The organism is Streptomyces sp. NPDC003034, from assembly GCF_053591375.1.
Map to the genome: position 1 here is coordinate 1 of NZ_JBSFTS010000025.1, position 97,768 is coordinate 97,768.

Annotated in this window: 88 protein-coding genes, 1 pseudogene and 2 riboswitches; of the genes and pseudogenes, 38 read left to right on the forward strand and 51 right to left on the reverse strand. The window is 71.5% G+C overall.

Going from position 1 to position 97,768, the window contains the following annotated elements; genetic code table 11:
- The 7 genes from ACWDX7_RS22685 to ACWDX7_RS22715 all read left to right on the forward strand — a co-directional run.
- The coding region (locus ACWDX7_RS22685) for a roadblock/LC7 domain-containing protein (protein WP_451751460.1) at positions 1-300 on the forward strand (300 nt) is incomplete at its 5' end.
- Between the two features lie 152 nt (positions 301-452).
- On the forward strand, positions 453-845 hold the full coding sequence (locus ACWDX7_RS22690; RefSeq protein ID WP_451489950.1) for a DUF742 domain-containing protein: 393 nt from the start codon (positions 453-455) through the stop codon (positions 843-845).
- Positions 826-1,410, forward strand: a complete 585-nt coding sequence (locus ACWDX7_RS22695) for a GTP-binding protein (RefSeq protein WP_451489951.1) — start codon at positions 826-828, stop codon at positions 1,408-1,410. Before ACWDX7_RS22690 ends, ACWDX7_RS22695 begins: the two co-directional genes overlap by 20 nt.
- 291 nt (positions 1,411-1,701) lie before the next feature.
- Positions 1,702-4,881, forward strand: a complete 3,180-nt coding sequence (locus ACWDX7_RS22700; RefSeq protein WP_451489952.1) for a nitrate- and nitrite sensing domain-containing protein — start codon at positions 1,702-1,704, stop codon at positions 4,879-4,881.
- A gap of 10 nt (positions 4,882-4,891) precedes the next feature.
- The gene (locus ACWDX7_RS22705; RefSeq protein WP_319722215.1) at positions 4,892-5,305 is read left to right on the forward strand and encodes a roadblock/LC7 domain-containing protein; all 414 of its coding nucleotides are present in this window, start codon (positions 4,892-4,894) and stop codon (positions 5,303-5,305) included.
- 93 nt (positions 5,306-5,398) lie between these two features.
- Positions 5,399-5,974: a DUF742 domain-containing protein gene (locus tag ACWDX7_RS22710; RefSeq protein ID WP_451489953.1), complete on the forward strand. Its 576-nt coding sequence runs from the start codon at positions 5,399-5,401 to the stop codon at positions 5,972-5,974.
- Positions 5,955-6,539: a GTP-binding protein gene (locus tag ACWDX7_RS22715; protein ID WP_007266770.1), complete on the forward strand. Its 585-nt coding sequence runs from the start codon at positions 5,955-5,957 to the stop codon at positions 6,537-6,539. The genes ACWDX7_RS22710 and ACWDX7_RS22715 overlap by 20 nt, the downstream gene beginning before the upstream one ends.
- A gap of 164 nt (positions 6,540-6,703) precedes the next feature.
- Here ACWDX7_RS22715 and ACWDX7_RS22720 read toward each other — a convergent pair whose 3' ends face one another.
- Positions 6,704-6,901: an acyl-CoA carboxylase subunit epsilon gene (locus tag ACWDX7_RS22720; protein WP_451489954.1), complete on the reverse strand. Its 198-nt coding sequence runs from the start codon at positions 6,899-6,901 to the stop codon at positions 6,704-6,706.
- 22 nt (positions 6,902-6,923) lie between these two features.
- Positions 6,924-8,507, reverse strand: a complete 1,584-nt coding sequence (locus ACWDX7_RS22725) for an acyl-CoA carboxylase subunit beta (protein WP_451489955.1) — start codon at positions 8,505-8,507, stop codon at positions 6,924-6,926.
- 248 nt (positions 8,508-8,755) lie between these two features.
- Here ACWDX7_RS22725 and ACWDX7_RS22730 point away from each other — a divergent pair, with 248 nt between their 5' ends.
- The gene (locus ACWDX7_RS22730) at positions 8,756-9,379 is read left to right on the forward strand and encodes a YceI family protein (protein WP_451489956.1); all 624 of its coding nucleotides are present in this window, start codon (positions 8,756-8,758) and stop codon (positions 9,377-9,379) included.
- A gap of 75 nt (positions 9,380-9,454) precedes the next feature.
- On the opposite strand, the gene ACWDX7_RS22735 is transcribed toward ACWDX7_RS22730, so the two are convergent.
- The 6 genes from ACWDX7_RS22735 to ureA all read right to left on the reverse strand — a co-directional run bounded on the left by ACWDX7_RS22735 (position 9,455) and on the right by ureA (position 17,181).
- Complete coding sequence (locus tag ACWDX7_RS22735) at positions 9,455-10,786, reverse strand: hypothetical protein (protein WP_451489957.1); 1,332 nt, start codon at positions 10,784-10,786, stop codon at positions 9,455-9,457.
- Between the two features lie 98 nt (positions 10,787-10,884).
- Positions 10,885-12,489, reverse strand: a complete 1,605-nt coding sequence (gene cimA / locus ACWDX7_RS22740; RefSeq protein ID WP_451489958.1) for a citramalate synthase — start codon at positions 12,487-12,489, stop codon at positions 10,885-10,887.
- Positions 12,490-12,786: 297 nt separating this feature from the next.
- Positions 12,787-13,437: a TetR/AcrR family transcriptional regulator gene (locus ACWDX7_RS22745; protein ID WP_451489959.1), complete on the reverse strand. Its 651-nt coding sequence runs from the start codon at positions 13,435-13,437 to the stop codon at positions 12,787-12,789.
- Between the two features lie 35 nt (positions 13,438-13,472).
- On the reverse strand, positions 13,473-14,507 hold the full coding sequence (locus ACWDX7_RS22750; protein WP_451489960.1) for an agmatine deiminase family protein: 1,035 nt from the start codon (positions 14,505-14,507) through the stop codon (positions 13,473-13,475).
- Between the two features lie 68 nt (positions 14,508-14,575).
- Positions 14,576-16,309, reverse strand: coding sequence for an urease subunit alpha (locus ACWDX7_RS22755; RefSeq protein WP_451489961.1), 1,734 nt, complete (start codon positions 16,307-16,309; stop codon positions 14,576-14,578).
- On the reverse strand, positions 16,306-17,181 hold the full coding sequence (gene ureA, locus ACWDX7_RS22760) for an urease subunit gamma (RefSeq protein WP_451489962.1): 876 nt from the start codon (positions 17,179-17,181) through the stop codon (positions 16,306-16,308). Before ureA ends, ACWDX7_RS22755 begins: the two co-directional genes overlap by 4 nt.
- 155 nt (positions 17,182-17,336) lie before the next feature.
- Here ureA and ACWDX7_RS22765 point away from each other — a divergent pair, with 155 nt between their 5' ends.
- On the forward strand, positions 17,337-18,767 hold the full coding sequence (locus ACWDX7_RS22765) for a cytosine permease (protein ID WP_451489963.1): 1,431 nt from the start codon (positions 17,337-17,339) through the stop codon (positions 18,765-18,767).
- Positions 18,768-18,864: 97 nt separating this feature from the next.
- On the opposite strand, the gene ACWDX7_RS22770 is transcribed toward ACWDX7_RS22765, so the two are convergent.
- The 4 genes from ACWDX7_RS22770 to ACWDX7_RS22785 form a co-directional block, all read right to left on the reverse strand.
- Positions 18,865-19,965, reverse strand: coding sequence for a branched-chain amino acid aminotransferase (locus ACWDX7_RS22770; protein WP_451489964.1), 1,101 nt, complete (start codon positions 19,963-19,965; stop codon positions 18,865-18,867).
- Between the two features lie 227 nt (positions 19,966-20,192).
- Positions 20,193-21,233, reverse strand: a complete 1,041-nt coding sequence (locus tag ACWDX7_RS22775) for a 3-isopropylmalate dehydrogenase (RefSeq protein ID WP_451489965.1) — start codon at positions 21,231-21,233, stop codon at positions 20,193-20,195.
- 160 nt (positions 21,234-21,393) lie between these two features.
- A complete protein-coding gene (locus ACWDX7_RS22780) occupies positions 21,394-21,522 on the reverse strand; it encodes a hypothetical protein (RefSeq protein ID WP_451489966.1) in 129 nt (42 codons plus the stop codon).
- 438 nt (positions 21,523-21,960) lie between these two features.
- Complete coding sequence (locus tag ACWDX7_RS22785; protein WP_451490045.1) at positions 21,961-22,539, reverse strand: GNAT family N-acetyltransferase; 579 nt, start codon at positions 22,537-22,539, stop codon at positions 21,961-21,963.
- Positions 22,540-22,836: 297 nt separating this feature from the next.
- Between ACWDX7_RS22785 and ACWDX7_RS22790 the strand changes: the two genes are divergently transcribed.
- Positions 22,837-23,538 (forward strand): nitroreductase family protein, encoded by a 702-nt coding sequence (locus ACWDX7_RS22790; protein WP_451489967.1) that lies wholly within the window; start codon positions 22,837-22,839, stop codon positions 23,536-23,538.
- A gap of 101 nt (positions 23,539-23,639) precedes the next feature.
- Here the strand turns inward: ACWDX7_RS22790 and pruA are convergent, their stop codons facing one another.
- On the reverse strand, positions 23,640-25,271 hold the full coding sequence (gene pruA, locus ACWDX7_RS22795; protein WP_451489968.1) for an L-glutamate gamma-semialdehyde dehydrogenase: 1,632 nt from the start codon (positions 25,269-25,271) through the stop codon (positions 23,640-23,642).
- Between the two features lie 33 nt (positions 25,272-25,304).
- Positions 25,305-26,231, reverse strand: a complete 927-nt coding sequence (locus ACWDX7_RS22800) for a proline dehydrogenase family protein (RefSeq protein WP_451489969.1) — start codon at positions 26,229-26,231, stop codon at positions 25,305-25,307.
- Between the two features lie 198 nt (positions 26,232-26,429).
- On the opposite strand from ACWDX7_RS22800, the gene ACWDX7_RS22805 reads away from it, so the two are divergent.
- On the forward strand, positions 26,430-27,713 hold the full coding sequence (locus ACWDX7_RS22805) for a PucR family transcriptional regulator (protein ID WP_451489970.1): 1,284 nt from the start codon (positions 26,430-26,432) through the stop codon (positions 27,711-27,713).
- 67 nt (positions 27,714-27,780) lie between these two features.
- Positions 27,781-28,287, forward strand: a complete 507-nt coding sequence (locus ACWDX7_RS22810) for an NAD(P)-dependent alcohol dehydrogenase (RefSeq protein ID WP_451489971.1) — start codon at positions 27,781-27,783, stop codon at positions 28,285-28,287.
- Between the two features lie 112 nt (positions 28,288-28,399).
- On the opposite strand, the gene ACWDX7_RS22815 is transcribed toward ACWDX7_RS22810, so the two are convergent.
- Positions 28,400-28,984 carry a TetR/AcrR family transcriptional regulator gene (locus ACWDX7_RS22815; RefSeq protein ID WP_451489972.1) on the reverse strand — a complete coding sequence of 195 codons (585 nt, stop codon included), beginning with the start codon at positions 28,982-28,984 and terminating at the stop codon, positions 28,400-28,402.
- 102 nt (positions 28,985-29,086) lie between these two features.
- On the opposite strand from ACWDX7_RS22815, the gene ACWDX7_RS22820 reads away from it, so the two are divergent.
- Positions 29,087-30,622, forward strand: coding sequence for an MFS transporter (locus ACWDX7_RS22820; protein ID WP_451489973.1), 1,536 nt, complete (start codon positions 29,087-29,089; stop codon positions 30,620-30,622).
- Positions 30,623-30,740: 118 nt separating this feature from the next.
- On the opposite strand, the gene serA is transcribed toward ACWDX7_RS22820, so the two are convergent.
- From serA to ACWDX7_RS22850, 6 genes are all read right to left on the reverse strand, one after another.
- Complete coding sequence (serA, locus tag ACWDX7_RS22825; RefSeq protein ID WP_451489974.1) at positions 30,741-32,330, reverse strand: phosphoglycerate dehydrogenase; 1,590 nt, start codon at positions 32,328-32,330, stop codon at positions 30,741-30,743.
- A 229-nt stretch (positions 32,331-32,559) separates the two neighbouring features.
- Positions 32,560-33,561: a ketol-acid reductoisomerase gene (gene ilvC / locus ACWDX7_RS22830; protein WP_451489975.1), complete on the reverse strand. Its 1,002-nt coding sequence runs from the start codon at positions 33,559-33,561 to the stop codon at positions 32,560-32,562.
- A 104-nt stretch (positions 33,562-33,665) separates the two neighbouring features.
- On the reverse strand, positions 33,666-34,190 hold the full coding sequence (ilvN, locus tag ACWDX7_RS22835; protein WP_451489976.1) for an acetolactate synthase small subunit: 525 nt from the start codon (positions 34,188-34,190) through the stop codon (positions 33,666-33,668).
- Positions 34,191-34,222: 32 nt separating this feature from the next.
- On the reverse strand, positions 34,223-36,109 hold the full coding sequence (locus tag ACWDX7_RS22840) for an acetolactate synthase large subunit (protein WP_451489977.1): 1,887 nt from the start codon (positions 36,107-36,109) through the stop codon (positions 34,223-34,225).
- Positions 36,110-36,313: 204 nt separating this feature from the next.
- The gene (locus ACWDX7_RS22845; RefSeq protein ID WP_451489978.1) at positions 36,314-39,181 is read right to left on the reverse strand and encodes a putative bifunctional diguanylate cyclase/phosphodiesterase; all 2,868 of its coding nucleotides are present in this window, start codon (positions 39,179-39,181) and stop codon (positions 36,314-36,316) included.
- 273 nt (positions 39,182-39,454) lie between these two features.
- Positions 39,455-40,402: a 2-hydroxyacid dehydrogenase gene (locus ACWDX7_RS22850; protein ID WP_451489979.1), complete on the reverse strand. Its 948-nt coding sequence runs from the start codon at positions 40,400-40,402 to the stop codon at positions 39,455-39,457.
- Between the two features lie 73 nt (positions 40,403-40,475).
- Between ACWDX7_RS22850 and ACWDX7_RS22855 the strand changes: the two genes are divergently transcribed.
- The 3 genes from ACWDX7_RS22855 to ACWDX7_RS22865 all read left to right on the forward strand — a co-directional run bounded on the left by ACWDX7_RS22855 (position 40,476) and on the right by ACWDX7_RS22865 (position 43,188).
- Complete coding sequence (locus ACWDX7_RS22855) at positions 40,476-41,483, forward strand: aldo/keto reductase (protein WP_451489980.1); 1,008 nt, start codon at positions 40,476-40,478, stop codon at positions 41,481-41,483.
- Between the two features lie 310 nt (positions 41,484-41,793).
- Entirely contained in the window at positions 41,794-42,966 is a 1,173-nt protein-coding gene (locus ACWDX7_RS22860) for a PQQ-dependent sugar dehydrogenase (RefSeq protein ID WP_451490046.1), read from the forward strand.
- Between the two features lie 51 nt (positions 42,967-43,017).
- On the forward strand, positions 43,018-43,188 hold the full coding sequence (locus tag ACWDX7_RS22865; protein WP_451490047.1) for a DUF6191 domain-containing protein: 171 nt from the start codon (positions 43,018-43,020) through the stop codon (positions 43,186-43,188).
- On the opposite strand, the gene ACWDX7_RS22870 is transcribed toward ACWDX7_RS22865, so the two are convergent.
- The 6 genes from ACWDX7_RS22870 to ACWDX7_RS22895 all read right to left on the reverse strand — a co-directional run bounded on the left by ACWDX7_RS22870 (position 43,151) and on the right by ACWDX7_RS22895 (position 50,881).
- Positions 43,151-46,216, reverse strand: a complete 3,066-nt coding sequence (locus tag ACWDX7_RS22870; RefSeq protein ID WP_451489981.1) for a helix-turn-helix transcriptional regulator — start codon at positions 46,214-46,216, stop codon at positions 43,151-43,153. The two genes, ACWDX7_RS22865 and ACWDX7_RS22870, sit on opposite strands and share 38 nt — an antisense overlap.
- A gap of 80 nt (positions 46,217-46,296) precedes the next feature.
- Positions 46,297-46,464, reverse strand: a complete 168-nt coding sequence (locus ACWDX7_RS22875; RefSeq protein WP_451489982.1) for a hypothetical protein — start codon at positions 46,462-46,464, stop codon at positions 46,297-46,299.
- Positions 46,465-46,621: 157 nt separating this feature from the next.
- Positions 46,622-47,305, reverse strand: coding sequence for a hypothetical protein (locus ACWDX7_RS22880; protein WP_451489983.1), 684 nt, complete (start codon positions 47,303-47,305; stop codon positions 46,622-46,624).
- Between the two features lie 76 nt (positions 47,306-47,381).
- Positions 47,382-47,936, reverse strand: a complete 555-nt coding sequence (locus ACWDX7_RS22885) for a GNAT family N-acetyltransferase (RefSeq protein WP_451489984.1) — start codon at positions 47,934-47,936, stop codon at positions 47,382-47,384.
- A gap of 39 nt (positions 47,937-47,975) precedes the next feature.
- Positions 47,976-50,225, reverse strand: coding sequence for an MMPL family transporter (locus ACWDX7_RS22890; RefSeq protein ID WP_451489985.1), 2,250 nt, complete (start codon positions 50,223-50,225; stop codon positions 47,976-47,978).
- A 227-nt stretch (positions 50,226-50,452) separates the two neighbouring features.
- The gene (locus ACWDX7_RS22895) at positions 50,453-50,881 is read right to left on the reverse strand and encodes a signal peptidase I (RefSeq protein WP_451489986.1); all 429 of its coding nucleotides are present in this window, start codon (positions 50,879-50,881) and stop codon (positions 50,453-50,455) included.
- A gap of 54 nt (positions 50,882-50,935) precedes the next feature.
- On the opposite strand from ACWDX7_RS22895, the gene ACWDX7_RS22900 reads away from it, so the two are divergent.
- Together ACWDX7_RS22900 and ACWDX7_RS22905 are read left to right on the forward strand one after the other, a co-directional pair.
- Positions 50,936-51,739 (forward strand): GNAT family N-acetyltransferase, encoded by an 804-nt coding sequence (locus ACWDX7_RS22900; RefSeq protein WP_451489987.1) that lies wholly within the window; start codon positions 50,936-50,938, stop codon positions 51,737-51,739.
- A gap of 160 nt (positions 51,740-51,899) precedes the next feature.
- Complete coding sequence (locus tag ACWDX7_RS22905) at positions 51,900-52,400, forward strand: DinB family protein (RefSeq protein WP_451489988.1); 501 nt, start codon at positions 51,900-51,902, stop codon at positions 52,398-52,400.
- 64 nt (positions 52,401-52,464) lie between these two features.
- Here ACWDX7_RS22905 and ACWDX7_RS22910 read toward each other — a convergent pair whose 3' ends face one another.
- Positions 52,465-53,208 (reverse strand): siderophore-interacting protein, encoded by a 744-nt coding sequence (locus ACWDX7_RS22910; protein WP_451489989.1) that lies wholly within the window; start codon positions 53,206-53,208, stop codon positions 52,465-52,467.
- A gap of 93 nt (positions 53,209-53,301) precedes the next feature.
- Here ACWDX7_RS22910 and ACWDX7_RS22915 point away from each other — a divergent pair, with 93 nt between their 5' ends.
- Positions 53,302-55,494, forward strand: coding sequence for a penicillin acylase family protein (locus ACWDX7_RS22915; RefSeq protein WP_451489990.1), 2,193 nt, complete (start codon positions 53,302-53,304; stop codon positions 55,492-55,494).
- Positions 55,491-56,138 (forward strand): GNAT family N-acetyltransferase, encoded by a 648-nt coding sequence (locus ACWDX7_RS22920; protein WP_451489991.1) that lies wholly within the window; start codon positions 55,491-55,493, stop codon positions 56,136-56,138. Before ACWDX7_RS22915 ends, ACWDX7_RS22920 begins: the two co-directional genes overlap by 4 nt.
- A gap of 80 nt (positions 56,139-56,218) precedes the next feature.
- On the opposite strand, the gene gatB is transcribed toward ACWDX7_RS22920, so the two are convergent.
- The 10 genes and pseudogenes from gatB to ACWDX7_RS22970 all read right to left on the reverse strand — a co-directional run.
- Entirely contained in the window at positions 56,219-57,730 is a 1,512-nt protein-coding gene (gatB, locus tag ACWDX7_RS22925; protein ID WP_451489992.1) for an Asp-tRNA(Asn)/Glu-tRNA(Gln) amidotransferase subunit GatB, read from the reverse strand.
- A 16-nt stretch (positions 57,731-57,746) separates the two neighbouring features.
- Entirely contained in the window at positions 57,747-57,992 is a 246-nt protein-coding gene (locus tag ACWDX7_RS22930; RefSeq protein WP_451489993.1) for a hypothetical protein, read from the reverse strand.
- Positions 57,989-59,482: an Asp-tRNA(Asn)/Glu-tRNA(Gln) amidotransferase subunit GatA gene (gene gatA / locus ACWDX7_RS22935; RefSeq protein ID WP_451489994.1), complete on the reverse strand. Its 1,494-nt coding sequence runs from the start codon at positions 59,480-59,482 to the stop codon at positions 57,989-57,991. The genes ACWDX7_RS22930 and gatA overlap by 4 nt, the downstream gene beginning before the upstream one ends.
- Positions 59,483-59,486: 4 nt before the next feature.
- Positions 59,487-59,783, reverse strand: coding sequence for an Asp-tRNA(Asn)/Glu-tRNA(Gln) amidotransferase subunit GatC (gene gatC / locus ACWDX7_RS22940; protein ID WP_266842456.1), 297 nt, complete (start codon positions 59,781-59,783; stop codon positions 59,487-59,489).
- Positions 59,784-59,963: 180 nt separating this feature from the next.
- Positions 59,964-62,159, reverse strand: coding sequence for a putative bifunctional diguanylate cyclase/phosphodiesterase (locus ACWDX7_RS22945; protein WP_451489995.1), 2,196 nt, complete (start codon positions 62,157-62,159; stop codon positions 59,964-59,966).
- A 388-nt stretch (positions 62,160-62,547) separates the two neighbouring features.
- Positions 62,548-64,749 carry an NAD-dependent DNA ligase LigA gene (gene ligA, locus ACWDX7_RS22950; protein WP_451489996.1) on the reverse strand — a complete coding sequence of 734 codons (2,202 nt, stop codon included), beginning with the start codon at positions 64,747-64,749 and terminating at the stop codon, positions 62,548-62,550.
- Between the two features lie 30 nt (positions 64,750-64,779).
- A complete protein-coding gene (locus ACWDX7_RS22955; RefSeq protein ID WP_451489997.1) occupies positions 64,780-65,775 on the reverse strand; it encodes a methionine synthase in 996 nt (331 codons plus the stop codon).
- Positions 65,772-66,461, reverse strand: coding sequence for an SDR family oxidoreductase (locus tag ACWDX7_RS22960; RefSeq protein ID WP_451489998.1), 690 nt, complete (start codon positions 66,459-66,461; stop codon positions 65,772-65,774). Before ACWDX7_RS22960 ends, ACWDX7_RS22955 begins: the two co-directional genes overlap by 4 nt.
- A gap of 108 nt (positions 66,462-66,569) precedes the next feature.
- A complete protein-coding gene (locus ACWDX7_RS22965) occupies positions 66,570-66,914 on the reverse strand; it encodes a DUF1330 domain-containing protein (RefSeq protein ID WP_451489999.1) in 345 nt (114 codons plus the stop codon).
- Positions 66,915-67,001: 87 nt separating this feature from the next.
- Positions 67,002-67,405, reverse strand: a pseudogene (locus ACWDX7_RS22970) (helix-turn-helix domain-containing protein); the annotation flags it as partial.
- A gap of 2 nt (positions 67,406-67,407) precedes the next feature.
- Between ACWDX7_RS22970 and ACWDX7_RS22975 the strand changes: the two are divergent.
- Entirely contained in the window at positions 67,408-67,851 is a 444-nt protein-coding gene (locus ACWDX7_RS22975) for a zinc-binding dehydrogenase (RefSeq protein ID WP_451490000.1), read from the forward strand.
- Between the two features lie 13 nt (positions 67,852-67,864).
- Here ACWDX7_RS22975 and mnmA read toward each other — a convergent pair whose 3' ends face one another.
- A complete protein-coding gene (mnmA, locus tag ACWDX7_RS22980; protein ID WP_451490001.1) occupies positions 67,865-68,998 on the reverse strand; it encodes a tRNA 2-thiouridine(34) synthase MnmA in 1,134 nt (377 codons plus the stop codon).
- Positions 68,999-69,069: 71 nt separating this feature from the next.
- On the opposite strand from mnmA, the gene ACWDX7_RS22985 reads away from it, so the two are divergent.
- Positions 69,070-69,768 (forward strand): N-acetylmuramoyl-L-alanine amidase, encoded by a 699-nt coding sequence (locus ACWDX7_RS22985; RefSeq protein ID WP_451490048.1) that lies wholly within the window; start codon positions 69,070-69,072, stop codon positions 69,766-69,768.
- A gap of 39 nt (positions 69,769-69,807) precedes the next feature.
- Here the strand turns inward: ACWDX7_RS22985 and ACWDX7_RS22990 are convergent, their stop codons facing one another.
- The 11 genes from ACWDX7_RS22990 to ACWDX7_RS23040 form a co-directional block, all read right to left on the reverse strand.
- Complete coding sequence (locus ACWDX7_RS22990) at positions 69,808-70,971, reverse strand: cysteine desulfurase family protein (protein ID WP_451490002.1); 1,164 nt, start codon at positions 70,969-70,971, stop codon at positions 69,808-69,810.
- 151 nt (positions 70,972-71,122) lie between these two features.
- Complete coding sequence (locus tag ACWDX7_RS22995; RefSeq protein WP_451490003.1) at positions 71,123-71,980, reverse strand: thioesterase family protein; 858 nt, start codon at positions 71,978-71,980, stop codon at positions 71,123-71,125.
- A gap of 109 nt (positions 71,981-72,089) precedes the next feature.
- Entirely contained in the window at positions 72,090-72,746 is a 657-nt protein-coding gene (locus tag ACWDX7_RS23000) for a trimeric intracellular cation channel family protein (RefSeq protein ID WP_451490004.1), read from the reverse strand.
- Between the two features lie 189 nt (positions 72,747-72,935).
- Entirely contained in the window at positions 72,936-74,039 is a 1,104-nt protein-coding gene (locus ACWDX7_RS23005) for an ABC transporter ATP-binding protein (protein WP_451490005.1), read from the reverse strand.
- On the reverse strand, positions 74,036-75,130 hold the full coding sequence (locus ACWDX7_RS23010) for an ABC transporter ATP-binding protein (RefSeq protein ID WP_451490006.1): 1,095 nt from the start codon (positions 75,128-75,130) through the stop codon (positions 74,036-74,038). The genes ACWDX7_RS23005 and ACWDX7_RS23010 overlap by 4 nt, the downstream gene beginning before the upstream one ends.
- Positions 75,127-76,125 carry an ABC transporter permease gene (locus tag ACWDX7_RS23015; protein ID WP_451490007.1) on the reverse strand — a complete coding sequence of 333 codons (999 nt, stop codon included), beginning with the start codon at positions 76,123-76,125 and terminating at the stop codon, positions 75,127-75,129. The genes ACWDX7_RS23010 and ACWDX7_RS23015 overlap by 4 nt, the downstream gene beginning before the upstream one ends.
- A gap of 149 nt (positions 76,126-76,274) precedes the next feature.
- Complete coding sequence (locus ACWDX7_RS23020; RefSeq protein ID WP_451490008.1) at positions 76,275-78,053, reverse strand: ABC transporter substrate-binding protein; 1,779 nt, start codon at positions 78,051-78,053, stop codon at positions 76,275-76,277.
- 89 nt (positions 78,054-78,142) lie between these two features.
- Positions 78,143-79,138, reverse strand: a complete 996-nt coding sequence (locus ACWDX7_RS23025) for an ABC transporter permease (protein WP_451490009.1) — start codon at positions 79,136-79,138, stop codon at positions 78,143-78,145.
- Positions 79,139-79,596: 458 nt separating this feature from the next.
- Complete coding sequence (locus tag ACWDX7_RS23030; RefSeq protein WP_451490010.1) at positions 79,597-80,337, reverse strand: enhanced serine sensitivity protein SseB C-terminal domain-containing protein; 741 nt, start codon at positions 80,335-80,337, stop codon at positions 79,597-79,599.
- Positions 80,338-80,625: 288 nt separating this feature from the next.
- The gene (locus tag ACWDX7_RS23035; protein WP_451490011.1) at positions 80,626-81,360 is read right to left on the reverse strand and encodes an enhanced serine sensitivity protein SseB; all 735 of its coding nucleotides are present in this window, start codon (positions 81,358-81,360) and stop codon (positions 80,626-80,628) included.
- A 115-nt stretch (positions 81,361-81,475) separates the two neighbouring features.
- Positions 81,476-82,150: an AAA family ATPase gene (locus ACWDX7_RS23040; protein WP_451490049.1), complete on the reverse strand. Its 675-nt coding sequence runs from the start codon at positions 82,148-82,150 to the stop codon at positions 81,476-81,478.
- A 252-nt stretch (positions 82,151-82,402) separates the two neighbouring features.
- Positions 82,403-82,506, forward strand: a riboswitch (glycine riboswitch).
- Positions 82,507-82,693: 187 nt separating this feature from the next.
- On the opposite strand from ACWDX7_RS23040, the gene gcvT reads away from it, so the two are divergent.
- The 14 genes from gcvT to ACWDX7_RS23110 all read left to right on the forward strand — a co-directional run bounded on the left by gcvT (position 82,694) and on the right by ACWDX7_RS23110 (position 95,112).
- On the forward strand, positions 82,694-83,809 hold the full coding sequence (gene gcvT, locus ACWDX7_RS23045; protein WP_451490012.1) for a glycine cleavage system aminomethyltransferase GcvT: 1,116 nt from the start codon (positions 82,694-82,696) through the stop codon (positions 83,807-83,809).
- A gap of 125 nt (positions 83,810-83,934) precedes the next feature.
- Positions 83,935-84,318 carry a glycine cleavage system protein GcvH gene (gene gcvH, locus ACWDX7_RS23050; RefSeq protein WP_451490013.1) on the forward strand — a complete coding sequence of 128 codons (384 nt, stop codon included), beginning with the start codon at positions 83,935-83,937 and terminating at the stop codon, positions 84,316-84,318.
- A 17-nt stretch (positions 84,319-84,335) separates the two neighbouring features.
- Positions 84,336-85,592: a serine hydroxymethyltransferase gene (gene glyA, locus ACWDX7_RS23055; RefSeq protein ID WP_451490014.1), complete on the forward strand. Its 1,257-nt coding sequence runs from the start codon at positions 84,336-84,338 to the stop codon at positions 85,590-85,592.
- Between the two features lie 690 nt (positions 85,593-86,282).
- Positions 86,283-87,665: an L-serine ammonia-lyase gene (locus ACWDX7_RS23060; RefSeq protein ID WP_451490015.1), complete on the forward strand. Its 1,383-nt coding sequence runs from the start codon at positions 86,283-86,285 to the stop codon at positions 87,663-87,665.
- Positions 87,666-88,431: 766 nt separating this feature from the next.
- Positions 88,432-88,809, forward strand: a complete 378-nt coding sequence (locus ACWDX7_RS23065; protein WP_451490016.1) for a hypothetical protein — start codon at positions 88,432-88,434, stop codon at positions 88,807-88,809.
- Positions 88,810-88,905: 96 nt separating this feature from the next.
- Positions 88,906-89,595: a hypothetical protein gene (locus ACWDX7_RS23070; protein ID WP_451490017.1), complete on the forward strand. Its 690-nt coding sequence runs from the start codon at positions 88,906-88,908 to the stop codon at positions 89,593-89,595.
- Between the two features lie 131 nt (positions 89,596-89,726).
- Complete coding sequence (locus tag ACWDX7_RS23075; RefSeq protein ID WP_451751500.1) at positions 89,727-90,002, forward strand: hypothetical protein; 276 nt, start codon at positions 89,727-89,729, stop codon at positions 90,000-90,002.
- A gap of 164 nt (positions 90,003-90,166) precedes the next feature.
- Positions 90,167-90,574, forward strand: coding sequence for an SsgA family sporulation/cell division regulator (locus ACWDX7_RS23080; RefSeq protein ID WP_451490018.1), 408 nt, complete (start codon positions 90,167-90,169; stop codon positions 90,572-90,574).
- 135 nt (positions 90,575-90,709) lie between these two features.
- The gene (locus ACWDX7_RS23085; protein WP_451490019.1) at positions 90,710-91,261 is read left to right on the forward strand and encodes an AMIN-like domain-containing (lipo)protein; all 552 of its coding nucleotides are present in this window, start codon (positions 90,710-90,712) and stop codon (positions 91,259-91,261) included.
- Positions 91,262-91,432: 171 nt separating this feature from the next.
- Positions 91,433-91,629, forward strand: a riboswitch (cobalamin riboswitch).
- A gap of 29 nt (positions 91,630-91,658) precedes the next feature.
- On the forward strand, positions 91,659-92,354 hold the full coding sequence (locus tag ACWDX7_RS23090) for an energy-coupling factor ABC transporter permease (RefSeq protein ID WP_451490020.1): 696 nt from the start codon (positions 91,659-91,661) through the stop codon (positions 92,352-92,354).
- A complete protein-coding gene (locus tag ACWDX7_RS23095) occupies positions 92,354-92,896 on the forward strand; it encodes an energy-coupling factor ABC transporter substrate-binding protein (RefSeq protein ID WP_451490021.1) in 543 nt (180 codons plus the stop codon). The genes ACWDX7_RS23090 and ACWDX7_RS23095 overlap by 1 nt, the downstream gene beginning before the upstream one ends.
- A gap of 4 nt (positions 92,897-92,900) precedes the next feature.
- The gene (gene cbiQ / locus ACWDX7_RS23100; RefSeq protein ID WP_451490022.1) at positions 92,901-93,650 is read left to right on the forward strand and encodes a cobalt ECF transporter T component CbiQ; all 750 of its coding nucleotides are present in this window, start codon (positions 92,901-92,903) and stop codon (positions 93,648-93,650) included.
- A complete protein-coding gene (locus ACWDX7_RS23105; protein WP_451490023.1) occupies positions 93,647-94,516 on the forward strand; it encodes an energy-coupling factor ABC transporter ATP-binding protein in 870 nt (289 codons plus the stop codon). Before cbiQ ends, ACWDX7_RS23105 begins: the two co-directional genes overlap by 4 nt.
- Before the next feature lie 29 nt (positions 94,517-94,545).
- Entirely contained in the window at positions 94,546-95,112 is a 567-nt protein-coding gene (locus ACWDX7_RS23110) for a PadR family transcriptional regulator (protein WP_451490024.1), read from the forward strand.
- Between the two features lie 64 nt (positions 95,113-95,176).
- Here ACWDX7_RS23110 and ACWDX7_RS23115 read toward each other — a convergent pair whose 3' ends face one another.
- Positions 95,177-95,404, reverse strand: a complete 228-nt coding sequence (locus tag ACWDX7_RS23115; RefSeq protein ID WP_451490025.1) for an EF-hand domain-containing protein — start codon at positions 95,402-95,404, stop codon at positions 95,177-95,179.
- A 261-nt stretch (positions 95,405-95,665) separates the two neighbouring features.
- Here ACWDX7_RS23115 and ACWDX7_RS23120 point away from each other — a divergent pair, with 261 nt between their 5' ends.
- Complete coding sequence (locus ACWDX7_RS23120; protein WP_451490026.1) at positions 95,666-96,409, forward strand: tRNA-dependent cyclodipeptide synthase; 744 nt, start codon at positions 95,666-95,668, stop codon at positions 96,407-96,409.
- Positions 96,390-97,631, forward strand: a complete 1,242-nt coding sequence (locus ACWDX7_RS23125; protein ID WP_451490027.1) for a cytochrome P450 — start codon at positions 96,390-96,392, stop codon at positions 97,629-97,631. Before ACWDX7_RS23120 ends, ACWDX7_RS23125 begins: the two co-directional genes overlap by 20 nt.
- Positions 97,632-97,768: the final 137 nt, after the last annotated feature.

The window sequence follows — 97,768 nt, forward strand, 5'->3', positions numbered from 1 at the left end:
GAAGGTTTCCCCCGCGACCGCGCCGACCAGCTGGCGGCCGTCGCCTCCGGCTTGACCTCGCTGACCGCCGGGGCCTCCCGCATCTTCGAGGGCGGGCCCGTCAACCAGACCGTGGTCGAGATGGACCGGGGATTCCTCTTCCTCATGTCCGTCTCCGACGGATCCTCCCTCGCGGTACTCGCGCACCCCGAGTGCGACATCGGCCTGGTGGGCTACGAGATGGCCCTCCTCGTGGACCGCGCCGGCAGCGTCCTCACCCCGGACCTGCGCGCGGAACTGCAGGGAAGTCTTCTCACCTGACTGCCGATCTCCCGGCCGGACCGTACTGCCGGCCGGGAGACCGGGGCCCCCGCCCCCGGAACCCAGTACGCCCACCAGGCCGTCATACCGTCCCCCCACCGGCCGCCCTGTCAGACGGCACGCTGACCACTGCTGTCCAGCCCGGAGGATCAATGACCCCGCCCCCCGCCTATCCCGACGCGTACGGAGATTCGTACTCGGAAGGCGATCAGCCGCTGGTGCGTCCGTACGCGATGACCGGCGGCCGTACCCGGCCCCGCTACCAGCTCGCCATCGAGGCGCTGGTCAGCACGACGGCCGATCCGATGCACCTGTCCAGCCTGCTCCCGGAGCACCAGCGGATCTGCGCCCTGTGCCGCGAGGTCAAGTCGGTCGCGGAGGTGTCGGCACTGCTTTCGATGCCGCTCGGTGTCGCGCGTATCCTCGTCGCCGACCTGGCCGAGGCCGGCATGGTGGCCATCCACCAGCCGGGCAATGGAGAGGCCGGCGGCACGCCGGACGTAACGCTGCTCGAAAGGGTGCTCAGTGGCCTTCGGAACATCTAGCGGTGGAGCGGCTCCTCGCTCCACCACCTCGGCGAAGATCGTGGTGGCGGGCGGCTTCGGCGTGGGCAAGACCACGTTCGTGGGCGCCGTCTCCGAGATCGACCCGCTGCGCACCGAAGCCGTCATGACCTCCGCGAGCGCGGGGATCGACGACTTGACCCACACCGGGGACAAGACGACCACCACGGTCGCGATGGACTTCGGCCGCATCACCCTGGACCAGGACCTGATCCTGTACCTCTTCGGTACGCCGGGCCAGGACCGCTTCTGGTTCATGTGGGACGACCTGGTCCGCGGCGCCATCGGCGCGATCGTGCTCGTGGACACGCGCCGCCTCGCCGACTGCTTCCCCGCCGTGGACTACTTCGAGAACAGCGGCCTGCCGTTCGTCGTCGCCCTCAACGGCTTCGAGGGGCACCAGCCGTACACGCCGGAGGAGGTCCGCGAGGCCCTGCAGATCGGCCCGAACGCGCCGATCATCACCACCGACGCCCGCCACCGCGCGGACGCCAAGAGCGCGCTCATCACGCTCGTGGAGCACGCCCTCATGGCGCGTCTCAAGTAACACGGCTTCAGCTGACGCGTGGAGGGGCGGGCTGTGTCTTGCGACACGGCCCGCCCCTCGCGTTCATAACGTTTCGACAGAGAATTGGCGGCAGTTCGCCACTGCGTGCGTTCGGTTGGTGCCGCTACGTTCACAACTCCCCCCATTTTTGCCGCAGGAAGGTCTTTATGTCCGGTTTATGTTAGCCATAAGGCTCTGGGAACCGCCGATTTCGACTGTTTGGAACACAGCCTTCACCGTGCTGGAATTCAACGAACTAGCTAGTAGCACCGCCGAGAGGTTGTTGGTCGAGTGAGGCGAAGCAACGAGAGCCCCGCGGTTGAACCCGCACGGGGCAACTTCACCCCGCCGCCGCGAGCGGCCGCGTCGCACGTCGACGTGCCCGTGGACCCACCCCCGAGCAGTGGAAGCACCAGCAGGTTCTCCCCCCGCAACTGGCGCGTGCCCACCCGTCTGAACGCCATTCTCCTCGTGCCCGTCCTCGTGGGACTGGTCATGGGCGGCTTCCAGGTGAAGGGCTCCATCGACACCTGGAACGAGGCCAAGGATGCCGAGAAGATAGCCAGGGTCGTCCAGGCCTCCTCGGAGTACAGCCAGGCGCTGCTCAACGAGCGTGACCTCACCGCCGAGCCGCTCCTGAAGGGCGACCGCAACAGCGAGGTGGTCTCCACGGCCCACGCGACGACCAACGCGGCCAAGGCGAAGTTCGACCAGGCCGTCAAGGACATGCCGGCCAACCAGGGCCTGGAGCGCCGTCTGGAGCTCTTCCGCCAGGACGAGCCGAAGCTGGAGCAGGTCCGCAAGACGGCCTACGCCGTTCCGGAGACGGCCAAGAAGAACCTCCCCACCCAGGCGGGTCCCATCCCGACCGAAGAGGGCTACGTACTCGTCCAGCACTACCTGATGCAGTTCGCCAACGAACTGGGTCTGGGCACCGGCAATGTGACCTCCTACGGCCGCATGGTCTACGCGATCCAGCTGGCCAAGGCGGCCAATTCCCTCCAGCGTTCCGTCGGCACGCACCTGCTGGTGCGCCCGAGTCCGGACGAGGAGGTCCGCAAGGCACAGCTGGTCGCCTTCTCCTCCTACGCCTACCTCGAAGAGATCGCCATCGGCGAGTACGTCGCCGCCGGCACCGAGGAGGACGTGAACCGCCTCAGGGAGGTCATGGAGAAGCAGGCCGGGGCCGGAGCCGAGAAGCTCGCCCTCGCCAAGCAGCAGGCGGAGCAGTCCGGCGTCGCTTTCAAGGCACCGCCCACGTCGGCCAACGAGACGCCGCTCGCCCTCATGACCCAGGCGATAGCCAGCGGCGAGAAGAACACCAAGCTGGCGCAGAGCGGCACCACGCCCTCGAACTGGCAGGCCGCCGCCACCGCGAAGTTCGACGGCTACGACCAGATCGAGAAGGAACTCCTCGACAAGGCCGTCAAGGACACCATCGCGATCTCCGACGACGCCCGCACCGACGCCATCACCAACGGTGCCATCGTGGTCCTAGCCCTGCTGGCCGCCTTCATCCTGGCCGCCATGATGGCCCGCCAGATGAGCCGCGCCATGTCGCACCTGCGCACCGCCGCCTTCGAGGTCGCCGAGCAGCGGCTGCCGATGCTCGTCGACCAGCTCTCGCGCACCGACCCCGGCAAGGTCGACACCCGGGTCGCGCCGATCCCGATCAACTCCCAGGACGAGATCGGCGAGGTCGCCCGCGCCTTCGACCAGGTCCACCGGGAAGCCGTACGGCTCGCTGCCGAGCAGGCGCTCCTGCGAGGGAACGTCAACGCGATCTTCACGAACCTCTCCATGCGCAACCAGTCGCTGATCGAGGGCCAGTTGACCCTCATCACCGACCTGGAGAACAACGAGGCGGACCCCGACCAGCTGGAGAACCTCTTCCGCCTGGACCACCTCGCCACCCGTATGCGCCGCAACGGCGAGAACCTCCTCATCCTCGCGGGTGAGGAGCCGGGCCGCCGCTGGGACCAGCCGGTGCCCCTGGTCGACGTCCTGCGCGCCGCCTCCTCCGAGGTGGAGCAGTACGAGCGCATCGAGCTCTCCGGCGTCTCCGACGCCGAAATCCACGGCCAGGCCGTGACCGACCTCGTGCACCTGCTCGCCGAGCTGCTGGAGAACGCCACCACCTTCTCCTCCCCGCAGACCAAGGTCCGCGTCAACGCGACCCGCCTGCCCGACGGCCGCGTGATGGTCGAGATCCACGACAAGGGCATCGGCCTCACCGCCGAGGACTTCGCGGACATCAACCACAAGCTGGCCAACCCGCCCACCGTGGACGCCGCGATCTCCCAGCGCATGGGTCTGTTCGTGGTCGGCCGGCTGGCGGACCGCCACAGCATCCGCGTCCAGCTGCGCCCCTCGGGCGAGGCCGCCGGAACGACCTCGCTGGTCATGCTTCCCGAGGCCATCACCCACGGTGGCGGTGGCGAGGGCATTCCGGACGACGACTTCACGGTCTCCTCGATCATTCCGCGGCAGCAGGCCCAGCAGGCCGCCCCGCTGCGGACGGCCGCCGAGCTCGGCTTCGACGACTCCCAGTACGACCAGCGGGGCCCCGACGGCAGCAAACTCGACCCGGTCGGCCGGTCCCTCGTACGCGAGGAGCGCCGGGCGGCGCTGGAGGCCCAGACGGGCTACGCGCAGGAGCAGCAGGGCTACCCGGAGCAGAGCTATCCGGAACCCCAGCCTGAGCACGGCTACCAGCCGTACCAGGGCTACGAGCAGCAGCCCGAGCAGGGCTACGAGGCTCCGGAGGCGATCCAGGAGCAGCAGGGCTACGAGGCCTACCCGCAGCAGGGCTACGCCTATCCGGAAGCCGGATATCAGGATCAGCAGCAGCCTGCTCCGGCCTACGAGGACGGCTACGAAGCCCAGTCCCCGGAAGTCGAGTGGCCCGGTCAGAACACCTATCCGGCTGCCTACCAGCAGGATTTCGGGACCGAATCGGAATCCCCTGCCGGTCCCGAACTGGGCCCGGAACGCGTAGGCTTCAACCGTCCGGGCGCCGCTGCCGACACCGGTCACGATATGACCGGAGCGGGCCTGCCGCGACGCGGCAGCCAGCAGCAGTGGCAGCCGGCGCAGCAGGAAGCGGAGTCCGCCGGATCTCTCTTCGAGCAGCGGCCGCAGCGTCAGCGGCAGGCCGCTGAACCGGAGCGTGCCCCGGAGGATACGGAAGGCACGGCGGCCTGGCGCTCACGCAACGACGAGCGCTGGCAGCAGGCCGGCAAACTCCGTGAGCCGAAGGCGGGCGGGGTCACCCCGTCCGGACTCCCTCGGCGGGTGCCCAAGGCCAACCTGGTCGAGGGCACGGCGGAGTCGACCCCGCAGGGCGGCCCTCAGGTCTCCCGCGCCCCGGAGGACGTCCGTGGCAGGTTGAGCAACCTGCGACGCGGTGTCCAGCAGGGACGCAGCGAGGGTTCTGAGCAGTCAAGTAACAGCTATGACCAGGAGCGTTAGTGTGAGCTCGATGAGCCAGGCGGCACAGAACCTGAACTGGTTGATCACCAACTTCGTGGACAACACCCCCGGGGTGTCCCACACGGTGGTGGTCTCCGCCGACGGACTCCTTCTGGCCATGTCCGAAGGTTTCCCCCGCGACCGCGCCGACCAGCTGGCGGCCGTCGCCTCCGGCTTGACCTCGCTGACCGCCGGGGCCTCCCGCATCTTCGAGGGCGGCGCCGTCAACCAGACCGTGGTCGAGATGGACCGGGGATTCCTCTTCCTCATGTCCGTCTCCGACGGATCCTCCCTCGCGGTACTCGCGCACCCCGAGTGCGACATCGGTCTCGTAGGGTACGAGATGGCCCTCCTCGTGGACCGCGCCGGCAGCGTCCTCACCCCGGACCTGCGCGCGGAACTGCAGGGGAGCCTTCTCAACTAACAGACAGGCAGTGCGTTTCGCGCCATCGCACCATAGGGTGCGGTGGCGCGGTTCCACAGGGAGTACTGCGTACTTGGAGTCGGAGGAGGAGACGTGACAACACCCGGAGGACATCCATATGGCGGCGCGCAGCAGCCGCAGGGTGGGCACGACCAGAACCGCTTCAACTTCCCCTCTGCTCCCAGTCGGCCCGTGCCGGAGCACAGCCCGTACCAGCAGCAGCCGTACCAGCAGCAGCCGTACGGCCAGCCCCAGCAGCCGCAGCAGCCGCAGATGCCCCAGCAGCAGCCTCCGCGTCCGGTGCGGGCGCAGCAGGCACCGAAAGCCCACAACCCGCTGGTGCGTCCGTACGCGATGACCGGCGGCCGTACCCGGCCGCGTTACCAGCTCGCCATCGAGGCGCTGGTCAGTACCACGGCCGATCCCGCCCGGCTGCAAGGGCAGTTGCCCGAGCACCAGCGCATCTGCCGTCTGTGCCAGGAGATCAAATCCGTCGCGGAGATCTCGGCACTTCTCTCCATTCCTCTTGGTGTCGCCCGCATCCTCGTCGCCGACTTGGCGGAGGCGGGCCTTGTCGCCATTCATCAGCCCGGCGGCGACGAGTCTGCCGGCGGTCAGCCAGATGTGACACTGCTCGAAAGGGTGCTCAGTGGACTTCGCAAGCTCTAACGGCGGAGCGGCTCCTCGCTCCACCACCTCCGCGAAGATCGTGGTGGCGGGCGGCTTCGGCGTGGGCAAGACCACGTTCGTCGGCGCGGTCTCCGAGATCAACCCGCTGCGCACCGAAGCCGTCATGACCAGCGCCTCCGCCGGAATCGACGATCTGACCCACACCGGGGACAAGACGACGACGACCGTCGCGATGGACTTCGGCCGCATCACCCTGGACCAGGACCTGATCCTGTACCTCTTCGGTACGCCGGGCCAGGACCGCTTCTGGTTCATGTGGGACGACCTGGTCCGCGGCGCCATCGGCGCCGTGGTGCTCGTGGACACGCGCCGCCTCGCCGACTGCTTCCCCGCCGTCGACTACTTCGAGAACAGCGGCCTGCCCTTCGTCATCGCCCTCAACGGCTTCGACGGGCACCAGCCGTACACCCCGGAGGAAGTCCGCGAGGCCCTGCAGATCGGCCCGGACGCCCCGATCATCACCACCGACGCCCGCCACCGCGCGGACGCCAAGAGCGCGCTCATCACGCTCGTCGAGCACGCCCTCATGGCGCGCCTGCGCTAGCGGATCCGGCCTCCGCGAGGCCCCCGTGTCCTGGGACGCGGGGGCCTTCGCCGTGTCCGGGCCGGCTCGCGCGGCAGGCGGCGTACGGGTGTCGGGCGCCGGGAGGCGCATGACGAAGGCCCCGCGCCCTGGACGGGTGCGGGGCCTTCGTCATGCGCGGGGAGTCAGCCCTGCCAGCTGTGCGGGGCGCGGAAGCCCGGGGTGCGCTCCAGTCGGCGCCAGCGGGCCTGGGAGCCCGTGCGGTGGGCCGGGGCGGCCTCGGGGGCGGCGGCGCGCGCGAGCAGGATCGCGGTGATCGCGGCCAGCTCCTCGGGCGCGGCGTTGCCCTTCTCGACGCGCAGCAGGGTGTCGGTGCGGCTCATGTGGTGGCAGGTCTCCTTCGCTCTACTGCGGCGGGTTGCCGTGCTTGCGGGACGGCAGGTCGGCGTGCTTGTTGCGGAGCATCGCGAGGGCGCTGATGAGGACCTCGCGGGTCTCCGTGGGGTCGATGACGTCGTCGACGAGGCCGCGCTCGGCCGCGTAGTACGGGTGCATCAGCTCGGACTTGTATTCCTTGACCATCCGGGCCCGCATGGCCTCGGGGTCCTCGGCGTCCGCGATCTGCTTGCGGAAGATGACGTTGGCGGCGCCCTCGGCGCCCATCACCGCGATCTCGTTGGTGGGCCAGGCGTAGGTGAGGTCCGCGCCGATGGACTGCGAGTCCATGACGATGTAGGCGCCGCCGTAGGCCTTGCGCAGGATCAGCGAGATCCGCGGGACGGTGGCGTTGCAGTACGCGTACAGCAGCTTGGCGCCGTGCCGGATGATGCCGCCGTGCTCCTGGTCGACGCCCGGCAGGAAGCCGGGTACGTCCAGGAGCGTGACGATCGGGATGTTGAAGGCGTCGCAGAGCTGGACGAAGCGCGCGGCCTTCTCGGAGGCATGGATGTCCAGGACACCGGCGAGGTGCCCGGGCTGGTTGGCGACGATGCCGACGACCTGGCCGTCCAGCCGGCCCAGGGCGCAGATGATGTTGCGGGCCCAGCGCTCGTGGATCTCCAGGAAGTCGCCTTCGTCGACGAGCTCCTCGATGACCTTGAGCATGTCGTACGGGCGGTTGCCGTCGGCGGGCACCAGGTCCAGCAGGACCTCGGAACGGCGGTCGGCCGGGTCGCTCGTCTCGTGGACGGGCGGGTTCTCGCGGTTGTTGGAGGGCAGCATCGAGATGAGGTAGCGGACCTCGGAGATGCAGGTCTCCTCGTCGTCGTAGGCGAAGTGCGCCACGCCCGACGTCTCGGCGTGCACGTCGGCGCCGCCCAGACCGTTCTGGGTGATCTCCTCGCCGGTGACCGCGCGGACCACGTCGGGCCCGGTGATGAACATCTGCGAGGTCTCGCGGACCATGAAGACGAAGTCCGTCAGCGCCGGGGAGTACGCGGCGCCGCCGGCGCAGGGGCCGAGCATGACCGAGATCTGCGGGATGACACCGGAGGCCTTGGTGTTGCGCTGGAAGATGCCGCCGTAGCCGGCGAGGGCGGAGACGCCCTCCTGGATACGGGCGCCGGCGCCGTCGTTCAGGGAGACCAGCGGGGCGCCGGCCGCGATGGCCATGTCCATGATCTTGTGGATCTTCGTCGCGTGGGCCTCGCCCAGTGCGCCGCCGAAGATGCGGAAGTCGTGCGCGTAGACGAAGACCGTGCGGCCCTCGACCGTGCCCCAGCCGGTGATGACACCGTCGGTGTAGGGCTTCTTGCCCTCCAGGCCGAAGCCGGTCGCCCGGTGCCGGCGCAGCTGCTCGACCTCCTTGAAGGAGCCCTCGTCGAGCAGCAACGCGATGCGCTCACGAGCGGTCAGCTTGCCCTTGGCGTGCTGGGTCTCGGTCGCCCGGTCACTGGGGCCGCGCCGCGCCTGCTCGCGCAGGGAGTGCAGCTCGGCCACGCGCCCGCGGGCGTCCGTCGGCTCGCTCGGAGTCTGGTCCACAACGGTCATGTACCGACCTTACGAAGCGCGAGGCCAAAAACCTCCGTTGGTTCCACACAGTCTCGGAAGTCTTCCGCTGTCCGGCCCGTACAGAAGTGTCAGGGGATGCAGGGACTCTGCCAGAGGGCGCCTTTGTCACTTGTTCACATCTTACAAAACGGCCCGACAGACCGTCTAGATGTTGAAATTTGAACGGAACAGGTCTAGCGTCGGTCTTGTTGAAGATTCAACGAATCATTTCCACCGAGGAGGAAACCATGGGTCTCTTCACCCGCCGCAGCCAGAACGCACCGGTCCAGGAAGGCGCCACCGCCGTCGCCACGCTGGACGTGGATCCCGCGCTCGCCGCGCTCACGGGCGACTACGTGATCGACGCCGCCCACAGCAGTATCGGCTTCACCGTCCGCCACGCCATGATCACCAACGTCCGCGGTGCCTTCACCGCCTTCGAGGGCACCCTGCACCTGGACGGCACCGACCCGGCGCGCTCCACCGCCGCCATCGACGTGAAGACCGCCTCGGTCGACACCGGCATCGCCGACCGCGACGGCCACCTGCGCGGCGGTGACTTCTTCGACGCCGAGGCCTTCCCGCTGATGACCTTCCGGTCCACCGAGGCCCGTCAGCTCGGCGGCGACCGGTACCGCGTCACCGGGGAGCTCACGATCAAGGACGTCACCCGTCCGCTCTCCATCGACCTGGAGTTCAACGGCTCCGCCACCGACGTCTACGGCAACGAGCGCGTCGGCTTCGAGGGCGCCGCCGAGATCCTGCGCTCCGAATGGGGGCTGACGTGGAACGCCGCCCTGGAGGCCGGCGGTGTGATGGTCAGCGACAAGGTGAAGCTGACCTTCGACATCTCCGCCGTCAGGCAGGCCTGAGCGACGCACCGGCGGAAGCCGGAGCCAGGGCGGCGAACCGGCGGAAAGGCGGAACGGGGCGGCGGCCGGATGGCCTCAGAAGCCGCCCCCGTCGAAGCCGCCACCGAAGTCGCCGCCACCGCCGAAGTCCCCGCCGCCGAAATCGGACGGGTTGAAGTCGGCGCCGGAGACGTCCCCGCCCTCGAAGCCGCTGCCCGCGCCCCCGCCGAAGTCCGAGGCGTAGGCGGGAGTGGACATCATGGAGCCGAGCATCGTGCCCATGAGCAGGCCGGGCAGGATGCCGCCGCCGAAGTAGCCGCCGGCCCAGGGGCCGTACGCCGGGCCGGCATCGTAGTACGGGCGCGGCCCCCACTCGGTGTCCACTTGGCGGACCGCCGGGTCCAGGCCCTCGCCCAGCCGTACGGCGTCGGCCGCGCAGACCGGTACCGTACGCGCCGCGCCGCCCGGTGGGGACCAGGTGGCGTCCTCGGTGCTCGGCCCGTGCCGGGGGTCGAAGAAGCAGGGCGCGCGGCGCACCGGCAGCGGCTTGCCCTGACGGCGCGCGTCGAGGCAGGCCAGGGCGTACCGGCCGTCCTCCAGCGTCTGGGTCACGCCCTTGACCTCTTCCGGGCGCTCGACCGAGGCCATCATCTGCTTGGCCTTGTCGTAGGCGTCGAGACCCCGCTCGTAGTCCTTGCGCATGGCGTCGTCCGCGCCGGGCTCGCCGGGGTGGAAGTCGAGGCGTTCGAGCTCTTCGCCGAAGGCCGTGATGTCCTCGTCGACGACCACGGCGAGACGCGCGACGGCCTCGCGCCGGGTCTCTTCCTTCTTCTTGCGGCTGTGGCGGACCAGCGCGTACGCCCCGCCGCCGCCGACCGCGGCCAGCACGCCGAGCGTGATCAGCCCGCCGACCGGGGCGCCGGGGTCGGTGGTGTCCCAGGAGGCGGGGGCGCCGCCCCGGGCCTGACTCAGGGCCTGGTCCACGAAGTTGTCGAGCTGGGTGGCCGCGTCCACCGGGCCGCCGGTCTTCACCGCGTCGGCGAGGTTGCGTACGGCGTCCGGCGGCATGACCGCCCGGTCGGCCCGGGCGTCGAAGCCGTCGCCGAGCCGGATCGCGTAGAGCCCGGTGATGCCGGTCTGGGCCCGGACGGCGCTCAGCACGTTCTCGGCGGGGAACTCGGCGGTGGCCGGCAGCACGGCGACGAACACGGGCTTCCCGGCGTCTTTGATCTTCTGCGCGAGTGCGTCCGCCTGATGCTGCGGCAGCTGGGACTCGGCACGCGGATCGACGTAGACGGGGCCCTCCTTGAAGGCCTCCGCCACGGCAGCCGGTCCGGTGGCGGCCGCCGCCTGCGGGGCCCCCACGAGGGCCGTCGCCGACAGTGCGAGCAGCAGACCGGACAGTATGGATATGAGCCTGGTCCTCATACTCACGACGCTACCCGAAACGCCGGTTTCCTGTGTGAACAGGACATAAAGTCGTGGCCGACGCCGACGGGCCGGGACCCGCGACCGACTCGGTCCGGCTATTCGGCCGGTTCCACACCCGCGTGGAGCAGTCCGTAGGTGTAGGCGTCCTCCAAAGCCTGCCAGGACGCCGCGATCACATTCGGGGCCACGCCCACCGTGGACCATTCGCGCACGCCGTCCGTCGTGGAGATCAACACGCGCGTCGTGGACTCGGTGCCGTGCTTGCCCTCCAGGATGCGGACCTTGTAGTCGACCAGCTCGAACTTGGCCAGCTGCGGGTAGAAGCGTTCCAGCGCCACCCGCAGGGCCCGGTCCAGCGCGTTGACCGGGCCGTTGCCCTCGGAGGTCGCGACGATCCGCTCGCCCTTGGCCCACAGCTTGACCGTGGCCTCGTTGGCGTGGGTGCCGTCCGGGCGGTCCTCGACGATCGCGCGCCAGGACTCCGTACGGAAGTACCGGCGGGCGCGGCCTTCGACCTCGGCGCGGAGCAGCAGTTCGAAGGAGGCGTCGGCGGCCTCGTACGTGTAGCCGGAGAGCTCCCGCTCCTTGACGCGCTCCACGACCCGGGAGACCAGCGCGCGGTCCTCGCCGAGTTCGACGCCGAGCTCCTTGCCCTTGAGCTCGATGGAGGCGCGGCCGGCCATGTCGGAGACCAGCATCCGCATGGTGTTGCCGACCCGCTCGGGATCGATGTGCTGGTACAGGTCCGGGTCGACCTTGATCGCCGAGGCGTGCAGTCCGGCCTTGTGCGCGAAGGCGGAGACACCCACGTACGGCTGGTGCGTCGAGGGCGTGAGGTTGACGACCTCGGCGATGGCGTGCGAGATGCGGGTCATCTCGGCGAGCGCCCCCTCGGGGAGCACCTGCCGGCCGTACTTGATCTCCAGGGCGGCGACGACGGGGAAGAGGTTGGCATTGCCGACGCGCTCGCCGTAGCCGTTCGCCGTGCACTGGACGTGCGTGGCGCCCGCGTCCACGGCCGCCAGCGTGTTGGCGACGGCGCAGCCGGTGTCGTCCTGGGCGTGGATGCCCAGGCGGGCTCCGGTGTCGGCGAGGACGGTCGCGACCGTGGCCGTCACCTGCGCGGGGAGCATGCCGCCGTTGGTGTCGCAGAGGATGACCACGTCGGCGCCGGCCTCGTGGGCGGTGCGGACGACGGACTTCGCGTACGCGGGATTCGCGCGGTAGCCGTCGAAGAAGTGCTCGCAGTCGACGAAGACGCGGCGTCCCTGGGCGACGAGGTGGGAGACGGTGTCACGGACCATCTCCAGGTTCTCTTCGAGCGTGGTGCGCAGCGCGAGCTCGACGTGACGGTCGTGGGACTTGGCGACCAGCGTGATCACCGGGGCGCCGGACTCCAGCAGGGCCCGCACCTGCGGGTCCTCGGCGGCCGAGCCGCCCGACCGCCGGGTCGCGCCGAAGGCGACCAGCTGGGCGTGCTTGAAGGCGATCTCGCTGCGGGCGCGGGCGAAGAACTCCGTGTCACGCGGGTTGGCGCCGGGCCAGCCGCCCTCGATGAAGCCGACTCCGAAGTCGTCCAGGTGGCGGGCGATCGTCAGCTTGTCGGCGACCGTGAGGTTGATGCCTTCGCGCTGGGCGCCGTCGCGCAGCGTGGTGTCGAAGACATGGAAGCTGTCGTCGAGGACCTCTGTCGTCGTCATGCTGATCTGACTCCTGTCGGATGGGTGGCTCCGGATGCCCGCCAGAGGGGCAGGCCGCCGTCACTGCCCCCATCATCGCGCGCCGTCCGGTCCCGGCAGGAGTGTGGCCGGGAAACGAAAAGACCTCTCGCGGGTGCGAGAGGTCTGCGCGCGGGTCGGGGGCACGGTGCCCGCTGCCGCGGAGTTCTTCCACGGTTCAGCGGTCAGTGCGGACCGGCGCGCTGCTGCCGATAATCATGGGCTGAGCAAGCATGCCCCGCAGTCTGCCATACCGGCCGCCGACCGTGGACACGTATCTCACCATGCGGGCACCTGTCCCTCGGCCGCCGGGGGTGTCTCCGGCGGGGAGAGCGTCTCCGTGAGGAACTCCCGGACGTGCTCCAGGATGGCCGCCCGGTCCAGCGCGGGCAGGCCCACGGCCAGCTGGATGCTGAATCCGTCCAGCAGGGCCCGGATCCGGGCGGCGACGCGGTCGGCGTCCACGGTCCGGAACTCGCCGCGCGAGATCCCCTCGGCGAGCAGCGCCACCAGATCGCGGTGCCAGGCGCCCTCGATGGCCGCCTGCCGGTCGCGTTCCTCGGGGCCGGCGTTCTGGGAGCGGTTCCAGACTTCCAGCCACAGCGTCCAGTGCGGGTCCCGGGCGCCCTCGGGCACGTACAGGTCGACGTACGCGCCGAGCCGTTCGCGTACCGGGCCGCGCCGCGAGAGCAGGGCGCGGCGCTGGTCGCCGAGCGCCGCCTCGCTCCACTCCAGGGTCTGCAGCAGGAGCTCGTCCTTGCTGCCGAAGTAGTAGAGGAGGTGGCCGCTGCTCATGCCGACCTGCCGGCCCAGGCCCGCCATGGTGAGCCCTTCGAGCCCGCGCTCGGCGATCGTGGCCATGGCGGCGACGAGTACGTCCTCGCGCGGTGGCGCGTTCTTCCGCGCCGCGCGTACGCCGCCCTCCGCCATGGTCCCCACTCCTCATCGGTCCGCCGTCGGCCCGGTCAGACCTTCGGCTGCTGCTGGGTGATGCAATGGACGCCGCCGCCCCCGGCGAAAATCGTACGTGCGTCGACGAGGGTCACGGTCCGCTCGGGGAACAGTCCGCGGAAGATCTCGGCGGCCTCCTCGTCACGCGGGTCGTCGAAGGAGCACAGCACCACACCGCCGTTGCACAGGTAGTGGTTGATGTAGGAGTAGTCCACCCACTCCCCGTCCTCCTCCAGCACGGTGGGCGCCGGAATCTCCACGACCTCCAGCCGCCGGCCCCGCGCGTCGGCGGACGCGCGCAGGATGGCGGCGATGGTCTTGCAGCGCTCGTGGTCCGGGTGGGCCGGGTCGGGCTGGGTGTGGACCATGACGACGCCGGGCCGGGCGAAGGCGGCGACGATGTCGACGTGGCCCTGGGTGCCGTAGGTGCCGTAGTCGCCGGCGAGGCCGTAGGGCAGCCAGATCGCCTTGGTGGTGCCGAGGTGCGCGTGGATCTCGGCCTCGACCTGCTGGCGGCCCCAGCCGGGGTTGCGGCCCTCGCCCAGCTGCACGGTGTCGGTGAGGAGCACGGTGCCCTCACCGTCGACGTGGATGGCGCCGCCCTCGTTGACCAGCGGCGTGCTGTAGGTGGCCGTGCCGACGAGGTCCGAGATGTGGCGGGCTATCTTCTCGTCGTGATCCCAGCGGGCCCACTCCTGGGCGCCCCAGCCGTTGAAGGTCCAGTCCACGGCCGCCAGCCCGCCGGCGCCGTCGGTGACGAAGGTCGGGCCGATGTCCCGCATCCAGGCGTCGTTGAGCTCCCGCTCGACCAGCTCCACCTCCTCACCGACGACGGCGCGGGCGCCCGCCGCGTCGCCGGGCGAGACCACGAGGGTCACGGGCTCGTACGCGCGGACCGCGCGGGCGACGGCGCCCCAGGCCGCGCGGGCCTCCGCGAGCTCCCGCTCGTCGGTGAAGGTCGGGTTGGGGCTGGGCCAGGCCATCCAGGTGCGCTCGTGGGGAGCCCACTCGGGGGGCATGGAGAATCCGTCGGCGGCGGGCTTGGTCATGGCAGACGTCCTTAAGGGCGGGGGCGGTGCTGGCTGGGAGACCGTGAGGGCTGGGAGTGCGTGCGGTCTCAGAGGAAGTACAGGCGGTTGAGGCTGACCGACTCGGCGGCTTCCGAGCGCAGCGGTTCCCCGTCGAGGGAGACGAGTCCGCTGCGCGCGTCCACGTCGACCGCGCCCAGCCGGGAGTTGAGGAGCAGGTCCTGCGGGCCGATCCCGCGGGTGCCGCGTACGGCGACGCGGCGGCGGCGGGTCGGCATCTCGTCGCCGCCCAGAGCAGCGGCCGCGGCGGAGACGAAGGCGACGGAGATGTCGGCCGCGGTGGCACCGTACGAGCCGAACTGCGGGCCCAGGACGAGCGGTTCACAGGTGTCGGTGGCGGCGTTGGGATCGCCGGTGACCCCGTACGCCGGGAAGCCGGACTTGAGGACGAGCTGCGGCTTGGCGCCGAAGAACTGCGGGCGCCACAGCACGATGTCGGCGAGCTTGCCGACCTCGATGGAGCCGATCTCGTGCGCCAGCCCGTGGGCGATCGCCGGATTGATCGTCAGCTTGGCCATGTAGCGCAGCACGCGCGCGTTGTCGTCGCCCTCGCCGTCGCCGGCCAGCGGACCCAGCTCGCCCTTCATCTTGGCGGCCATGGCGAAGGTGCGGCGGATGGTCTCGCCCGCACGGCCCATGCCCTGGGCGTCGGAGGAGGTGATGCCGATCGCGCCCAGGTCGTGCAGCACGTCTTCGGCGCCCATGGTGCCCGCGCGGATCCGGTCGCGGGCCATGGCGGCGTCGCCCGGCAGGTCCGGCTTGAGGTCGTGGACCGAGACGATCATGCCGTAGTGCTCGGCGACCGCGTCCCGGCCGAAGGGCAGGGTGGGGTTGGTGGAGGAGCCGATGACATTGGGCACGCCGGCCATCTTGAGCACGTTGGGGACGTGTCCGCCGCCGCAGCCCTCGATGTGGAAGGCGTGGATGGTGCGGCCGTCCAGGACCCGGAGGGTGTCCTCGACGGAGAGGCACTCGTTGAGGCCGTCGCTGTGCAGGGCTACCTGTACGTCGTACTCCTCGGCCACCCGCAGGGCCGTGTCCAGGGCGCGGCTGTGGGCGCCCATGTCCTCGTGGACCTTGAAGCCGGAGGCGCCGCCTTCGGCGAGGGCCTCCACCAGCGGGGCGGCGTCGGAGGAGGAGCCGCGGGCGAGGAAGCCGATGTTGACGGGCCAGGCGTCGAAGGCGTTGAAGGCGTGCTTCAGCGCCCACGGCGAGTTGACGCCGACGCCCCAGACGGGGCCGAACTCCTGGCCGATGACCGTGGTGACGCCCGCGGCGAGGGAGGCCTCCATGATCCGCGGGGACAGCAGGTGGACGTGGGTGTCCACGGCGCCGGCGGTGGCGATCAGCCCCTCGCCGGACACGATGCTGGTGCCGGTGCCCACGACGACGTCGACGCCGTCGAGGGTGTCGGGGTTGCCGGCCCTGCCGATCGCGTGGATCCGCCCCTCGCGGATTCCGATGGAGACCTTCCGGATGCCGAGGACGGCGTCGATGACCAGCACGTTGCTGATGACGACGTCGCAGGTCTCGCGGACGGCGGCGGCCTTCAGGTGCAGGCCGTCGCGGGCGGTCTTGCCGAAGCCGGCCAGGAACTCGTCGCCGGGCTTCTGCGCGTCGGACTCGACGCGGACGGTGAGCCCGGAGTCGCCGAGCCGGACCCGGTCCCCGGCGCGGGGGCCGAAGACGGAGGCGTACTCGTGCGGGTCGATGTGCCGGCTGCCCGGCGCGCAGTGGTCGCTGTGCGGGGTCTGGCGGCTCATGCCGTGGTTCCTCCGGGACGGTCGGTGGGCTGTGCCTCGGCGGCGGGGTCCGCGGACGCCGGGGCTGCCGGGGCCGGGGCCGGGGCTGCGGGGGCCGGGGCCGCCGGGGCTGCGGGGGCCGGGGCCGCCGGGGCTGCCGGGGCCGGGCCTGCGGACGCCGGGGCTGCCGGGCCCTCCGGGGCCGGGTCGGCCGAGGTGCCGAGGTAGCCGCACGCGGCCGCGCGGCGCAGGGCCTCGTCCTTGGCTCCGGGCGCATCCAGCGGGCCGTCGACCAGCCCCGCGAAGCCGATCGCGATGCGGCCGCCGCCGATCGGGACCAGCCCGACCTCGCCCTCGCCGTGCGGGTCGAACCGTACGGAGGAGCCCGCCGGCACGCACAGCCGCATCCCGTAGGCCGCGGCACGGTCGAAGTCCAGGCGCGGGTTGGCCTCGAAGAAGTGGAAGTGCGAGGTCACGCTCACGGGCACGGCGGCGGTGTTGCGCACGTGCAGGTGGAGGACCGGTTCCGGCTGCGGGACACCGGGGCCGGGCACGACCGCACCGGGGGCGTCGTCGCCGAGCGACGCGGCGCCCCGGATGGGGGACGAGACCACCGCGAGGCGGGATCCGTCGTCGAAGACGGCCTCCACGTGCACCTCGGTGACCACGTCGGCGACACCGGGCAGGACGTCGCCGGGGCCCAGTACGCTCCGGGCCTCCTCGATGGCCTCCGCCAGTCGCCGGCCGTCGCGCGCGGCCTCGCAGACCGTGTCCGCGATGAGCGCAGTGGCCTCCGGGACATTGAGTTTCAGGCCACGGGCCCGCCGGGCCCGGGCCAGTTCCGCGGCGCCGCGCAGCAACAGCCGGTCGCGCTCCGTAGGGGTCAGCCGCACGCCGATCCACCACCTTTTGCGTCAATGGGTTAGAGCATCACTCTAACTCCTCATTTCGTTGCGGGGAATCATTGACCGGAGACACGGGCTTAGGTCACATTGAATGTCGCTCAAAGAGCTACGCCACCCACGCCGCCCTGCCAAGGGAGTCACCTATGCCCATCGAACAGCGCGGAGTCGACACCATCCCGGAAGAGGAGCGGACGAGCGGTCCCCGTGACCTGATCTCGATCCTCCTCGGCTCCAACCTCTGTCTCGGCGTCATCGTCTTCGGCTGGCTGCCACCGTCCTTCGGGCTGGGTCTGTGGCCGTCCGTCACCGCCATCGTGGCCGGGACCCTCGCCGGTATCGCCTTCACCGCGCCGCTCGCACTGGTTTCGCTGCGTACCGCGACCAACCTCTCCACCTCCAGCGGCGCCCAGTTCGGCGTCCGCGGCCGCCTCGTCGGCTCGGTGGTCGGCCTGCTGCTCTCCCTCGGCTACACCGCGCTGACCCTGTGGATCGGCGGTGACGTGATGGTCGCCACCCTGTCCCGGCTCACAGGGCTGCCGGACACGGGTGTGTCGCGGGCCGCGATGTACGGCCTGCTGGCCGCCGCCACCGTCGTCGCCGCCGTCTTCGGCTACCGGCTCCTGCTGCGCATGAGCAAGGTCCTCTCCGTGGGCATGGTGGTCCTGCTGGCCGTCGGCGTCCTCGCCTACTCCGGGGACTTCACCACCGCCGCCCCGCCGGACACCGCGTACCTGCTCGGCTCCTTCTGGCCGACCTGGCTGCTCGCCGCCGTCGCCGCGGGCCTCAGCGGCCCCGTCGCCTTCATCACGCTGCTCGGCGACTACACCCGCTACGTCTCTCCCCGCCGGCACAGCTCCCGCAAGGTGCTCGTGGCCACCGGGGCCGGCCTGCTCCTGGGGCTGCTGATCCCGCAGCTGTTCGGCACCTACACCGCACTCGCCGCCCGGGCCGGCGCCGACTACGCCGGCCCCCTGGTCGAGGCGGCTCCGTTCTGGTACCTGGTGCCGCTGCTCGCCGCCGCGGCGGCCGGCTCGGTGGGCAACGCGGGGCTGATGCTCTACTCCATGGGGCTGGACCTCGACGCGATCGTCCCGAAGGCGACGCGCACCAGCGCCACCGTGATCGCCGCGGCCGTCGCCACCGCCTTCGTCTTCTTCGGCTCCTTCTCGTGGGACGTGCAGTCCGCGATGACCTCCTTCGTCCTGCTGCTGACCGCGATCGGCACCCCGTGGGCCGTGATCACGCTCATCGGCTACGTACGCTGCCGCGGACAGTACGACGCCGAGGCCCTGCAGGTCTTCAACCGCCGCTCGGTGGGCGGGATCTACTGGTACCGCCGCGGCTGGAACCCGGCCGCCACCCTGTCCTGGGTGATCGGCGCCGGGGTCGGCCTGTCGGCCGTCTCCACGCCCTTCTACTCCGGCCCGCTGCTCGCCCTCACCGGGGGCGTGGACTGCTCCTTCGTCCTGTCCGGCCTGGCCGGCGGGCTGCTCTACGCGGCGCTCACCGCCCGCGCCGCCCCGTCCCCCACCCCCTCCCCGGTGGCCGCCGCCGAGGAACCCGCGGCCGCGTAGGGCGCCGCGCACCCCCCGTACGTACGAAGGCCCGCGCCGCCCGGATTCCGGGGCGCGGGCCTTCGTACGTACGGGAGACATTCCCCAGGGCAGGGGATCAGGCGAGGCGGTGCATCCAGCCGTGGGTGTCGGTGGTGCGGCCGGTCTGGAGGTCGAGCAGCGCCTTGCGGAGCTTCATGGTGACCTTGCCCGGGTCGCCGTCGCCCTGGATCCACTGGGCGCGCTCGGACTTGACGGAGCCGACGGGGGTGATGACCGCGGCGGTGCCGCAGGCGAAGACCTCGGTCAGGGTGCCGTTCTCGTTGTCGCGCTTCCAGTCCTCGGTGCTGATCCGGCCCTCCTCGGCGGTGTAGCCGAGGTCGCGGGCGATGGTGAGGAGGGAGTCGCGGGTGATGCCCGGAAGGAGCGAGCCGGTGAGTTCCGGCGTGACGATGCGCGCGCTCCCGTCCTCCTGCCCGTACACGAAGTACAGGTTCATGCCGCCCATTTCCTCGATCCAGCGGTGCTCGACGGCGTCCAGCCAGACGACCTGGTCGCAGCCGTGCTCGGCGGCCTGGGCCTGGGCGACGAGGGAGGCGGCGTAGTTGCCGCCCGTCTTGGCCGCGCCGGTGCCGCCCTTGACCGCGCGGACGTAGTCCTCGGAGAGCCAGACGGAGACGGGCTTGACCCCGCCGGGGAAGTAGGCGCCCGCGGGCGAGGCGATGACGATGAAGAGGAACTCGTTGGCCGGGCGGACGCCGAGGCCGACCTCGGAGGCGAACATGAACGGCCGCAGGTACAGGGAGGCTTCGCCGGAGTCCGGGACCCACGCGCGGTCCTGCTTGATGAGCGCGTCGCAGGCGGCGAGGAACAGGTCGGCGGGCAGCTCCGGCATGGCCATGCGGCGGGCGGAGGACTGGAAGCGCGCGGCGTTGGCCTCGGGGCGGAAGGTGGCGACGGTGCCGTCGGGCTGCTTGTAGGCCTTGAGTCCCTCGAAGATCGTCTGCGCGTAGTGCAGGGTCATGTTCGCGGGGTCCATCGACAGGGGCGCGTACGGGACCAGCTCGGCGTCGTGCCAGCCGCGGCCCTCCGTCCACTTGATCGTCACCATGTGGTCGGTGAAGTGGCGGCCGAAGCCGGGGCTGGCCAGGATCGCCTCGCGCTCCGCGTCGGACAGCGGGTTCGAGGAGGGCTTGAGCTCGATCGTGGGCATCGTCATGAGTGCTTGTCCTTCACCGGTTGTGTATGGCGGACCGCGCTCACGGCGTACTAGGACGTCCGAGCTTCCCCGTATTCCGCGGCCTCGCGTTCGATTATCGCGCGCGGGGAGTCCTCGGAGAAACGGGCGATCGCGGCCCAGGGAGATGGTGGCACCCGGGGCCGCACAGGAAAAGCCGCCAGGTCCCGATCGTGACCTGGCGGCTTCCTGGAGATGGAGCTGCCGGGTCAGCCGGCTACGCGAGCGGCGAGGGCGTCGCCGATCGCGTCGGTGGTGCGGAAGGTGCCGTCGCGCTCCGCGAGGTCGGCGCTGACCGCGTCCTCGATGCGGGCGGCTTGCGCCTCGTAGCCCAGGTGGCGCAGCAGGAGGGCGACGGACAGGATCGTGGCCGTCGGGTCGGCCTTGCCGGTGCCGGCGATGTCCGGGGCCGAGCCGTGGACGGGCTCGAACATGGACGGGAAGGTGCCGGCCGGGTTGATGTTCCCGGAGGCGGCGAGGCCGATTCCGCCGGTGACGGCGGCGGCCAGGTCGGTGAGGATGTCACCGAAGAGGTTGTCCGTGACGATGACGTCGAAGCGCTCGGGCTGGGTGACGAAGAAGATCGTCGCGGCGTCGACGTGCAGGTAGTCGGTAGTGACCTCGGGGTACTCCTGGCCGACCTTGTCGAAGATGTTCTTCCACATGTGGCCCGCGTACACGAGGACGTTGTTCTTGTGGACGAGCGTGAGCTTCTTGCGGGGGCGCGCGTTGGCGCGCTCGTACGCGTCGCGGACGACGCGCTCGACTCCGTACGCCGTGTTGACGCTGACCTCGGTGGCCACCTCGGCGGGGGTGCCGGTGCGCAGGCTGCCGCCGTTGCCGGTGTAGGGGCCTTCGGTGCCCTCGCGAACCACGACGAAGTCGATCTCCGGGCGGCCGGCCAGCGGAGTGGCCGTGTTGGGGAAGAGCTTCGACGGGCGCAGGTTGATGAAGTGGTCGAAGGCGAAGCGGAGCTTCAGCAGCAGGCCGCGCTCCAGTACGCCCGACGGGACCGACGGGTCACCGATGGCGCCCAGCAGAATCGCGTCGTGGTGCTTGAGGGCCTCAAGCTCCGCGTCCGGGAGGGTTTCACCGGTGCGGTGCCAGCGCTGGGCACCGAGGTCGTACTCCTTGGTCTCCAGCTTCACCTCCTGGGGCAGGACCGCGGTAAGGACTTTGAGTCCCTGAGCCACGACTTCCTGGCCGATGCCATCACCGGGGATCACTGCGAGATTGATGCTGGTCGACATGGCGGAACCGTACTCCCTGTCCCAGCCCTCAGACATATCGCGTCCAGCATCCGGACCAACTGACCGACTGGACCACCACTCCGGACCGGCTGGACCAACTGGACCAACTGGACCAAGGGAACGCGATACGCCCGGGACCGCCCGGCGGTGAAGAGCCTGATCAGTGGCCCGTGGAGCCGCCGTTGTCCCGGCGGTCCAGCGCGCGCTGCAACGCGGCGGCGGCGTTCTTGCGGTCGGCTTCGGCGGTGGAGGAACGGCGGACGCGGCGGACTGCGGTGCGTGCGGTCATGGTGATCGACTCCTTGAGATCACGGCGTGGCGGGGCCACGGATGAGGGGTTCCTTCAAGGCGCCGGAAGAGGCGGGGAGCGGTACGCCGCAGGGGTTGCCTGCCAGGGGCGCGCTCTCGACCGCCATTCGCCTGATCGGCGAGACGTTCGGCTCCTACAAAGCTAGGGCAGTCGGCGCTGTATGTCTCCGCAGTTACTCGGACTTCCTACTATCTGAGACGCCGAAGGCCTCGTCAGCTCCCTCACCGAGCCGCACTCTGGTTCCGCTTCCTGTCCCCATCAGCCCTGGTCGCAAGGAAGTTCCCTGATCACAGCCTTGACCACGGGAGTGGCTGCGGATTCCGGTCTGGTGCCGTATCTCACGCGCCTCACCGGCCCCTTCACGGGCCCAGACGGGTGATCCGGGCCCCGGACGGCGTGATGCGGCTCTGCCGTCGCCTACAGCACGTCCCCGTTGCGCCAGTCGAAGTCGAGTCGCCCGGCCGGGTCCGGAAGGTACCCGCCCGGCGGCGCCCAGAGGTACGTGGAGCCCTCCTCCTCGGGGAGGGCGACCGGCCCGTCGGGGGCGAGCGTCCCGATCCGCCCGCCCCACACCTGCCACCCACGGCCCGAGTAGAGCGCGGCCCCGTCCTGCGAAGCCGACAGCGCCCCGAGCACGTACGCCCTCCCGATGACACCCTCCAGCGCGTCCATGAGCCGCCCGCCGAGCCCCTCGCGCCGCCGGTCGCCCCGTACCGCCACGGCCTCCACGTACCCGGTGCGCAGCGCCCGCCCCCGGTGCGTGACCCGCCGCTGCACCACGCTCCCGTGCCCGATGAGCGCGCCGCCCGCGTCCCGGGCCAGTACGTGCATCCCGCCGAGGGCGTGCTCGAAGTCCTCGTCACCGAAGTCCCCGTCGAAGGCCGCGTCGAGGAAGCCCCGTACCTCTCGGAGTCCGTCACCGGTCAGCTCGGCCGTGTGCGCGGTCCGCATCGATGTCCCGTCCATGCCCGTCCGCTCCATGCCCGTCCGCTCCATGCCCGTCCCGTTCATGCCCGTCCCGTTCATGCCCGTCCCGTTCATTGCCCCCAGTCTGGCGGCGGCCGCGCCGACGTGGCGCGGGCGGGGGAAGTATCGGGGGAAAGGCCGGAAACAGGCGGGTGAGCCCCGGCCCGGCGTCCCGGGCGGCCAGGTCAGGGGCGCGGCAGCGGCCTTCCGGGCGCCGGAAATCGACCGGCGATCGTCCCCGCCATAGCCTCCCTGTCCGTACACAACGGACAGGAACGGATGACGGTACCCTGGCCGATCCGCTCGCGGCGTCGGCAGACTCGGCGCATGTCGCCTGATACCGAGCAGTGGACCCCTGTCCACGGCATGCCCTACCGCCCCGCCGCCTACCGGCCCGAGCGGATGCCCGGCCACGAATCGCTCGCGCGCGCCGCGCGGCTGCGGGCGCGGATGGACGAACGGCGCACCGTACGCCACTTCTCCCCCGACCCGGTGCCCGAGCAGGTCGTCCGGGACGCCATCGCGTGCGCCGCCACCGCCCCCTCCGGGGCCCACCAGCAGCCGTGGACCTTCGTCCTGGTCAAGGATCCGGGGGTGCGGGAGCAGATCCGGGCCGCCGCCGAGCAGGAGGAGGCGCTGTCCTACGACGGCCGCCTCGGCGAGGAATGGCTCGCGGCCCTGCGCCCGCTGGGCACGGACGCCGTGAAGGCCCACCTCACGGACGCCCCGGCCCTCGTCGTGGTCTTCCAGCAGCGCTACTGGCTCGGGCCGGACGGCACGAAGCGCAAGCACTACTACGTGGACGAGTCGGTCGGCATCGCCGTCGGCATGCTCCTGTCCGCCCTGCACCTGAGCGGCCTGGCGGCCTTGGTCCACACTCCGAGCCCGATGCGCTTCCTCGGCCACGTCCTCGGCCGTCCGGAGAACGAGAAGGCCTTCGCGGTCATCCCGGTCGGCTACCCGGCGGACGACTGCGAGGTCCCGGACCTGGTCCGCAAGTCGCTGGACCAGGTACTGATCGAGGTCTAGCCGCGACCAGCGCTGGCAGCCGGTGGCCGGCCGGAACCGGGACCGCCCCCGCTCCGGACTTGGGGGTACCGGAGCGGGGGCGGGGTTCAGCGGGTGCGGCGTCAGCCCATGTGGGGGTACGTGTAGTCCGTCGGCGCGACCAGCGTCTCCTTGATGGAGCGCGTCGAGGTCCAGCGCTGCAGGTTCGTCGCCGCGCCGGCCTTGTCGTTCGTACCGGAGGCGCGGCCGCCGCCGAAGGGCTGCTGGCCCACCACGGCGCCCGTGGACTTGTCGTTGATGTAGAAGTTGCCCGCCGCGAAGCGGAGCTTCTCCATCGCGTCGGCGGCCGCGTAGCGGTCCCCCGCGATGATGGAGCCGGTCAGCGCGTACGCAGAGACGGACTCCATCTGCGCCAGCATCTCCTCGTACTTGTCGTCCTCGTAGACGTGGACGGCGAGGATCGGGCCGAAGTACTCGGTCGTGAAGACCTCGTTCTCCGGGTCGGTGCAGGCGATGACGGTCGGGCGGACGAAGTAGCCCTCCGAGTCGTCGTAGGTGCCGCCCGCGACGATCTCGCAGGTCGGGTCGGCGGCGGCACGGTCGATCGCGGCCTTGTTCTTCGCGAACGACCGCTCGTCGATGACGGCGCCGATGAAGTTGCCCAGGTCGCGGACGTCGCCCATGGTGATGCCGTCGACCTCGGCCGCGAAGGCCTCCTTGAAGCCGTCGTTCCAGATCGAGGCCGGGATGTAGGCGCGCGAGGACGCCGAGCACTTCTGGCCCTGGTACTCGAAGGAGCCGCGGGTCAGGGCGGTCTTCAGGGTCGCCCGGTCCGCGGACGGGTGCGCGACGACGAAGTCCTTGCCGCCGGTCTCGCCGACCAGGCGCGGGTAGGACTTGTACTTCTCGATGTTGTTGCCGACCGTCTTCCACAGGTACTGGAAGGTCTTGGTCGAGCCGGTGAAGTGGATGCCGGCGAGCTCGGGGTGGTTCAGGGCCACCTCCGACACCGCGAGGCCGTCGCCCGTCACCAGGTTGATGACGCCCTTGGGCAGGCCGGCCTCTTCGAGGAGCTCCATCAGGAGGACCGCGGAGTGGGTCTGCGTCGGGGACGGCTTCCAGACGACCACGTTGCCCATGAGGGCGGGGGCGGTCGGCAGGTTCCCGGCGATGGCCGTGAAGTTGAACGGCGTGATCGCGTAGACGAAGCCCTCCAGCGGGCGGTGGTCGCTGCGGTTCCACACGCCGGCGGAGTTGGCGCCGGGCTGCTCGGCCAGGATCTGGCGGGCGAAGTGGACGTTGAAGCGCCAGAAGTCCACGAGCTCGCACGGGCAGTCGATCTCGGCCTGCTGCGCGGTCTTCGACTGGCCCAGCATGGTTGAGGCGGCGAGCTTCTCGCGCCACGGGCCGGCCAGCAGTTCGGCGGCGCGCAGGATGATCGCGGCGCGGTCGTCGAAGGACATCGAGCGCCAGGCCGGGGCGGCGGCCAGGGCGGCGTCGACGGCGTCCCGGGCGTCGGCCTCGGTGGCGTTGGCGAAGGTGCCGAGCACCGACTTGTGGTCGTGCGGCTGGACCACGTCGAAGCGCTCGCCCCCGCCCATCCGCTTGACGCCGTTGATCGTCATGGGGAGGTCGACCGGGTTCTCGGACAGCTGCTTGAGCTGGATTTCGAGGCGGGCGCGCTCGGGGCTGCCGGGGGCGTACGTGCGGACCGGCTCGTTGACCGGCGCGGGGACCTGGGTCACAGCATCCATGGGTCTGGTAACTCCTTGACCTAGTTCTTGGACCTAGTTCTTGGTGATCATCGAGCGGACGAAGAAGAGCAGGTTGGCCGGCTTCTCCGCGAGGCGGCGCATGAAGTAGCCGTACCAGTCCGTTCCGTACGCGGTGTAGACACGCATCCGGTGGCCCTCGGCGGCGAGCCGCAGGTGCTCCTCGCTGCGGATGCCGTACAGCATCTGGAATTCGTACTCGTCCAGTTTGCGCCCGGCCTTGCGGGCGAGCTCCTGCGCGATGGCGATCAGACGCGGGTCGTGGGACCCGATCATCGGGTAGCCCTCGCCCTCCATGAGGATCTTCAGGATCCGGACGTACGCCTTGTCGGTCTCGGCCTTGTCCTGGTAGGCGACCTCGGCCGGCTCCTTGTAGGCACCCTTCACGATGCGGACGCGGCTGCCGGCGGCGGCCAGGCGGCGGGCGTCGGCCTCGGTGCGGAAGAGGTACGCCTGGATCACGCAGCCGGTCTGCGGGAAGTCGCGGCGCAGCTCCTCGTGGATGGCGAACATCGAATCGAGGGTGGTGTGGTCCTCGGCGTCCAGCGTCACGGTGGTGCCGATGGCGGCGGCGGCCTCGACGACGGGGCGGACGTTGGCGAGCGCCAGTTCGTGCCCGCCCTCCAGCGCCTGGCCGAACATCGAGAGTTTGACCGACATCTCGACGGTCTCGCCCAGTCCCAGCACCTTCAGCCGGTCGATGAGCTGGAGGTAGGCGTCGCGGGCGGCGTGGGACTGCTCCACGGCGGTGATGTCCTCGCCCACCACGTCGAGCGTGACTTCCAGGCCCTTGCGGGTGAGGTCCTCCACGATCGGGATGACCTGGTCGACCGTCTCGCCGGGGATGAACCGGTTCACCACGGGCTTGGTCACCGGGGCGGCGGAGACGATACGGCGCATCCTGTCGCTGCGCGAAGCGGCGAGGATCAGGGGACCCAGCACGGGCACCTCCAACGGGTGGCAGAAGCAGACGAACGGTCCGCACGCCGGTGCGCCGGGGCCGTAAGGAAAACGCGAGTCGAACCACCGTGAAACCTAAGGACCGCTTTGATCCTGGGCCATCGACAGCTGTCACGCATCCGTGGAGCCGATCTCATACATCTGTCTGAAGAGCAGCTGCCGGGGTGGGAGAATGCCCGTGTGAAGGGCGATTACCAGGACCTGGTGGACGAGATCTCGGCGCTGCTCGGCGCGCCGGCGACGCTGGAGAACCGGGACTTCCGCCTCATCGCCTTCGGCGCGCACGACAGCGACGGCGAGGGCGGCGAACTCGTCCTGGACCCCGTCCGGACCCGCTCGATCCTGACCCGGCAGTCGACGGCGGCCGTCCGGTCCTGGTTCGAGGGCTTCGGCATCGCCCGGGCGACGGAGCCCGTACGGATCCCGGCGGCGCCCGAGGCCGGCGTCTTCCGGGGGCGGATCTGCCTGCCCGTGCGCTACCGGGGCATCGTGCAGGGGTACGTGTGGCTGCTCGACCAGGAGCCCGGCCCCGGGCCGCAGGTGCTGGCGGCGGCCATGGAGGTGGCCGAGCGGATGGGGGTGCTGCTCGCCGAGGAGGCGAAGGCGGGGGCCGACCTGTCGCGGGAGTTCCGTGCGGTGCTCACGGCGGGGCGGGGGTGGCAGCGGGACATGGCGGTGGCCGCTCTGCGGTCGGCCCTGGGCGCGGACGGGGACGGCCCGCACGCGGTGGTGTGCGTGACGCCGTGGTCCGGGGAGGCTCCGGCGTCGGTGCCGGGGGCGGCGGCGGTGTGCGTGCTTCCGCGGGGCGGTGAGGCCACGGAGGCGGCTGGTGAACAGGCGCTGGCGGTCCTGCTCCGGCTCCGCTCGACCGGCGCGCTCGCTCCGGCGCTCACGGCGGCGGGCCGGCTACTGCCGCGGGCGGCGGGGACGGAGGGGACAACGGGCCAGCCGGGCGCGGCGGGCGCGGCCGGGACGACGGGGGCTGCGGGCACGGCGGGCGCGGCCGGGACGACGGGCGCGGCGGGCGCGGCGGGGACGACGGGGGCGGCCGGGACCGCCGGGGTCTCCGACCCCGTCCGGGCCCTCACGGAGCTGCCGGCCGCCTGGGAACAGGCCGCCGCCGCGGCCCGCGCGGCCGCCGCCCAGCCACGCCTCGGCCCGGTCGCCGAGTGGTCGGTGATCGGCCCGTACCGGATGCTGGCGACCCTCACCGCCGACCCGGTGAGCGACCCGGCGGCCCGTGAGCTGCTGGGCCCGGCCCACCGTGAACTCGCCCGTACCGCGGAGGTCTTCCTCGACTGCGCCGGCCAGGCGGGCCGTGCGGCGGCAGCCCTGGGCATCCACCGCCAGACCCTCTACTACCGCCTGGCCCGGGTGGAGCAGCTGACGGGCCTCGACCTGGACGAGGGCGAGGACCGCCTGCTGCTGCACATGGCCCTCAAGGCCGCCCGCCTGCACCGCTGATCCGGCATCCGCGCCGCCGGAAGCTCGACCGGGCAGCACCGGGTGCTGGTCAACGGGGCGTCAGGGGGTGTGGGTACCTGCCGTACAGATCGCCAAGTCGCTGGGCGCCGAAGTGACCGGCGTGTGTTGCAGTTCGCGGAACGCGGAGCTGGTCCGGTCGCTCGGCGCGGATCACCTCATCGACTACGCCCGCGAGGACTTCACCCGCGACGACCGCCGGTACGACCTCGTGTTCGACCTGGTGGGAAACCGTTCGCTGACCGAGTGCTGCCGCGCCTTGACCCTCTCGGGGACCCTCGTGCTCTCCGGCGGGGGCGTGTCCGAGGGCGGCAGTCTGGTCGGGCCGATGGGGCTGCTCATCAGGGGCCGGGCGCTGTCGCCCTCCATGCGCCAGCGGCTGCTCGTCCTGACGGCGACGCCGAGCGGCGAGAACCTGGCGGCGCTGCGGGAGCTCGCCGAGTCCGGCACGCTCTCACCCGCCATCGACCGGACCTACCCGCTGGACGAGGCACCGGCGGCCATCCGGTACCTGGAAGTGGAGCACGCGCGCGCGAAGGTGGTCCTCAGCGTCTGAAGGCGCGTCACCAAGCCGCCGTCGAACCGCCCCCGGTCAGCCGAGGCCAGGGTGCGCCCCCTGCCCACGCCCACGCCGGGCGCCGGCCGGCGGTCGCCCGGCGGCGGGTCCCTCAGCCGCGGATCTCCTTGCCGGTCGCGGCCTCGGCGGCGCGCCGCATGCCCTCGGTGAGCTCCTCCGCGGTGGCCGCGGTTCCGGGGTCGAAGAGCCACTGGATCATCAGGCCGTTCAACAGCGCCTGATAGAAGGCCCCGAGCGTGCGCACGTCCCGCTCTTCGAGCTCGTCCTCCGGCGTCCCGGTCAGCATCGAGATGAGCCCCCGCCGCCCCTCGGCCTGCGAGGCCGCGAGCATCGTGCGCAGTTCGGGCCGCTGGTCGCGGCTCAGTGCGACCTCCAGGCTGGCCGCCCAGACCGGCCCGGATCCCTCGTGCTGGGCGAGGACGCCCTCCCAGACCGAACGGAACCGCTCCAGGGACCCGCCCTCGCCCGTCAGACCGCTCTCGAAGAGCGCGCCCCACTCCTCTATCAGGGCGATGAAGGCCTGGGTGAGCAGGGCGTCCTTCGAGCCGTAGTGGTAGCCGATGGAGGCGAGATTCGTGCCCGAGGCGCTGACGATGTCACGCGCCGTGGTGCGTACGAACCCCTTCTCGACCAGGCACTTCTTGGCCCCTTCGAGCAGATCTTCACGATGTCCCATGCCGGAACGGTAGCAAGACGCCTGTATGAGACGGAAGTTCTGCACGGCCGTCCCATACATCCGTCATAGACATCCGTTTAATACGCTTGTACATTGCCTGTCATGACCCACACCGCCTCCGCGCCCCCGCTCGCGGGCCGCCGGGAATGGACGGCCTTCGCTGTCCTCCTGCTCCCCTTGCTCCTCGTCTCGATGGACGTCTCGGTCCTCTACTTCGCCGTCCCCGCCATCAGCGTGGAGCTCGACCCGAGCGCCACCCAGCAGCTCTGGATCTTCGACAGCTACGCCTTCGCCCTGTCCGGCCTCCTGATCACGATGGGCTCGCTCGGCGACCGGATCGGCCGCCGCAAGCTGCTCCTGATCGGCGCGACCGCCTTCGGCCTCGCCTCGGTCGCCGCCGCGTACGCGGTCAGCGCCGAGATGCTGATCGCGGCCCGCGTGCTGCTGGGCATCGGCGGCGCCACCCTGATGCCCTCCACGCTGGCCCTCGTACGCAACCTCTTCCAGGACGCCGGACAGCGCGGCCGGGCCATCGCCATCTGGTCCGGCGCCATGACCGGCGGTATCGCCCTCGGCTCGGTGATGAGCGGGGTACTGCTGAACCACTTCCACTGGGGCTCGGTCTTCCTGGTCAACGTGCCCGCGATGCTGCTCCTGCTGGTCCTGGCCCCCGTGCTGGTCCCGGAGTTCAAGGATCCGGCCCCCGGCCGCTTCGACCTGCTGAGCGTCCCCCTGTCGACGGCCGCCGTACTGCCGGTCGTCTACGGGCTCAAGGAGACCGCCGCCGAGGGCTTCTCCCTCTTCCGCCTCGGCTGCCTCGCCGTCGGCCTGGTCTTCGGGTACGCCTTCGTGCGCCGCCAGCGCTCCCGTGCCGACGCGATGGTGAGCCGGGACCTCTTCCGGGGCCGCGGCTTCGGAGCGGGCATCGGGCTGAGCACCGTCGCCGCCTTCGCCATGATGGGCTCGGCCTACTTCACCACCCAGTACCTGCAGTCCGTCCTGGGCATGGGCGCCCTGGAAGCCGCCCTGTGGAGCCTGGCCCCCTCGGTCGCCATCGGCGCCGCCGCCCCGCTCAGCGCCGTCCTGGCCACCAGGACCGACCGGGCCCACGTCATCGCCGGCGGCTTCCTGCTCGCCGCCGCCGGATTCGCCGTGCTCGCCCTGGTGGACACCGACTCCCTGGGGCTGCTGCTGGCCGGCGCCGGGGTGCTGGCCTGCGGCATCGTCACCGTGATGTCCCTGGTGTCCGACATGGCGCTGGGCGCGGCCCCCGCCGAGAAGGCCGGCTCCGCCGCCTCGCTGCTGGAGACGGGCCAGGAGTTCGGCGGCGCCCTCGGCATGGCGGTCCTGGGCAGCCTGGGCACGGCGGTCTACCACGCGGACCTGGCCGGTTCCGAGCCCGCCGTACGGGAGACCCTGGGCGGAGCGGTCGCCGCCGCCCACCGGCTCGGCGGAACCGCCGGCGAGCAGGTCCTGACCGCGGCCCGCGAAGCCTTCGTCCACGGCATGCAGTACGCGGCCTGGACCGGTACGGCGGTGCTGCTCGGGGCGGCTCTGCTCGCCGCGGCTGTGATGCGGGGGACCGAAGCCGCCGCCCCGCCCGCGGCGGAGCCGGCCCGCGCGCACGGAGCCGTCTAGCACGGGTCGACGTACAACTGATCGGTGCGGGGTGTGCCGGGAAACGTGAAAGGGCCCCGGGGTCTGCGGGGCCCTTTCCGCGTCGGCGGATCGGCTCAGCCGCGCTTCGGCGGTCGGCTCAGCCGAGGCTGACCGTACGCGCCGAGACGGCGCCGATCTCGGTGGAGATGTCGGCGAGGACATTCACCGGAACGGGTGCGTCCACCGTGAGGATGACGAGCGCCTCGCCGCCCTCCTCGGCGCGGGCGACCTGCATGCCCGCGATGTTCAGACCGGCCTCGCCCAGCACTCGGCCGACGGTGCCGACCACGCCCGGGCGGTCGGTGTAGCGCAGCACGATCATGTGGTCGGCCAGGGCCAGGTCCACGTCGTACTCGCCCACACCGACGATCTTCTGGAGGTGCTTGGGGCCCGCGAGCGTGCCGGAGACCGAGACCTCCTGGCCGTCCGACAGGGTGCCGCGGACGGTCACCACGTTGCGGTGGTCGGGGGACTCCGAGCTGGTGGTGAGGCGGACCTCGACACCGCGCTCCTGCGCGAAGAGCGGGGCGTTGACGTAGGAGACCGTCTCGTCGACGACGTCCTCGAAGACGCCCTTGAGCGCGGAGAGTTCGAGCACCTTCACATCGTGCTGGGTGATCTCGCCGCACACCTCCACGTCGAGGCGGACCGCGACCTCGGCCGCGAGGGCGGTGAAGATGCGGCCGAGCTTCTCGGCGAGGGGCAGACCGGGACGCACGTCCTCGGCGATGACGCCGCCCTGGACGTTGACCGCGTCCGGCACGAGCTCACCGGCGAGCGCGAGGCGCACCGACTTGGCGACCGAGACACCGGCCTTCTCCTGGGCCTCGTCCGTGGACGCGCCGAGGTGCGGGGTGCAGACGACCTGGTCGAGCTCGAAGAGCGGGGAGTCCGTGCAGGGCTCCTTCGCGTACACGTCGAGGCCGGCGCCGGCCACGCGGCCCTCCTTGAGGGCCGTGTACAGCGCTGCCTCGTCCACGATCCCGCCGCGGGCGGCGTTGACGATGCGGACGGACGGCTTCACCTTGTGCAGGGCCTCGTCCCCGATGAGACCGAGGGTCTCGGGGGTCTTCGGCAGGTGCACGGTGATGAAGTCGGCGGCTTCCAGGAGTTCGTCCAGCGTCAGCATCTTGACGCCCATCTGGGCGGCGCGCGCGGGCTGCACGTACGGGTCGTAGGCGACGACCTTCATGCCGAAGGCCGACATGCGCTGGGCGACCAGGACGCCGATGCGGCCGAGGCCGACGACGCCGAGGGTCTTCTCGCTCAGCTCGACGCCCGTGTACTTGTTCCGCTTCCACTCACCGTTCTTCAGGGCGGTGTTGGCCTGCGGGATGTTGCGGGCGGTGGCGACGAGCAGACCGCAGGCCAGCTCGGCGGCGGTCACGATGTTCGAGGTCGGCGCGTTGACGACCATCACGCCGGCCTTGGTGGCGGCGGAGACGTCGACGTTGTCCAGACCGACCCCGGCGCGGGCGACGACCCGCAGCTTCTTGGCGGCGGCGATGGCCTCCGCGTCGACCTTCGTCGCGGAGCGGACGAGGATCGCGTCGACATCGGCGATCGCGGGCAGCAGCTCGGCCCGGTCGGCGCCGTTGCAGTGGCGGATCTCGAAGTCGGGGCCGAGCGCCTCGACCGTGGCGGGCGACAGCTCTTCGGCGATGAGTACGACAGGTTTCGAGCTCACGTGGGTCCTCACAAGTCCAGTGCGGACGGCCGTCCCGACGGCCGCAGCGTGGAGGGGTAGCCGCGTGGAAGACGCACGACACTGTGGGCCTGACGCGTATGTGTTGAGCAGTGTAGTGCCGCTGAGGCGGCGGATTTCCGCCTGTACGGAAGGATCACCCGTCCGTGGTTGGCCGGGGTGGACAAGCCGGGGCCGGGACGCACGTCCCGGCCCCCCGCCGCGTACGAGATCAGCTCTCGTCGCTGTCGACCCAGCTCATCAGCTTGCGCAGCTTCTTGCCGGTGGTCTCCAGCAGGTGCTCCTCGTCGGCCTTCTTGTACTCGTTGTACTTCGGCAGACCGGCCTTGTACTCGGCCATCCAGGTGTTGGCGAACTCCCCGCTCTGGATCTCGGCGAGGACCTTCTTCATCTCCACCTTGGTGGCGTCCGTGATGATCCGGGGGCCGGTGATGTAGTCGCCCCACTCGGCGGTCTCGGAGACCGACCAGCGCATCTTCTCCAGGCCGCCCTCGTACATGAGGTCCACGATGAGCTTGAGCTCGTGCAGGCACTCGAAGTACGCGATCTCCGGCTGGTAGCCGGCCTCGGTCAGGGTCTCGAAACCGGCCTTGACCAGGGCGGAGGCGCCACCGCACAGGACGGCCTGCTCACCGAACAGGTCGGTCTCGGTCTCCTCGGTGAAGGTGGTCTTGATGACACCGGCGCGCGTGCCGCCGATACCGGCCGCGTACGAGAGGGCGAGCGCGAAGGCGCTGCCCGAGTGGTCCTGCTCGACGGCCGCGATGCAGGGGACGCCGCGGCCTTCCTCGTACTGGCGGCGGACCAGGTGGCCCGGGCCCTTCGGCGCGACCAGGGCGACGTCCACGTTGGCCGGGGGCTTGATGAAGCCGTAGCGCACGTTGAAGCCGTGGCCGAAGAACAGCGCGTCGCCGTCCTTGAGGTGGTCCTTGATGGACTCCTCGTAGATCTCGGCCTGCAGCGGGTCCGGGGTCAGGATCATGATGACGTCGGCCCACTCGGCGGCCTCGGCCACGGGGACGACCTTCAGACCCTGCTCCTCGGCCTTGGCCTTGGACTTCGAGCCCTCCTTCAGACCGACGACGACGTCGACGCCGGAGTCACGGAGCGACAGCGCGTGGGCGTGGCCCTGGCTGCCGTAACCGATGACCGCGACCTTGCGGCCCTGGATGATGGACAGGTCGGCGTCGTTCTCGTAGAACAGCTCGGCCACTGGGATATCTCCTTGGTGCGCTGGTGTTGCACCCACCGTACGGCGGGGAACGGAATGTGAGTTTCTCGGTCTCGCCATACGAACGGCGGGACGTGCGGCGCGTGTCAGGCGCTGCGGTCGAGCGCGCGCAGGCTGCGGTCCGTGATGGACCGGCCGCCACGCCCTATGGCGATCGTGCCGGACTGCACGAGCTCCTTGATGCCGAAGGGCTCCAGCATCTTGAGCATCGCGCCGAGCTTGTCGGCGCCGCCGGTCGCCTCGATGGTGACGGCCTCCGGGGAGACGTCGACGGTCTTGGCGCGGAACAGCTGGACGATCTCGATGATCTGCGAGCGGGTGTCGTTGTCGGCGCGGACCTTCACCAGGACGAGTTCGCGCTCGATGGCGTTGTGCGCCTCCAGCTCGACGATCTTGAGCACGTTGACCAGCTTGTTGAGCTGCTTGGTCACCTGCTCCAGCGGAAGGTCTTCGACATTCACCACGATGGTGATGCGGGAGATGTCGGGGTGCTCCGTGACGCCGACCGCGAGGGAGTCGATGTTGAACCCGCGGCGGGAGAACAGCGCGGCGATCCTGGCCAGGATGCCGGGCGTGTTCTCGACCAGGACGGAGAGCGTGTGCTTGGACATGTGAGTCGTTCTCTCTCTCGGGCTCTCTCGGCTCAGTCGTCTTCGTTGTCGCCGAAGTCGGGACGGACGCCCCGGGCGGCCATGACCTCGTCGTTGGAGGTGCCGGCGGCGACCATCGGCCACACCATGGCGTCCTCGTGGACGATGAAGTCGATGACCACCGTACGGTCGTTGATCGCGTTGGCCTCGGCGATGACCTTGTCCAGGTCGGCCGGGTCCTCGCAGCGCAGGGCCACACAGCCCATGGCCTCGGACAGCTTGACGAAGTCCGGGACGCGGGTGCCCTTGCGGGGGGCGGTGGACTCGCCGAGCTGGGAGCCGACGGTGTCGTGGCCGGTCTCGTCGTTGTGCAGCACGGTGTTGGAGTACCGCTGGTTGTAGAACAGGGTCTGCCACTGGCGGACCATGCCGAGCGCGCCGTTGTTGATGATCGCGACCTTGATCGGGATGTTGTTCAGCGCGCAGGTGACCAGTTCCTGATTGGTCATCTGGAAGCAGCCGTCACCGTCGATCGCCCAGACCGTGCGCTCGGGCATGCCCACCTTGGCGCCCATGGCGGCCGGGACCGCGTAGCCCATGGTTCCGGCGCCGCCGGAGTTCAGCCAGGTGCGGGGCTCCTCGTACTTGACGAAGTGCGAGGCCCACATCTGGTGCTGGCCGACGCCGGCCGCGTAGATGGTGCCCTGCGGCGCCAGCGCGCCGATCCGCTCGATGACCTGCTGGGGCGAGAGCATGCCGTCCTCGGGCAGGTCGTAGCCCAGCGGGTAGGTGTCGCGCCAGCGGCTGAGGTCGGTCCACCAGGCGGTGTAGTCGCCGGCGTTGCCCTCGGTGTGCTCGGCCTGCACTGCCTGGATCAGGTCGGCGATGACCTCGCGGGCGTCGCCGACGATCGGGACGTCGACCGCGCGGTTCTTGCCGATCTCCGCCGGGTCGATGTCCGCGTGGATGACCTTGGCGAAGGGGGCGAAGCTGTCCAGCTTGCCGGTGACGCGGTCGTCGAAGCGGGTGCCGAGGGCGATCAGGAGGTCCGACTTCTGCAGCGCGGTGACGCCGGTGACCGAGCCGTGCATGCCGGGCATGCCGACGTGCAGCGGGTGGCTGTCGGGGAAGGAGCCGAGCGCCATCAGCGTGGTGGCGACCGGGACGCCGGTCAGCTCGGCGAGGACCTTCAGCTCGGCGGTCGCGCCGGACTTCATGACGCCGCCGCCGACGTAGAGGACCGGGCGCTTGGCCTGGCAGATGAGCTTGGCGGCCTCGCGGATCTGCTTGGCGTGCGGCTTGGTGACCGGCCGGTAGCCGGGCAGGTCCATGCTGGGCGGCCAGCTGAAGGTGGTCTTCGCCTGCAGGGCGTCCTTGGCGATGTCGACCAGGACCGGGCCCGGGCGGCCGGTGGAGGCGATGTGGAAGGCCTCGGCGATCGTCCGCGGGATGTCCTCGGCCTTGGTGACCAGGAAGTTGTGCTTGGTGATCGGCATCGTGATGCCGACGATGTCCGCCTCCTGGAAGGCGTCGGTGCCGATCGCCTTGGAGGAGACCTGGCCGGTGATCGCGACGAGCGGGACGGAGTCCATGTGCGCGTCGGCGATGGGGGTGACCAGGTTGGTGGCGCCCGGACCGGAGGTGGCCATGCACACGCCGACCTTGCCGGTGGCCTGCGCGTAGCCGGTGGCGGCGTGGCCGGCGCCCTGCTCGTGGCGGACCAGGATGTGACGGACCTTCTTGGAGTCCATCATCGGGTCGTACGCGGGGAGGATGGCGCCGCCCGGGATGCCGAAGACGGTGTCGCACCCCACCTCTTCGAGAGAGCGGATGAGGGACTGCGCACCCGTGACGTGCTCAACGGCGGCGGACTGCTGTCCGCCGGAACGGGGCCGCGGCTGCGGATGGTGGGCCCCGGTGGCCTGCTCGGTCATCGGCATTCTCTTCTCGAAGCTGAGGGTTTTACGAGGATTCGACTCTGTGCCAGTGCAACAAAAAACCCCTCGTGCCGGGAGGCAAGCGAGGGGAGCGCGTCGGGTGCGTTGAGCGGGGACATGCTGGCCCCAGCTTCAGCCGACGCGCTTTCCAAGTACGAGAATTCGGGTGCGCATGACACTGACCCTCCCTCCGGCGGGAGGGGGATGTCAAGTGGGTGGGACGGGCGTCTCATTATGTGAGCCTCTACGGATGGCCATCGAGCCACCGGGCGAACCACCGGCCAAGGCGGGTTGGGCGGCTCCGCCCGGTACTGGGAACGTACCGCGCACGAGGGCCCGGCGCAGCCTGTACTCGTCGAGCGGTCCGGAGAAGGCCATGCCCTGGCCGTGGGTGCAGCCCATGGCGCGCAGCGCCGCCACCTGCTCGGGCAGGTCCACCCCGTCGGCCACGGAGCGCATGCCCAGGTCATTTGCGATCCGCAACAGGCCTGCGGTGATCTTGTGGAGGCGGGCCGACTCGACCACCCCTTCCACCAGCCCCCGGTCCAGCTTGAGCATGTCCACCGGGAGGCGGCGCAGGGCGCTGATGGCCGCGTAGCCGCTGCCGAAGCCGTCCAGGGCGATTCCCACGCCGAGGCGGTGCAGGGCCGCCAGGCGGCGCTCCAGATCATCGAAGGGCACCCTGGGATCGGAAACGGCGAGCTCCAGGACCAGCGCTCCGGACGGCAGTCCGTGCCGGGTCAGCAGGGCCTCCACGGAGCCGAGCGGCATCGACCGGTCCAGCAACCGCTGGGCGGTCATCCGTACGGCCACCGGTACGTCGTGCCCCGCCCGGTGCCGCTCGGCGGCCTGTCCCACGGCCTCCTCCAGCAGCCAGCGCCCCAGCTCGGCGGTGCGTGAGGCGTCCGGACCCGTGGTGGCGGCGCCCTCGCTGTACTCGGCGACCCGGAGGAACTCCGCGGGGGTGAAGAGGATGCCCTGCGCGGAGCGCCAGCGGGCCTGCGCGGCCACGGCCGCGACCTCGCCGGTGGCCAGGGAGACCACGGGCTGGTGCAGCAGGGCGAACTCTCCGTCGTGCAGCGCGCTGCGCAGCCGCCCCGCCAGCTCGGCCTTCCGCACCAGCTCGGCCTGCATCTGCGGCGCGTACAGCTCGACGCGGTCCTTGCCGCCCGCCTTGGCCCGGTACATCGCGAGATCGGCGTTGCGCATCAGGTCCGATGGGGTGATGCCGGAGTCGGCGAAGGCCACGCCGATACTGGCGGCGACCCGGACCACGCTGCCCGCGATCCGGTACGGCTGGGAGAGGGTGGTGCGCAGCCGGTCGGCGATCTCGTGGACCTGGTACTCGCGGGCGCCGCGGTCGCGGCTGCCGTCGCCCACGATCAGGGCGGCGAACTCGTCGCCCCCGAGGCGCGCGGCGGTGTCCCCGGCCCGGACCGAGTCCTGGAGCCGGCGCGCGGCCTCGACGAGCAGCTCGTCGCCGGCCTGGTGGCCGATGGTGTCATTGACCGCTTTGAAGCCGTCGAGGTCGATGAAGAGCACGGCGGTGCTGTGGTCAGCGCTGCGCCGGCCGGTCAGGGCCTGGCGGACGCGGCGCGTGAAGAGGGCCCGGTTGGGCAGGTCGGTCAGCGGGTCGTGCTCGGCACTGTGCTGGAGCTGCGCCTGGAGCCGGACGCGCTCGGTGACGTCCCGGCTGTTCAGGATGAGTCCGCCCTGGTGGCGGTTGACGGTGGACTCCACATTGAGCCATTCGCCGCCGCCGGACATGAAGCGGCACTCGATCCGGGTGGTGGGCTCCTCGGCGGGGGGTGCGGCGAGGAAGCGCCGGACCTCGTGGACCACGCGGCCGAGATCGTCGGGGTGGATGAGTGTGGCGAGCTCGGTGCCGACCAGGTCCTCGGCGTCGCGTCCGTAGACCCCGGCGGCGGCGGGGCTGACGTAGCGCAGGGTGCCTTCCGGGGCGGCGATCATGATGACGTCGCTGGAGCCCTGCACGAGGGAGCGGAAGTGGTTCTCCTTCTGGGCCAGTTCCTGGGTCAGCGCGATGTTGTCGAGCAGCATGATGCCCTGCCGCACGACGAGGGCGAGCACGACGGTGCAGCCGGTGATGACGACGACTTTGTCGACACTGCGGCTTTCGATCACGTTGTAGAGGATGCCGAGGGTGCAGACGGCCGCGGCGAGGTACGGGGTGAGCGCGGGCAGCGACCGGGCGATCGGCCGGTTGCCGGACCGCGCCGCGTGCGCGTACTCCGCCGGTTCGGGGTACGGGCTTATCCGGCGGGCGCCCCACGGTGCGTACGCGAGCAGCAGGGACCCGGCGAACCAGCCCGCGTCGAGGAGCTCGCCGGAGCGGTAGGTCTCCTTCAGCAGCGGCGAGGTGAAGATGGCGTCGCAGAAGACCGTGAGCGCGAGGCCGGCGATGACCGTGTTGACGGCGGACCGGTTGGCCGCGGAGCGCCTGAAGTGCAGCACCAGCACCATGGAGACGAGGGCGATGTCTAACAGCGGATAGGCCAGGTCGAGCGCCGTTCCGGGCACGCTGCCCCCGCTGTGGGACCGGGCCGTTTTGGCCAGGGCGACGCTCCACGAGAGCGTCAGCAGCGATCCGGCGATCAGCCAGGAGTCGAGGGCCAGGCAGACCCAGCCCGCCCGGGTGACGGGCCGCTTGGCCAGCACGAGGAGCCCCACGATCGCCGGCGGTGCGAAGCAGACGAAGAAGAACTGCGCCGGGGACGGACTCGGCATCGGCTCGTGGATGACGACCTCGTACCAGCCCCACACGGCGTTCCCGCAGGCGGACATCAGGGACGAGAGAGCAAAGAGCACCCAGGCGAGCCGGTCGCGGTTCGCATGGGTGCGCGCGTACTGGTAGCAGGATGCGGCTGCGACGAGGGCCGCGGCACTGAGACCGAAGTCGCCCATGATGTCGGCCAGTTCACCGCTGCCCCAGCCGAGGCCGGCGCCTACGGCGTAAGCGCCCCACACCACCGCCAGGAGCACCTGGACGGCTACGCCCCGGCCTCCCCCCGAGGCGCAGGGCCGGTTCAGGAGCGCCGGCCCCGGGGCAGTCACCGTCCCCCCTCGCTGGCTGGTTTCCGCGCGCTCCGTCGTCGCCTGCGGCGGCTTCGCCGCATCGGATCCTTCATCCATTGGCCGTGCATCGCCCGTCGCCCCCCAAAGTGTCCGATCACTCCCCAGCGCCACACGTTCGTGGCGCAGCCCCTTCTTCGGGACGATACACCACTTTCGTCACTCAGGGACATAGATTCTCTACGCTCCGTTACCACCAAGGGAGTTGGGCCCACAGAACGCATCCGACCAACTGCGGAGCGTACACACCACAGGTCACTCCGTGGTCAACACCGTGTGCTCGACCGGCTCCCCGGCGGCGAACCGGCTGAGCTGGCGGGCCAGCAGCCGCTTCGCCCGCGGCTCGAACGCCGAGCTGCTGCCGCCCACATGGGGCGTGATCAGGACGTTCGGGGCGTGCCAGAGCGGGTGGCCCGGCGGCAGCGGTTCCGGGTCGGTGACGTCGAGCGCCGCGCGCAGCCGGCCCGATTCCACCTCCGCCAGCAGGGCGTCCGTATCGACGACGGGACCGCGCGCCACGTTCACGAGCAGGGCGCCGTCCTTCATGCGGCGCAGGAAGTCGGCGCCGGCCAGCCCCCGGGTCGCATCCGTCAGCGGCGTCACCAGGATCACCACGTCCGCGTCCGGCAGCAGCCGCGGCAGGTCGGCGAGGGCGTGCACCGGCCCCCGCCCGGTGCTCCGCTCCGAGCGGGCCACGCGCGCGATCCGCCCGCACTCGAAGGGTGCGAGGCGGTCCTCGACGGCCGCGCCGATCGACCCGTAGCCGACGATCAGGACGGACTTGTCGGCCAGTGCCTCGTAGAAGCCGGAGCGCCACTCCTCGCGGTCCTGGCCATGGACCATGCCCGGGATGCCGCGCAGGGAGGCCAGGACCAGGGTGAGGGCGAGCTCGGCGGTGCTGGCCGTGTGGACGCCGGCCGCGTTGCACAGCCGTACTCCGGGGCGCAGGTCGCCGAGGCCGCCCAGGACGTGGTCCACGCCCGAGGTCAGCGTCTGGACGACCCGCAGGGCGGGCATCGCCGCCAGCGGGCGCACCGTGACCGCCGGGGACTTCATGTACGGCGTGACGTAGAAGACGCAGTCGGCCGGGTCGGCCGGGAAGGTCTCCTCGCCGTCCCACCGGCGGTATCGGAAGGAGTCGGGAAGGCCGTCGATCTCGTCGGCGGGGAAGGGCAGCCACACGTCCGCGGTCTTTGCAGTCATGATCACGAGGCTATGCCAAGGCTTCCGGGGCGAGCCGTTAGTTTTGGGGCCGGAGCGTGAGGGGGACGCAGGGGTGGAGCGCAGGTCGATCGGAGCGAGGGCGCTGACGGTGGGTGCCATCGGGCTCGGCTGCATGCCGATGAGCTGGGCCTACGCGCCGTCGCACCGGCGGGGGGAGGAGTCGCTGGCCGCCGTGCACACGGCCCTGGACCTCGGATCGAATCTGCTCGACACGGCCGATGTGTACGGCCCTTACACCAATGAACTCCTGCTCGGCCGGGCGCTGCGCGAACGGCGGGCCGAGGCGTTCGTGTCGGCGAAGGTTGGTTTGCGGGCCGGGGACCAGCACGTGGTGGCCGACGGGCGGCCCGGGTACGTCCGGCGGGCCTGCGACGCCTCGCTGCGCCGTCTGCGGACCGATGTCATAGACCTCTACCAGCTGCACCGGGTGGATCCGGATGTTCCGGTGGAGGAGACCTGGGGGGCCATGGCGGAGCTGGTGGGCGCGGGGAAGGTGCGCGCGCTCGGGTTCTGCGCGTTGGGCGCGGGGGCCGGACCGGGGGCGGGACGGAGCGGGGACCGCGCGTACGGCACGACCCTGCGCCATCTGGAACGGGCGCAGCAGGTCTTCCCGGTGAGCGCGGTGCAGGCGGAACTGTCGGTGTGGTCGCCGCAGGCGGCCTGGCAGCTGCTGCCGTGGTGCGCGGCGCGCGGGGTGGGGCTGCTGGCGGCGATGCCGCTGGGCAGCGGGTTCCTGACCGGGACGCTCACCCCGGGGCAGGGCTTCGAGTCCGAGGACGTGCGGGCCAGGCATCCGCGGTTCACGGCGGAGGCGATGGCGGCCAACCAGGTGCTGGTGGCGGGGCTGCGGCGGGTGGCGCGGCGGCACGGGCCCGAGGTGACGGCGGCGCAAGTGGCGCTGGCGTGGGTACTGGCGCAGGGGCCGCACGTGGTGCCGGTTCCGGGGGCGGACCGGGCGCACTGGGCGGCGGAGAACGCGCGGGCGGCCGAGGTCCGGCTCACGAGCGGGGACCTGGACGAGATAGCGGGCCTCCCGGCGGCCGTGGGGGCCTGGGACTGACCCCACAACCACTCGATCGGGTGTACGACTCGTGGAACTTCCGGAACGGCCGCGACGGTTGAGACAGATGACAGGCGCGATCGGAGGACGGGAAGGGAGCGGGACGATGCGATACGGGTGGGCGGTCGGGCGGCGGTCCGGGCAGGGGTACGGGGCCGCGATTCGGTCCGGGGCGTCCGGGCCGGGGCGGTACGAAGCGCGCGTGCGGTACGAGGGGCCCGGGCGGTACGAGGGGCCGGGGCCGGACGAGGAGCCGGGGCGGTACGGTGCGCGCGGACGGTACGAGGGGCCGGGCGGGCGGCGTCGGGGCGTGCTGGCGGCGGTCGCGCTGGCCGGGTGCGGGGCCCTGCTCGCGGCGGGATGCTCGCCACCGGGCGGCGAGGGCGCGCGGGCGGGCAGTTCACCACCGGGCGCCGCGACCGAGGGGGCCGGATCCGCACCCCCCGCGGGCAGCCCGTCCGCCTCGCCGGAGGCCTCCCGCCCGCCGGCCAAGGGCGCGGTGACGGTGACCGGCGAGGTCGCCAAGGGCCTGGAGTCGCCGTGGGGGGTGGCGCCGCTGCCCGGCGGGGACCTGCTGGTCGCCTCGCGGGACAGGGCGACGATCAGCCGGATCGCGGTGGGCTCGGGCACGGTGACGCGGATCGGCGAGGTGCCCGGGGTGGCGCCCGGCGGGGAAGGCGGACTCATGGGCCTCGCCCTGTCGCCCGGCTTCGCCTCGGACCGGCTGGTCTATGTCTACTTCACCACCGAGTCCGACAACCGCATCGCCCGCTTGCGGTATGACGAGCGGAGACCCGCGGGGCAGCAACTGGGCGCTCCCGACACGGTGTTCAGAGGGATTCCCAAGGGTTTGATCCACAATGGCGGCCGGATCGCCTTCGGTCCGGACAAGATGCTCTACGCGGGCACGGGCGAGACCGGTGACACCGGGCTCGCTCAGGACAAGAAGTCGCTGGGCGGCAAGATCCTGCGGATGACTCCGGACGGAGACCCGGTGCACGGCAATCCGGAGGCCGATTCCGTCGTCTACTCCTACGGGCACCGCAATGTGCAGGGGCTCGCGTGGGACAAGGACAAGCGCCTGTGGGCGGCCGAGTTCGGCCAGAACACCTGGGACGAGTTGAATCTGATCGAGCCCGGCGCGAATTACGGCTGGCCGGAGGCCGAGGGCAAGGCGGGCAGACCGGGCCTGCGGGATCCGGTGGCCGTCTGGAAGACCGATGAGGCCTCGCCGAGCGGCATCGCCTGGGCGGAGGGCTCGGTGTGGATGGCGGCCCTGCGGGGCAACCGGCTGTGGCGGATCCCGCTGGCCGGTGCGGAGCCGGTGGCGGAGCCCGAGGCCTTCCTGGAAGGGCGGTACGGCCGGCTGCGCACGGTGGTGGCACTCGGCGGGGACAGAGTGCTGCTGGTCACGAGCGAAACGGATGGGCGTGGGTCGCCGGAAGCGGGGGACGACAGGATCCTGACACTGACGGTGCGATGACCGATACGGCCCCGGTCGGGGACGAAAGGCACGGTGGATGCGGTGTTCAACATGATCGAGGAGCTGTTCAGCCCGGGACGCAAGCACACGGACGAGGAGAGGAAGCGGCTGGAGCTGTCCCGGGCCGACGTCGATGACGCCGACCCGGGACGGGGTCCGATAGACCTCGAATCCGGCAAGGTGCTCATACGACCCGTCGAGAGCCCTCCGGCCGGTGACTGACCGGTCCGGCCGGGGAGAAGAGCCTCAGCCGGTGGGCGAGGGCGGCTGCCTCACCGCGGCCGGAGACACCCAGCTTGGCCAGGATGTTGGAGACGTGCACGCTCGCTGTCTTCGGTGAGATGAAGAGTTCCTCGGCGATCCCGCGGTTGGTGTGGCCGGCCGCGACCAGGCGCAGCACGTCCCGCTCGCGGCTCGTCAGCCCGAGCGCCTCGGCCGGGTCCGTTTCGGTGGCGGGCGGGACCTCGCGGGGGTCGAGGGCCGTCAGGGGGATCCGGGCGCGCTGCGCGAGCAGTGCCAGGTCCTCGCGCAGCCTGCGCGAACCGAGCCGGTCGGCGGTGGCGTAGGCCTCGCGGAGCAGGGCCGCCGCGGGCTCCCGGTGCTGGCCGGCGGTCAGCAGGGCCTCGGCGAGCCGGTGGCGGACGCGGGCCAGCAGGTACGGCCGTTCCAGCGGGCGGACGGCCTCTTCGACGGCGCTCCAGTCGGCGACGGCGTCCCGGGCTTCCGCCCGCAGCAGCTCGGCGCGGACGTACTCGGCGTGGGCGGCCCATACCGCCGCCGGGGTGGCCAGGGAGCGGGCGGCGGTGCGCAGCACGTCCAGGGCGCGGTCCCGGCCGGCGTCCGCGGCCGGGAGGCCCCGGGCGTCCGCCTCGGCGGACGCGGCGGCGAGCAGCAGCGGCCAGGCATAGCGGTGCTGCCCCAGCGGGAACCCGTCGGCCACCGCCGCCGTGATCTCGGAGCGGACGTCGGCGATCCGCCCCTCCCCCGCGGCCACGCCGACCGCGAGGCGGTACAGCGGGATCCGGTGCTGGGGCTGGATGCCGTGGGCGCCGAAGTGGGCCTGCGCGGCGGCGAGCTGGCTGGCGGCCTCGGTCAACTCGCCGCGGGCCAGGGCGAGGTAGGACAGCCGTGCGGAGGCGGATCCGCGCGGGGCCGCGCTCTGGCCCACGCTCAGGGTGCGCCGGGCCTGCTCCGCGGCCTCGTCCCAGCGGCCGAGGCTGTAGAGGCTCTCGGCCAAGTTGCCGCGGACCCAGGCCTCGGTGTCCAACAGCCGTGACCGGCGGACGAGTACGGCGCCCTGTTCGGCCAGTTCCACGGCCTCCCGTGACCGGCCCATGCTTTCCAACTGAGAGGTGAGGTTGATATGTGCACGTCCCGCGAGCATGTCGAGTCCGAGCTCGCCCGCACGGTCCTTGACCGCGATCATTTCGGCGATCCCGGCCTCGGGGTCACCCGAGTCGGTGAGCAGGCTGCCCACCGTGATCCGGGCGTTGAGCTCGATGTCCTCGGCGCCGAGCATCCGCGCGTACTGCACGGCGCGCTCGGCGGCGGCGAGGTTGCCCGGGCCCGGCTTGTGGAGCATCCCCCAGCCCGCGGCCCGGACGAGTACCTCGGCGTGCACCTGGGACGGGGGCAGCCCCCGGACGAGCTCCTGCGCCTTGGCGATCTCCTCCCAGCCGTCGCCGCGGCCGAGGTTGGAGACCAGCCGGGAGCGCTCCGTCCAGAACCAGGCCGACCGCAGCGGGTCGGGGCTCTCCTCCAGCAGGCGAAGCGCGGTCTTGGTTATCTTCAGGGCGCGCTCGCGCTCCCCGCCGTAGCGGGCCGCGACGGTGGCCTCCGCCAGCAGGTCGAGGCGCCTGAGCGGGGTGGTGGCCGGGTCGCAGCCGCAGGCCGGGTACACGTCGGTGTAGTCCGCCGGGCGCAGTGCCTGACGGATCTCCTCCGGCGCGCTCTCCCACAGGTCCAGCGCCCGTTCCAGCAGGCGCAGTTGCTCCGAGTAGGCGTGCCGGCGCCGCGCGGCGACGGAGGCGGCGAGCACGGCGGGCAGCGCCTTGGCCGGGTCGTTCGCGTAGTACCAGTAGGTGGCCAGGCGGATGATCCGCTCTTCGGCGCGGACCAGCGAGTCGTCCTCCTCCATGGCCTCGGCGTAGCGGCGGTTGACGCGGGAGCGCTCGCCGGGCAGCAGGTCGTCGCTGACGGCCTCGCGGACGAGCGAGTGGCGGAACCGGTAGCCGTCGCCGTCCCGGGTGGCGAGGAGGATGTTGGCGCCGACGGCGGCCCGAAGGGCCTCGATCAGCTCGTCCTCGGTCAGCCGGGCTGCCGCGCGCAAGAGCGCGTACTCGACGGTCGATCCGCCCTCGGCGGCGATCCGTACGACGCGCTGGGCCGCCTCCGGGAGGACCTCGACACGGACGAGGAGCAGGTCGCGCAAGGATTCGGTGAGGCCGGTGCGGCAGCCGCTCTCCCGGGAGGCGACGAGTTCCTCGACGAAGAAGGCGTTGCCGTCGGAGCGGTCGAAGACGGAGTCCACGAACTCCTCGTCGGGCTGCGAGGCGAGAATGCCGGCGAGCTGGCGGCGTACCTCGGCCCGGTTGAAGCGGGACAGTTCGATGCGCTGGACGGTGCGCAGCCGGTCCAGCTCGGCGAGCAGGGGGCGCAGCGGGTGCCGGCGGTGGACGTCGTCAGCGCGGTAGGTCGCGACGACGACGAGCCGGCCGCTGGCGAGGCTGCGGAAGAGATAGGACAGCAGGTGGCGGGTGGAGGTGTCCGCCCAGTGCAGGTCCTCCAGGACGAGGACGACGGTGCGGTCGGTGGCGAGCCGCTCCAGCATCCGGGCCGTCAGCTCGAAGAGCCGGGCGGTGCTCTCCTCGTCGTGCGGGCCGCGCGGGGTGTCGCCGAGTTCGGGGAGGATCCGGGCGAGCTCGTCCGCCTGGCCCGCGGCCGCGGCGGCCAACTCATCGGGAAGCAGCCGGTGCAGGGTGCGCAGAGCCGTCGAAAACGGGGCGAAGGGAAGCCCCTCCGCCCCGATCTCCACGCAGCCTCCGACGGCGACCACCGCGCCGCGGCGATCTGCCTCGCAGAGGAACTCCTCGGTGAGGCGGGTCTTGCCGACCCCGGCCTCTCCCCCGATGAGCAGCGCCTGCGGCGCCCGGGCGGCGGCGCGCGTCAGCGCGTCGGTGAGTACGGCCAGTTCATCGGCTCGGCCGACGAACACCGGGCTGACGGATCTGGTCTCCACGGTGCCGAGCATCGCACAGACGTCCTGCTGGGCGGCACTCGTTATCGCCGCGCTTCTCATCACGTGCCGGTCCACGCCGGTCTCGGCGCGGGCTACGCGGCGCGGGTGAAGCGGCTGCGGTGTCCCCTCACCGGCCTTTCGGGGTCCTGGCTTCGTGCGGAGAGGCGGCTCGCCCGCTTGGCCTCCCGGACCCGGCGGTACTCGTCGGCCTCGCGGATGAGGTCGGCGCGGCGGGCGGTGGCCATCTCGTACTCGAACATCTCGTACTCCCTGGTCGCGTTTCTCGGGCACCTCGTTCGGTGTGATCCAAGATTCGCGTCCCAGGGGGTCCCGGCACATCGGGCGCATGCCGCATCTGTACGGGCCGGGGTCCTTAGGGGCGGGACCGGAGGTCCCCGGGGGGACTAAGGCAGCGCCTTAGGCGGCGGTGGGCACGGTGGGGAGGGGGACCAGGACGTCGAAGTACATGAGGCCGAAGAGCAGTACGCCGAGGGCGCCGATCGCTACGGCGGCCCAGGCCACGGCACGGACCCAGGCCGGGAGGGTTCGGCCCGGGGCGGCGGCGAAGGCGGGGATGGCCAGCACGAAGACGGCGATGAGGAGGGCGAGGGTGGACAGGACACCGTTGACGAGGGCCGTGAGGTGCCACGCGTCGCCGTACAGAGCGGCGATCTGCTCCGTGGGCGTGGAGGTCTTGCTGCCCTCGATCTGGCCGATGAGGTTCTGCCGCTCGGCGACGACGCGGGAGACCCAGCTGCCGCTGAGGGCGACGAGCCCGAGGCCGGCGGCCACGATGGCGCCCGCTCCGGCGCCGACACCGGCGGACTGCTCCTCCTTCCCGGCCGCCTCGTCGTCGAACCCGTCGTCGGCGTCCTCGTCGGGATCGTGGTCGGCGGCGTCCGTGGCTCGGGCGTCGGCGGGCGCGGCGGCGTCCGCCGTGGCCTCGGCCTTGTCCTCCGCCTTGACCTGGGCGTCGGGCTCGGCCTTCTTGAGGTCGGCCGGGGTGTTCGTGCCGGCCGTGGCCGCGTCCGCGCGGGTGCCGGGCCCGGTGGAGGAGTCCGACTCGGGAGCGGCGGGGGCGGGGGTCTTGGTGGTGTCCATGCGGGGCACCGTAGGCGGCGTTTCTGAGAGGTTCCTGAGAATCCGCCGGGACCGGGAGGGACTTCGACGGCAGGGCCTAGGCGCGACTGGCCGGCGGCCACTCGGGGGCGAGGACCGACCAGACCTCGGTGTCCCGGCGGGTGCCCCGGTACAGGTGGTTCTGCCGCAGGACGCCCTCGCGGGTCATGCCGAGGCGCTCGGCCACGGCGAGGCTCCTCGTGTTGGCGGTGGAGGCGCGCCACTCCACGCGGTGCATGCCCCGTTCGCCGAAGGCCCAGTCGATGAGGATGCGGCAGGCCTTCGTCACGAGGCCGCGGCCGGCGGCGGAGGGCTCCAGCCAGCAGCCGACCTCGCAGTTGCCGGTGGCGGCTTCGAAGGTCCTGAAGAGGACCCCGCCGACGAGGGCACCGCCCGTGCGGATGCCGTAGAGGCGCCCGCCGTCCTCGGCGGTCCGCTGGGCGTACGTCGCGAGGTAGGCCCGAGCGGAGTCGAGGTCGGCGACGAAGTCCGGGAGGGGGATGTGCTCACCGATGTAGGCGCGGCCCCGGTCCATGTGCGCCAGGAACTCCTCGGCGTGCCAGGTCTCCAGCGGGAACAGCCGGGCATCGTCGGCGAGGTCTATCGAGAACATGCGGCGTCTTCCTTGGGGCTCGTGCGGCGGGTGGCCGGGTCACCGGGAGGCTGTCGCGGGCTCGGCGTCGTCCTCACTCGTGGTGAGGCCGGCGCCGGTCCACTGCCCCGGAAGTTTCCCATACGGGCGGTGCTCCGGGGCTTCGATGCTGATGCGCGGCAGCCGCCGGTCGAGCCAGGCGGGCAACCACCAGTTGGCGCCGCCGAGCATGTGCATCAGGGCGGGCACGAGGAGGGTGCGCAGTACGAAGGCGTCGAGGGCCACGGCAACCGCGAGCGCGATGCCGAACATCGCGATGAGCCGGTCGCCGCTGAGCACGAAGGCCAGGAAGACGGAGATCATGATGACGGCCGCAGAGTTGATCACGCGGCTGGTCTCGGTCAGGCCGACGCGGACGGCCCGCTTGTTGTCACCGGTCGCCAGCCACTCCTCGTACATCCGGCTGACCAGGAAGACCTGGTAGTCCATCGACAGTCCGAAGAGGACGGACACCATGATCACGGGCAGGAAGGGTTCGATCGGCCCGGCGCTGCCCAGGCCCAGCAGCTCGCTGCCCCAGCCCCACTGGAAGACGGCCACCACGACGCCGAAGGAGGAGGTGACGGCCGCGACGTTCATCGCGGCCGCCTTGACGGGGATCCCGATGGACCGGAAGGCAAGCAGCAGGAGCACGCAGCCGAGGCCGATGACCACCCCGACGAAGAGCGGCAGCTTCCCGATGATGACCTCGGCGAAGTCGTCGTAGCCGGCGGTCACCCCGCCGACGTGGACCTCCATGGAGTTGCCTCGCCCGACGCGCGGGACGACCTCCGCGCGGAGGGAGTCGACGAGTTCGCTGGTGGCCCGGGACTGGGGGGCGGAGTCCGGGACGACGGTCAGTACGGCGATGTCCCCGCCACGGTTGAAGACGGCCGGGCCGGTGGATGCGACGCCCTTCGTCGTACGGATCGCCTCGGCCAGCTGGTCGACGGCCAGCCGGTCGCCGGCGCCGTCGAGGCGGGCGACGACGGTGAGCGGGCCGTTCGTGCCCGGGCCGAATCCGTCCGCGAGCAGGTCATAGGCCTTGCGGGTGGTGGAGGTGGCCGGGTTGTTGCCCTGGTCGGAGGTGCCCAGGTGGAGGAAGAAGGCGGGCAGGGCCAGCACCAGCATGACGGCGGTGGCGACGGCGCCCAGCAGCTTCGGGTGCCGTTCCACGAAGGCCGACCAGCGGGCGGCGAAGCCGGTGGTGTGCTCGGGTCGCGGGCCCTCGGCGGCGAGGGTGCGGCACTCGCGGCGCGAGAGGGCCCGCATGCCGATGGCGGAGAGGAGGGCGGGCAGCAGGGTGACCGAGGCGGCGACGGTCAGGACGACGGTGACGCAGGCCGCTATCGCGACGCCGTCGAGGAAGTCCAGGCGCAGCACCAGCATGCCGAGCAGGGCGATGCAGACGGTCGCGCCGGCGAAGACGACGGCCCGGCCGGTGGTGGCGACGGAGCTCTCGGCCGCCTCCTCGACGCCGAGGCCGCGCGCCAGTCCCTTGCGGTGGCGGGTGACGATGAACAGCGCGTAGTCGATGCCGACGCCGAGACCGACGAGGGTGCCGAGCATGGGCGCGAAGTCGGCGACCGGCAGGGCGTGCCCGAGGAGGGTGATGCTGAAGTAGGCGGTGCCCACGCTGACCAGGGCCGTCGCGATGGGCAGCAGGCTCGCGGCGAGGGATCCGAAGGCCAGGAAGAGCACGAGGGCGGCGACGGCCACGCCGATGGCCTCGGCGAGGTGGGCGGTGGGCGCCTCGGTCAGACCGATGGCGCGGCCGCCGAGTTCGACCTGAAGACCGTCCGCCTCGGTGGCCGGGTTCTTCGCCGCGTCGACCACGGCCTGGGCCTGCGCCCTGGGTACGGAGTCGGCCTGCCGGTCGAAGGTCACCACGGCGTAGGCGGTGCGTCCGTCGGCGCTGATCCGGGCGGCGCTCTCGGGCGCATCGCCGTAGGGGCCGCTGACGGAGCCGACGCCGGGCAGCTCGGCGATGGCGTGGAGGGCGCGGGTCATGCGCTCCTCGACCGCGGGGGCGCGAACGCTCTGTTGCTCCGGGGCCCGCCAGACGACGGTGTCGGTGTCGCCGCCCTGTCCGAGGAAGCCCTGGCCCAGGAGGGCTTGGGCCTTGCCGGATTCGGTGCCGGGAACCTCGTAGTCCGTGGAGAACGCCGTTCCGGCGGCGGTGGCGGCCGCAGCGGTCGAGCCCAGCGCGAACAGCCAGATGAGGACGGTGAGGAGTCGGTGGCGCATGCACCACCGTGCGATCGCTGCCAACAGACGTGCTCCCTGGTGGTTCGGATCTTTACCGGGAGACAGCCCGACGCAAAGAACGCTTGGACTCGTGAAGACCAGGCCGTCGGCCCACGCGGCCGCCCGAGGGGTCCGGCCCGTATGGCCTGCACGCTCTGCACAGTCCGCACCCCAACGGTCTCAGCGTTTTGTGATCGTCGGTCCCTTTCGTGGGCATCGTCACAAGGCCGTGGGATGGTGTGGGACCCGGGTCACGGAGCCGTAAGGCCGCAGGAGGGCCGGTCGTCGTCGACGTCCTGCCGGTCGTCGGGTTCATCGACCCGGTAGCCGGGGATCGAGGGCCAGCGGACCGTGAGGACCACCGCGTCCTCCTCCGCGTACCAGGAGTGGTCCACACCGCGCCCCCACAGCACGTAGTCCCCCTGTTCGGCGAGGACCACGGTCCGGCCCGGGAACTCCAGCCGGAACCGCCCGCTGATCAGTACGAGCAGGGCGGTGCGCTTCTCCGCGGTGGCCCACCGCTCCCGCTCGTCACCCTTCGGGTGGACCCCCCATTTGATCTCCACGTCCTGGCTGTGACGGGGGTCGGCAGCGTCCTTGAAGTGACCGAGGAGCCAGCCCCGGTCGGCGGCGGCGTCAGGGGTGGCCTTGCCGGTGTAGATGGTGGAGTCGTGGTTCACGCAGGTGAGGCTAATGCAGTTGTGCGGCGGGACCGGCACTGGTGAGCTGGGCCGATGACGGATCTTGATGAACTGCTGAAGGTACGGGCCCGCTACGACGCGCAGATGCGCCGCGACGCACAGCCGGACGGCGCGGGGGTCCGCGTGGAGCGGGTGGGCGCGGTCGTGCGGCAGACCGTGCCCGGGAGCGGGCGCGGGTGGAACGGCGTGCTCTGGTCCGGCCTCGACGAGGAGACGGCGGACGCGGAGATCGCGGCGCAGGTGGCGTTCTTCGCGGAGTACGGAGCGTCCGGGTTCGAATGGAAGCTGTACGACTACGACCGTCCGGCGGACCTCGGGGAGCGGCTGCGGGCGGCCGGGTTCCTGCCGGAGCCGGCCGAGACGCTGATGGTGGCGCGGGTGGCGGACATCGCGGGCCTGCCGGTGGAGCCGCCGGAGGGCATCACCCTGCGGATGGTGACGGACGAGGCGGGTGTGGATCTGATGATGGAGGTCCACGACCGCGCCTTCGGAACCGAGCAGCCGCAGATCCGGGAGCAGGTGCTCGGCCTGCTGAGGGAGGAGCCGCAGACCATTGCGGCCGTGCTGGCGATGGCGGGCGACACCCCGGTCAGCTCGGCCCGGATGGAGATGCGGCCGGGCACGTCGTTCGCGGGACTCTGGGGCGGCGGCACGGTTCCGCAGTGGCGCGGCCGCGGGATCTACCGCCTGCTGGTCGCCCACCGGGCACGCCTGGCCGCGGCACGCGGCATTCCGTACCTCCAGGTGGACGCCTCGCAGGACAGCCGCCCGATCCTGGAACGGCTGGGCTTCAGCGCGCTGGGCGTGACGGTGCCGTACGTGTGGGCGGGGGCGTAGGGTCGGCCGGCCCGCCACGGCTGCAGCCCTCGTCCGTCCGCGCGCACCCGCCGGGCGGCCCGGCCGCCCGCGCACCCCGGCGCGTCACCGCGTCCCGGTCCGTGGGAACGGTGGCCACCGGAGGGTCGCTCCCGCGCGGTCGACCCGGCAGGATCACCGTATGGAACGCACCGGACCACCCCTGACCGGAGACGAGCGCGAGACGCTCCGGGCCTATCTCGACTACCACCGGGCCACGCTCGCCTGGAAGTGCGAGGGCCTCACCGACGAAGAGCTGCGCCGCCCCTCGATGCCTCCGTCCACGCTGTCCCTGCTGGGGCTGGTACGGCACATGGCCGAGGTCGAAAGGCACTGGTTCCGCCGCACCGTGGCGGGCGAGGAGCTGCCGCACGTGTGGTCTGACCGGCACGATTTCCAGGCGGCCTACGACGCCTCCGGCTCCAGCCGCGCCGAGGCGTTCGCCGCGTGGGAGGCGGAGGTGGCCCACGCCCGGCGCATCGAGGCCGCCGCCGAGTCGCTGGAGGCGACCTCGTACGTGGCGAGTTGGCAGGAGGAGGCTTCCCTGCGCCTGATCATGCTCCACCTGATCCACGAGTACGCCCGCCACAACGGCCACGCGGACTTCCTCCGCGAGGCGATCGACGGCGTCACGGGCGCCTGACGCGCCGAGCCCCGCGCCCCGGGCCCCGTGAGAGCGAACCCTGAGCACCCCGGACCCCCTGGCGTCAGGCCTCGGACTCGTCCGCCCGCCAGTACCCCAGGCCGTTCACCCGCTGCTTCGGCACGGCCAGGTCCTTGCGCAGGTAGGCCGTCAGCGCCCGCGTCGTCGCCGTGTCGCAGGCGAGCCAGACGTACGCCGACGCGGGGTCGGCGACCAGCTCCGGCAGTTCGGCCTTGACCCGCTCGATCAGGGCGCCACCGCCCCGGGCGACCCACCGCACGTCGCGGCGCCCCGCGTCCGCCCGTACCGGCAGCTCCGCGTCCGACGCGTGCTGCGTCTCGAACCAGATGGTCGCCGGGGTCTGCGGGTAGGCGTCCAGCAGGGAGTTGACGGCGGGCAGCGACGCCGGGTCGCCGATGACCAGCAGGCGTTCGGGAGCCGGCGCCGGAGCGGTGAAGCCGGTGCCCTGGACGGTGGCCTCGATGGTGTCGCCCGGCTTGGCGCCGCGCGCCCAGTCGCTGGCCACGCCGTCGTGCAGGGCGAATTCGAAGGAGAACGTACCGGCGGCCGGATCGGGGTCCACCAGCGTGTACGCCCGCTGGTGCGGCCGGCCCGCGCCCTCGAACCACACCCGGACCCACATGGTGGGGTGCAGGGACTCCCCCGCAGCCGCCAGCAGCCCGCCGTCCGTGAAGTGGACCCGGCGGTAGTGCTCGGTGACGCCCTGCGTCCCCGTCACCGTGAACGTGAAGTCCTTGCCCCGCAGCAGCTTGAGGACCACGCCCTCCCAGCCCTTACCGACCGCCATGCCGACCCCTCCCAGCCACACCCTTATAGTTAGGCGAGCCTAACCTAATGCACCTTGGGGAAGAGTGTGGACAGCGTGAGCAGCGGGAGCAGTGTGAGCGGGAGCAGCGGGAGTAGCGCAGAGGCCCACGGGAATCACGAGGTCTACCGCGACGCATGGGGCATCCCCCATCTTCGCGCGTCCGACAGCCGGGGCCTCGCCTACGCCCAGGGCCGCACCACCGCCCTCGACCGGGCCTGGCAGCTGGAGGTCGAGCGGCACCGCGCCCGGGGTTCCAGCGCCGCCTTCCTCGGTCCGGAGTCCGTCGCCTGGGACCGGTTCGCCCGCCAGTGCCGCCTCACCGACACCGCCATCGGCTGCTACGAGGCCCTCGACCCCGAAACCGCCGCCTGGGTCCGCGCGTACGTGGACGGCGTCAACGACGGGCTCGCCGCCGGCGCCGCCCGCGACGAGCGCTTCGCCCGCACCGGCCTCATCCCCAGCCCGTGGGAGCCGTGGGTTCCGCTCGCCGTCTGGATCGCCACGCACATCCTCTTCGCGGGCTTCGCCACCAAGCTGTGGCGCGAGCGCGTGGTCCGCGCCCTGGGCGAGGACGCGGTCACCCTCTTCGCCACCGACGGCCCCGGCACCGCCGGCAGCAACGGCTGGCTGGTGCCCGGCGACCGCACCGCGACGGGTTCGGCCATCATCGCGGGCGACCCGCACCGCTTCATCGAGGACCCGGGCGTCTACCAGCAGATACGTCTCTCCTGCCCGGAGTACGACGTCCTCGGCCTGGCCGTCCCCGGCGTCCCGGGCCTGGCCCACTTCGGGCACACCGGCACCGCCGCCTGGGCGATCACCAACGCGATGGCGGACTACCAGGACCTGTACGTCGAGCAGTTGCGCGAGACCGGCTCCGGCGTAGAGGCGCTGGGTCCGGACGGCGTCTGGGAGCCCGTCCACCGGCACACCGAGACGATCACCGTGGCCGGCTGCGACTGCGTCGAGGTGGAGGTCCTCGAAACCGCCCGCGGCCCGGTGATCGTCAGGAGGGGCCCCGCCCCGGAACCGGAGGCGCGCCCCGGCACGGACACCGTCTCCGCCGCCGCGACCACCACGGGCGAAAACCCGGGCGACCCCGCCACCGCCACGGAAATCCCCGCGGCCACCACCACGGAGGCGCTCTCCCTCCGCTACCCGCCCCGCGTCCGCCGGGACCTCGGCTTCGCCGCCCTCCCCGCCCTCCTGCGCGCCCGCACCGTCGCCGACATCGACCGCGCGCTCGACGGCTGGGCCGAGCCCGTCAACGTCGTCCACGCCGCCGACACCGAGGGCGGCCTGCTGCACCGCGTCGCGGGCGCCGTACCGCTGCGCCACCGCACCAACCGCCTGCGCCCCGTGCCCGCGTGGGATCCGCGGTACGCCTGGCAGGGCTGGGCGGACACCCCGGAGGAACCCGTGCAGGGTTTCGCCGTCATGGCGAACGCCCGCGGTATCGCCTCGCCCCTCGGCGTCGAGTTCGCACCTCCGCACCGCGCCAACCGCATCCGCGAGCTGCTCAGCGGCTCCGCGGACTGGTCGCCGCGGGCGATGGCCGGCGTACACGGGGACACCTACCTGGCCTCGGCCGCCCCGCTGCTCGCCCTGCTGCCCGCGCTCGACGGCCTGTCCCCGGCCGCGGAGGCGCTGCGCGCCCGACTGCTCGGCTGGGACCGGCACATGGCGGCCGGGAGCACCGACGCCACCGTCTTCTCCGCCTTCCGGACCGCGACCGTCCGCCGCCTCGCCGCCGACCCCGTCTTCGCCGATCTGGCGGGGGCGCCCACCGGCCCCGAGGTGTTCCACCCGTGGCTGTACCTGGTGGCCCGCATCGGCTACGCCCTCGAAGGCCTCCTCACCACCTCCCTCCTCCCGGATCTCGACCGCGTCGCGCACGTCCGCGCCGCCCTGGAGGAGACGGCGGCGAGCGGCGCACCCGACGTCCCCTGGTCGGAGGTCCACCGCCTCACGCCCTGGTCGGCGCTGCCGGACCCGGACGCGCGGTGGCCCGGCCTCGGCGGCGACCACGACTGCGTGAACGCCACCTCCTCCGTCCCCGGCTTCACCGACCTCACCGCCCGCGCGTCGGCGGCCCGTTACGTCTGGGACCTCGCCCGCCGCGAGGACAGCCTCTGGGCGGTCCCGCTGGGCGCGGACGGCGTCAGCGGCTCGCCCCACCACCGTGATCAGCTGCCCCTGTGGGCCCGATGCGAACTCGTCCCCGTCGTCACCGACTGGGCCCGCCTCACCAAGGAATCGATATGACCTCAGCCCAGGCCCCCGCCCCCGCCCCCGCCTCCGTTTCCGTCCCTGCGGGCAGACAGCCCGCCTTCACCCACACGGTGGAGGGCTTCGGCACGGTCACCATCACCCCCGTCGACCCGGCCACCGACGCTCCCTTGATCCACAGCTGGGTCACGCAGGAGAGGGCCCGCTTCTGGGGCATGGGCGAAGCCAGCCTGGAACTGGTCCGGGAGATCTACGAGGACGTGGACCGCCGCACGACCCACCACGCGTTCATGGTCAGCCGCGACGGTGAGAGGGTCGCGCTGTTCCAGACGTACGACTGCGCCGAGGACCGGGTCAGCGAGTGCTACGAGGTCCAGCCGGGGGACGTCGGCGTGCACCTGCTGATCGGCCCCGGCAACGGCGTGCGCGAGCGCGGCTTCAGCGCGGCCCTGATGACCGCCTTCATGGCCTACGTGTTCTCCGACAGCGGCGCCCGCCGTCTGGTCGCCGAGCCCGACGCCCGCAACGAGAAGGCCATCGCCCGCCTGGAACGCACCGGTTTCGTAGTCGGCCCGGAGGTCGAACTCCCGGAGATCGACCTGCCCGAGGTCTACCTCCCGGCCAAGCGGGCGCGCCTCGCCTTCCTCAGCGCGCCACTGCCCCGGCCGGCGACCGGCTGATACGACACGCTGATACGACAGGGCGCCCCGCACCGGTGCGAAAGCCGGTGCGGGGCGCCCTGTGCGGCGTACGGAAGACCTCAGGCCTCGACGCCCAGGCGCTCCAGGATGAGCTCCTTGACGCGGGCCGCGTCGGCCTGGCCGCGGGTGGTCTTCATGACCGCGCCGACCAGGGCGCCGACGGCGGCGACCTTGCCGCCGCGGATCTTGTCCGCGATGGCCGCGTTGCCCGCGATGGCCTCGTCCACGGCCGCGCCGAGCGCGCCCTCGTCCGAGACGACCTTCAGGCCGCGCTTCTCCACGACCTCGTCGGGGGTGCCCTCACCGGCGAGCACGCCTTCGAGGACCTGGCGGGCCAGCTTGTCGTTCAGCTCGCCGGCCGCGACCAGCGCCGCCACCCGGGCCACCTGGACCGGGGTGATCGGCAGCTCGTCGACGACGACGCCCTGCTCGTTGGCGTTGCGGGCCAGCTCGCCCATCCACCACTTGCGCGCGGCGGCCGAGTCGGCGCCCGCCTCGATCGTGGCGACGATGGCGTCCACGGCGCCCGCGTTGAGGATGGACTGCATGTCGTGCTCGTTGACGTCCCACTCCTCGCGGAGCCGGTTGCGGCGCACGCGCGGCATCTCGGGCAGGCCGCGGCGCAGCTCCTCGACCCAGTCGCGGGCCGGGGCGATGGGGACCAGGTCGGGCTCCGGGAAGTACCGGTAGTCCTCGGCGTTGTCCTTGATGCGGCCGGCCGTGGTGGAGCCGTCCTCCTCGTGGAAGTGCCGGGTCTCCTGCACGATCGAGCCGCCCGAGGAGAGCACCGCCGCGTGGCGCTGGATCTCGAAGCGGGCCGCGCGCTCGACGGAGCGCAGCGAGTTGACGTTCTTCGTCTCGCTGCGGGTGCCGAAGGGGGCGTCGGGGGACGGGCGCAGCGACAGGTTCACGTCGCAGCGCATCTGGCCCTTGTCCATGCGGGCCTCGGAGACGCCGAGCGCCTTGATGACCTCGCGCAGCTCGGCGACGTACGCCTTGGCGACCTCGGGGGCCCGCTCGCCGGCGCCCTCGATGGGCTTGGTGACGATCTCGATGAGCGGGATGCCGGCGCGGTTGTAGTCGAGCAGGGAGTGGGACGCGCCGTGGATGCGGCCGGTGGCCCCGCCGACGTGCAGCGACTTGCCGGTGTCCTCCTCCATGTGGGCGCGCTCGATCTCCACGCGGAAGATCTCCCCGTCCTCCAACTGGACGTCGAGGAAGCCGTTGAAGGCGATCGGCTCGTCGTACTGGGAGGTCTGGAAGTTCTTCGGCATGTCCGGATAGAAGTAGTTCTTCCGGGCGAAGCGGCACCACTCGGCGATCTCGCAGTTCAGCGCGAGGCCGATCTTGACGGCGGACTCGATGCCGATCGCGTTGACGACCGGCAGCGCGCCGGGCAGGCCGAGGCATACCGGGCAGGTCTGCGAGTTGGGCTCGGCGCCCAGCTCGGTCGAACAGCCGCAGAACATCTTGGTCTTGGTGCCGAGCTCGACATGGACCTCCAGGCCCATGACGGGGTCGTACGAGGCGAGAGCGTCCTCGTACGACAGCAGTTCGGTGAAGGTGGTCACGGTGAAACTTTCCCTCTCAGCCCAGCAGGACGTCGTCGTCGCCCAGGCGCTTCAGCTCGCGGTACAGGATCGCGAGGCCGGTGGCGATGGCGGCGGCGGACACGACGGCGTCGACCAGCTTCAGCATGTCGTTGTCGGTGCGGGCCTTCTTGGCCTGCTTGATCACGCTGAGGGCGCCGAAGGCGGTGGTGCCGATCGACAGGTAGGTGCCGGTCTTGGACTTCTTGAAGCCCTTGGCCTTGGACAGTGCACTGGTGCTCACAGGGACGGTGCCTCCTCAAGCAGCGGGTGGCCCCAGCGTTCGTTGAAGGCCGCTTCGACGGCGGCGCCGACCTTGTAGAGCCGGTCGTCCTTCATGGCGGGGGCGATGATCTGCAGTCCGACCGGGAGACCGTCTTCCGGCGCCAGGCCGCAGGGCAGTGACATGGCGGCGTTGCCGGCCAGGTTGGTCGGGATGGTGCACAGGTCCGCGAGGTACATCGCCAGCGGGTCGTCGGTGCGCTCACCGATCGCGAAGGCGGTGGTCGGGGTCGTCGGGGAGACGATCACGTCGACCTGCTCGAAGGACTTCTCGAAGTCCTTGGTGATGAGCGTGCGGACCTTCTGGGCGGAACCGTAGTACGCGTCGTAGTAGCCGGAGCTGAGCGCGTACGTGCCGAGGATGATGCGGCGCTTGACCTCGTCGCCGAAGCCCGCTTCGCGGGTGAGGGCGGTGACGTCCTCGGCGGACTTGGTGCCGTCGTCGCCGACGCGCAGGCCGTAGCGCATGGCGTCGAAGCGGGCCAGGTTGGAGGAGGCCTCCGACGGCGCGATCAGGTAGTACGCGGCCATGGCGAGGTCGAAGGACGGGCAGTCCAGCTCGACGATCTCGGCGCCGAGTTCCTTGAGGAGCTCCACCGACTCGTTGAAGCGCTGGACCACGCCGGCCTGGTAGCCCTCGCCGGCGAACTGCTTGACCACACCGACGCGCATGCCGGCGACCGAGCCGTTGCGGGCGGCCTCGACGACCGGCGGGACCGGGGCGTCGATGGAGGTGGAGTCGAGCGGGTCGTGGCCGGCGATGACCTCGTGGAGGAGCGCGGCGTCCAGGACCGTACGGGCGCAGGGCCCGCCCTGGTCGAGGCTGCTGCTGAAGGCCACCATGCCGTAGCGGGAGACACCGCCGTACGTGGGCTTCACGCCCACGGTGGCCGTGACGGCGGCGGGCTGGCGGATGGAACCGCCGGTGTCCGTGCCGATGGCGAGGGGCGCCTGGAAGGCGGCGAGCGCGGCCGCGCTGCCACCGCCGGAGCCGCCGGGGATGCGGGTGAGGTCCCAGGGGTTGCCGGTGGGACCGTAGGCGCTGTTCTCCGTCGAGGACCCCATGGCGAACTCGTCCATGTTGGTCTTGCCGAGGATGACGACGCCGGCTTCCTTCAGCTTGCGCGTCAGGGTGGCGTCGTAGGGCGGGATCCAGCCTTCGAGGATCTTCGAGCCGACGGTGGTCGGGACCCCGACGGTCGTGAAGATGTCCTTGAGGGCGAGCGGTACGCCGGCCAGCGGGCCGAGCTTCTCGCCCTTCGCCCGCTGGGCGTCGACGGCGCGCGCCTGGGCGAGCGCGCCTTCCCGGTCGACGTGGAGGAAGGCGTGCACCTTCTCGTCGGTGGCGTCGATGCGGGCCAGGTGGGCCTCGGTGACCTCGACGGCCGTGAGCTCGCCGGAGGCGATCTTCTCGGCGGTCTGGGCGGCCGTGAGCCTGATGATGTCGATCATGTTGTTAGTCCTCCCCCAGGATCTGCGGCACCTTGAAACGCTGCTGCTCCTGGGCGGGAGCGCCGGAAAGCGCCTGCTCGGGGGTGAGCGACGGACGGACCTCGTCCGCGCGCATGACGTTCGTCAGCGGCAGCGGGTGGGAGGTCGGCGGGACGTCTTGGTCGGCGACCTCGGAAACGCGGGCGACCGCGCCGATGATGTCGTCGAGCTGTCCGGCGAAGTGGTCGAGCTCTTCACCGGACAGCTCCAGGCGCGCCAGCCGAGCGAGGTGGACGACCTCCTCGCGCGTGATGCCAGGCATTCAGCGATCCTCAGGGGTTGGGTGGCTTCTTTGGGGCCAATCCTAGAGGGCTCGGGCAAGTCGCCCGCCAATGGTCATCCATCCCCGCAGCCGTGGGGAGCAAAGCTGACCAGCGCACGGGTCAAGCCGTGGCGGAAGGGCGGGGTCCGGGGCCGAGCCCGGACCCGCCGGCCCGCGGGGCTACGGGGACGGGATCTCCGACGAGGCGGCAGCAGCGGCCGCCAGCTCCGCCGAGATGTCCGCCGGGCGGCGCCAGCCGCGCTCGCCCCGGGCGAGCAGCCAGGCCGTGGCCTCCTGCGGCGGCATCGCGGCAGCCACCAGCCACCCCTGCACCGCGTCGCAGCCCAGGTCCCGCAACCGCTCCCACGTCTCGTCGTCCTCGACGCCCTCCGCCACGACGAGCAGGCCCAGCGAGTGCGCGAGGTCCACCGTGCAGCGGACGATCTCCGCGTCCTGCGCGTCGATCGCGAGGCGGCCCACGAAGGACCGGTCGATCTTCAGCTCGCTGACCGGCAGGCGGCGCAGGTGGACCAGCGAGGAGTAGCCGGTGCCGAAGTCGTCCAGCGACATCTTCACGCCGTGGCCGGTGAGGCCGGCCATGGTGTCCGCCGCCCGCTGCGGGTCCTCCAGCAGAACGTGCTCGGTGATCTCCAACTGGAGTCCGCTGGCGGGGACCCCGTGCCGGGCCAGTCTGGCGGCCACCGCCCCCGCGAAGCCCGGTGTGTGGACGTCGCGCGGCGAGACGTTGACGGCCACCGGGACCTTCAGGCCCTGGGCCCGCCATCGGGCGGCCTGGGCGAGAGCCGTCTCCAGGACGTACTCCGTCAGGTGCGGCATCAGCCCGGAGGTCTCGGCGATGGCGATGAACTCGTCCGGGGACACCCGCCCGCGCTCCGGGTGGACCCAGCGCACCAGCGCTTCCAGCCCGGCGACCTGGCCGTCGAAGCGGACCTTGGGCTGGTAGTGCAGCTCCACTTCCCCCGCGTCCAGGGCCCGGCGCAGATCTCCGAGGAGGCCGAGGCGGTCGGGGGTGTTGCTGTCCCGCTTCGACTCGTACACCTCGACACCCGTACGGTCGCGCTTGGCCTGGTACATCGCCACGTCGGCGCGCCGCAGCAGTCCCTCCGCGTCGAGCGCGTGCTCGGGGAAGACGGCGAGGCCGGCGCTGGCCTCCAGGACGAGCGTGAGGCCGTCCAGGTCGAGCGGGGAGCTCAGTTCCGCGACCAGGTGGCGGGCGACGCGCTGGGCACTGGTGGTGGAGTCGGTGACGGGGAGCAGGACGGCGAACTCGTCACCGCCGAGGCGGGCCGCCTCCGCTTCCGGCGGCAGTGCCTGGCGGAGCCGGTCGGCGATCTGGAGGAGCAGCCGGTCGCCCGCGAGGTGGCCGAGGGTGTCGTTGACGGCGCGGAAGCGGTCCAGGTCGATGAGGACGAGGGCGGCCCGGGTGCCCAGACGTTCAGCCTGGTCGAGTGCGGTCCAGGCCCGCTCCAGCAGCCACTGCCGGTTCGGCAGCCCGGTGAGCGGATCGCGCAGTTGTTCCTCGGCGCGGGCCCGGGCGATCCACAGGGTGGAGTCCAGAGCGATGAGGGGGACGGCGAAGAGCGGCAGCAGGACGGGCTGGGTGATCGCGACCGCGCAGATCAGCGGGGCGATGCCGAGCAGGGCGACGGCGACTAAGGCCTGGCGGAGCAGGGCGGTGCGGGCGACGGTGGGGAGTCCGCCGCCGCGCGGGCTCAGCGCGAACCACAGCACGACCCGGGTGACGAGCAGGTAGGCGACGGCGACGAGGATCACCTCGGGGACGGCCTCCGGCCCCCAGGTGGTGGGGTCCCACGGCCTCTCCACGGTCGGCGCCTCACCGAAGGCGGCCAGTACGAGGGATCCCGCGAGGATGCCGAGGATGTCGGCGGAGCCGTGCAGCAGCCCCTGCCGCCAGCGGTGCCGGCGCGCGGCCCCGACCAGGGAGACCACCGCCAGCGAGACGAGTCCCGCGGGCAGCCACCCGTAGAGGATGAGCACACCCAGGGTGAGCGCGGCGCCGGAGCCGGTGCCGCCCCACCAGCGGTCGCGGCCCAGGGCGACGAGGTGGCCGACGATGATGCCGGTGAGCAGGGCGAGGGCCCAGCCGGCCGTGCCGCCCGGGAAGAGCGCCTGACGGCCGTTCAGCGCGGAGGCGATGCCGGCGCCGAGCACCACGACGGAGAGGCCCACGACGACGAAGGGCAGCGTGGTGCGCCGCTCCGGTCCGCCCGTGCCCATGTCGAGCGGTCGGGTCTGCGGCGCCCTGGCACCCAGGACACCGAACCGGCCCGCCCGCATGGACGGGATGTCCCCGCCGAACTCGGGTGACGGGGCGGCGCTTTCGGTGGGTTTCATGCCCGTCCCTCTCACAGCCGGCGATGCCGATGTCACGCGATGGCCCCGCTGTCATGCCATCACGGCCGGAACCACACCGGGCAGCCGTGCACGACGGGCGCACCCCTCAACAGTAGGACGCGAGAGGCCCCCAAGGGCAGCGGTCGGCGGCGGTTGCCCGAATGCGACCCAGCCATCCTCATCAGTACGGTATCCGCCGAACGGGTGAGTCCGGACCAGGACCCCCCGATCGCCCCTCCGATGATCCGACAGGTCACCGCCCTCCGGCCAGGCTTGTACCGGCCGTTCGCCCCCGGCCGCCGCGCCTGGCGTGCGCCCGCCCGTACGTCCGCACGCCACGCATCCGTTCACCTTCGCCACTCCCCCGGAGGGGTTCTCCCACGCGGTGTTACTCCGCTTCACTCCCGCCGTCCACCGGCAGCGCGGCTTCCCGGGCCGCGTCCGGGCCCTGCTCCAGCAGGACCGCGAAACCGGTCTCGTCCAGGACGGCAAGCTTCAACTGCACGGCCTTGTCGTACTTCGAGCCGGGGTTGTCGCCGACGACGACGAAGGAGGTCTTCTTGGAAACGGAGCCGGTCACCTTGGCGCCGCGGCTCTGCAGGGCTTCCTTCGCGCCGTCCCTGGTGTGGCTCTGCAAAGTGCCGGTGACGACGACGGTGAGCCCTTCGAGCGGGCGCGGCCCCTCCTCCTTGCCGGAACCTTCCTCTTCCATCCGCACACCGGCTTCGCGCCACTTGCGCAGGATCTCCTGGTGCCAGTCGACGGCGAACCACTCCTTGAGGGAGGCGGCGATGATCGCGCCGACCCCGTCGGTCGCGGTCAGTTCCTCCTCGGTGGCTTGTTCGATGCGCTCGATCGACCGGAATTCGCGGGCGAGTGCCTCCGCCGCAACCGGTCCGACGTGACGGATCGACAGGCCGTTGATGATGCGGGCGAGCGGGCGGTTCTTGGCGGCCGCGATGTTCTCCAGCATCGCCAGGGTGTTCTTCTTCGGCTCGCCCTTCTGGTTGGCGAAGACCGTGACGATCTTCTCCTCGCCCGTCTTCGGGTCCCGCTTCGGCAGCCCGCTGTCCTGGTCGAGGACGTAGGCCTTGATGGGCAGCAGCTGCTCGACGGTGAGGCCGAAGAGGTCGCCCTCGTCCAGCAGCGGCGGCTCGGCCGGCTCCAGCGGGCTGGTCAGCGCGGCCGCCGCCACCATGCCGAAGTTCTCGATGTCCAGGCTCTGGCGGCCCGCCAGGTAGAAGAGCCGCTCGCGCAACTGGGCCGGGCACGTCTGCGCGTTGGGACACCGGACGTCGATGTCCCCCTCCTTCATCGGCCGCAGCGCCGTCCCGCACGCGGGGCACTCGGCGGGCATGACGAACTCCCGCTCGCTGCCGTCCCGCAGGTCCACCACCGGGCCGAGGATCTCCGGGATGACGTCGCCCGCCTTGCGCAGCACGACCGTGTCCCCGATGAGCACGCCCTTGGTCTTGACGACCTCCTGGTTGTGCAGCGTCGCGAACTCGACTTCGGAGCCGGCCACCGTCACCGGCTCCACCTGCGCGTACGGGGTCACGCGCCCGGTGCGGCCGACGCCGACCTTGATGTCGATGAGCTTGGTGTTGACCTCTTCGGGGGCGTACTTCCAGGCAATCGCCCACCGCGGGGCGCGGGCCGTGGAGCCGAGGCGGCCCTGGAGTCCGATCTCGTCCACCTTGACGACCACGCCGTCGATCTCGTGCTCCACCGAGTGCCGGTGCTCGCCGTAGTAGGCGATGAACTCGCGGACCTCCTGGAGCGAGGAGACGACCTTGTAGTGCGCGGCGGTGGGCAGGCCCCATCCGCGCAGCAGCTCGTAGGCCTCCGACTGGCGCTCGATCCGCAGGCCCTCCCGCGCGCCGATGCCGTGCACCACCATGTGCAGCGGGCGGGTGGCGGTGACCTTCGGGTCCTTCTGGCGCAGCGAGCCGGCCGCCGCGTTGCGCGGATTGGCGAAGGGCTTGCCCTCCGCTTCGACCAGCCGCGCGTTGAGCTCCTCGAACTTCTCCATCGGGAAGTAGACCTCGCCGCGGATCTCCACGAGGGCCGGGATCCGGTCCCCCTGGAGGCGGTCGGGGATCTCCTTGATGGTGCGGACGTTGGGCGTGATGTCCTCGCCGGTGCGGCCGTCGCCGCGGGTGGCGGCGCGGGCCAGCCGGCCGTTCTCGTAGGTGAGGTTGACGGCGAGGCCGTCCACCTTCAGCTCGCACAGGTAGTGGTAGTCGGAGGTGTTCACGTCCCGGGCCACCCGCTCGGCCCAGGCGGCCAGTTCCTCGTCGTCGAAGGCGTTGTCGAGGGAGAGCATCCGCTCCCGGTGCACGACGGAGGCGAAGTCCGTCTCGTACGCCCCGGCCACCTTCTGGGTGGGCGAGTCGGGCGTCCGCAGCTCGGGATACTCCTCCTCCAGTGCTTCCAGCGAACGCAGCAGCCGGTCGAACTCGGCATCGCTGATGACCGGCTGGTCGTTCACGTAGTACCGGAAGCGGTGCTCCTCGACCTGCTCGGCCAGCAGCATGTGCTGCTCACGCACCGCCGCCGGTACTGCCGTGTCCTGCTGTTCGGCTGCCATGCCGTGTCCTCCCGTGGCCCGTCCCGACCGTCACTCAGGGTTGTCGGCGAGCGACCTCGCCGCCCTGACGCAATGGGCCTGCACCGCACGGGCATAGGCGGGCGAAGCGCCCGCCAGACCGCACGAGGGCGTGACCACGACGGACTCCGCCAGAGTCCCCGGGGCCAGCCCCAGCCTGCGCCAAAGCTTCCTGACACCCATGACGCTACCGGCAGGGTCCGACAACGGGACGTCGGTGCCCGGCACCACTCCGGCGAAGAGTTTCATGCCGTCCTCGACGGCCTCGCCGATGGCGTCGTCCTCGCGCTCGGTGAGCAAGGAGAAATCGAACGACACGCCCGTGACGCCGGCCCGCCGCAGCAGTCCGAAGGGCACCTCGGGCGCGCAGGAGTGGACGATCACCTCCCCGCCGCCGATGGCGTCCGTGACGGAGAACAGCTCGCGCAGCGTGCCCTCGACCACCTGCCGGTCCACGGCCCGGTAGGTCCGGTAGCCGCTCGCCGACCGCACCCGCCCGAGCAGCACCGCCGTCAGCGACGGCTCGTCGAACTGCAGCACGATGTCGGCGCCGGGGATCCTCTTGCGTACGTCCGCCAGGTGCCCGCGCAGGCCCTCAGCGAGCGATGCGGCCAGGTCCCGGCAGGCGCCCGCGTCCTGGAGCACGGCCTCGCCGCCGTGCAGCTCCAGGCCGGCGGCCAGGGTCCACGGCCCGACGGCCTGGACCTTGAGCTTGCCGGTGTAGCCCTGGGTGAATTCCTCCAGGGCGTCCAGGTCCTCCCCGAGCCAGGACCGGGCCCTCTTCGAGTCCCGGCCCGGACGGTCGCTGATCCGCCACCCGCTGGGCTCGACGTGGGCGTACAGGTCCACGAGCAGCCCGAGGGTGCGGCCCAGCATGTCCGCGCCGGGCCCCCGGGCGGGCAGCTCGGGCAGGTGGGGGAACTCCTCGAAGGACCCGGTGACGGTCCTCGCGGCCTCGCGGGCATCGCCGCCCGGCAGCGAACCGACCCCGGTCGCGCCCGCGCTCATCGGCCTGGCCTGACGCTCAGGTCGTTGACCTCGGCGTCGCGGGGCAGGTCGACGGCCATCACGATGGTCGTCGCCACGGACTCGGGATCGATCCAGGCGGCGGGGTCGTACTCCTTGCCCTCCTGGGAGTGCACCTTGGCCTGCATGGGGCTGGCGGTGCGGCCGGGGTAGACGGAGGTGACCCGGATCCCGTTCTCCTTCTCCTCTTCCCGCAGGGAGTCGGCCAGGGCCTTCAGGCCGTGCTTGGAGGCGGCGTACGCGCTCCAGTCCGCGTGCGCGTGGAGCCCGGCGCCGGAGTTCACGAAGACGATGTTCGCCCGGGAGGCCCGCAGGGTCGGCAGCAGCAGCCGGGTGACCTCGGCCGGGGCGATCAGGTTCACGTTGAGCTGCTGGTGCCAGGTCTTGGGGCGCAGCTCGCCGACGGGGCCGAGGTCCACGATCCCCGCGATGTGCAGGAGCGAGTCGATCCGCTCCGGGACGGCCTGCTTCGAGAAGGCCCACGAGAGCCGGTCGGGGTCGGCGAGGTCGCCGACGAGGGCCCGTGCGCCCGGGTAGCGGTCGATGAGCTGCTTGCCGCGGCCGGCGTCGCGGGCGAGGAGGACGAGGTCGTCGCCGCGGGCGTGCAGACGGGCCGCGACAGCGGCGCCGATGCCGGACCCGGCACCGGTGATCAGGTGAGTAGCCATACCGCCCATGCTCGCACCCCGGGGTCGCGCGCACGCCCCGGCCCCGGAGGCGTGCGCGCGGGCGGTCCGGGCCGCCTCCGGCGGGGCGGGCGGCCCGGCCGTGCCGGGTCAGAGACCGGCGGCCTCGCGCAGGGCGGCGGCGGTCTTCCCGGCGTCGTAGTCGGCCGGCACGCCCTCGACCAGGAAGGCCTCCCCGGCGATGTGGGCGGTGCGCAGCGGAAGGATCTCCTGGTAGGCGGGCGAGGCGTACCAGGCGCGGGCCCGCTCGATGTCCGGGAAGCCGATCATGACGATCGTGCCGGGAAAGGGCCCCTCCAGGACCTCGACCTCCTTGCCGTGTACGAGGAAACGGCCTTCGAAGGGGTCCATGGTCGACTGGATCTCCTCGATGTAGCGCAGGATGTCCTCGTTCACGGCCTCGGGCCGTATGAGGGCGATGGCGTACGCGGTCATGGCTTTCTCCCCGTTCAATCGGCCTGCGGTTGCGGGCTGTTGAGGCGATCCTGCCAGGTCGCCGCGCGGGACGACGGCCTTGCGAGGTCATACGGGGGCGGAGAGCTGCGGACGGAAGGTGCGGCGGTAGGCGATCGGCGAGACGCCGAGGCCGGCGCGCATGTGCTGGCGCAGCGAGTTGGCGGAGCCGAAACCCGACCGGTGGGCGACCAGTTCCACGGCCAGATCGCTGGACTCCAGCAAGTGCCGGGCGATCTCCAGGCGTGAGCGGTGAGCCACTGCACCGGGGTCATGCCGACCTCGTCGCGGAACCGCCGGGTGAAGGTGCGCAGGCTCATCCGGGCGTGGGCGGCCAGCTCGGCCAGGGTGATCGGTTCGGCGAGGCGTTCCAGGGCCCAGGCGCGGGTGGCGGTGGTGGTGGCTACGGCCGGGGTGCGGGCGGGCCAGCGGGTCCTCGTGCATGCGGCGGCGGGCGGGGTGGCACATCCTCGCGGTGCAGATCGCGAAGGCCCGGGGGGCGTACGTGATCGGCACCGGGAGCGCGGGCAAGCACGACCTGCTGCGCGGCCTCGGCGCCGACGAGGTGATCGACTACCGCACCACGGACTTCGAGGACGCCGTCACGGACGTGGACGTCGTGATCGACGCCATCGGTGGGGACTACGGGCAGCGCTCCCTGCGGGTACTCAAGCCGGGCGGCCACCTGGTGACCCTGCCCGGGCCGGACGGCATCCCGGCCGACACGCAGGGGAGGCGGGCCGCCTGGGTCCTCGTGGAGCCGGACCTGAAGGGCCTGGAGGAGATCGCGGCCCTGGTCGAGCAGGGCCTGCTGAAGCCGCTGCTCGACACGGTGCTGCCGCTGGTGCAGGCCGCGAAGGCCCACCAGACCGGCGAACGCGGCCGCACCACCGGCAGGATCGTCCTGACGGTGGTCTGAGCACCCGGGCCGCTCAGACGGACGAGGCCGCGGCGCGCGTGGTGGTGGCGATCGTGGCGGAGCCGACCACGCGCGTGCCGTCGTACAGCACGATCGCCTGGCCGGGGGCCACGCCGCGGACCGGCTCGGTGAAGGAGACGCGCAGTTCGCCGTCCACGAGTTCGGCGAAGACCTCGGTCTCGCCGCCGTGGGCGCGCAGCTGGGCGGTGTAGGTGCCCGGCGCGGCGGCCGTGGAGCCGCACCAGCGGGGGCGGATCGCGGTGAGGCCGGTGACGTCGAGGGCCCGGGCGGGGCCGACGGTGACGGTGTTGTTCACCGGGGAGATGTCGAGGACGTAGCGCGGCTTGCCGTCGGCGGCGGGGTGGCCGATCCGCAGGCCCTTGCGCTGGCCGATGGTGAAGCCGAAGGCGCCCTCGTGGGTGCCGACCTTCTCGCCGGTCTCGTCCACGATGTCGCCCTCGGCCTTGCCGAGGCGGTTCGCGAGGAAGCCCTGGGTGTCGCCGTCGGCGATGAAGCAGATGTCGTGGCTGTCGGGCTTCTTCGCGACCGCCAGGCCCCGCCGCTCGGCCTCGGCGCGGATCTCTTCCTTGGTGGTGAGGGTGTCACCGAGCGGGAAGAGGGCGTGGGCGAGCTGCTTCTCGTCGAGGACGCCGAGGACGTACGACTGGTCCTTGGCCATGTCGGAGGCGCGGTGCAGCTCGCGCGAGCCGTCCTCCTTCACGACGACGGTGGCGTAGTGGCCGGTGCAGACGGCGTCGAAGCCGAGGGCGAGGGCCTTGTCCAGCAGCGCCGCGAATTTGATCTTCTCGTTGCAGCGCAGGCAGGGGTTCGGGGTGCGCCCGGCCTCGTACTCGGCGATGAAGTCCTCCACGACGTCCTCGCGGAAGCGCTCGGCGAGGTCCCAGACGTAGAAGGGGATGCCGATGACGTCGGCGGCGCGCCGGGCGTCCCGGGAGTCCTCGATGGTGCAGCAGCCGCGGGCGCCGGTCCGGAAGGACTGCGGATTGGCGGACAGCGCGAGGTGGACGCCGGTCACGTCGTGTCCGGCTTCGACCGCGCGGGCCGCGGCGACGGCGGAGTCCACGCCGCCGGACATGGCGGCCAGGACGCGAAGGGGGCGGGGGGTGCGCGGCAGGTTCTCAGTCATAGCACCGTCCAGGGTACGGGGAACCGTGCCGGGTCACCGCGCGTTATCGGGTGCAGGGGGTGGATCACATGATGCGCAAGGGCGGGAAGCGTGCGGGGGGAGCCGGTCGGGCTCCGGGGAAGAGCGGGAGCGGAGCCGCGGGCAGGACCCGCAGGGCCGTGCTGTTCGGGGGGCTCGGGATCTTCACGGTGGCGGCGATCGCCGGCCGGGAGGAGATCCGGCGGGCCTGGTGGCTGGTGCCGGGGGTGTCCAAACCGCGCAAGGAGGGCGAGCTCGACCATGCGGGGGCGCGCTGGACCGCTGCCTCGCCGGCGAACTGGCGGCTCGCGGACCGGCCGGACGACTACCGCGTGGACCGGATCGTCGTCCATGTCACACAGGGCGGCTTCGAGTCCTCGGTGGGTGCCTTCAAGAACCCCTGGCACAAGGCGTCGGCGCACTACATAGTCCGCCAGGACGGTCACATCGAGCAGATGGTCCGGGAGCTCGATGTCGCCTTCCACGCGGGAAACCGCTCGATGAACGAGCGCAGCGTCGGCATCGAGCACGTGGGGTTCGTGGACCGCCCGCAGGACTTCACGGACGCGATGTACGCGGCGTCGGCCCGGCTGGCGGCCGATGTCTGCCGCCGGTACGGCATACCGGCGGACCGCGCGCACCTGGTGGGCCACTCCGAAGTGCCGGGCGCCGACCACACGGACCCGGGCCGCCACTGGGACTGGGACCGGTATGTGGGCCTCATCCGGGAAGAGCTCCGCCGGCCCGCGTAGGCCCTGTCCGGGCGATCTCCGCGGGCCTGGAGGAACCGCTTAGCTGAGGCCGGCCGTGCGGGCGCGGTCCACCGCCGGGCCGATGGCCGCGGCGAGGGCTGCGACGTCGGCCTTGGTGGAGGTGTGGCCGAGGGAGAAGCGCAGGGTGCCGCGGGCCAGCTGGGGGTCGGTGCCGGCGGCCAGCAGGACGTGGCTGGGCTGGGCCACGCCCGCCGTGCAGGCGGAGCCGGTGGAGCACTCGATGCCCTGGGCGTCGAGCAGGAGCAGCAGGGAGTCGCCCTCGCAGCCGGGGAAGCTGAAGTGCGCGTTGGCCGGGAGCCGGTCGTCGGGGTCTCCCCCGAGGACGGCGTCCGGCGCGGCCGCGCGGACGGCGGCGATGAGTTCGTCGCGCAGGGCGCCGATCTCGGTGGCGAACCGCTCGCGCCGCTCGGCGGCGAGGACGGCGGCGACCGCGAAGGCGGCGACGGCCGGGACGTCGAGGGTGCCGGAGCGCACGTGCCGTTCCTGGCCGCCGCCGTGCAGGACCGGGACGGGGCTCTGGTCGCGGCCGAGGAGCAGCGCGCCGATTCCGTACGGCCCGCCGATCTTGTGGCCGCTGACGGTCAGGGCGGCGAGGCCGCTGTCGCCGAAGCGGACGTCGAGCTGCCCGAAGGCCTGCACGGCGTCGGAGTGCAAGGGGATGGCGAACTCGGCCGCGACGGCGGCCAGTTCACGGATCGGCATGACCGTGCCGATCTCGTTGTTGGCCCACATGACGGTGGCCAGGGCCACATCGTCCGGGTTGCGTCCGGCCGCCTCCCGGAAGGCCTCGGGGTGCACGCGCCCGTAGCGGTCCACGGGCAGGTAGTCGACCTGCGCGCCTTCGTGTTCGGCGAGCCAGTGGACCGCGTCCAGCACGGCGTGGTGCTCGACGGGGCTGCAGAGGATCCGGGTCCGGGCGGGGTCGGCGCCGCGGCGGGCCCAGTAGAGGCCCTTGACGGCGAGGTTGTCGGCCTCGGTGCCGCCGGCGGTGAAGACCACCTCGCTCGGGCGGGCGCCGATCGCCTCGGCGAGGGCCTCGCGGGCCTCCTCGACGGTACGGCGGGCCCGGCGGCCGGCAGCGTGCAGGGAGGACGCGTTTCCCGTGGCCGCGAACTGCGCGGTCATCGCGGCGGCGGCCTCCGGCAGCATCGGCGTGGTGGCGGCGTGGTCGAGGTAGGCCATGATCCCTCGATTCTACGAGCCCTTCGGGCGGGCTCGCGCCCGCCCGAGGCCCGCCGGGCGCCGTCCCCGCGGCGGACAGCGTCCCCGCGCGCATGCGGCCGGGGCCCGCGGCTCCTTCTGGACGGAGTCCGGCGGGCACCTTGGAGGTACGTCAGGTCTGGCGCGGTGCGCGGGCCAGCTGACGGGACTGGGCCACCAGGTGGTCCGCGGAGTCCCAGACCTCGGCGTCCTCCTCCAGGAAGCCGCCGGCCAGGTTGCGGGTGGTGATGGCGACCCGCAGCGGGCCCGGCGCCGGTCGGCGGCGGATGTGCGCGGTCAGTTCCACGGTCGGGGTCCAGCCCATCAGGCCGAGGTCGAAGCAGGTCGGCGGCAGCGCGTCCACCGCCAGCAGCATGGACAGCGGGTCGGCGTCACGGCCGTCGGCCAGCTCGAACCAGGCCCGCATCTCCCCCTTGCCGGAGGGCGCGCCGACGGCCCAGCCGGCGGTCGCAGGGTCCAGGCGCAGCCGCAGCCGGTCCACGATCGCGGAGCTGCCCGGGATCGGGGCCGGGCCGGCCTCGGCGCCGAGGCAGTCCTCGTACGCGGGCATGACGGGCGGCCGGGCCGTGGTGCGCACGTCGTCGGGCAGGGCCTCGAGGTCGCCGTAGGAGGCGAGGACACGGATCCGCTCGATCTCGGCGCCGTTCTCGTCGTACTGGAACAGCGAGGCCTGGCCGGTGGAGAGGGTGCGGCCGGCGCGTACGACCTGCGTGCGGATCACGGCGGGACCGGGTACGGAAGAGGTCAGGTAGTGCGCGGAGACGGTGAAGGGGTCCGGATGCGGCAGGCCCGCCGACAGGGCGCGGCCGACCAGGGCCAGCAGATAGCCGCCGTTGACGGCGTTGATGATGGTCCAGCCGGCGGACAGCTCCGCGTCGTACACGCCGGGCTCGCCGACGCGGGGGACGAGGGCGGTGTCGCGGTCGAACTCGCTGTCGCCGATGGACGCCTGGGTCGTTGCGTGTGACATGGAGCGACGGTACACCGGCACGCTACTAAGCGGTAGCTTTCTGACGGCAGCTCGACCGGGGCGCGGCCGGGCGCGACCGGGGCCCGGTCGGGGCCCGGTCGGGAGTGGCCTACGGCTCTTCGGACACCGAGGAACGGCGGTTCCAGGCCAGCGGCGCCCGCCAGTGGTAGCGCATCGCCAGCAGCCGCAGGACGAAGGTGGTCACGATGGCGAGGCCGGTGGTGAAGGCGTTCAGGACGTCGAGGCCGATGAAGACGGCGACCATCGAGGCGCCGATGACCGCGGGGACGGCGTACATCTCCCGGTCGCGCAGCAGCGACGGCACCTCGTTGACGAGGACGTCGCGCAGTACGCCGCCGCCGACGGCCGTGGCCAGCCCGAGCGCGGCGGAGGCGGTGAGGCCGAGGCCGTACTCGTACGCCTTGGTCGTGCCCGTCACGCAGAACAGCCCGAGTCCGGCCGCGTCGAAGACGTTGATGGCGCGGTTGATCCGCTGGACCTCGGGATGCAGGAAGAAGACGATCGCGGCGGCTATCAGCGGGGTGAGGAAGAAGCTGAGCTCGCCGAAGGCGGCCGGCGGGACGGCCCCGATGACGAGGTCGCGGAAGAGGCCGCCGCCGAGGGCCGTCACCAGCGCGAGGACGGCGATGCCGAAGACGTCGAAGTTCTTGCGGACGGCGAGGAGGGCGCCCGCGGTGGCGAAGACGAAGATGCCGGCGAGGTCCAGGGCATGCTGGATCCCGGGCGGGAAGAGATCGTGGAGCACCGGGTCATTCTCGCCCGCCGGGGAGCCCTTCGACGCCGAACGTCTCCCACCGGGCCGCGCGCCCCCGCGCCGGCCCCGCCGCAGCCCCGCCGCAGCCCCGCCCCGGCGCGGCCCCGCCCCGCACCGGCCCCCACACGCCGGCGGGGCCTGGATCGCTCGCGCGATCCGGCCCCGCCGGCGCTTCGGCCGCTACTGCGAAACCGTCGCCACCGCGTCCGCCGCGCCCGGCAGGGGCTGGTCGCCCGGCGCCTGGTCGGGGGCGTTCTCGGGGTGGTGGCAGGCCACCTGGTGGCCCGTCTTGAGGGCCAGCATCGGCGGCTCCTGCGTCGTGCAGATCCGCGTCGCCTTCCAGCACCGCGTGTGGAAGCGGCACCCGCTGGGCGGCGAGATCGGCGACGGTACGTCGCCCTTGAGCAGGATCCGCCTGCTCTTCGCTCCGCGCCGCCGCGGGTCGGGCACCGGCACGGCGGACATGAGCGCCGTCGTGTACGGATGCATCGGCGCCTCGTACAGCGACTTGCGGTCGGCGAGCTCGACGATCTTGCCCAGGTACATCACCGCGATGCGGTCCGAGACGTGCCGGATGACCGACAGGTCGTGCGCGATGATCACGTAGGTGAGCCCGAGCTCCTCCTGGAGGTCGTCCAGCAGGTTGACCACCTGCGCCTGGATGGACACGTCGAGCGCCGAGACCGGCTCGTCCGCGACCACCAGCTTCGGGTTCAGTGCCAGCGCCCGCGCGATGCCGATGCGCTGGCGCTGGCCGCCCGAGAACTCGTGCGGGTAGCGGTTGTAGTGCTCGGGGTTGAGGCCCACCAGCGACAGCAGCCGCTGCACCTCCGTCTTGAGCCCGCCCTGCGGGGTGACCTTCTGGAGCTTGAACGGAGCGCTGACGATGGTGCCCACCGTGTGGCGCGGGTTCAGCGAGCCGTACGGGTCCTGGAAGATCATCTGCACATCGCGGCGCAGCGGCCGCATGCCCGCCACCCCCAGGTGCGTGATGTCCTTGCCCTCGAACTCGATGGTGCCGCCGGTCGGTTCGAGCAGCCGGGTGATCAGGCGGCCCATGGTCGACTTGCCGCAGCCGGACTCGCCGACGATGCCCAGGGTCTCACCCTGCCGGACGTCGAAGTCGATGCCGTCGACGGCCCTGACCGCGCCGGCCTGCCGCCGCAGCAGCCCCTTGTGGATCGGGAAGTGCTTGACCAGCCCCGTCACCTTGAGCAGCGGCTTCGGCGTGTCACCGGCCTGCGCGGGAAGGGCGGCCGTTTCCGTCTTCTTGATGTCGGTCACAGCTTCGGCGCAATCTCTTCGGTCCAGATCCGGGTCCGCTCTTCCTGCGACATGTGGCAGGCGGACCAGTGGCGGTTGCCGTCCTGCGTGAGCTCGGGCCGTAGCGTGCGGGTCACGTTGTCCTTGGGCACGTCGGCGTACGGGCAGCGCGGGTTGAAGGCACAGCCGCTGGGGATGTTGATGAGGCTGGGGGGCGAGCCCTTGACCGGGATGAGCCGTTCGGTCTGGTCCCGGTCGATGCGCGGCATCGACCCCAGCAGGCCCCAGGTGTAGGGGTGGCGGGGCTCGTAGAAGACCTTCTCCGCCGTGCCGCGCTCGACGCACCGGCCGCCGTACATCACGAGGAGTTCGTCGGCCATTTCCGCGACCACGCCCAGGTCGTGCGTGATCATGATGACCGCGGAGCCGAATTCCTTCTGCAGGTCCCGGATGAGGTCGAGGATCTGCGCCTGGACGGTGACGTCCAGCGCCGTCGTCGGTTCGTCCGCGATGAGCAGTTCGGGGTTGTTGACGAGCGCCATCGCGATCATCGCCCGCTGGCGCATGCCGCCGGAGAACTCGTGCGGGTAGCTGTCGACCCGCTTGTGCGGCTCGGGGATGCCCACGCGGTCCAGGAGGTCGACGGCCCGTTTGCGGGCGGCCTTCTTGTCGACCTTGTTGTGGACCCGGTACGCCTCGGCGATCTGCTTGCCGACGGTGAAGTACGGATGCATCGCCGACAGCGGGTCCTGGAAGATCATCGCGATCTCCCGGCCGCGCAGCTTGCGCACCTCCTCCTCCGGCGAGGACAGCAGTTCCTTGCCGTCCAGCCAGATCTCGCCGGAGATCCGGGCCCGCTGGCGGCCGTACTGGCCGACGCGGTGCAGGCCCATGATGCCCAGCGAGGTGACCGACTTGCCGGAGCCTGACTCGCCCACGATGCCGAGGGTCTTGCCCTTCTCCAGCGTGAAGGACAGTCCGTCGACGGACTTGACCAGGCCGTCCTCGGTCGGGAAGTGCACCTTGAGGTCGCGCACTTCGAGGAAGGCCGTGGAGGGCACGGTGCCGTCGACGGGCTCGCCCAGAGCTCCGGTCGTGGTCAGGTCCGTCATGACAGCCTCACTCGGGGGTCGATCACCGCGTACAGGAGGTCAACGATGAGGTTCGCCGCGACGACGAAGAAGGCGGAGATCAGGGTGATGCCCAGAATGACCGGCAGGTCGTGGTCGCTGATGGCCCGTACGGCGTTGTAGCCGAGGCCGTGCAGCGAGAACGTGTACTCGGTGAGCACCGCGCCGCCCATGAGGGCGCCGAGGTCCAGGCCGAGGACGGTGAGGATCGGCGTCATCGTCGAGCGCATGGCGTGCTTGCCGATGACGACGGGTTCCGTCAGGCCCTTGGCGCGGGCCGTGCGGATGTAGTCCTCGTTCAGGACTTCGAGCATCGTCGCGCGGGTGAGCCGCGCGTACATCGCCGCGTAGAGGAAGGCGAGCGAGACCCACGGCAGCACCATGCCGTTGAACCACTTGCCGGGATCGTCGGCGAAGCTGGCCTCGGGGCGGCCGAACCAGCCGAGCTGGTCCGAGAAGAGGGCGATGACGAGCATGCCCGTGAAGTAGATCGGCAGGGAGACGCCGGCGAGGGCGACGCCCATCGCGGAGCGGTCCAGGACGGTGCCGCGCTTGAGGGCGGAGGTGACGCCGGTGGCGACACCGCCGACGACCCAGAGCACCACGGCGCCCGCGGCGAGCGAGAGCGTGACCGGGACCCAGTCCAGCAGCAGCGGCCACACCTCCTGCTCCGTCTTGAAGGAGTAGCCGAAGCAGGGCGCGGCGCATTGCGTGACGTCGGAGCCGTTGGCGTACGTGCGACCCGCCACCAGCCCGACGACGAACTTGCCGAACTGGACGAGGATCGGGTCGTCGAGACCCATCTTCTGCCGGATGCCCTCGATGGCGGCGGGGTCGGACTGCTTGCCGACGAAGTACAGCGCCGGATCCGTCCCGATCATCTTCGGGAAGAGGAAGAAGATTCCGAAGGTCACCAGCGAGATGACCAACAGCATGACGATGACGGCGAAGATCCGTCGGATGAGATATGCAAGCACTGCGCTCGGCCTGGCTGCGGCCCGGGGGCGCCCTCTTCTGGAGAGCGCCCCCAAGCCGTAACCGCGGCCATCACCTGCCCTTCGTGCCTAGCGGGTGTGGCACTGGAACTCTGGAACTGGAGGTGGAACGGGAACCGGTCCGGGAACCGCTACTTGACGACGCCCAGGGAGGCGTAGTCGTACCGGCCGTTGAAGGCGTCGGCGGTGTAGGCGTTCGTCAGCCGGCTGCTGCGCCAGGTGATCGTCTTGTCGTAGACGAAGGGCAGGTAGACCGCGGCCTCGGAGACCTTCTGGTTCATCTGCTTGTAGATCTCGCCGGCCTTGTCCGGGTCGGTCTCCGCGATGGCCTGGTCGAAGAGGCTGTTGATCGCCGGGTCGTTCAGCTCGGAGAAGTTGTTGTTGCCGCTCTGCCGGATGAAGCGGCCGTCGACCAGCGGCTGGGAGAATCCCTGACCGGTCGGGAAGTCGGCGCCCCAGCCCATGATGATGATGCCGTAGCCCTTGTCCTTGACGACCTTGGGCGAGCCGATGATGCCGGAGGTCTGGGCGCCGTCGAACTGGTCGACGTTGGCCTCGATGCCGACCTGCTTGAGGGCGTTCTGCAGCGAGACCGCGGTGGCGACCTCGACCGGCTTGTTGTTGCGGACCGCGATGGTGGTCTTGAAGCCTTCCGGCTTGCCGCAGGCCTTGAGGTGCTCCTTGGCCTTCTCGAGGTTCGGCTTGCCGTCGTTCTGCAGGACCCCGTACGGGTCGTACTTGGCGTCGGAGCCCTTGACGCCCAGCGGGAGCATGTTGGGGGCGATGTCGCCACCGGCCTGCGGGCCGCCGCGGGCGGTCTGCAGGGACTTCTTGTCGGCCGCGTAGATGACGGCCTTGCGGCAGTCGATGTTGTCGAACGGGGCGACGGTCTGCGGGAAGACGGCGTACCGGATGAAGCCGGTCTGGCCGTTGTCCAGGTTCCCCTTGTGGTCCTTCAGCGCGGTGGAGCGGGCCGCCTGGCCGATGCCGGTCGCGTTGAGGTCGAGGTCGAACTCGCCGTTCATCAGGCGCTTGTCCATGTCGTCCGCGTTCGCCATGAACGTGACCGAGATGGTGTCCGGGAGCGCCTTGCGGATGGTGTCCGACTCGGGCTTGTAGTGCTCGTTGCGCGAGAGCTTCATGCTCTTGTTAGGCTCGTACGAGTCGATCTTGTACGGGCCGTTGGAGAAGGGCTTGAGGCCGTACTTGGCCGCGGTGTCCTTCTCCTGCTTGACCGGGCTCGCCGCCGGCATGGCGAGCATCTGCTCGAAGTCACCGTTGGGCTGCGGGAGCTTGAAGATGATGGTCTTCGCGTCCGGCGTCTCGATCTGCTTGAGGCCGAGCTTGTCCGGGCTGGTGTCCTTGTACGGGCCCGGGTACTCAAGCTTCGGGTCGAGGACCTCCTGCAGGTAGACCGGACCGCCGGAGATGACGTCCTGGGCCCAGGTGCGCTGGATGCCGTACTTCACGTCCTGGGCGGTGACGGGGGTGCCGTCCTCCCAGGTCACGTTGTCCTTGAGGGTGTACTTGTACGTCTTGCCGCCGTCGCTGATCTCGGCCTTGGCGGTGGCCAGGTCGGGGACCAGCTCGGTGCTCTCGGTGCCCGGAGCCGGCTTGAAGCTGACCAGCTGGCGGGTGTAGTAGCGGGCGAAGTCCCACATGAAGCCGTAGTAGCCGCGCTGCGGGTCCCAGGAGTCGGCCTCCTGTGTGCCGACGAACTTGAGCTCGCCGCCCTTCTTGTCGGACGGGTTGGAGACCTTGCCGATGCCGGCGTTGAAGCTGCCGCCGGCGGCCGTCTTCTGGTCGTCGGTCTTCTCTCCGCCGCCACAGGCGGTCGCGGTCAGCATGGCCGCGAGCACGACGGCGGTGCCGGCGGCAAGTCTGCGCTTCGACGTGCGATGGGTAGTCACGATGCTCGCAACCCTCCGTTGTAGTTCCGGTGTCGTTCCGGCTCCGGGTCCCGTGCCCTGGCCGGTGAATCGTTGCCCCTGCGGTCTCGCTAGCGGGAGCCCTTCGGGTCGAGGGCGTCGCGGACGCCGTCGCCGAAGAGGTTGAAGGCCAGCACGGTGATGAAGATGGCCACGCCGGGGAAGATCATGAAGAGCGGATCGTCCTCGTAGGTCCGCACGGCCGTGGAGAGGGTCTCTCCCCAGGACGGCGTGGGCGGCTTGACGCCGACTCCGAGGAAGCTCAGGGCGGCCTCGGTCAGCACGTTGGTGGGGATCATCAGCGTCGAGTAGACGGTGATCGGCGCCACCAGGTTCGGAAGCAGTTCGCGGAAGAGGATGTACAAGCGGCCCGCACCGAGGCTGCGCGCGGCTTCGACGTACTCCCGCTCGCGCAGGGAGAGCGTCTGACCGCGGACGATGCGGCCGATGTACGGCCAGCCGAAGAATCCGATGACCAGCACCAGTACGGCGATCCGCAGGCCCGATCCCTCGAAGCCCCACAGCTCGTTGGGGATGACGGAGACCAGCGCGATGATGAACAGCAGCTGCGGGAAGGCCAGCAGCAGGTCCATGACGCGGCTGATGGCCGCGTCGACCCAGCCGCCGAAGTAGCCGGCGATGATGCCGAAGAAGGTCCCCAGGGAGACCGCCACGAAGGCGGACAGGAAGGCCACCAGAAGCGAGATGCGGGCGCCGTAGACGATCCGGCTGAAGACGTCGCGGCCGTTGACCGGCTCGACGCCCAGCAGGAAGTCCTTGCTGATGCCGCCCCAGTCACCGGCCGGCAGGCCAAGCAGCGGGTCCAGCATGTCCTCGTGCAGTTCCTCCGGCGGGTGGCCGAAGGCCTTGACGATCAGCGGCGCGAAGATCGCGACGATGACCAGCAGGAGCACGATGACACCGCCGGCGAGGGCGACCTTGTCGCGCTTGAGCCGCAGCCAGGCGATCTGCCACGGCGAGCGTCCCTCGATCGCCTTCTGCGGGAGTTCGGGGGCGGCCACGGCTGCGGGCTCGGCCGCGCTGGTGTCGTGCAGTGGTGCCGTCATCGTGCTGGGGACCCCTCTCGGCCGACGGTGGCCGGCCCATGCCCGCCGCTGTGGCGGCTTGGTTCTATCGGCGTCGCTGATGGTGCGTCGACGCGAAATGCGCCTGAAGTGCACGGGAAGAACGGGTGGTCGTGTGATTGACCGGCCTTCGGTGGGGGGAGTCTTCAACGGCGTCTCAACCGCCCGCCAGCCCTGCCGGTGATGTGATGCGCAACCGTGATCTGCGTCGCCGCCTTCCGCTATCCGAACCGCGTGCTCTGTTGAGCGGTGAAACACCGTCCGTTCGGCGCGGAACGGACATCGCGGCCAACTGCCGTTTCCGTCGCGTTTCTTGGTCGGATTCGGCTGATATGCCGAAGGCCGCACCGATGGGATCGGTGCGGCCTTCGAGACGGATGTCTCGCTATGCGGATGCTTGGGCTGGGGGTGTGTCTCCCGGGTCCGGTGGGGCTCCGGGGTCAGTACGCCGGTGCCTGGCCCTCACGGTCGTAGAAGGGGCGGCTCTGCGCGCGCAGCCACATCGCGACGGGATCGTGCTCGTCCGCCAGCGCGACCGTGCACACCGGGACACCCTCGGGGACCACGCCGACCGACTGGCGCATCATCTCCCGTACGGATTCCAGCGCGGGCGCGGAGGCGTCGTACAGGTCGAGCCCCACCGCGAGGTAGGGCGACCCGAGCGCCGGCTGCACCCACGCCCGGCGCAGCGACCGGACGGCGGGCGTACGGTGGGCGTGCTGCGTCAGCAGCCCGTAGAACTGCGGGAGTTCGATGGCGGGCTCGGACAGCCGCAGCGGCCCGGCCGGCATCCGGTCCAGGCCCGTCGCGATGCGGCGCAGGTCGGCCCAGGGGACGCCGAGACCACCGCCCTGGGCGTGCGGGTTGAGCCACAGGCCCCAGCGGTCCGGGTAGAGCGCGCGGGCGACGTCCCGGCCGGTGACGACCTCGTAGCCCCGGTTCCAGCCGCTGGCGGTCAGCTCCTGCGGGGAGGTGACGCAGGGCGCGTATCCGAGGCCCTCGACTTCCATGCCGCCGTACTGGGCGTCCGGGGCACCCGGCTGCCCCTGCCACAGCAGCATCCACAGCCGGCCCTCGGCGAGGGTGTGCAGAAGCGACTCGTAGCTCTCATAGCGCCCGGGAGTCACCTGGCGCAGCATGTGCTCGACCTGCCCGGCCGCGGCCGTGCCTGACGCACTCACCCGGTACCCCTCTTCGTCCGCCCGTCGTCCACGCGTACCCGGGCCACGCGTGCGGCCGGAGACGCCACCAGCTTAGGGGGTGGCCTGCCCATCGGACCGGAGCAGGGAGCCACGTCCGGTGCCATCGGGTCCGCCGGGCCCGCAGGCCGGGGAGGGTGCGAGCGCGAGGCCGAGGAAGCCGTCGTGGCCGGACCGCCCGCGAGACGGTGAGTCCGCGCACCGGACGGCCGGGGCGGCGGGACCTCGCGGACCGCGGGAGCACGGCAGCTGGAGCCCGGGGAACGGCCCCTACGGAAGGTAGAAGGGGCGCACGTGTTCGCGGATCCAGTCGGTCATCGGGTCCTGCGCGGCGTCCAGCAGGATCAGCTGCACGGGCCACGGCGGCGGAACCTGGGCCAGCGCCCGGCTGAGGGCGTCCATCGGGGCGTTGCGCTCCTCGGGCTCCCATCCCAGCAGCCGGACGCCGATGAACAGCTGCGGCGCCCCGCCCTCGACACTGGCGAGGCAGCGGTGGGCGGCGGCGACCACGCCGCAGGCCCGGAACTCCTCGGCCGCGGCGGCCAGGAAGTCGACCGGGTCCTCCTGCCAGTCGGGCTCGTACAGCCGGACGCGGCCGCCGGTGGCCTGCGCGTCGAGCGGGGCCCCGCCGGCGCGGCACAGCTCGGCGACGGCGGGCGGGGGCAGCGGGACGCCGACCGCGCCCTCGGGGTTGACCGCGATGCCCAGCTGCGGGGGCAGGCCGCGGGCGAACTCCGCGGCGGGGGCGACGGCGAAGTCCATGCCGGTACCGGCGCAGGCGAGGAACTGCGCCTCCGAGCTGTACACCGGGACGTACGCCGCCCCGCCGATGTCCATCGTGGGCAGGCTCAGGCTCGCGGCGTCGGGGCCGCCCCCGCCGGGCAGCGGCACCCAGACCCGGCTGCGCCCGAGCACCTCCAGGATCCGCGCCCCCGCGTCGGGCTGCCCCAGCGCCGCCCCGAGCACCTGCTCCAGCTCATTTGCCGGCCAGCCGCTGCCTTGCATCTTCCTCGCCCCTCCGTGGTCCCGTCGTATCGCGCCGAGGCTATCGGCTGCGGCGCGCCCCCCGTCCGGTCCGGGCGGCCGCTGGCCGGCCCCGGCCCCGCCCGGCTACGGGCGGCTACGGGCGGAACACGATGCGGGTCACGGCGGCGGCCGAGCGGCGGTCCAGCAGGACCACCGAGGCGCAGCCCGCCGGCGGCCGGCCGGCCTCGGCGTCGCGCAGCAGGCGGCCCACCGCCCCCCGGTGCCGGGCGAAGGCGTACGCCGACACGCGGCGGCCGCGCGCCACCTGACCGGACAGGGCCTCCTCGGGGCTGCTGTCCAGGAGCAGCAGGTGCAGCGCCCGCCCCCGGCGGCGCGCCACCGCGGCGAGCAGGCCCCGTACCCAGCTCTGCGTCCCGCAGTCGTGGACGACGACGGAGGCTCCGGAGCGCAGGGTCCGCCACAACCCCCAGTAGTGCGCGGCGCGGACCAGCGGCCGGTACAGGCCGTACGGCAGCGCCGCCGGCATCCGCCGCTCCCAGCGCTCGCGCACGTCCTGGGAGTCGATGCCTCCGCCCGCCGCCGCCCGCTTGATCAGCGTGCTCTTGCCGCCGCCCGGCAGGCCGGAGACGACCACGACGTCCCCCTCGGCGAAGGTGAGCCGCTGCGGGCCGCGGAACCCAGGTCCGCGCAGGTCGCGTACCCGGCTTTCCCCGGGGACGGCCTCGGGCGGGCGCGCACCGCACTGCGCCGGGACGCCTTCCACGGTTCCCGCCGCCGCCACTACCACTCCGAATCTCCGCACAGTGATCGCCTCCCCCGATTCGGGCCGCCAGGGCCCATGCCCACTGAGTGTAAAGAGACGGTAATCCCGCGGCCCCCGGTTGCGGTCCGCCGTCCGCCGGTCGATACCCGCCCGCCCCGGCGCCGGCGCCGGTGTGCGCCCCAGTGTCCGTCCGGGTGTCCGTACGGGTGTCCGTACGTCTTCCGGGCCCGCACGCCCCGGTCGTCACCGGGGCGTGCAATGATGTGCGCCATCTGGACCAATTGCATACCGGCCGCTTGAATCCGCGCGGGAGAGTCCCGGCACGCCGCGAGGCCGTGCCCGGGCGCCGAAGGAGCAAGTACCTCCCTTGAATCTCTCAGGCCCCGTACCGCGTGGATGAGGCAGATCTGAAAAGCGAGCCGCGCCGCCGTCCGCGGGGCGCGCGCTCCACCCAAGGTGCAAGTCGGGTTTCCCCGGTGATCGAAAGATCGGGGGAACTCCCGGCGAACCTCTCAGGTTCCGATGACAGATGGGGAGGAACGTCCTCGTCATGTCATGTCGATGCCCTGGGACCCGGGAGCCACACCCATGAGCACTGCCCCCCGTCTGACCGCCCTCGATGCGCTGCACCGTTCCCTCGGTGCGACCATGACCGATTTCGCGGGCTGGGACATGCCGCTGCGGTACGCCAGCGAGCGCGACGAGCACAACGCCGTCCGCACCAAGGCCGGCCTCTTCGACCTGTCCCACATGGGTGAGATCACCCTGACCGGCCCCGAGGCCGTCAAGGCCCTGGACTACGCGCTGGTCGGCAACATCTCCACGGTCGGGGTCGGCCGGGCCCGCTACACGCACATCTGCCAGGCGGACGGCGGCATCCTCGACGACCTGATCGTCTACCGGCTGGGCGAGACCGAGTACATGGTCGTGGCCAACGCCTCCAACGCCCAGGTCGTCCTCGACGCCCTCACCGAGCGCGCCGCCGGCTTCGACACCGAGGTCCGCGACGACCGCGATGCGTACGCCCTGCTCGCGGTGCAGGGGCCCGAGTCCCCCGGCATCCTCGCCTCGCTCACCGACGCCGACCTGGACGGCCTCAAGTACTACGCGGGCCTGCCGGGCACGGTGGCCGGGGTGCCCGCGCTGATCGCGCGTACGGGCTACACCGGCGAGGACGGCTTCGAGCTGTTCGTCGCCCCCGAGCACGCCGTGGAGCTGTGGCAGGCGCTGACCAAGGCGGGCGAGGGCGCGGGCCTGGTCCCGGCCGGCCTCTCCTGCCGTGACACGCTGCGCCTGGAGGCGGGCATGCCGCTGTACGGGCACGAGCTGAGCACCTCCCTCACCCCCTTCGACGCGGGTCTGGGCCGGGTGGTGAAGTTCGAGAAGGAGTGCGACTTCGTGGGCCGCGCCGCGCTGGAGGCCGCCGCCGAGCGCGCCGCCACCAATCCGCCGCGCAAGCTCGTGGGCCTGATCGCCGAGGGCCGCCGCGTCCCGCGCGCCGGCTTCCCCGTCGTGGCCGACGGCCAGGTCATCGGCGAGGTCACCTCCGGCGCCCCGTCCCCGACGCTGGGCAAGCCGATCGCGATGGCGTACGTGGACGCGGCGCACGCCGCGCCCGGCACCTGCGGCGTCGGCGTCGACATTCGCGGTACGCATGAGCCGTACGAGGTCGTGGCCCTGCCGTTCTACAAGCGGCAGAAGTAGTCCCCGAGCCGTTCCTGCCCACGACCGCCGCCGTACGGAATTCCCGTAGGGCACCCGTACGGCGCCGTCTCAGTACCCAAGACCGCAGTTCGTATCCACTCCCCCGCATCCAGGAGAATCAGGCCATGAGCAACCCCCAGCAGCTGCGCTACACCAAGGAGCACGAGTGGCTGTCGGACGCCGAGGGCGGCGTCGCGACGGTCGGCATCACGGAGTTCGCGGCCAACGCGCTCGGTGACGTCGTCTACGCCCAGCTCCCCGAGGTCGGCTCCACCGTGACCGAGGGCGAGACCTGCGGCGAGCTGGAGTCGACCAAGTCGGTCAGCGACCTGTACTCCCCCGTCACCGGCGAGGTCGTCGAGGCCAACCAGGACGTCGTGGACGACCCGGCGCTCGTGAACACGGCGCCGTTCGAGGGGGGCTGGCTGTTCAAGGTGCGCGTCTCGCAGGAGCCGACCGACGTGCTCACCGCCGAGGAGTACGCCGCGCTCACCCACTCCGACAACTGAAAGCCCAGGGGATCTCCATGTCCGTACTGAACACCCCGCTCCACGAGCTCGACCCGGACGTCGCCGCCGCCGTCGACGCCGAGCTCGTACGCCAGCAGTCGACCCTGGAAATGATCGCGTCGGAGAACTTCGCTCCGGTCGCCGTCATGGAGGCCCAGGGCTCCGTCCTGACCAACAAGTACGCCGAGGGCTACCCGGGCCGCCGCTACTACGGCGGCTGCGAGCACGTCGACGTGGTCGAGCAGATCGCGATCGACCGCATCAAGGCGCTCTTCGGTGCCGAGCACGCGAACGTGCAGCCCCACTCGGGTGCGCAGGCCAACGCCGCCGCGATGTTCGCGCTGCTGAAGCCGGGCGACACGATCATGGGTCTGAACCTGGCCCACGGCGGTCACCTGACCCACGGCATGAAGATCAACTTCTCCGGCAAGCTCTACAACGTGGTCCCGTACCACGTGGACGAGACCGGACAGGTGGACATGGCCGAGGTCGAGCGCCTCGCCAAGGAGTCCAAGCCGCAGCTGATCGTCGCCGGCTGGTCCGCCTACCCGCGCCAGCTGGACTTCGCCGCCTTCCGGCGGATCGCGGACGAGGTCGGCGCGTACCTGATGGTCGACATGGCGCACTTCGCCGGTCTGGTCGCCGCGGGTCTGCACCCCAACCCGGTGCCGCACGCCCATGTCGTCACCACCACCACGCACAAGACCCTCGGCGGTCCGCGCGGCGGCGTCATCCTGTCGACGCAGGAGCTGGCCAAGAAGATCAACTCCGCGGTCTTCCCGGGTCAGCAGGGCGGCCCGCTGGAGCACGTCATCGCGGCCAAGGCGGTCTCCTTCAAGATCGCGGCCTCGGAGGACTTCAAGGAGCGCCAGGTGCGCACCCTGGAGGGCGCCAGGATCATCGCCGAGCGCCTGGTGCAGCCGGACGTCACCGAGGTCGGTGTCTCGGTCCTGTCGGGCGGTACGGACGTCCACCTGGTGCTCGTGGACCTGCGCAACTCCGAGCTGGACGGCCAGCAGGCCGAGGACCGCCTCCACGAGATCGGCATCACGGTCAACCGGAACGCGATCCCCAACGACCCGCGGCCGCCGATGGTGACCTCCGGCCTGCGGATCGGTACGCCGGCCCTGGCCACGCGTGGTTTCGGCGCCGAGGACTTCACCGAGGTCGCGGAGATCATCGCGGCCGCGCTGAAGCCGGCGTTCGACGGGGAGAGCCTCAAGGCGCGCGTCCGCGCCCTCGCGGCGAAGTTCCCGCTGTACCCCTCGCTCTGAGCGATGGATCCACCCTGCCGTCGGAGTGAGCCGTGGCGCCACTTCGACGGCAGGGCCCGGGCCCGTGACGGGTGGAAGGGTTTGTTGGTGAGGCCGCCGGGCGTCCGCCTCGGTCTCCGGGACGGCGGACCGTCTCCGTCCGTACCGGGGCGACCGGTTCTCGCCCGGTGGTGCCCCTCGGGACATGCCGGGCCGGCGCTCCTGGCAGCTGCCGGGGCGGTGAGCCGGGGCCGCGCCAGAGGTCGACCCCTCCGGTGCGACCGGCCGGTGCGCCTTCCGGTCACAGCACCGGGGAGGGCCGGCCTGCTCGTACGGGCGCTCGGGCGCTCGGGCGCTTCTCATCGCCCCCGGGCCGTGTGGGATTCCTGGCGCCGGGCAGCCGAAGGGGGCGGCCCGCGGTGTCCGGCGCCGTGCGTCGTACGGCGGAGGGCTACTGGACGTACTCGGGCGCTCCCGCCAGGCGTTACGGCGCAGTGCCGGATGCCATGGGCTGGGGGCGGCCGGACGGGAGCCCTCCGCACGGCTCGGGTGTGAGCCGCCCCACATCCGGTCCGCCCGCGGCCCCTCTCCGCCTCGGCGGGCGGACGAATCGTTCATCTCCACGCGTTACGCTCATCAGCCGGACACAATCCGCGCAATCCGCCTCTCCCGCACCTCCCACCCCACGAGCAGACAAGGGAGTCCGCCACCGTGGCCATCTCGGTCTTCGATCTCTTCTCCATCGGCATCGGTCCCTCCTCCTCCCACACGGTCGGCCCGATGCGAGCGGCGCGCATGTTCGTGATGCGGCTGAAGAAGGACGGGGTCCTCGCCCAGACCGCGTCCGTCCGCGCCGAGCTTTTCGGCTCCCTCGGCGCGACCGGCCACGGCCACGGCACCCCCAAGGCGGTGCTGCTGGGCCTGGAGGGGCACTCCCCCCGCACGGTGAACGTCGAAACCGCGGACGCGGAGGTCGAGCGCATCCGCAAGAGCGGCCGCCTGCGGCTCCTGGCCACCGAGATAGGCGACGTCCACGAGATCGCCTTCGACGAGCCGAACCAGCTGATCCTCCACCGTCGGCGCTCCCTGCCGTACCACGCGAACGGCATGACGCTCTTCGCGTACGACGAGGCCGGCGCCCCGCTGCTGGAGAAGACCTACTACTCGGTCGGCGGCGGTTTCGTCGTGGACGAGGACGCGGTCGGCGAGGACCGGATCAAGCTGGACGACACCGAGCTGAAGTACCCCTTCCGTTCCGGCGACGAGATGCTCCGCCTCGCGAACGAGACCGGCCTGTCCATCTCCTCCCTGATGCTGGAGAACGAGAAGGCCTGGCGCACGGAGGAGGAGATCCGCGAGGGCCTCCTGGAGATCTGGCGCGTCATGCAGGCCTGCGTCGCGCGCGGCCTGTCCACCGAGGGCATCCTCCCCGGCGGCCTGCGCGTCAAGCGCCGGGCCGCCGCCACGGCGCGCCAGCTGCGCACCGAGGGCGACCCGATGCTGCACCGCAGCGAGTGGGCGACGATCTACGCGATGGCCGTCAACGAGGAGAACGCGGCGGGCGGCCGCGTCGTCACCGCGCCCACCAACGGCGCGGCGGGCGTCCTGCCGGCGGTGCTGCACTACTACATGAACTTCGTGCCGGGCGCGGACGAGGACGGCGTGGTCCGCTTCCTGCTCGCCGCGGGCGCGATCGGCATGCTGTTCAAGGAGAACGCCTCGATCTCCGGCGCCGAGGTCGGCTGCCAGGGCGAGGTCGGCTCGGCCTGCTCGATGGCGGCCGGCGCCCTCGCCGAGGTCCTGGGCGGCACGCCGGAGCAGGTCGAGAACGCGGCCGAGATCGGCATGGAACACAACCTGGGCCTCACCTGCGACCCGGTCGGCGGCCTCGTCCAGATCCCCTGCATCGAACGCAACGGCATGGCGGCGGTCAAGGCGGTCACGGCGGCCAAGATGGCGATGCGCGGCGACGGCTCCCACAAGGTCTCCCTGGACAAGGTCATCAAGACCATGAAGGAGACCGGCGCCGATATGAAGGTCAAGTACAAGGAAACGGCCCGCGGCGGCCTCGCGGTCAACGTCATCGAGTGCTGACGCAGCCGTATCCGTACGGACCAGCCGAAGGCCCCGCACCTCGCAGGAGCAAGGTGCGGGGCCTTCGGCATTCCGGTCGGCTGCTCAGGCACGCGACGGTGAGCCTGTCCTGGTGTGACACGGTGCGGCCGCGGGGTTGATGTCACAGCCTCCGGTGGAGCCGGTGCTCGCCCATGCCCGGGAGACGGGGCCGGCACCGGGTGTGCTGACCGGTCGGCTCGACGCTCGTCCAGTCGTGACGCGGCTCGCTGATCCAGCGCCACTTCCCCGCCTCGTCACCGCCGCGTGCCGGCTTTTCACCGGCAGCAGCATGACCGCGCCGGAGGCCTGGCTACGGCGACGGCAGAGAACCGGTCCGTAGCCGGGCCCGAACCGGTCCGGAGGTGCCGTCCCGTCGTGGCCCTGCCAGGGCAGCCCCGTACGGCCGAATGTGCCCGCCACCGCGTGTAGCCGCGTACGGTATCCCCACGGGTGTCGGCCCCCGCTGTCCGGTCCGTGGGGCGGGTCGCGGTCGGGAACCGTTCCGTCGGATCGGGCGTGAACTCTTGATGGAGAGTCGGCTGGTGGAGGGGATCTGATGAAGACGCGCACGATCGTGAGCCTGGCGGTTTCGGGATGCGTGGCGCTGGTGGCGTGCGGGTGCGGTCCGGAGAAAGCGAAGGACAACGCTGACGCGAAGCCTTCCCAGCCGTCCGCGTCCACATCGGCGAAAGCGCCGTCGGGCACGCCGTCCGCGTCCGCCGGAACCGAGAAGCCGTCGGCCACTGTGAGCGGTGACCAGCCCGCGCCCAAGACGAAGGAGCGCGCGATCCAGCGGTACGAGCAGTACCTCCACGGCCTCGGGCGTGAGGACATCGGCACGGTCTGCGAAGTGGCCGGGCCCGGCGCGAAGAAGGCGGAGGAGCAGGGTTTCGGTCCGTGCACGTCGACGTACGTGATCGTGTTCCAGATGATCTCACCCGAGCAGAAGAAGGCCCTGCAGACCGCGACGGTAGATCCGCAACGCGTCAGCGTGCGCACCCTCGACAAGATCGAAATGCCGCTCGAAGCGGTCCGGTCCTCCGCCACCTTCTCCGACGAGGACTTGGGCAGCTACACCCTGGAGTACCTCAAGAACGACTACTACATCACCGACGGAAAGTGACTGGCACGGGCCGATGGTGGTGAGCGGCCGCGCCGGGTCTGCGGCCATTCGTCTGGTTCCCGTATGCGGGGTGTGGTCGCCGGGTATCAGCACAGGGTGAAGGGGACCGGTTACAGGGAGAGTTGGTACGAGCAGCGGCTGCCTTACTGGTTGCTGGGACTGGTCGTCCTGGCCGCGGCGCTCGGTGGTCTCCTCTCCGCCCAGGCGATCGTGGACGGTTACCGGGCGACCGACGTCTACCGGCAGGCACCCGTGTGCGAGGGCGAGGGCTGCGTACAGGTTCGGATGGGCGAGGTTCGCGACCGGGACACCGGCGAGCGCTGCACGTCGAACGGTACGAGCACGGGCGCGACCGGTGGCGAGAGCTGCACCACGACCTACGCCCTGAAGGTCGCGTGGCCCGGAAGGTCGCAGTGGCTGGAGGTCGGCGCGGAGGCGTACGCGGAGGCCAGGACGGGGGAGCGAGCCCAACTGCGGTTATGGAAGGACCAGGTGGTCGGCCTGGAGGTGCTCGGACACTCCCGCACGTACGCACCGGCGTCCCAGACGGACATGGGGTCCTCGATGACACTGGCATGGCTCGCTCTCGGCGTCGCCGCCTGGGCACTCGCGAGCGGCCGGCTGATCACCCTCCTGCCCATGGGTTTCGGCTGGCTCATGGTGAGCATCACGATCCTCATGATCGGCCCCGACGTCCTGATGTGGTCGCCCGTGGTCTATTGGGGTGCCCTGACGGTGCTGGCGGCCGGCGTGACATACGGCGCGCGAGCGATCTTCCGGATCTGAGCGCGACTTCCGGAGCGGTCGGGGCGACGTGGGGCGAGGTGCGCGCCCGCCGGCCGCCATGCCGGTCCTTATTGCCGCCCACTCCCGAACGGCGCCGTCGCCACCCGGGGCGGCTGCGCGTTCCCGACCGAGTGGCACGCGCCGGCGTCATGTACGTGCTGCGGACCGGTGTCGCGTGGCGCGATGTCCCCACAGAGACCCCGCTCGCCATCACGCTCACCGGCGGCAACCGGCACGACGTCACCCAGCTCCCGCCGCTGCTGGACCCCGTCCCGCCGATGCGGGACTGCGGGGACGCCCCCGCACAAGCCGCGGCGTCCGTACGCCGACCGGGGCTACGACGCCGACAAACAGCGGTGCACCGATTGCCGGTCACACTGACGGTGACGGACGGGCCGGCATTCTGATGATGTGCAACTACGCGGTCGCGATACCAGGGCCAGGTGCTCCATCGCACGCGGGCCGGGCGGCGGTCCGGCGGGAGGAATCTCGGCGGTGGGGTAGGGGCGGGGCGTGGGTGGGCCGGCCCGAGGGGCGGGCGGAAACCCCACGCCGAGAGAGAGGTACACCCGTGGCCGTTACCGAACACCGCATCCTTCCGCTCCGGTTGGAGGACATAGCCGCCGACATCCCGATCCGCGGAGCCTTCACCTACCGCTCCGACCGCCCCTACGAGGTCTCCCTCGACCTGCGGGGGGCCGGGATGCATCTGGCCCACTGGGTGTTCTCGCGCGACCTCCTGCTCGACGGGGTGACCTGTGCCAGCGGCGAGGGCGACATACAGATCTGGCCACGACGCAAGGGCACCGAGACGCGGATCTTCCTCGCCTTCGGCAACGGCGTGGAGAACTGCGTGGTCTCCGCGCGGGCCAAGGACGTGCACGGGCTGTGCCGCCGGCTCACGGAGCTGGTGCCGCGCGGCGAGGAGCGGCGGCACTTCGACCTCGACGCGGAGCTGAGCGCGCTGCTGGCCCGCTGAGGCGTGCCGCCCGGCCGGCGAGGTCCGCACAACACGCCCCCATTATCACGGCGGGCCAGTGCAACCGCGGACCGGCGCCGGGTGTCTCTACAGGTGACAGCATTGTCCCCGTCTCTGGAGAATCGGGGGGACGTCATGAGCCACCCACGTCGTCTACGTCACCGCAGGATCGTGGCCCTGGCCACGGGAGCCCTGCTCACCGCCGCTCTCGCGCTCGCCGCACCGGCCTCCGCCGCCGGCACCACCACCGCCGCCACCGCCACCGCCACTCGGGCCCAGGCCCAGACCCAGACCCCGCTCGTCGTCAATGCCCGCTGGGGCGGACACTGCACGTACGACCGGATCGTCATCGACCTGCAGGGATACGTCCCCGGGTACACCGTCACGCCCGTCTCGCAGCTGTACTACGACGGGTCGGGCAAGCCCGTCCCGCTGGCCGGAAAGTACTTCCTGGAGATCCGCCTGCATCCCGCCGCCGCCCACACCGAGGAGGGGGAGAGCGTCTACCAGGGCCCCCGGTTGCAGAAGATCTACCTGAGCAAGCTCAAGGGAATCGCCTTCACCGGCGACTTCGAGGGGTACGTGACCTTCGGCGCGGCCTTCGACACCAAGCCGGTGTACTCCACCATGGTCCTGCACGCGCCCGAACGGCTCGTCGTGGACATCGCGCACCCGAACGTCTGCTGAGGACCTCCCGCCAAGACCGGCAGTGGCCGCCCGGCCCTGCCGGTCTTCGCCATGCCGCGACCCTGGCGGGCGGGCCGCGGCGGCGACGGCAGGCACCGGCGTGCGCGGCGCCCGCGCGCTCCGCGACCGCACCCGCGCGCCGGTCGGTTTGTTACCGGTCCGCGCGGCCGACTAGGGTCAGCGGGCCTTGGTGTTCGGGAAACCGGTGAGAAACCGGTGCGGCCCTCGCCACTGTGATCGGGAAGTCCGGCTCCACTCCTGCGGGAAAGCCACTGGGACCGTGCGGGAAACCGTACGACCCCGGGAAGGCGGAGCACCGGGCATCAGCACCCGTGAGCCAGGAGACCGGCCGGGGCGCGTTGTCCATCCACGAGGTGCTGGAGAGGTCTCCCTACTCATGCATATAGCCGAGGGGTTCCTGCCCCCCTTGCACGCGGTCGCCTGGGGCGCCGCGTCCGCTCCCTTCGTCGTCCACGGTGTCCGCGCCCTCACCCGCGAGGTGAAGGCCAATCCGGAGAGCACGCTGCTGCTCGGGGCGGCCGGCGCGTTCACCTTCGTCCTGTCCGCGCTGAAGATCCCCTCGGTGACGGGCAGTTGCTCCCACCCCACCGGCACGGGCCTCGGGGCGATCCTGTTCCGGCCGCCGATCATGGCCGTACTCGGCACGATCACCCTCCTCTTCCAGGCGCTGCTGCTCGCGCACGGCGGGCTGACCACGCTCGGCGCCAACGTCTTCTCGATGGCCGTCGCCGGGCCCTGGGCGGGCTACGGGATCTACCGGCTGCTCCGCCGTTTCGGCCTGCCGCTGATGGTGACCGTCTTCTTCGGCGCCTTCTTCGCCGATCTGGTCACCTATTGCGTCACCAGCGTCCAGCTGGCGCTGGCCTTCCCCGACCCCGGTACGGGATTCGCGGGCGCGCTCGCCAAGTTCGGCGGCATCTTCGCGGTCACGCAGATCCCGCTCGCGGTGAGCGAGGGGCTGCTGACCGTCCTCGTGATGCGGCTGCTGATGCAGTCCAGCAAGTCGGACCTGGTCCGTCTCGGGGTCGCGAAGCTCACGCAGGGCAAGACGAAGCCGGAGGCGGCGGTCTGATGACCAGGAACGCGAAGATCAATAGCCTGTTGCTGCTCCTGGTGGCGGCGTTGGCCGTGCTCCCGCTCGCCCTGGGAATGGGCGAGGGCAAGGAGGAGCCCTTCGCGGGCGCGGACGCCCAGGCGGAGGCGGCCATCAGCGAGCTGAAGCCGGATTACGAGCCCTGGTTCTCCCCTCTCTACGAGCCCCCGTCCGGGGAGATCGAGTCCGCGCTGTTCGCCCTTCAGGCGGCGATCGGCGCGGGCGTGCTCGCGTACTACTTCGGCATCCGCAAGGGCCGCCGGCAGGGCGCCGCCATCGCCGCCGCGGGCCTGGCGAGCCAGGACGGGGCCGCCCCCGCGGCCGGTGCCGGTCCGGCCGCTCCGGTGACCGGGCCCGGGTCCGCGCCGGATCCGGACGGGGCCGCCCCCGCGGGCCTGGCCGGCTCGGCCGCAGCGCCGACCTCCGCTCCGGCAACGGCAACCGCGCCCGCTGTCGGTCCCGCCGGTGCGGCGAAGGGGCCCGGGGCCTCCCCCGCATCGCCCACCGCGCCGGAGGCGTAGGGCAGTGCTCCCGATCGACGTGGCGGCGCACGGCAGTCGCTGGCGTCGCCGCCACCCTCTGGAGAAGGCCCTGCTGGGCCTGGGGCTCACGGTCACCGCGGTGTGCCTGCCGCCCTGGCCCGGCGGGCCGCTGGTCGCCGCGGCCACCCTGGCCCTGCTCCTGGGGCCCGCAGGGGTGGCCGGGCGGCAGCTGTGGCGGGCCTTCCGGATCCCGCTCGGCTTCTGCTTCACCGGGGCGGCGCCGCTGCTGTTCGCCGTGGGCGGCCCGGCCGGGCTGGTCTCGCTGGCCCCCGACGGCCCCCGGCACGCGGGTGAACTGCTGCTGCGTACCTCGGCCGCCTCGCTCGGCGTGCTGCTGTTCGCCTTCACGACGCCGGTCTCGGACGTTCTGCCCAGGCTGGTGCGGGCGGGGGTGCCGGCCCCGGTGGTGGACGTGGCCCTGGTCATGTACCGGATCGGCTTCCTGCTGCTCGACTCCCTCACGCAGATCCGCCGCGCCCAGGCGGCCCGCCTGGGGCACGCCGGCCGGGCGGCGGCGTGGCGTTCCCTGGCCGGGCTCGCGGCGACCGCCTTCGTACGGGCCTTCGACCGCGCGGCCCGGCTCCAAGTGGGCCTGGCGGGGCGCGGCTACGACGGCGCGCTGCGCGTGCTCGTACCCGAGGCGGCGCTGTCCTGGCGGTTCCTGACCGGATCCGCCGTTTTGCTGACCTCGCTGGTCGCGGTCACCCTCGCCCTGAAGGAGCTGTATCCGTGATTCCGTTGGTGGAACTGGTGGGCGCCGGCTACGCGTACGAGGACGGCCCGCCGGTGCTGTCCGGCGTGGACTTCGAAATCGTGCCGGGCCGGGCCCTGGTCCTGCTGGGCCGCAACGGCAGCGGCAAGACCACGCTGATGCGGCTGCTGAGCGGCGGCCTGCGGCCGGTCTCGGGCGCGCTGCACCTCGACGGCGCGGCGGTGACGTACGACCGGGCGGGCCTGACCCGGCTGCGGACGGCGGTGCAGCTGGTCGTGCAGGATCCGGACGACCAGCTGTTCGCGGCCTCGGTGGAACAGGACGTCTCCTTCGGGCCGTTGAACCTGGGCCTGCCGGCCGGGGAGGTACGGGCCCGGGTGGACGCGGCGCTGGCCGCGCTGGACATCACGGCGCTGCGGGAGCGCCCGACCCATCTCCTGTCCTACGGGCAGCGCAAGCGTGCGGCGATCGCGGGGGCGGTGGCGATGGCGCCGCGCGTGCTGATCCTCGACGAGCCCACGGCCGGGTTGGACCCGGACGGACAGGAGCGCCTGCTCGACGTCCTGGCGGGCCTGCGTTCGGCCGGGACCACGGTGGTGATGGCCACGCACGACGTGGACCTGGCCGTGCGCTGGGCGGACGACGCGGCGGTCCTGACCCCGGCGGGCATCCGCCTGGGCGCGGCCGCCACGCTGCTCTGCGATCCCGCGCTCCTGGCCGAAGCGGGTCTGCGCCAGGCCTGGTCCCCGGCGGTGACGGCGCTGCTGCGGGCCCACGGCCTGCTGGGCGCGCGGGCTCCCGGGCCCCGCACTCCCGAGGCCCTGTCCGCCTGGCGGCCGGTACACGGTGGACCGGCCGCAGCCGGGCCGCAAGCGGGCGGCCGGTGAAAGCCGCGCCGCAAACCTAGGATGGCCGCATGTCGCTCCCGCACGCCATCCTCACCGCCCTGCTCGAAAAGCCCTCGTCGGGGCTGGAGCTGACCCGGCGGTTCGACAAGTCGATCGGGTACTTCTGGTCCGCGACGCACCAGCAGATCTACCGCGAGCTCGGCCGGCTGGAGGAGTCCGGTCTGATCCGGGCGCTGCCCAGCGAGGTGCCCGTACGGGGCCAGAAGAAGGAGTACGAGGTCCTGCCCGCCGGAAGCGCGGAGCTCGCCCGGTGGGTCGGCGAGAGCCAGGACCCGAAGCCGATGCGCGACCCGCTGCTGCTGCGCATCCGCGCGGCGGGGGTGGTGGGGCCGCAGGGTCTGGGCCCGGAGCTGCGGCGGCATCTGGAGCTGCACCGGCGGCAGTTGGCGCAGTACGAGGCCATCGAGGAGAAGGACTTCCCGCCGGAGCGCGACGCCGTGGAGGACCGGCTGCGCCGGCTCGTCCTGCACGGCGGGATCGCCCTGGAGACCTTCTGGCTGCACTGGCTGCGGGAGGCGCTCAGCGAGGTCGAGGACATGTCCGGCCCCGTCGGGGACGTGTCCCCAGGGGCTTGACCGCTTGGCCGCTTGGCCGCGCCCTTGCCCGGCAGCGGGCGGGGCAAGGGGCGGGCGGCGGGGACTACTTGTTCACGGAGGTCTTGTTCACGGAGGACCAGAACTCGTCGAAGCTCAGCAGGCCGTCGCCGTTCACGTCCTTGGCGGCGATCACGGCGTCCGCGACCGGGCCGGTGACGAACGCGTCGCCCATGGCGGCCATGGCGCTCCGGTACTCATCGGCGGTGACGAAGCCGTCGCCGTCCTTGTCGAACCGCTCGAAGGTCGTCTTCGCGCTGTCGATGTCCGCCACTGGGTCCACCCCTTCTTGGTGCTTGTTGACCGGCTCAGGGTAGCGGCCTGCCCACCCCTGTTCCACGTCGGGTCCCATTCGAGCGGCAGATAGAAATTCCATTACTCTTCCGTACGGCGGAAGCATAGATTCCGGCCAATAATTCCGGCCTCTACTTGTCACGTTCCGGGATCACGGCATAACGTACCGACATTGCCGCCACACCGGGAGCGCAGGGCTCCCAGGGACAAGCGAGCAACAAGGGCGATCACATAGGTGACGATGACAGCTGACGCATCATTTGAAGTTTTGCCCTTCACCCGCACCTGCCGCCATATCTGGGAAGACGGCGATCATGTGCTCATCGGAGTGAGTCCTGGAAACAGCTACTTCAGCTCCGAGCGCATCACCAGTCTCGCCCAGTGGGCCACGACCCGCTTCGCGCAAGTGGACTTCGTCTACGCGGACCTCCACGTGGACCGGATGTTCGCCGCGTTCGGGTATTCCCGCGAGCATGCGGAGAAGCGGGCCGCGAAGGAGATCAAGGCGGTCCGGCGACGGATCCTCAAAGGCGTGGAGGAATCAGGCCCTCCGGATGCCGAGATCCGTGTGAGGGCGCTGTCCGAATTCCAGTCGAACCCCGTTTACCAACTACTGCACCGGCGCGTGATGCATTTTCTGGAAACAGATGATGAATTCCGCAAGAGCTGCGAGCAGATGGCTCTTCACTTTGTCGGTTCCAAGGTTCCGGAAGGTGAATCCATCACAGACGGCCAGCTACAGGTCTGCTTCGATTACATCGCGGCCGAGCTGCCGTTCTTCGTGGACACTCCGAGCATTCTCGACGTGCCCTCCTCGGTGGCGGCCTACCACGTGAAGATGCCGCTCACCGATGTCCTCTTCGCGCGGGGCGGGGGCCTGCGCGCGACGAGGAACCAGGCCTATGCCGTCGTCCGGCCCGAGGCCGCCGCCGCACCCCACCACGCACCGACCGAGAGGATCACCGATGAGCGTCGAGCAGCTTGAGGGCCGGGAGGGCCGGGTGCAGCAGCCGCTCCTCGACTTCCCTCTCTCGCGGCGCGGCGACGTGCTTCCGCAGGAGTGCGACTGGCTGCGCGCGCAGGCTCCGGTCGCCAAGGTCCGTACGCTCACCGGGGATCCGGCCTGGCTGGTGAGCAGTTACGCGCTGGCCAAGCAGGTCCTGGAGGACGAGCGCTTCAGCCTGAAGGACACCGCGAACGCCGCGGTCCCCCGCCAGTACGCGCTGACGATCCCGCCCGAAGTCGTCAACAACATGGGCAACATCAACGGCGCGGGGCTGCGCAGCGCCGTGATGAAGGCGCTCAACCCGCGCCAGAAGGGCCTCCAGGACGCGCTGCGGACCATGGCCGGCACCCTCGTCGACCAGATCGTCGCCGAGGGCGCCCCGGCAGACCTCCGGGCGGGGTTCGCCGACCCCTTCTCGGCGGCTCTGCACTGCCAGGTGCTGGGCGTGCCGTTCACGGACTGGCGCCGGCTGATGTCGGGGCTGGACGTCGCGTTCATGACCGCCCGCGAGCCCTTCGCCGACTCGGCCCTGAACTGGTACAAGGACGTCGGCTACTTCACCGAGCAGCTCCGGGCCCAGCTCGCGCTGCCGTCCGAGGAGCGTACGGGGCTCCTCGGAAGGTTCGCTGAGCTGAGGGAGGCCGACCCGGAGTCGGCGCACCTGACCGATGAGATGTTCGCGACCGTGGCCGTCTCGCTCTTCGGGGCGGGCGCGGTCTCCACGTCCGCGTTCCTGGTGCTCGCGGTCCTCGCGCTGCTCCAGAGGCCCGAGCTCATCGGCTACCTGCGCGCCCACCCGGAGCGCATGGGCAAGGCCGTGGAGGAGCTGCTGCGCTGGAACCTGTCCGTCGGTGACGGACTGCCGCGCATCGCCACGGCGGACATCCAGGTCGGTGATGTCCTGGTGCGCGAGGGTGAGCTCGTCCTTGTCCTCCTGGAGGGGGCCAACTTCGACCCGGAGGTCTTCGCGAACCCGCAGGAGCTGGATCTGGAGCGCGACAGCTCCCAGGCCCATCTCGCCTTCGGCGCGGGCCGGCACTTCTGCCCGGCTTCCGCGCTGGGCCGGGCGCATGCCGAGATCGCGCTGGAGGTCCTGGTCGACCGGTTGCCGGAGCTGCGGCTCGCGGTGCCGGCGGAAAACCTCGTCTGGCGTACGGGCTTCATCAAGCGGCTGCCCGAGCGGCTGCCGGTTGCCTGGTAGCCCGTCACCGGACGAGCACAGGGCCGTGCCCCGGGAGCTGTGCGAGCTCCCGGGGCACGGTCACGCCCGGCCGCGGAGCGTAGGCGTCAAGGCCCTGTCGTCAAAGTCCCTCCGGCCCGGGGCGTTACCGGAGCTAC

Excerpts from the sequence above, each read along its gene's own strand:
- ACWDX7_RS22690 (WP_451489950.1), top strand. The coding sequence starts at position 453 with ATGACCCCGCCCCCCGCCTATCCCGACGCGTACGGAGATTCGTACTCG.
- ACWDX7_RS22705 (WP_319722215.1), top strand. The coding sequence starts at position 4,892 with ATGAGCCAGGCGGCACAGAACCTGAACTGGTTGATCACCAACTTCGTG.
- ACWDX7_RS22720 (WP_451489954.1), bottom strand. The coding sequence starts at position 6,901 with ATGAGCCGCACCGACACCCTGCTGCGCGTCGAGAAGGGCAACGCCGCG.
- ACWDX7_RS22725 (WP_451489955.1), bottom strand. The coding sequence starts at position 8,507 with ATGACCGTTGTGGACCAGACTCCGAGCGAGCCGACGGACGCCCGCGGG.
- ACWDX7_RS22730 (WP_451489956.1), top strand. The coding sequence starts at position 8,756 with ATGGGTCTCTTCACCCGCCGCAGCCAGAACGCACCGGTCCAGGAAGGC.
- ACWDX7_RS22735 (WP_451489957.1), bottom strand. The coding sequence starts at position 10,786 with ATGAGGACCAGGCTCATATCCATACTGTCCGGTCTGCTGCTCGCACTG.
- cimA (WP_451489958.1), bottom strand. The coding sequence starts at position 12,489 with ATGACGACGACAGAGGTCCTCGACGACAGCTTCCATGTCTTCGACACC.
- ACWDX7_RS22745 (WP_451489959.1), bottom strand. The coding sequence starts at position 13,437 with ATGGCGGAGGGCGGCGTACGCGCGGCGCGGAAGAACGCGCCACCGCGC.
- ACWDX7_RS22750 (WP_451489960.1), bottom strand. The coding sequence starts at position 14,507 with ATGACCAAGCCCGCCGCCGACGGATTCTCCATGCCCCCCGAGTGGGCT.
- ACWDX7_RS22755 (WP_451489961.1), bottom strand. The coding sequence starts at position 16,309 with ATGAGCCGCCAGACCCCGCACAGCGACCACTGCGCGCCGGGCAGCCGG.
- ACWDX7_RS22765 (WP_451489963.1), top strand. The coding sequence starts at position 17,337 with ATGCCCATCGAACAGCGCGGAGTCGACACCATCCCGGAAGAGGAGCGG.
- ACWDX7_RS22770 (WP_451489964.1), bottom strand. The coding sequence starts at position 19,965 with ATGACGATGCCCACGATCGAGCTCAAGCCCTCCTCGAACCCGCTGTCC.
- ACWDX7_RS22775 (WP_451489965.1), bottom strand. The coding sequence starts at position 21,233 with ATGTCGACCAGCATCAATCTCGCAGTGATCCCCGGTGATGGCATCGGC.
- ACWDX7_RS22780 (WP_451489966.1), bottom strand. The coding sequence starts at position 21,522 with ATGACCGCACGCACCGCAGTCCGCCGCGTCCGCCGTTCCTCCACCGCC.
- ACWDX7_RS22785 (WP_451490045.1), bottom strand. The coding sequence starts at position 22,539 with ATGGAGCGGACGGGCATGGAGCGGACGGGCATGGACGGGACATCGATG.
- ACWDX7_RS22790 (WP_451489967.1), top strand. The coding sequence starts at position 22,837 with ATGTCGCCTGATACCGAGCAGTGGACCCCTGTCCACGGCATGCCCTAC.
- pruA (WP_451489968.1), bottom strand. The coding sequence starts at position 25,271 with ATGGATGCTGTGACCCAGGTCCCCGCGCCGGTCAACGAGCCGGTCCGC.
- ACWDX7_RS22815 (WP_451489972.1), bottom strand. The coding sequence starts at position 28,984 with ATGGGACATCGTGAAGATCTGCTCGAAGGGGCCAAGAAGTGCCTGGTC.
- ACWDX7_RS22820 (WP_451489973.1), top strand. The coding sequence starts at position 29,087 with ATGACCCACACCGCCTCCGCGCCCCCGCTCGCGGGCCGCCGGGAATGG.
- ilvN (WP_451489976.1), bottom strand. The coding sequence starts at position 34,190 with ATGTCCAAGCACACGCTCTCCGTCCTGGTCGAGAACACGCCCGGCATC.
- ACWDX7_RS22840 (WP_451489977.1), bottom strand. The coding sequence starts at position 36,109 with ATGCCGATGACCGAGCAGGCCACCGGGGCCCACCATCCGCAGCCGCGG.
- ACWDX7_RS22850 (WP_451489979.1), bottom strand. The coding sequence starts at position 40,402 with ATGACTGCAAAGACCGCGGACGTGTGGCTGCCCTTCCCCGCCGACGAG.
- ACWDX7_RS22865 (WP_451490047.1), top strand. The coding sequence starts at position 43,018 with ATGATCGAGGAGCTGTTCAGCCCGGGACGCAAGCACACGGACGAGGAG.
- ACWDX7_RS22870 (WP_451489981.1), bottom strand. The coding sequence starts at position 46,216 with ATGCTCGGCACCGTGGAGACCAGATCCGTCAGCCCGGTGTTCGTCGGC.
- ACWDX7_RS22875 (WP_451489982.1), bottom strand. The coding sequence starts at position 46,464 with ATGTTCGAGTACGAGATGGCCACCGCCCGCCGCGCCGACCTCATCCGC.
- ACWDX7_RS22880 (WP_451489983.1), bottom strand. The coding sequence starts at position 47,305 with ATGGACACCACCAAGACCCCCGCCCCCGCCGCTCCCGAGTCGGACTCC.
- ACWDX7_RS22885 (WP_451489984.1), bottom strand. The coding sequence starts at position 47,936 with ATGTTCTCGATAGACCTCGCCGACGATGCCCGGCTGTTCCCGCTGGAG.
- ACWDX7_RS22900 (WP_451489987.1), top strand. The coding sequence starts at position 50,936 with ATGACGGATCTTGATGAACTGCTGAAGGTACGGGCCCGCTACGACGCG.
- ACWDX7_RS22905 (WP_451489988.1), top strand. The coding sequence starts at position 51,900 with ATGGAACGCACCGGACCACCCCTGACCGGAGACGAGCGCGAGACGCTC.
- ACWDX7_RS22910 (WP_451489989.1), bottom strand. The coding sequence starts at position 53,208 with ATGGCGGTCGGTAAGGGCTGGGAGGGCGTGGTCCTCAAGCTGCTGCGG.
- ACWDX7_RS22920 (WP_451489991.1), top strand. The coding sequence starts at position 55,491 with ATGACCTCAGCCCAGGCCCCCGCCCCCGCCCCCGCCTCCGTTTCCGTC.
- gatA (WP_451489994.1), bottom strand. The coding sequence starts at position 59,482 with ATGATCGACATCATCAGGCTCACGGCCGCCCAGACCGCCGAGAAGATC.
- gatC (WP_266842456.1), bottom strand. The coding sequence starts at position 59,783 with ATGCCTGGCATCACGCGCGAGGAGGTCGTCCACCTCGCTCGGCTGGCG.
- ACWDX7_RS22945 (WP_451489995.1), bottom strand. The coding sequence starts at position 62,159 with ATGAAACCCACCGAAAGCGCCGCCCCGTCACCCGAGTTCGGCGGGGAC.
- ligA (WP_451489996.1), bottom strand. The coding sequence starts at position 64,749 with ATGGCAGCCGAACAGCAGGACACGGCAGTACCGGCGGCGGTGCGTGAG.
- ACWDX7_RS22955 (WP_451489997.1), bottom strand. The coding sequence starts at position 65,775 with ATGAGCGCGGGCGCGACCGGGGTCGGTTCGCTGCCGGGCGGCGATGCC.
- ACWDX7_RS22960 (WP_451489998.1), bottom strand. The coding sequence starts at position 66,461 with ATGGCTACTCACCTGATCACCGGTGCCGGGTCCGGCATCGGCGCCGCT.
- ACWDX7_RS22965 (WP_451489999.1), bottom strand. The coding sequence starts at position 66,914 with ATGACCGCGTACGCCATCGCCCTCATACGGCCCGAGGCCGTGAACGAG.
- mnmA (WP_451490001.1), bottom strand. The coding sequence starts at position 68,998 with ATGACTGAGAACCTGCCGCGCACCCCCCGCCCCCTTCGCGTCCTGGCC.
- ACWDX7_RS22985 (WP_451490048.1), top strand. The coding sequence starts at position 69,070 with ATGCGCAAGGGCGGGAAGCGTGCGGGGGGAGCCGGTCGGGCTCCGGGG.
- ACWDX7_RS22990 (WP_451490002.1), bottom strand. The coding sequence starts at position 70,971 with ATGGCCTACCTCGACCACGCCGCCACCACGCCGATGCTGCCGGAGGCC.
- ACWDX7_RS22995 (WP_451490003.1), bottom strand. The coding sequence starts at position 71,980 with ATGTCACACGCAACGACCCAGGCGTCCATCGGCGACAGCGAGTTCGAC.
- ACWDX7_RS23010 (WP_451490006.1), bottom strand. The coding sequence starts at position 75,130 with ATGACGGACCTGACCACGACCGGAGCTCTGGGCGAGCCCGTCGACGGC.
- ACWDX7_RS23025 (WP_451490009.1), bottom strand. The coding sequence starts at position 79,138 with ATGACGGCACCACTGCACGACACCAGCGCGGCCGAGCCCGCAGCCGTG.
- ACWDX7_RS23035 (WP_451490011.1), bottom strand. The coding sequence starts at position 81,360 with ATGCAAGGCAGCGGCTGGCCGGCAAATGAGCTGGAGCAGGTGCTCGGG.
- gcvT (WP_451490012.1), top strand. The coding sequence starts at position 82,694 with ATGAGCACTGCCCCCCGTCTGACCGCCCTCGATGCGCTGCACCGTTCC.
- gcvH (WP_451490013.1), top strand. The coding sequence starts at position 83,935 with ATGAGCAACCCCCAGCAGCTGCGCTACACCAAGGAGCACGAGTGGCTG.
- glyA (WP_451490014.1), top strand. The coding sequence starts at position 84,336 with ATGTCCGTACTGAACACCCCGCTCCACGAGCTCGACCCGGACGTCGCC.
- ACWDX7_RS23085 (WP_451490019.1), top strand. The coding sequence starts at position 90,710 with ATGAGCCACCCACGTCGTCTACGTCACCGCAGGATCGTGGCCCTGGCC.
- ACWDX7_RS23090 (WP_451490020.1), top strand. The coding sequence starts at position 91,659 with ATGCATATAGCCGAGGGGTTCCTGCCCCCCTTGCACGCGGTCGCCTGG.
- ACWDX7_RS23095 (WP_451490021.1), top strand. The coding sequence starts at position 92,354 with ATGACCAGGAACGCGAAGATCAATAGCCTGTTGCTGCTCCTGGTGGCG.
- ACWDX7_RS23110 (WP_451490024.1), top strand. The coding sequence starts at position 94,546 with ATGTCGCTCCCGCACGCCATCCTCACCGCCCTGCTCGAAAAGCCCTCG.
- ACWDX7_RS23120 (WP_451490026.1), top strand. The coding sequence starts at position 95,666 with ATGACAGCTGACGCATCATTTGAAGTTTTGCCCTTCACCCGCACCTGC.
- ACWDX7_RS23125 (WP_451490027.1), top strand. The coding sequence starts at position 96,390 with ATGAGCGTCGAGCAGCTTGAGGGCCGGGAGGGCCGGGTGCAGCAGCCG.